The organism is Fodinibius saliphilus, from assembly GCF_005869845.1.
Taxonomy (GTDB): Bacteria; Bacteroidota; Rhodothermia; order Balneolales; family Balneolaceae; genus Fodinibius; species Fodinibius saliphilus.
The window spans coordinates 230,687-346,029 of record NZ_VAWF01000004.1 but is presented as its reverse complement, the minus strand read 5'-3'; the positions used below and the strand labels follow the sequence as shown (position 1 = coordinate 346,029).

Below are 115,343 nucleotides of genomic sequence, written 5' to 3'. Positions count from 1 at the left end.
ATTTATAGTCTTGGTTGCTGAGGTTATACCAAGTGGGGTGAATTTTTTTGCGTTCAACACCGCTCATCAGAATACTGATATGCTTTTCACGCTCGTCGGAATTGTCATAAACAATTTTGGGGACAGCGGTCCAGCATTCTTGGGTGGGAAAAGATAGAACACGAAGGCGCTGTATATCGTATTCTTCTTTGAGTTGGGTAACGGTTTCTTTAATGCCCCGAAAATGCTGCTCGGTATTACCGAGCAGCGTCTCGGTTACATCAATATTAAAATCATAAGATCCTATGTGGGCAAGTTTTTGTGGTTTGGCAGGGTCGTTAACGGCATAGTATAACCGTTTGCCAAAAAAACAGAGCCCTAGACTAGGATATTGATCCTTCATGCAAAGTTATTCCCAGTTACCGGAATTAAGTCTGGTAGTTTTTTCAAGGGACCCAATTTGGTCGTCAGTTGCCGGATCTTTCAATAAGTAAATCTGAGGACGAAGCGTGTCGTTCAGAGTATATTCAAACTTAGGATGCGGTGGACGCGGAGAATAAATAAGGGAATCGGGGTTATATGAAACGTTGGGTAGTAAAGGCTTAAACAGAGAATCGCCATTAGCAATCATTGCCGAATCCGTTTTAAGAAATGTCACTAATGAGTCGAGCCCTCCTTCTGTTGGCGGGAACTCATCGTTAGTACGTTCGTACTGGATGAGTGCTTCACGAACATTACTCATTTGGTGGCGAACACGCTCTGTCATTTGTTCGCGTTCAATAACTTCTTGGTAAGGGCCTACGATAGATTGGTACAGCCAATATGCCAGGCCGATGATGATGATGATACCTAGTACAATACTAAACAGTTGGTTACGCTTTTGTACATCCATGTGCCGGTAAATGTGTAATTATAGTGTTTTGCGAAAATATGACTTTGAAAATACATTCCGACTTGTTGATATGCAACTAGAACTGAAAAATGCTGTTATTTGGGACGAAATCTAATTTTTTACTAAAAGTGTAAAAAAGAGGGCTTCTATGAGGGTGTTAGCAAAAATACCTTTTCCATTAGGCCTGAAGACAGGCCACGCTGCTGAAATTTCTTTAACTGATCAAACTTAGACTGTTCGTGTAACAGATGAAGTGAAAAATGACTGCCAAACCTTTTATGAATTTCTGATTCTGGGACTGAGAAGGGCGGTCCGGTCATTTCATCTTGCTCGTATTCAAAGGTTTGGAGCAGAATTTGGGTTTGGGGATCACATAGTGCCATAATTTTTTGTGCGTATTTTTCACGCATGGCAGGTGGTAATGCTACAATAGCGGCTTTGTCATAAATAGCAGCAGGAGCGGGAACTTGATCGGGAGGAAGCGTTAAGAAATCTCCCTCCCATAATGTTAGTTGATCTGAGCTATGAACGATGAAACCGTGACTACGTTCTTTTGAGAATGTGTGCGGATAATTTTCTTTAATTTTCTGTATCGCTTTTGACGAGATCTCTACTCCTGTAACAGTGTGCCCTTCTTCGAGAAGCCACCTTATGTCCCGGCTTTTTCCGCAAAGGGGAACAAGAACCTCCGAATTTTTGTCAATAGATAAATAAGGCCAGAGTTTTGGTAATTGGGGATATACTGTTTCCATATGCCAACCGGTATTGTTTTTTTGCCAGCGACTCTGCCAATAACTTAATTCCATAATGATATGAGATTCGTCAAAGAGTATAATGTTATGGTATCAAGATAATAATACAGGATAAGCATGGATTTAAATTTTATTTGGATGCCGATAGTAAAAGTAGTATTTGCTATGTTTTTAGGTGGGCTCATAGGGTTAGAGCGAGAACTAGCCAGAAAACCGGCTGGATTACGAACACATATGCTTGTTGCCGGGGCCTCTTCGCTGCTGGTAGTGTTGGGAGATATTATGATTGTTAATTATAGCAGTAGCTCTATGGTTAAGGCAATACAGGCCGATCCCATTCGTATTATGGAAGCAATAATTACCGGAATTAGCTTTCTGGGGGCCGGAACCATAATTTTTAGAAATCAGCAGGAAACGGTTGAGGGACTTACAACAGCGGCATCAATATTATTTGCAGCTGCTATTGGTATCGCAGTAGCTTTGCAACAGTATTTGCTGGCAGGTATTCTTACAGTTATTGCAATCGTAATTTTGTTCGGATTGGGTTATATTGAGCGCTTCATTAAAAGGCTGAGAAACCGCCTGTACGACGAAAATTCTAAAAAATAAAGATTATACCCCGATTCGTTGAACCGGAAAATCCTGAACCTGGCGATTCCCAACATCATTAGTAATCTTTCTGTACCCCTTCTGGGTGCCGTAGACACTGCATTGGTGGGCCACTTGGATGAAGCCTATTATTTAGGAGCCATTGCCGTGGGAAGTATGATTTTTAACTTCATTTTTTGGGGATTCGGTTTCTTACGAATGGGTACCACGGGACTTACTGCACAGGCTTTTGGTGAGGACGAGAAAACCGACAGTATTATGACTTTGGCGCGCGCATTAGCGGTAGCTGTTTTTTTCGGAATAGTAATTGTGATACTGCAGGCCTGGATTGCTGACTTCAGCTTTTGGCTTGTGGAAGCTTCTCCTGAGGTAGAACGGTATACTCGTATCTATTTTGAGATTAGAATATTTACTGCTCCTGCCACGCTTTGCTTATATGCTATCAACGGCTGGTTTTTGGGAATGCAGAATGCCCGTTATCCAATGATCGTGACTATATTTCTGAATGCCCTGAATATTGCCCTAGATGTGTTTTTTGTCTATGGGATGGGTTTGAATGTTGATGGAGTAGCTATGGGAACGCTTATTGCCCGGTATGCGGGGCTCATTCTTGCCGTAATACTCCTGGTTTACCAATATCGGAATTGGTTATCCGGCTATGTGCACGAGCTTTTACTTGAAGTTAAAGCAATTAAAAAATTCTTTTCGGTAAACCGTGATATTTTTATTCGTACCCTCTGCCTGATCTTTACCTTTTCTTTTTTTACAGCTAAATCTGCTGAGTTTGGTAATGTAGTGTTGGCAGCAAATTCAATTTTGTTACAGTTGTGGATGATGGTATCGTACGGCATAGATGGATTTGCATATGCAGCCGAGAGTCTTATCGGTCGATACACTGGTTCTGGTCAGCAGAAGCGCATAAATCTGACAGTTAAGTATTGTTTTGTATGGGGTACGGGTATTGGAGTACTGGCTTCTGCAATATATGCCATTTTTGATGTACATATTATATGGCTTTTCACTGATCAGAAAGATGTGATTGATACTGCAATGGTTTATTTTTTATGGACTATTGCAGGGCCCATAGTAAGTAGTTTTTCGTATATATGGGATGGGATTTTTATTGGGGCAACAGCCACAGGCCCTATGCGGGATTCTATGATTATTGCTACGTTGACGATCTTTATACCTGTTTATGCTATAGGAGTTCACTTTTTGGGTAACCATGCTCTTTGGCTTGCTATGACATTGTTTATGTTAGCAAGGGGAGCTACGCTCACATATTTTGCCCCGAAGCATATTTTAAAAGTGCACACAGCTTAAAAATAATAGCTAAGGTATTTAGCTAGATCTAAAAACTGTTAAATTATGAAAACAATTATGTTGTTGCGGCACGCCCAGTCGCCACATGCAACCCACGGACAAAAAGATTTTGATCGTCCTTTAGCTCAAAGAGGCCGAGAGGATGCATTGCGACTGGGTGCCTTTATACAGCAAACGGATAACGTACCTGCCCATTTGGTAAGTTCTCCGGCCCAACGTGCGAATGAAACAACAACAATTTTAGTGGAATCAGCAGGAATTGATGAATCGGTCATTACCTGGGATAAGGAACTTTATCATGGTGGGGTGCAAAACTATTTAAAGGCTATCCAAGAATCCCCAAATAGTGTAGATACCGTATTGCTAGTTGGGCATAACCCCCTATTGGAGCAAGTGGTTGCTACTCTTTGTAATAGGGAAGGCGAATATACTGCCCGGATGTCTACGGCTTCATTGGTGTGCATGGAACATCCGGCAGTGAAATGGGGACAGGTACGGCCTGGGACAGCTCGCTTCCGATGGATGATGGAGCCAGAAATTTTACGGAAGCTTGATATCGATTGACGCCTTCACAAGTTATTAGCCGGTTATATCTTTATAATCGGCCAGTCGTGATTTTTCATCCTCTTTGTCCATTAGTTTTAGAATATGCGAGACTGCTTCATGAGGATCTCTAAAGTAATGGTCTTCTCCCAAGTATTCTTTTAATCCCGCTTTGTTAATGATGTCTCGTACCGGTCCTTTGAGCCCGGCAATATAGAGTTCAATATCCCAATTTTGAAGGGTGCCGGCCATTGTTTTAATCTGTTCAATAGCTGTGGTGTCAAGGGAGTTTATTGTACTACCATCGATAACAACATAGTGAGTGGACTTATTCCGCTCCCTGCTTTTTTCAATTATATAGTCTCTGAAAAAATCAGCATTAACAAAAGAGAACGAAGCGTCTACCCGTAAGATCATCAGTCCGTCAATTGGTTTTGCCTCGGGATTTCGATCCAGGTTTTTAAACAAACGGGTGTTGGGTATTATACCCAGTTCGGCTACATTGGGCCGGCTGTATTTGTAAAGCATATGGATCATAGAGGCAACGACCCCAAGTAATATTCCTTCTTGAATACCAATAAGTAATGTGCAGGCAGCTGTGAAAATAGCGATAAGCCCTTCACTGCGTCTTGTTGTATAGAGGAATATAAATTCCGATATATCAATAAGATTTAGGGCCGATACAATGATTATAGCTGCCAGTATCGGCATGGGTAAAAAGTAGAAGACAGGTGTGAGTAATAGTAGAGTAGCTATAATTACTGCGGATGTAATTATATTTGCCAATGGTGTTTTTACATTTGCCTGATCTGATGCCGCTGAACGTGAGAAACTGCCAGATACAGGAATAGACTTAAATAAACTGCCGAAGAAGTTTGAAGCTCCAAGTGCTACAAGCTCATGATTGGCATCGATGATATAATTATTTTTCTTCGCGAAAGTTTGTCCCAGTGATGCTACACTCATAAACTGAACCAGTGCGAGCGTAAGTGCAGTGGGCAGTAGTTCCCGCATGTTGTTAAAGTTTATTTCCGGCAGGCCAAATGTGGGTAGTCCCATGGGGATGTCTCCTACCAGTTGAATGCCTACTGCTTGTGCTCCGGCACTCCACGAAATGAGAATACTACCGCCGAGTATAAGCACAGAGGCTGGGAATATAGGTTTTACGTGCTTTATAAAGGCAAGTAAGGCGATAGCAATGCCTCCCCAAAGGAACGTTTGTAAATGGACATGATCAATATTTCTTAAAACTTCTTCAATGATAACGATCACATATTGAGTTTGGGGTAGTTCAATGCCTAAAAGATTATTAAGCTGGCTTGCTGCAATAATAAGGGGAGCAGCAAGAGTAAAGCCGGCAATTACCGGTCTTGAGAAAATATTTAATACTGAACCCAACCGCATGGACCCCATGAGCAGTTGCAGTCCTCCGGCCATCATCGTAAGTAGAATAGTGAGCGTTATATAGCGCTCCGTGTTGGGTTCGGCAAGCAAAGAAACCCCCGCGGCAACGATAAGCATATCGATGGCAACTGGACCAATGGAAAGGTTTTTAGAAGTACCCAAAAGAGGATAGATAAGCAAGGGGATTACACCGGCATAAAGACCATATATAGGAGGCACTCCTGCGATAACGGCATAAGCCATCCCCTGAGGTATAAACATTACGCCGGTCGTAATTCCTGCAGTCAGATCACCGCGAAACTTCTGACTATTGTAATCAGGTAGCCATCCTGAGATTTTAAACGTTTTTTTGAGCCACTCTTCCATGTACTAAAAAGGCCAAAATATTTAAGGGTAATCCAACTTTTGTGAAGTCACTAAATTTATATTGCCCTGCCCCGTAAATCAAGGTGTTTGTTTGATAACCAAAGGGAGTGATAAAACTGAGGGATGCTGCAAACGTAACAGCAAATAAAAAGGATAAGGGGTAATGTTCATCGCTGTGGCTGATATTATGGCAATAGGGGCAAGGGGTGCGGCAGAAGCATTGTTTGACATGAATGCTGTGATGCCCATTGGTAATAGAAAAAATCTGGATAGTACGGCGCGCGACCCTAAATCTGAAAAGTAGTGCAATAATATGGTTGGCAAGCATGGCAACAAGGTTCACAAGTAAAATTAATGCTGCTACATCAAATGAAACATAGCCGATTTAAAAAGAAAGAATGCTACTATAACAAGAGCAAATACGAAAATAATTTCGAATGATATTTTTCACTCTCACTTAATTTTTGGCTAAATACTCTCGGTATAGTAACGAGTTACTACTTTTAGGAAAATTGTAAATAACTTTTACTGCAAAATCAGGTTATTTTGTAATAATATCATAGGGAGCACAAAAATATTGTTTGTAAGACATTGGTTATAAGTAATGTTATTCTAACTGTTTACTAATTATTAGTTTGTAAGGTTTTACAACAGCTGGAAATAAATTTTTATTTATTTTTTGCTCTTTATAAAGGCCAGATGATAGGTATGAATATAGTGGCTAGTATCCAGAATATAATATTAAGAGGCAGTCCAATTTTAGTAAAGTCAGTAAACTCATATTGTCCCGATCCGTAAACTAAGGTGTTTGCATGGTGACCGAAAGGGGTAATAAAGGTTAAGCAGGCTGCATAGCTGACCGCAAGGACCATTGGTTCGGTATTCACTCCTATTTGATTGGCAACCTCAAAAGCAATGGGGGCGAGTAATGCTACGGATGCATTGGTGGAAATAATAGCTGTTATCATCATGGTGAAAAGGTAAAAGCCGGAGAGTACCGCTACAGGGCCAAAGTCATAAAGCATCCCAATCATCGAATCTGCAATAAGTCCGGCGGCTCCGGTTTTATCCATGGCCGTACCGAGTGGAAGTACCCCTACAAGTAACATGATCACCTTCCAGTTTACAGCAGTATAAGCTTCTTCAGTGGTGAGGCAGCCCGTTAGTATCATCATAATTACGCCGGCGGGTGCACTTACCATGATAGGCAGAATATTAAGTGCTGCTAGTCCTACAACCGCGGCAAGTATTCCTACAGCAATGTGGGTTTTGTCGGTACGCGGACGCATAACATCTACTTCGGAAGATATGACGAAAGAGGGATCGTTATTTATTTCGTGGATTCTTTCCTTGCTCATACTTAGCAAGAGTGTGTCTCCGCCAGCCAGGTGAATGTTTCCTAGCTCTTCTTGTTTCAACTCTCCGTGGTGGCGGATGGCCAGAGGTACAGCACCAAATCGTTCGTAAAAGTCAATATCACTTAATTCCCTGCCCTCTAATGTAGATTCCGGTGCTACTGCTGCTTCTACCAGTGCATCCCGGCCATGCTTTAAGTCTACATCTATCCACTTTTTACTGGGGATTAAAGCAAGGTCTTCGCGGCGTAACAGTTTATCAATTTCAGATGCACTCCCGCGAATGCGCAGAATATCTCCGGATTCAACTTTGGTTTCGGTCCTTTGTGCAGAAGAATCACTGTCGGGTTTGAAGATTCTTAATACGTCGAGATCGAGTTCTTCAGTTAATCCTCCTTCATCTAAATATTTACCTACTAAATTTGATTCGTCTTTAACTTTTAGATCTGTTAGGTATCCTTGCATCTTAAAATCAGCAGTGAGCTCATCGTCTTTGCGTCGGGGGGGGATTAAATCTACTCCCACAAAATACATATAGAGAAAACCTGCACAGAGAAATATGAGGGCCATGGGCATAAAATCGAACATGGCAAAGCCCTGGCCGCCCCTATCCTGAACTATGGAGCTAACTAATAGGTTAGTTGAGGTCCCTATCAGGGTATGGATACCCCCCATGATTCCTGCAAAGGCTAATGGCATGAGCAGCTTAGAGGCGCTAACTCCAATTCTGGCAGAGATATCAATAATGACGGGTATAAAAATCATTATAACCGCCGTGTTGTTCATGAAAGATGAGGTAAAACTAACAAACAGCAGCATTACGAAAAGCCAAAGCCAGAAATTGTCTTTCATCTTTTCACAAAAGAAATTGCCGGCTTTGTTTAAAAGTCCGGTTCTCCGAAGCCCTTCACTGATAACAAACATTGCTGCAATCGTAATAGTAGCTGGGTTACTTACTCCCGCAAATCCCTCTTTAGGAGTAAGTATGCCTGAAGCTAAAAGAGAGACCAATAAGATAAGTGCTGCTACGTCAAAGGATACATAGTCTGTTGCAAAAAGAAATAATGCTAATCCAAGCAGAGCAAATACAAAAATAATTTCGAATGACATGCGAAGCCATCATTTTTTTTGCAAAATAGTGATTAATGGACAGGATAAACCTATCTTGAAATTTATAAATCGTTATTCAGTTCTCTTCTGCATTTCTTTTAACAACTGATCGCCTCCTGTAATTTCTTCTAATAGAAAAAGAATATATCTGATATCAACGTTAATGGCTCGTTTGAAGCGTTTGTCGTAATAATAGTCTCCAATTATTCCTTTTCTATTGCTATCAAGGGTTAAGCCAATAATTTCTCCCTCTTTGTTCATGACAGGGCTTCCGGAATTGCCGCCGGTTATATCATTACTGGACAGAAAGTTTACGGGTTGGTAATCTGTAGAGTCTGCATAAGCTGCAAGCTTATCAGATATATCAAATGAATCATCTGTGCCAATTTTATCAAATAATCCACTGAGGGTAGTAAAAGGGGGGTGGTAGTTGTTATTTGTGTCTGTATAGCCGGCAATATGTCCACCACTAAGTCTAAGCGTTGCATTAGCATCAGGGTAGGCTGTGGAATCTTGCTGAAATGATAGCATCCCCTCCGTATATCGGCGTTGCGCGGGACGCAAATACGGTAAATGTTGCAGGTAATTCTTACGGCTAAACTGGTAGGTTTCTATCATCTCTTTATAGAGTTTTACCATAGGATCAATGGAGTTAGATCGAGCGCTATCAATGGGAAGGGCTGTAAATCTTTTAGCTTTGTGCAGGTCAAATATAATAGAGCTTTGTTCCAGAGAATCTACATAACTTTTGATCTCATTTTTAAGATTATGGCCTTCTTTTTCATCAAAAAGTCGAACCAGATAGAACATTACTTTACCATCGGGGAGTGTTGCCAGTGAATACAGCATTTCTGAAAGCATCATTTTTTGTGCTTCGATATCTATATTTTCTAATACTTTTTTATGCTGAGTTATTAGATTTCTTTTTTGTTCTTTCGTTAAATCTATATTAGAATTATCAGCTCGATGGTTACGATATGCATTATAAAATCCGGCAATTTTCAACAATTTGTTATTGTTTATTGCCTGCACCAACCCATATAACAGGTCGCCTGATTGAGAGGCAATATCGTAGGATTGTTTCAATTGCCGAAATACCCTCCGGTACTGTTGGTAGCGCAAAGAATCTTTTCGTATCCACTGTTCAAAATACTGCTCTGTTGCCCTTTTCTTTTCAAGAATATTTTGGTTGCTAAATCCGCGTTGTATTTCCCGGTAGTATTTAAGAGCATTAGCTATTGATGCTCGCTTAGAGGCACTTTTAAGAGCTTTAACAGAATCTTGTTGGGCCGCATGTCGCAGGCTTTTAAGTATGGCTTGGTAAGATTCAATCAGGATTGGGTTGCGGTAATTGTTATAAAATTCAAAGGCGAAGCTACTTTCGTTTCTGTACGTTTGTCCGGGGAAGCCCAACGTCATGGTAAAGCTGTGGGGTTCAGCTCCCGAATTGTCTATAGTTAGGTGAAAAGAAGGTTGGAATGGGATGTTAGAGGAGTTATATGATTGGCTCTGCCCGCTGGGATCTACATAAGCACGCAGGAAAGCAAAATCTCCGGCATGGGTCGGCCAGTGCCAGTTTTCAAAGTCATTGTTATATAAACCAATTGATGTAGGAGGCACATGAGCCAGCCGTACATCACGGATAATTTTATATATCGACATTAATTGTCGGTTTCCCGACCAGATATCATCTATTTCTACAACCAGATTACTATTATCCCCTTTTCGTTCAGCTATAAGTTCTTTCTTAATAGTCTTTGCTTTTTGCTCTTGCTGGTAAAAAGTGAGCGTATCGGCTAGCTGGGATTGTATTTTGGAGGTTACATCTTTTTGCTCAACGGTAATGTAAAGCGTAAAGTTTTGAAGGGGGATTTCTGCGTTCATACTGTCCGCGTTAAACCCCTTTGTAAGATATTTTTCCTTCATTATACTTGCAGCCGTAATCCCGGGATAGGCGGTTTGGTAAGAAGTAAGGATAAGACCGTTGGGAGATACAAAGGAGCCCGTGCCACTGCTGTTGCCATCAATATTTATGCGCACAATACTTTGGTTTAATGATGGTTCGCGGGGATGGTATAAATCCGATTTTTGGACTTGTAAGCCTTTGCTTTTTAACTCGTTAAATATGGCTTCTTCAATGTTGGGAAGTAGCCACATTCCTTGGTCGTCTGGGGCTGTGCTATCCCCAAAAGGGGTGTGCGATTGTGCTTGAGCCTCTTGCTGTTGTACCGAAGAGGAGGATGCGCATCCCGATGGTACAATTCCTGCAAGAAAAAAAAAGGGAATAATTAGCCGGCACAATTTTCCTGATTGATACATGCTGATTTATCTGATTAGATGCTTATATTTGGTGGCGAAGCTTTAAGAAGGTGCGAAGATTTTTTCTTACATTAAAGCGATATAACTTTTGAAAGGATTATAAAAGATTAAGGTTGTTCGAATATGAAATATGAGCATAAGTTTTTCTATCTCTGTAAAATACCTCTAAGCGCAGAAGGCCCCAAAGATGTTGAGGTAATTGATCGCGCTGAGGAAACTTCAGAATTCCCTAAGCTCTTTGAAGAATATGAAGAGTTGCGTTCGCATGCATTTAATGAGGATAAGCTGTATAGCGTTATTCGTGCAGATGACGTCTTCGAACTGTTGCGAACGGGAACTGAAAAGCAGGCAAAAGAGATGGCTTTTGAAAACGCCCAACAAGAGATTGTTACAAATTTGCAGCATAAAGTAATGCAAGGTGGCGATAAAGAGGCAAAAGCAATTCTAAAAGAGGTACATGATATCGATGCTTAAGTAGTATACGATATCTTAGTTTTATACCGTTCGTGTTATGGCTGCAAAAAAACGCCCATTCTATATTGTTGAACAGGATAAGGATATTTTTGTAGTTGATAAGCCTGCCGGGTTATTAGCTGTTCCTATTCCTGACAGTAATGTGAAAAATCTATATGACCTTGTTGCTGACCATCTTGGCAAGCATGGAGTGCGGGTAGGGTGTGTGCATCGCATAGATCGATATACCAGCGGCTTGATGGTCTTTGCCAAAAATAAGCGGGCGTATGACGACCTTTATAAAAAATTTCGAAATCATGAGCCCAAGCGTACGTACCTTGCTATCGTGCGAGGCATCATAGAAAAAGATGAAGGTACGCTTGAACATCATCTTAAGCTTATTAAAGAAGGTTTTCGTAATATCGTAGTAGATCCAAGTGAAGAGGGGGCTACGCCTGCCCGGTTATCCTACAAGGTGAAAGAACGGTTTTTTGAGAATACATTGGTTGAAGTCCAGCTGGATACCGGACTTAAAAATCAGATCCGTGTTCAGTTTGAACATGTTGGGCACCAATTAGTGGGAGATCAACATTATGCTCCCGAAGAGGAGAAGGAACCGCTGATTGATCGCCAGGCCCTTCACGCATATCAACTTTCTTTTAAACATCCCCGGAAGAGCAAAACGGTAAAGTGTGAGGCAAAGATTCCTGCCGATATGCTTCGCCTTATCGATCAGTTCCGCTGGAATAAAGAAAAACACACAAGCTAAAAAGCTGTCACCCTATTCTTGGTATAAGATACTTCCTATCTGTTTGATAAATACCTTCTATTGGTCTATTGGAATGATTAGCGGGATATTCATGTAGTGATAGTCCAACAATTTAAGAGTAACAAAGAATTATGGTTATACAAGTATTAAAAGAGTTTTTTTGCGAGTTGATTGCAGAAATCGTTGAATTGAGTACAGATGGGACTAGAGATTGTAGCTGGAACTGCAAATGCAATAATTAAAAACAAATACGAGGTGTTCAGAAATGAGTACCACTACGATAGAAAAGAAAGAGATGGATATCAATATTGGTATTAATGAGGAGAGTCGAAGGGCTATAGCCAACGAACTCTCAAAAGTATTGGCAGATTCATATATGTTGTATCTTAAAACGCACAACTACCACTGGAATGTAACCGGTGAGCTTTTCCATTCATTGCACGAGCAGTTTGAGCAACAGTACACCGAACTTGCTGATGCCATTGATGAGATCGCAGAACGTATTCGTGCTTTGGGATATCGGGCGCCGGGAACATTTAAAGAGTTTAATGAGTTAACTTCTATTAAGGAGGAACAAGAAGAGCCCGAAGCATTAGAGATGGTTCGACGGTTGGCACTTGGCAACGAACAGGTTCTTCGCACGGCGCGGCAGGCCCTTGAACCGGCAAAAGAAGCCGAAGATGAGGCTACTGTTGACTTGTTAACTCAGCGGTTGCACGTGCATTCTAAGACAGCTTGGATGTTGCGAAGCCATCTTGAATAGTTGTTGGGCTTTATAGAAATATTAATATAACTACAATAATTATGGCTACACGAGAAGAGTACATAAATAAGTTGGAAACGAAGCTCAGAGAGTGGAACACACAGATCGATGAGCTACAAGAGAAGGCAAATGAAGAGTCGCAAGGTCTGAAAGTTAAGCTCGAAGAGCGAATCGAAATATTAACAAAAAAACGCGAAGCCCTTAAGTTAAAACTGAACCAGATAAAAGAATCTGGAGATAAAACTCTTGAAGATATTAAGTCTGATACCGAACAGCTTTGGGGTGATGTAAAAAAAGGTTTAGCTGAAATCCGAGAGATTATTCAAAAATAAATCGATATTTCCCTTTAGTTTATAAGGCAGTACATTGATGTACTGCCTTATTTATTTATAAATTGAATTTTAAAAAGACTGCTGTAAATATGGAAGAATTTCAATCGCTCTTTGAAAGTGTTATGCCTCAATTGGTTGAGTACGGTTTAAAAGTAGTAGGGGCAATATTTGTTTTAGTGGTGGGATGGATTGTTGCTGGATGGCTTAGCAAAAAAGTACAACGACAGTGTGAAAGTTCAGAAACAATTGATGATACGTTAACTCCCCTGTTGGCCAAAGTTACGAAGATTCTGGGGCTAACAGTGGTTGTTATTTTTGTATTAAACATGGTGGGTATCCAAACGGCAAGTCTTGTAGCCGTCTTAGGAGCAGCCGGGCTTGCAGCCGGTTTAGCCTGGCAGGGTACGCTCTCAGATATAGCTGCAGGAGTTATGCTTTTAGTGATGCGGCCATTTAATGTTGGTGACTCAATAGAGGTAGACGGAACGTCTGGCACTGTTGAAGAGATTGGGGTAGTGATGACTAAGGTAAATACCTTTGATAATGTGGCTATTGTGATGCCTAACTCCAATGTATGGGGGAGTAACATTAAAAATATGTCGGCCAATGATAAAAGACGTATCGATTTGGTGATTGGCTTTGGATATGATGATGATATCGATCATGCGATAGAAACAATTAAGAATATTCTTGATAACGAAGATCGAATTTTGGAGGAGCCTGAACCCAAAGTGGCTGTTTCTGAACTAGGTGGTAGCTCGGTAAATCTTATGGTGCGTCCCTGGGCAAAACAAGAAGATTTTTGGTCTTTAAAATATGATCTGATAAAGCGCATTAAGGAACGGTTTGATGAAGAAGGAATTAGCTTTCCATATCCCTCTAAAGATGTTTACCTTCATAAAGAAGAAAGTTAATTTTAGTAGAGATTTTTGGGGGAAGACATAACAAAAGTTAAGCTTTGTAAGGAGCACCTCAGGGCAAGCTTTAAGGATTTAAAGTCACTTTTAGTACGGTGATTGTACCTAACTATCGGTAGGCTATGTCATTTTTATCGGGTTGATGGTGTAATTCTCATCTCAATTGTAATAAGTTCTTTAGAAATATTATCTTAGTTACACGTTATTAGCATATAACGTAAATCAGAATTGCCAAGAGCTACAACAGAGGTTTCTGTGAATACAACTATGGAAGAAAAAGAAAAGACATCCGAATTTTTATATGAGGATGAATACGTATTTTTAACTGAAAATAATGAGCTTTTTTTAAAGGATGGGGGGCAGGGAGACCAACGGAAGTTATGTGAGGTCCCGGCTAATCAGGTCGAAGAAAAAATTGCTAACTTCAAGGGTGCCTTTAGTGCATTAGAGGAGAAGGTTGAACAGGCAATTTCTGACCAGGAAGTTACAAGTGAGTTGCTTGCTTCTTTAAAAAAGGATGTTCAGGAAACAGTAGCAATTGGGGATTTTGATAGCCTGCTCAGTCGTATTGATGAGGCAGGGACGGTTGATAAGGAATCAAGTGAAGAAGATACTGAGAAAGCCAAGGAGGATGTTATTGAGGAAGAAAATACGGGAGAAGCAGAAGAGCCTACCGAAGAGTTATCAAACGAAGAAAATGATGAGGATCCCGTAACATTTTATAGGAATATTATTAGCAAGGCTCAAGAGCTTGCCGAGCAAGATGATTGGTCATATGTGTCTGGTGAGTTGAATAACCTTAGCCATAAATGGGCTGACGGTCCCACTACTGATTCTGAGAAGGTCAAGAAACTTTTTCAGAAGTTTAATAAGATTGTTGATGACTATGAGGAGAAAAAGGAAGCTTATTACAAAAAGCAGAAAGAGAAGCGGCAACAGAACTTAGAGACTAAGAAGAAGCTTCTTAAAGAGTTTGAAGGTATTGTTTCTAACGAAACCTGGACAGCTACTAAACGAGTAGGCCAGATGAAGCAGCAGTGGAACAGTACAGGCCCACTACCCTCTGGCAAAGGCGAGGAGCTTGATGAGCGATTTGAAGAGCTGCTTGATACTTTTAACGAACATAAAGTAGATCGGCTTGTTCAAAAGCGCCAAAAAGAAGAAGACAACCTGATGCTAAAGCTGACGGTGCTTGAAAAGATGGAAAATGTGGCCGAGTCTATCAATCATGAAACTACTGAATGGGATGAGCTGGAAGAGCAGTTCGAAGACCTTACAAAACAGTGGAAAAAAATTGGTAGGGTTCCGAAGGATAAAGCAAATAATGTTTGGGAACGGTATAAAGCCGCTCAAGACAAATATTACGATCAAAAATATAAGCATGATCCTGAGCACCAGTCTAAGGTAGACCGTTTTTATCATAAAAAAGAAAAGCTTTGTGAAGAAGCAGAAGCCCTTCTCGAAGAAGATGATTTAGCAATTGCCGCCCGAAAGATTAATAAACTACACCGCCGTTGGAAGAAAGTAGGGAATTTGCCACAACGGACAGAAGATAAGTTATGGAACCGTTTTAAAGCGGCAACGGATGCTTTCAATGAAAAGAAATCTAATAATCGAGATAAAATTGAGGAGCTCGAAGAGGAGCATTACCAACAAAAGTTGGAGCTTATCGATAAAGCTAATGCCATTAAAGAGACCGATGATTTTGAGAAGGGGCATTCAAAGATGCAGAGCTATATGGATCGCTGGAAAAAAATTGGTCCTGTGCCTCGAAAAAAATCCAATAAAATTTGGAAGAAGTTTAAAGGGGCGATGGATGAATTCTATGATCGCCGTCGCGAACATTTTAAGGAGGTAAAGGAAGAGCGTAAAGAAAACCTCAAAAAGAAAAAAGAGATTCTGGAAGAGCTTAGAGAACTCGGTAGTCACGAAGATCCTATCAAGGCTGTTGATCTTGCAAAGGACTTACAAGAAAAGTTTAAGAATGTAGGGTATGTGCCCATAAAGCATAAGAATAAAATGTGGAAGCAGTACCGTGAGGTCTGTGACGTTATTTATGATCGTATGCGGGCAGCCAAGTCAGGAGATAAGTTTGACCAGGAGTTAGCTAAGGCAGACTTGAACCCTGAGGATCGTAACCAAATTCAAGAGTTGCGGAAAGAATATAAAGCGATCAAAAAAGAGGTCCGCAGCTTAGAAAAAGAAGCACTCCAATATGAAGAGAAGAAGACCTATTTTAAGCCTACCAATGGAGGTAACAGCTTGTTAGATGAGGTCGAAAAGAAAATTGAAAATATTGAAGAGGAGATAGAACAGAAGCGCCAAAAAATGGAGGATTTAACGGATCAAATGGATGATATCCGTGAAGGTTCAGTAGAGTAAGTAAAGTTTGCTTTTCTGACAGGTTCTGCTATTTTTTTACAACATTTAAAGAGTTTGCCTGTCTTTTTAATAAAAGTATTAGGGCTAATAAAAAAGATGATAGATAGGCTGTATTGGTAGTAACTGTTTAATTTCCAAAGTATTTGCATGGGCAAAAAGAATAATCAGATAAGTATTATTTTTTGGGGAGTCCGAGGGTCGACTCCATGTGCGAATAAAGAAAATATGGTTTACGGAGGAAATACGACCTGTGTGCAGGTGACTATTCCTCAATCTGATGAATTGCTAATTCTTGATAGCGGTACGGGTATTCGCAATCTGGGAAATAGACAGAATGGTAACACCAAAGTTAGGGGACGTATATTTATTACTCACCCGCATTGGGATCATATCCAGGGATTCCCATTCTTTAAACCTATATATGGTTCCAAGAATCAATTTGAGATCCATATGCCTGAACAAGAAGATGGGGGGTGTAAAGAGATTTTATCGGGACATTTAACGAAAACATTTTTCCCGGTAACCTTAGAGATGATTGACGCCAACCTTAAATATGTAACTCAGTCTCCTGAAAAGGTTGAGTATGACGGTTATAGTGTAGAATATATGCTGGCGAACCACACCACCAATACCGCTATTTACAAGATCGAAATTGATGGTACCACTATAATTTTTTGTCCTGATAATGAGCTTGAACCTGAGGCTATTAAGGCAGGAAGGGATTATTATGCTAAGTTAGAATCCTTTTTTGAGGGTGCGGATATTTTAATTCATGATGGGCAGTATAGTTTGGAATCTTATGAAGGAAAGCATGGATGGGGACATTCGGCCTGGGAAATTGTCGTTGATTTTGCCCGGCAAGCAAAGGTGAAAAACCTATTTATAACACATCATGATCCTGATTCTACAGATCAAGACTTGGCAGAGCTGGATCAAAAATTGCAGCGAAAATATGCCCCCTTTTTTAATACCATTGAGCTTGCTAAAGAAGGGACACAGCTCTTAATTTAAAAAAGGGATGCTTATTTAGCACCCCTTTTTCGCAGGTTCAAAACCTATTTTATAGATAAAATCGGACTCCTAATCCACCGTCAACATCAAAACTGGTTGCAGGGGCAATATTAATGATGGGAGCAACTTCAAAGAAAAAGCCGACTGGAGAATCTTCGAGCAGGTAGTTCAAACCGATTGGAAGCCGGGCACCAATAAAGCTGGAGTCTCCCAATACCAAGCGTCCGCCTATACCATAGTAAAGGGGTAATGAGCCTGAGTCTACTTTATTAAAAGTTTCGTAATTATGCCAGAGATAGTCGGCATGTATGTTGATAGCATCATAGCGGCCAAAAGACCATGCCAAACCGGCATCTATGGCATTGCCTCCACCGGTCCAGCTCTTGAGGCTGAGACCTGTTGGTTCGCCGATTATAAATCCGACCCCAAGATCTTTATTGGCATCTTGAGCATTTGAAATGGTATTTAACGAAAGGACTAGAAAAGCTGACAGTATTGTTACCGTTAGTAGCTTTTTCATAATTTGAGAAATTATTTCAGAATTAATTAGTAAGATATTTTCTAGATCATTAGTCCAATTAAATTGATTGGCAGGCGAGATGTTCCAAGCTAAATTATTGAAATGAGTAGGATTATTAACCACCTGATGCTATTAGAAAATACTTAAACAAAGCTTGAAAGATGAATAGTTCCGAACAAGATGTGCTTCTTATTTTTATAAAAAATCCCGAGTTCGGTAAAGTAAAAACACGGCTGGCAAAATCAGTTGGTCCCGAAACAGCATGTTTGGTATATGAGCAGTTATTAGAGATAACACGAAATGTTACAAGCAAGGTAAACTGCGACAGACAACTGTGGTATTCTGAATATATTGATAATGATGATCGCTGGAGCGAAGAGCACTATAGAAAGAAACTACAGCATGGCCAAAATTTAGGTGAACGGATGAGTAATGCTTTTGAGCAGGCCTTTATGGAGGGCTATGAACACGCCGTTATTATTGGAAGTGATTGTGCAGCACTCAAGAAAAGCCACCTGGTAAATGCATATAGCATCTTGCAGAACCATGATGTTGTTATTGGGCCATCCCAAGATGGCGGTTATTACTTGTTAGGGATGAATCAGTATCTGCCCGATCTTTTTGAAAATATGGAATGGAGCACTCCATCGGTCTATGATGAAACCATCCGGCGTATTAAAAGGATGAACTTGATGTACGAAGCAGTAGAAGAGCTTAATGACATTGATACCGAGAAAGATCTGATGGAATCACGGTTAAGAGTTAAGGGCAATGAAAATTAGTGTAATTATCCCAACTTATAATGAGCAGCATTGTATTGTAAATACAATATCTGCAGTCATAGAAAACTCGGGAGAGACGGTTGACGAAATTATTGTAGTTGATGGCGGAAGCTCGGACGAGACCGTATATAAGGCAAAGGAGACATCAGCAAAGGTAATTAGTTCTCCCAGAAAGGGACGGGCGGCACAAATGAACTATGGGGCAGAACAGGCAGCATCGGAAGTGCTGTATTTTTTGCATGCTGATAGCGTGCCTCCCCAAGACTTTGATCAAGAGATTGTTGACGCCGTCCATAGAGAGATTCCAGCCGGTTGCTTTCAGCTGGCTTTTGATGATAACCACTGGTTACTCCAAAGTTATGCCTGGTTTACGAAGTTCGATATAGATGCTTTTCGTTTTGGGGATCAAAGTTTATTCATTGAAAAGGGATTATTTCAAGATATAGGTGGGTTCCGGGAGGATCATTTGCTTATGGAAGACAATGAAATTATCCGGCGCATTAAAAGGGATACCACGTTTGTTATATTGGATAATGTAGTTACAACTTCGGCACGTTCATATCGCAAAGTGGGGGTAGTCAAGTTGCAACTGGTATTTTTTCTTATCTATTCACTCTACTTTTTAGGGGTAGAACAAGAATATTTGTTGTCGCTCAAAGAAAAAACACTCCAATAGGGATAACACCGTTAACTGCCTCTAAACCGAATTTCGTTAATTCAGAGTTAACAGTATGCTAATCTTAGATTTTTTATTTTAACATCGCTCTGGGAAAGGGGATGGTAGGAATTTAAGATTATCTTCCACTCTCAAATTATATGCTTATAAGGTTAAAGCAGGTAAAAATCCCATGAGTGATCACGAATAGATTCACTTATCAAATCACTAATTTAAACGAACATATCTATCGATTATGAAACGTTACATAAGCATTCTTTTTGCTTTGGTACTGTTTCCTCTTCTGGCGTCAGCTCAAATTAGCGGACGTGTACTAGAGGCAGATTCAAACGACCCATTACCAGGTGCAAATGTAGTTATTAAAGGAACCCAAACGGGAACCTCTGCAGGAGTAGATGGTACATTTACAATTAATGCGGAAGAAGGAGATGTTCTGGTTATCTCATTTGTAGGGTATACTTCAAAAGAAGTTTCCGCAGAAGATGGGATGGTTGTAACTCTTGAACCGAATGAAAAGGTATTAGGTGAAATTGTAGTGTCAACAAAAACAGTTGATATTGCACGGGCTCGCCAAACTCCTATTGCTGTTTCTACAATTTCTCCATCAGAAATATCTGAAGAAGTGGGTAATTTGGAGTTCCCGGAAATCATGAATGACACTCCCGGTGCTTATGCAACGAAGCAGGGTGGTGGGTATGGAGATTCCCGTATTTCTTTGCGTGGGTTTGACCAAAGTAATACAGCTTTCTTAATTAATGGTCAGCCTGTAAATGATATGGAAAATGGTTGGGTCTATTGGTCTAACTGGCAAGGTTTGACAGATGTTGCTTCCGGAATTCAAATTCAGCGTGGTCTCGGAGCCTCAATGCTTGCTGTACCCTCTGTAGGTGGAACTGTTTCTATTTTCACAAAAACTGCTGAGAAAGAACAAGGCGGTTCTGTTTCACAGATGGTAGGGAATGATGGATACATTAAATCTACTGCTTCTTATAATACTGGCCTTAGTGAAAATGGATGGTCAGCATCATTACTCTTGAGCCGCTGGCAAGGGAATGGATATGTTAATAACACGAGTGGAGAAGGGTGGACCTATTTCGCTGCAATCGGCTATGAACCAAACGATAGTCACGCTTTTAACTTTTCTGTTTTAGGAGCTGGACAGTGGCACCACCAGCGAAGTACAAATGTTTCAATTCGAGACTTTGAAAACTTTGGTGATGACGGTATTGATCCCCGATGGAATACCAATGGCGGTACTTTAAACGGTGAAGAGTATAACATGGAACGTAACTTCTATAACAAACCTCTGGCTACCTTTAACTGGGATTGGGAGATTAGTGAAAATGTAACACTTGCTACATCATTGTACGGTTCCGCCGGTCGAGGTGGAGGAACTGGACCACGTGGTGAATACTATTTTAATTCAAGTATTGATGCTTATCCTTTCAGCCCTGATTGGGATCCCGATGAAGACCTTACGGAACATTTTATAGAAGAAGGTGATGGTACAGGTGTACGGAATAACGATGGTACAATTAATTTTGATAACATTGTGGACAGTAACCAATCCACAACATCTGGCTACACAGGATCTTTACCTTATCAAGGTCAGAAGATTGGGGGTGATGGCTACAGCCAGAACGGGGTTAATAACGCCGTTATGATGCGACGGGCATCAATGAACTCTCACAACTGGATTGGAGGAATATCAAAGCTTAAAGCTGAAGTAGATAACTTTACCTTTTCATTAGGGGTTGATCTTCGTAAGTACACCGGTTATCACTACCGCGCGATGAATGATCTGTTAGGTCTGGATGGTTATTTTGTTAGTGGTAATGATAACTCTAGGGGTCAAATTATTGAGCCTGACCTTACTATCGATGCCTCTCCTTTTAAGGATACTGGTCTGACGGGTCCTAAGATAGACTATTACAATATAGGTTTTGTTAATTGGCAGGGCGCTAACGGGATGGTTGAGTATGACAATGGTAATATATCTGCAGTGCTGCAGGGTGGATTGTCTAATAAGTCCTACCAGCGTGAAGACTTTTTCGCTGAGTCCGGTAATGCACTTTCTAAAAAGAAAAATGTACCTGGCGGTTATGTTAAAGGTGGTGTAAACTACAATATAAATGATCGGCATAATGTATTTGCTAATGCCGGATTCATTTCACGACAGCCAACTTTTGATGGTGTGTTTCCCAGTTTTCAGAATGATGTCAACCCGGATCTTCAAAATGAGAAGATTACTTCTATTGAGTTAGGATATGGTTATACCTCTTATAACCTTGATGTCAGTCTGAATCTTTATTCTACTGTTTGGGGTAACCGATTTATTGAAACAGGTTTTCCTATCGGACAGGGATCTTCTGGTACTGCCCAGTTCGACGATGTGGATCAGCGTCATAACGGGATTGAGCTTGAAACCACTTACCGACCAATATCTAACTTGAAAATTGAAGGTATGTTGTCTATAGGTGATTGGAAATATACCAATAACTTCGACGCTACCCTTTTTGATGATAATCAAAATCAAGTTGGTACAGCTACACTCTATACCAAAGATGTTAAGATTGGAGATGCCGCACAGTTTGTCGGCTCAATTCAGGCAGATTACCGTTTCGGCGATCTTAGTGTTGATGCGGGCTATCGCCATGTAGATAATTTATATGCTGACTATAGTATTACTGAAGATGCTTTTAAACAACCCGATAATAAAGGTGCGTTGAAGCTTCCTTCCTACGGTTTGGTTGACCTCGGTTCTACATACCGGTTTGACCTATTTGGTCAATCAGCTTCGTTACGGGTTAATGTTAATAATCTCTTTAATACTACCTATATCGCTGAGTCTAATACTAATATTCATGCTGAGTCTGGCGACCCAACCTGGAATGGTATTGATAAGCGAAACTTTGTATGGTTTGGCTTTGGTAGAACTTGGAATGCATCGCTGAAGTACGAATTCTAAATTGCCGTTATAAGGTTTAAAATTAGGTTAAGCAAAAAGGGCAGTCCATCCGGGCTGCCCTTTTTTTTTATATGAATATACTTTGCCCAGTATTCTCTGTAAGAAATTTGATTATGTAAAAACAATTTAATAGTGTTAAATTCTTTTAATGTTAAAGGAGGGTCACAATATATAGCAGTCGTAAATTCTAACGAACATATCTTATTTAGTTATGAAACGTTATTCGATTGTACTACTGATGTTTTTACTTATACCGTTAATTGGATTGGGTCAAGGGGTTACAACTTCTTCAATAAAAGGAACGGTAGTTAGTGAGTCAGGCGAATCGCTACCGGGGGCCAATATATTAGCACGACATTTGCCTACGGGAACGGAATATGGAGCAGCTACTAATTCTAACGGCGCTTTTAATATTCGTAACATGAGGGCAGGTGGTCCCTATAGAATCAGGGTTACATTTGTAGGGTATGATGCCTATGTAAGAGAAGGTTTTCAACTAGAGTTGGGAGAAACATTAAGTCTCGAAGTTAGCCTTTCTGAAGGTTCTACTGAGCTTGGAGAAGTAACGGTAACTGCAGCGGGAGATGTATTTAACAAAACAAAAACCGGTATAGGTAAAAACGTTTCTACTGAAGATATCGAGGATGCACCTACAGTGGGTAGGTCATTGGCAGATTATACCCGGTTAAATCCACAGGCATTTGTAGTAAATAGTGATGATGACGGGGCCGCCATATCCATTGCAGGTCAAAATAACAGGTTCAACTCCATTTTTATTGATGGGGCTGTTAATAATGATGTGTTTGGTCTTTCTGCCCAAGGGACAAATGGTGGTCAGACAGGTGCATCGCCTATTAGTATGGATGCCATTGAACAGTTTCAAATTAATAGTTCCCCGTTTGATGTAACACAGGGTGGTTTTACCGGGGGAGCAATAAATGCAATAACCCGTAGCGGAACTAATAAGTTTGAAGGTTCAGCATACTGGTTTAATAGGAATGAGGGATTGGCAGGAAAAACTCCTATTGGTCTTGCCAATTTTAATAACAGTGACCGTGAAGCATTACCTGCTTTTAAGAATAACCGGTTTGGTTTTCGTCTGGGGGGACCTATCATAGAAGACAAGCTATTTTTCTTTGCCAATCTTGAAATGCTCAGATCGCAATCTCCGCGACCATTTTTGGGAATCAACAGTTACCAGGGAGATGCTACTATTTCAAAGCTTGAAGAAATAAGTACTACCTTGCAAAATGAAGTGGGATATGATCCAGGTACGTTTCGTGATAAGAACAGTTCATTGGATAGCGATAAAGCACTGTTTAAGTTGAACTGGAACATCAATAAAGATCATAAGTTGATGTTGCGACACAGTTACACTGCTTCTGATAATACAGACCGGTTCCAAAGCGGAGTAGGGACAATTAATTACAAAAAGAACAGCGAAGTTTTTCCCAATACTACCCATTCTACTGCTTTGGAATTAACAAGTTCTCTTGGAGACAGGATGGCGAACAAGTTGACCATCGGTTATACAGATGTGCTGGATGATCGTGATTTTGCTGGAGAAGCATTTCCAACGGTAACTATTTTTGATGGTGATGGCGATATTTCGTTGGGTAATGAGCCATTCTCAACATCGAACTTGTTAGATCAGCAGATACTGACTGTCACCAATGATTTTAACATTTTTGCTGGAGATCATACCATAACTATTGGTACCCATAACGAGTTTTACGACATGGCAAACCAATTTATCCCATTCAATAATGGGTGGTATTTTTATTTTGGGGCTGATGACTTTTTGCAGTCTGTGCGTGCAGTGAACGATCCAAATATAAGTCCTGCTACTCCTGCTCTTTACCTTCGCGGTGTTTCTCTCGTTGGAGGTCAAAATACTATTGGTGATGCAGCGCAAAATACGGGGGCTTTTAAAGCATATCAGCTTGGGCTATATGTACAGGATGAATGGCAAGTAACAGACGACTTACGTCTGACAGGGGGGCTTCGGTTTGATATGCCGAAGGTTAGTACAGACCCCGGTTATGCAGATGATGTATTTAATACTACGATACCAGACTTGCAGGCAGCGGGTAAAAATCTAAAAGGAGCTCGTCCGGGAGAAACTCCGAAGGCACAGCTCTATATTTCACCACGTTTTGGGGTTAATTGGGATGTAGATGGAGAAGGAACTACCCAACTACGTGCAGGGGCCGGTGTCTTTTTGGGGCGTGTGCCTTTTGTGTGGCCGGGAGGTATGTTTTTAAACAACGGGGCGAATACAGGTATTATCGAGGCAGGTATTTTCGAGGGTGAATTTACTTTGGATAATGGAGATCCTATTCCATTCCGACCTGATCCCACAAATGGGTTAACCCTTGAAGACTTTGGTCAGCCCGGTATTCCAAGTGGTCGTTTAGAAATGTTTGCTGATGATTTCAGATATCCAACGGTTTTTCGAACCAGCATAGGGGTTGATCAACGCTTGCCATATGACATTATCGGTACTTTCGAAGTGCAGTATACTAAGACGGTAAATAATATTGTTATCGAGAACGTGAACTTAAAGTCTCAAAATGGAACGTTGGATGGCCCCGATACCCGACCATTTTACAATTATAGTGGCTCTGATCGATACATCGATTCCCGATATTCAAATATTCATGTAGTTAGTAATACCAATGATGGACATGCTTATGATTTTACAGTTCAGCTTCGAAAGAGCTTCAGTGATAATTTCAGAACAAATGTTGCATGGACATATGGAGATTCTTATGTCTTGAATGAGGGTACTTCTTCACAAATTAATTCGCTCTGGGATGGTCAAGAGCATGTCAATGGTGCTAATAATCTGTCATTGAGTCGGTCAGATTTCTCAATGGGGCATCGTCTCACTGCATCGTTGGTTTATCGTAAACAGTTCTTGGGTAATCTGGCTACAACTATATCACTCTTCTATGAAGGCACTTCAGGAAGACCATTCTCTTATGTTATTGACCAAAGTGAAAACTTGGTAAATGAAGGCGGTGATGATGCTTCATTGATTTATGTTCCCGAAGATGCATCAAATTTAACATGGGCTCCAATAACGGATGGCAACAACAATGTTATATACACTGTATCGGAACAGATAGCAGCATTTAATGAGTTCATTGAAAGCAGTGATTATTTGAGTAGTCGGCGTGGGCAATATGCCGAGCGCAACGCATCCAGGGCACCTTTCGAACACATTATTGACCTTAAGGTTGAGCAAGAGCTGTTTGCTGATTTTATGAATCGCAGACATAAGCTCGAGTTTACCCTGGATATATTTAACTTCACAGCGTTGTTGGGAGATCTGTTTGATAAAAGTTGGGGAAGCCGATATAATGTTGGGGGAACCTATGAACCCATAGAGTTTATAGAGTTCCAAGATCCCGGTAATGGAGATTATACTCCTGTATATAATCTGAATTATGATCCGAATAGCATTAAAAATACAGATGATATGTTCCAGCAAAGCATACAGGATTTCGGAACCTATAGTTCACGTTGGTTAATGCAGTTTGGAATACGCTATACGTTTTAAAAAGCAATCTTAACTATTGTATTAAAAGGCAGTCCATCCGGGCTGCCTTTTGTATTTTTGCGTAAAAAGTTATTCTCTAAGCGCTGCTTCTGCACATTATTTTGTACCTTTCTAACCTTGTAATATAATTCATTTAATCCTCTATTTTTTTGATGACGAAAAGAGCACTAGCCATCGTTTTAGTTATTGCAACGTCTTTTGTCAGCTTTGGGTGTAATAAGTCAACGACTGATACCCTTTTGCCAGATCAAAAGACACTGTTAATTTCTTTTGACGGTTTTCGATATGATTATCTCAATAAGGTTGATACCCCACACTTCGATTCACTGGTTGCCGGGGGCGTGCAATCTGAGGGGTTAATTCCCGTATTCCCAAGCAAAACCTTTCCCAACCACTATTCTATAGCTACGGGATTATATCCAGAGAATACTGGTTTTATTGGTAATACCATGTACGATCCTAAATGGGATGAGTGGTACCGCATACGAGATCGTGAGGCTGTTGAAAATGGCAAGTGGTATGGTGGGGAACCAATATGGAATACGCTCGAAAAACAGGGTGTGCGTACCGGTACCATGTTTTGGGTAGGTTCTGAAGCTGATATACAGGACATGTATCCAACGTATTGGAAACCATATGATGCAGATATGAGGCTGCGAGCCCGTATTGATACCGTTATAAAATGGATGACGATGCCTGCTGGTAAGGATGTAGATTTTGCTACTCTCTATTATAGTTACGTAGATACCAAAGGACACCGATATGGCATCCAGTCTGATTCGCTGAAAAACGCAATCCGACTTTCAGATGAACTGGTTGGTTATCTCAAGATGAGAATGAAAGAGAAAGGAATCTGGGGAAAAACCAATATCCTGATCGTATCTGACCATGGTATGGTCAATCAAGCCGCTGATAAGATTATCAGCTTGGATAAGATCATTAAAATGAATGATGTTGAACGGGTACTTTGGGGACCTATGACGATGATTCAGCCTGCGGAAGAGAAAAGTGAGAAGGTGTATCAAGCATTAAAGGCCGCTGAAAATAATTATAAAGTTTATAAAAAAGAGGAGTTGCCCGAACGGTATCATTTGAAGAACCATCGACGTGTGGAAGATATCGTAATGGTAGCTGATTTAGGTTATACCATTCTTGATGAGGATTATAAACAACAGTTTCTAAATTCGCTGCCTCGTGCCACTCATGGTTATGATAATAAGAATAAAGAAATGCAGGCACTGTTTTTAGCACGAGGTCCGGCTTTTAAAACAGGTTCAACGGTAGCAGCTTTCCAGAATATTCATATATACGAATTAATAAACCATTTAATGGGGACCACACCGGCACAGAACGATGGCGCGATCGATAGCGTTAGAGTTCTTCTAAATTAAGGTTTCTTGCCGATCAACATTGCATCTATCCGCTGAAGCCGAGATATTTAGTCCAAATTTAAAACAGCAATAGAATAGAAGAACCTAATGGCCTACGTAGTAACAGAACCATGCATTAACTGTAAGTATACAAATTGCGCAGCAGTGTGCCCGGTTGATGCCTTTCGGGAAGGCCCCAACTTCCTGACGATTGATCCGCTTGAATGTATTGATTGTGATGCTTGTGTGGCAGAATGCCCGGTAGAAGCGATTTATCCCGATGATGAAGTACCTATGGAATGGGAGCACTATATCGATCTTAATGAACAGCTGGCCGAAGAGTGGGCTGATCATATAATTAATCAAACCACAGAAGAGATGGAAGATGCCGATGAATGGGCAGAAGTCGAAGAAAAGCTCGAACATCTTCAAGAAACCTGGTAGTATATATGCAGTGTTTAGGTGATTATGTTTTTAAGTGTAGTTGCCTAATCACTTTGTAACGTAATCTCATATCCGGCAATTAATGAAGCAAAGCTCTCCCGCGAAACAAACTTTTCTAATAAGAGACCAAAGGCTCGACCTTTCTTCTCCACAAATTATGGGGATTTTGAATGCGACCCCTGATTCCTTTTCAGACGGGGGAGAATTTAATGAACTGGATGATGCCCTGGAGCGCATTGCATCGATGGTTGCCAATGGTGCTTCTATTATTGATGTGGGGGGAGAATCCACACGACCAGGTTCTGATCCTGTTGCTGAAAAAGAGGAATTGAATAGGGTAATACCCATTCTGGAGAAAGCCATTCCTCAGTTCCCGGATACCTTCTTCTCGGTGGACACCACGAAATATAAGGTTGCTAAAGAAGCCCTGAATTTGGGCACACATTTTATCAATGATATAAGTGGTTTGCAAAAAGAACCACGTTTTGCAGATCTATGCCTGGAGTTTGATGCTGCTTACATTATGATGCATTCGCAGGGTAATCCCAAAAACATGCAAGACGATCCCAGTTACAAAAATGTGGTTAATGATATTTACCACTTTTTTGAAGATCAGCTGGATCAGCTTAGAAAAAAGGGGCTCGAGAATGTTATAGTAGATCCCGGTATTGGATTTGGCAAAACGTTGGATCACAACCTGGAGTTGTTGGCACACCTGGATAAGTTCAAGGCTTTGGGACATCCCGTAATGGTTGGCGCATCACGTAAGTCAATGTTGGGTGCTATTCTGAACGACCGCCCAACAGAAGGACGTGTTACCGGAACCGTAGCATTGCACTACGATGCAATGAGAAAAGGGGCTAAAATAATACGTGTTCACGATGTGAAAGAAGCCCATGATTCATTATTGGTTTATAAGGCTATCTCTGAAAAAGAGAAATAGTACCACTATTCCTTTCTTAGGTGCTTTCAATTTTATTTATTTCAGTACCACAAAAAACTTCTCTAATTTATCGTTATATTCTTGTAAAAGGAATATTTAGTTAATTGAGGTAACCCCATTGATTCCCATAGGTTTCTTGGAATTTGGTATTAAGGACTTTATCGAAGTCCTGATTATTACCATGGTATTGTTTTATCTATACCGATGGATACGGGGAACCTTTGCCATTCAAGCAGCTGTTGGCCTTGTATTTATTATTGTTATTAATGCCGTAGTAAGTGCGGCCGGACTTACTACCATTAATTTTATTCTGCGCGGTATATTAGATGTTGGAGTCTTGGCCGTATTTATCATATTCCAACCTGAAATTCGCAAGCTGCTCTATAGGCTAGGCCAAAACACCAACCTTGATCGTCTTTTTGTCCGTTCAAACCCAGATACCATTATCGATGAGGTGATTGATGCGGTGCGAACCATGGCCCAGTCACAAACAGGTGCTCTTATCGTTTTTGCCCGTACTTCTTCGCTGCAAGATTTGGTTGATGTAGGGGTTAAGCTGGATGCCAAAGTAAACAGTCAGCTGTTGCAAACAATATTTAATAAGCATACGCCCCTGCATGACGGAGCTGTGGTGATCAGAAATAATAGGATGGTAGCAGCTAGTTGTTATCTGCCTATTTCACAAAACCAGAACATATCATCAGTGTTTGGAACACGCCACCGAGCGGCGGTGGGGATTACAGAAACTAACAATGTGTTTGTAGTTGTGGTATCCGAAGAAACAGGGCGCATATCTATTGCCCGTAATGGATCCCTTACCAGTGGGCTTACTATACAAAAGTTGCGAAGTGAAATGAAGGAAGCGCTTGGTGAACAAGAGATCGAAGATGAAGAGGTCGCATTTTCTCCCAGCCAGTCTGAGCTTAACTTGAGCTAATTCTTTTCGAAGAATTTAAAACAATTCACTCTTTTTCTCGTATCGGTATGCTGACTAATAATTAAAACCGATCAGTATTACCATGAAATTATTGAAGTTTTTATTTCTTTTAGTAGCTACGCTAATATTGTCAATCTCTGTTTATGCACAGGATGGCGTTTTTAACCTTGACAGGGAATATGAAATTGACAGCGGTGGCACAGTGCACCTCAACAGTGATGATGCAGATGTGACTATTGAAGGATCCGATCGTTCTAATGTCCATTTGGTGGTCTATCGAAATATCGATGTGGATGGTTGGAAGCTGGGATCCAGTGGAGAATTTGATATTGAAGTGGAGGAACGCGGAGGTGATCTTTATATCAGGGAAGTAGATTCAGAGAAATTTAGAATGTTGTTTGGTAGCGTGGAATCAGAATACCGTATTACTTTGGAAGTTCCGTCCAATGTTTCTCTGGACTTGCAGGGCGATGATGATGACTATGAGATATCAGATATTGAGGGCGCTCTTTCTGTGAATGCGGATGATTCTGACTTGGATCTGAGCGGCATGACCGGAAATGACTTTAGCTTTGATCTTGATGATGGCAGTATCCGAATGGATGAAGGCCGTGGTGATCTTAAGGTAAGAATGGATGACGGTGATGTTTATGTGCGGCAGGCTGCGTTTAATGAAATTGACGCGGATTTTGATGATGGGGAGATGGATATCACAACTTCGCTCGCCAATGACGGGCTCTATATCTTTGATTTCGATGATGGCGAGCTGGAATTGAATATTACCGGTGGCGGCGGCGACTTTGATATCAGCCATGATAATGCCAGTATAAGAACAGATAATATGTTCGAAGAGCTAGACAAAGATGAGCGACGATCACTTTATCGACTTTCGGGTGGAGAGGCACGTGTTGAGATCGATATTGACGACGGTGACGTTGAACTGCGTACTATGTAAAGGAAGTAGAACAATTAGGTTAGTATATAAAGGTGACTGCTGGGATGGGTAGTCACCTTTATTGTTTATAGTGTATTTTTGGTAAAACTGTCAGGCAGCAGCTCCAAAGATAAGCATTAAGGGAATTGGCCTTCCGCAGCGTTCCCCACCCAACTTTCATTTATGTGCTGATACTTTCAAAGTATAATTCTAAAAGCATTTGAGCTGCTTTAAACGAGCTGAGTTTTCCCTGCAATACCCTTTTTTCAATGGATTCTTGTTGCTTCTTTACATCCGGGTTATCATAGAAGTGCTCCGTTAATTGGTTGCTGATGGTATCATACATCCAATGTTTGGCCTGTTTATTTCGTTGTTCTTCGAAATAGCCATTCGATTTAGTAAGCTCTATATACTCGCCGATAATATCCCAGATGTCGCTTATACCTTCCTCTGCAAGGGCCGAACAGGTGGTGACTTCCGGGGACCAGCCGGACGCTGTTTCAGGATATAGATGTAACGCATTTTTATACTCCTGTACCGCTTGATTAACCGTCTTTTTCGCGGTCTCATCAATTTTATTAATAGCGATAGTATCTGCCATCTCCATGATACCTCTTTTAATACCCTGCAATTCATCACCGGCACCAGCCAGCATAAGAAGCAGAAAGAAATCCACCATAGAATGTACAGAAGTTTCTGATTGGCCTACTCCCACGGTTTCAATAAATATAGTGTCATATCCGGCAGCCTCACACAAGTAGATCGTTTCGCGTGTCTTACGTGCTACCCCACCCAGAGAGCCCGAAGTCGGGGAGGGGCGTATAAAAGCATTGTCATTGGTTGCCAAGGTCTCCATACGTGTTTTATCGCCCAGTATGCTTCCTTTGGTTCGGGTACTGCTGGGGTCAATTGCCAATACCGCTAGTTTATTTCCCTCTTCAATAATGTAATTACCCAGTGCTTCAATAAAAGTACTCTTTCCTACACCAGGAACACCGGTAATACCAATGCGAATAGAGTTGCCGGTCTCAGGCAGGCATTCTTCAATAATATCTTGTGCCAGTTCGCGATCAGATGATTTAGTGCTTTCAATAAGTGTTATGGCCTGGCTGAGAATCGTGCGGTCTCCATTCTTAATCCCTGACACATAATCATCAATGTTTAAGGATTTACGCTTGTTTTTGAAACGATCCAATCCTTTGGTGTTAATGGAGGTATTTTGATCTACTCCTTTATTTACAGAGAGGTTTGTGTCGTTATTTGAATTAGGGTTTTTAGCCATTGTAACGTATAAGCGTGCTCACTTCGTTATGTGCCGTAAAAAATTGTGATGATGAACATAGAATCCCTCACTGAAGAGGGGCGGAGGTGTCTCAACGATTTATTTTGAGTAGTCTTCTCAAACTTTCCAGGTTTTAATTTAATGATTATGGCTGTCGATTAGTATCTCCAATATTTGTTGTGCAGCCAGTGAAATAACTGTGCCCGGGCCAAAAATACCCACAACACCCTTATCATAGAGAAATTCATAATCCTGTTCAGGAACAACGCCACCTACAATAACCATAATATCATCGCGACCCAGTTTTTTTAGTTCATCAATAACTTGTGGAATCAGGGTTTTATGGCCCGCTGCTAAACTCGAAACTCCCAAGATATGTACGTCATTTTCTGCTGCTTGTCGTGCTGCCTCTTCCGGAGTTTGGAACAGCGGGCCGATATCTACATCAAAGCCAAGGTCAGCAAAGCTGGTAGAGATCACTTTTGCTCCCCGATCGTGTCCGTCTTGTCCCATTTTGGCAACCATAATACGGGGGCGTCGTCCGGCCAGTTCGGCAAAGTCGTCAGCAAGTTGTTGGGCTTTTTTAAAGTTTTCGTCTTTGTCTATTTCTGAAGAATACACGCCTGATACTGATCTAACGGTTGCTTTGTAACGCCCGAACTCTATCTCCATCGCATCGGAAATTTCGCCAAGTGTTGCTCGCTTTCGGGCTGCTTTAACGGCTAATTCCAAGAGATTGCCTTCGCCACTTGCTGCCGCCTTTGTTATGGCACTTAGGGCCGAGTTAACTTCATCTTCGTTGCGTTTGTCACGCAATTTTTCAAGTCGTTCAATTTGTTTGTTACGAACCTTTTCATTGTCCACTTCAAGAATATCAATCGGTTCTTCTTTGTCAAGCTGATATTTGTTGACGCCCACAATGGTTTCTTGCCCTGAGTCGATACGAGCTTGTTTACGGGCGGCAGCTTCTTCGATACGCATTTTGGGGACCCCGGTTTCAATAGCTTTGGCCATGCCGCCCAGTTCTTCCACTTCTTCGATAAGTTCCCAGGCACGTCGTGCAATGCGGTCTGTCAGATATTCTACATAGTAAGAGCCACCCCACGGATCTACTGCCTTGGTAATACCCGTTTCTTCTTGCAGGTAGATCTGCGTATTCCGGGCAATACGGGCTGAGAAATCAGTAGGAAGGGCAATGGCTTCATCAAGGGCATTCGTATGTAACGATTGGGTGTGGCCGAGTGCCGCGGCCATTGCTTCTGTAGTGGTACGAGCTACATTGTTATAGGGATCCTGTTTGGTAAGACTCCAGCCCGATGTTTGGCTGTGCGTACGCAGTGACATCGACTTAGGGTTATCCGGATTGAACTGTTTGACAAGCTTTGCCCAGAGAAGTCGGGCAGCACGCATCTTTGCAATTTCCATAAAATGATTCATCCCAATAGCCCAAAAGAATGAAATACGCGGAGCAAAGTCATCGATGTTGAGTCCGGCATCAATACCCTTGCGCAGGTATTCCAAGCCGTCAGCCAAGGTATAGGCCAGTTCAATATCGCATGTGGCACCGGCCTCCTGCATATGATAACCGCTTACACTGATAGAGTTAAACTTAGGCATATACTGCGAGGTATATTCAAAAATATCACCGATGATTCGCATAGACGGCCGCGGTGGGTAGATATACGTATTCCGAACCATAAACTCCTTGAGGATGTCATTCTGGATGGTCCCGGCCAGCTTTTCTTTGGATACGCCTTGCTCTTCGGCCGTGACAATATAAAATGCCATAATCGGGATAACGGCTCCGTTCATCGTCATGGATACTGACATCTCATCCAAGGGAATCTGGTCGAACAGAACCTTCATATCCAATATTGAATCGATAGCCACGCCGGCTTTTCCTACATCGCCGGAAACACGGGGGTGATCAGAGTCGTAGCCGCGGTGGGTGGCAAGGTCAAAGGCTACGGATAGCCCTTTTTGTCCCTGGGCCAATGCTTTTCGATAAAATTTGTTGGATTCTTCGGCAGTAGAAAAGCCCGCATATTGACGAATCGTCCACGGACGAAAGGTATACATTGTAGCGTAAGGGCCGCGAAGGTAGGGCGGAATTCCTGCTGCGTAATCAAGGTGTTCTAAATTCTCGATATCAGAGACATCAAACTGTGGTTTTACAGGGATCTTCTCAGGGGTCTCCCAACTATCGTTATTGGCAGATTGCTTGGAATCAAAACTGCTGGTAAAAGGTATATCGGAAAAATCTGGTCTCATAAGAATAAAAATTTAGGAATGAGGAGGGTATGAGCCCCGATTCCTAATTAACAGTTATATTCAACTTTTCTTGAAAGCGTTTGAGCGTTTCGAGAACATTGCATTTTGCATGAATAAACTCATCTATTCCCGCTTCTTTAAAATCGTTTACCTGTTCTTTAGGATACCCTGCCAGAACAAGAATAGGGCGGTTATGGAGTTTGTCAATGGCCTCACAAATGTTTGGAACCAGCTCATTGTATTCCTTGTCGGAACTGCAGAGCACAACAATATCAGGCTGCTGTTCTTTGATTTCACTAAGAGCTGCATCCACATTTTCAAAACCAATAGGTTCTTCAATATTGTAACCGGCACAGCCAAAGAAGTTTGCTGAAAAGGTAGAACGTGCTTTCCGCCATTTGTTATCTCCCATTGGTAAAGTTAACACTTGTGGGGTAAATGAATGCTCCTCGGTGGCGACTCGCAGTACCTCAAAAGCTAGTGAGCCGCGATAGGGGGCAATAGTAGTAATTTGATGGCGGCCGAAGTTGAATAGTGCAGGAACTACATCCCCTAGCTGAGCCCCATCAGCAAAAGCGGTGGTGAGATCGTCTAACAATTTTTCTGTATTAGGGTCAAAGTCTGTATCGGAAGTATCGAGTGAAACCGAATGTTGCGTGTTCTCTACTTTATCCTTCATTTCTTCGTCAGCGTTTGAGTACTGGTTGGTTCCTACAAAAGTTCGTCCGCGAGAAGCAACTTGTTGATCTCTCATATTCTGGGCGTCATGAATTGCTGATTGAACAGTGCCATTTTCGATAGCCTTAAATAGCCCCCCTTCCGCTTCTACATCCTGAAATAGTTTCCATGCCTCTTTACCGATAGCATCAGTAAGTTTTTCAATATAGTAGGAGCCTGCTGACGGGTCCGCTACTTTGTCGAGGTGTGCCTCTTCACTGAGAATAAGCTGTTGGTTACGGGCAATACGTTGAGAAAACTCATCTGGTTGACGAAAATGTTGGTCAAATGGGAGGACCGTCATAGCATCGCAACCTGCTATAGCAGCGGCCATACCTTCGGTTGAGGTACGCAACATATTGGTATAGGGATCATAGAGTGTTTTATTCCACTGGGAAGTTTCACTATGAAGGTACACCTGCTGATTGGTATCACCGCCATAGGCATCCAATAGGTTTTTCCAAAGCAGACGTGCAGCTCGTAATTTGGCAATTTCCAAAAAATAGTTAGATCCCACAGAAAAGTTAAAATGCAGCATGTCAGCTACATCATCAATGTTGTCCCCCTTCTCGCTAAGTATTGATAAATATTCTGAAGCAGCTGAAAGAGCATATCCCAACTCTTGTGCAATAGTGCCTCCCGTGTTATGATAAAAACGTGCATCAATACAGAGGGGCTGAACGCCCGGGAAGTGATTAGTGGTAAAGTCAGTTAACTGATGGAGATGTCGATAAATCTGTTCTTTATCCTTTGGATATTGCCCTTTTTTGAGGATGTAAGAAAAAGGGTCGTAGGTAAATGTGGCCTGGACATTGTTCGCATTGATCGTTCGGTTATTAACTTCATTCCGAAGCATCGCCAATACCGCAGGAGACGCAAGTCCTGCATCAAAATGGATTGCCGTATTTTCAAGTGAAAGATCAGTACAAAGATCAGTAAAATCTTTTTGATTCTGTAGTGGTATTCCACGTAGGTCACCGCCTAAGGCTCCTTCCGGTCGCTGGACATGAATAAAGAATTGAACGCCATCAGCTCCACGATTTAAAGCTTGTAGGGCCTTTTTGTTTGCCTCTTCTATAGAGTGGGCAAAAATAGGTGCCCGGATTTCCCATGAGTTGTGGGTTTTATCCGAATACTGTTTGTGTATGACCGATTCTCGATTAATAGAGGAGAGATTTTCTCGGCGATAAAAAGGAAGTGGAGAAATGCCTTCGCCGGTATCCCATCGGAGTTTCTCTTTATAATCGGCCCCGTTAAGATCTTTGGAAATAACCTCTTCCCACTCTTTTGTAGAGGTCGGAGGAAATTCGTCAAAAAGAGACTCGGTAGTCGTTTTGGAATCGCTCATAATATTTTTTTGATCACAATTTTCGCTCATCAAAATAATGAGCTTACACTTACTTTACTAACATATTGGTTAAGAACTGCGTTTTTTCACAGTTATGGAGAATATTATTTCTCATTGAAGGTATAATAGATAGCATTTTTTGCAATTATTTTTCATTGAATGAAAAAATTGCCCCGATTTTTTAATCACTTATTACTATATTGCTCCACTTAAATTTGAATATTTATGAACATGAAGGAAGTTATTCTATGGAACAGGTAGAACAACAGGTACCCGCATTAACTACACTAACCGAAGATGAGAAAATGCTTAGGGATGCGGCACGTGATTTTGCAGAAAGCTCCATCAAGCCTAAAGTGCATGAGATGGACGAAAAAGCGAAGCTTGATCCCGAATTGGTACAAGAGTTTTTTGATATGGGATTGATGGGCATCGAAATTCCCGAGAATTACAGTGGTGGTGGCGGTTCGTTCTTTATGTCCATTGTTGCTATTGAGCAGATTTCTCGCGTAGATGCTTCTGCCGGTGTGTTTATGGATGTACAAAATACCCTTGTTAACAACGCTTTTCTGAATTTTGGAAGTGATGATATCAAAGAACGTTACCTGCCGCAGCTGGCAACCGAAAAGGTTGGGGCTTATTGCCTATCTGAGGCGGGATCAGGGAGTGATGCTTTTGCTCTAAAAGCTTCGGCTAAAGATGAGGGAGATCATTATGTCCTAAATGGATCAAAAATGTGGATTACAAATGCTAATGAGGCTGACATATTCTTGGTTTTTGCTACTGTAGATGCGGATGCAGGCTATAAGGGTATTACTGCTTTCATCGTGGAAAAAGATTTTGAAGGTTTTTCTGTTTCTAAAAAAGAAAATAAACTGGGTATACGTGCAAGCTCAACCTGTGAAATTCTTCTTGAAGATTGCAAAGTACCGAAAGAAAATGTGCTGGGTGAAGTAGGGAAAGGATATAAGGTAGCTATTGAAACCCTAAATGAAGGTCGAATCGGTATTGGGGCCCAGATGATCGGCATCGCCCAAGGAGCATTGGATGCTGCCGTTGAGTATACCCAAGAGCGTGAGCAGTTTGGGAAATCTATTTCAGACTTCCAAGGTGTTCAATTCCAGTTGGCTAAGATGGCAACTGATATTGAGACCGCTCGGTTACTGGTTTATAATGCAGCGCGGATGAAAGAAAATGGGCAGAAGTTCTTAAAGGAAGCGGCAATGGCAAAGTATCACTCATCAGAAGTTGCTGAGAGCGTGAGTTCTCAGGCAGTTGATCTGTTTGGCGGATATGGCTATGTGAAGGAGTACCCGGTAGAAAAATTCTATCGTGACGCCAAGATTGGTAAAATTTATGAGGGGACTTCCAATATGCAGTTGAATACAATTTCAAAGTTGCTTTTGAAATAACTGACTCGAAGCTATTAGGCAAGGCTATACATCTTGCCAAAAAATATGAAAGAGGGGACACAGATTGTTGTGGCCCTTCTTTTTTACGTCATCATTAGTTATTTAGCGGTTCTACGCATCGAAAACCGATATCATATTCTTCTGCTTCAGGGAGGGTGCCTACTCGGCGATAAGTTGCAGATATATACTTTGGCTCTCTAAAGCTACCTCCCCTCATTATTTTTACAGATTGTACTCCCAGGCTATCCCATTTTGGTTTCTGTCCTTTTTGGGGATAAAATTGGTAGTAATCCCCAATCCACTCGAATACATTACCGCTCATATCATATAGGCCTGCTTTATTCGGCTTTTTTGAGCCCACTTTATAAGAGTAGGGGGCACTGTTATCATCATACCGGGCATAAGCCGATAGGCTGTCAATATTATTAGTGCCCGCATATTTCATTTTTTGGCCACCACTGCGGGCAGCATATTCCCATTCCTGTTCGGTGGGTAGTCGCCAGCCGTGGTATTGACAAAAAGCCTTCGCATCTTGCCAACTTACATATACTACTGCTCTATTTCCTCGTCCCAGTGAGTCGGAAGGTGGTAGCGGGCGACCCGTTTTACGAGCGAAAGCATCGTACTGTTTATAAGTAATTTCGTATTTACCAATTCTAAAATCTGAGAGGTTGATTTTGTGAATGGGAGTAGCATCGGGATCATCTTTCCCCCAGACATCCCCCATTGTAAAGGTACCACCTTTAAGAAATACCATTTCAGGTTTGGGAATAGAATTGATGGATGATTTAAAGATACTACAGGCGTTGAATACAATGAAGAGTGCGGGAATTAGCAGGTACTTCTTTTCCATCATCTGATGATTTTTCTATAAATACTACTATGGTAGTATAATGTATTGTGGAATTTGATTCTAAACAAAAAAAATATGAGATTATTTGGAATGATAGTTGATTATAATGTTGTTAGCTTTGAGTGGTTTCAGGTGAAGTTTTCCTAAACGAAAATTAAAATTTCTGTTAATTAGGTTTAAGGTCCTGTATTAGTATGTGGTCAGACAAGGTAATTACGCTCAAGAAATATTGTGAGGATGAAGAGTCTTTTGGAAAAGTGAAGGAGATCGTTGAAGATCTCATTGAAGAAAGAGACGAAAAGGAAAAAAGGCTACGTCTTCTTGAGTCTGCAATTCGCAGTGATTATGATTCTATAATAATAACAGAATTAAGCTTGGAGAAGCCTGGCCCCAAGATCGTGTACGTAAATGATGGATTTTGCAAGATGACCGGCTATTCTAAAGAGGAGGTTATTGGAAAAACGCCACGTATATTACAAGGGCCTAAAACAGATCCCAAAGTTTTAGAAAAGTTAAAGAAGCGTCTTGAAGAGGGGCGTTCCTTTTTTGGTCAGACCGTAAATTATAAAAAAGATGGATCAGAGTTTGTAAATCAGTGGGATATCCATCCGCTAAAAAATAAAGATGGTGAGATCACCCATTGGGTATCTTATCAGCATGATATTACAGAACGTAAGCGTGCCGAAGAAAAGCTGGTAGACCAGAAGATTGAATTTGACAACCTTCGTAAGGAGTCAAAACGTACTGTAGTAGATGTTGATATACAGGGTAACATCGTAATGGCAAATAAGTCGTTTCGTGAGTTGGTAGGGTATAATAAAGATGAGCTTAAGCGTGTAAAAGCGTGGGATCTGTTCCCTGATAAATATATGCGTATGCTTTCGGGTTGGTTCGAAAGTGGTATTGAAGAGATCGGTTCAGAAGGAGAGGAGTTCAAAAGTATTTTAAAACATAAAAGTGGTGTTCCTATACAGGTTAAAGCTAATGCCCAAATTATGGATCTTCAAGATCAGCGCTTAATTCGGGTGGAATTTGAGAATATATCACTAAAAAAGCGGGTAATGGATGCTTTAAAAAAAAGGAACTCAAATTATGTACGTGTGGTAGAGAAAGCCTCTGAGTTTACTTATACGGTGGACTTTGAAGGTAATAAGCCTGTATTTCAAAGCTTTTCATCTGAGTTTTTTGAAGTAACAGGTATACCCAATGATTCTGTGGAAGGTGAATGGGCGGCAGAGAAATTTATCCACGAAGATGATATCAATACTTATTGGTCGCATCTAAAAAAGGTTCAGAATGGGGAGAGTTCTACCTGCAAGTATCGTCTTCTTTCAAAAGATGGAAATTATATTGAGGTGCTTGATTATTGTAAGCCACAGTGGGATTCTCAACAGGAAACAGTCAGTAATATTCGTTGTGCTGTATCTTTGGATGAAGCGTATAAAAAGACAGAAGCTTAATCTTAATTTATAGATATTTATTCGTATTATTATAGCGATAAATAAATTATCTACTACTACTATCCATGGCCGATATTCAAGAGCTACAACTACAAATTATAAATGAGTTTAAAGCGTTAAGTGACTGGACTGATCGGTATAAGCATATTATTGAACTCGGTCGGCAGCTCGATCCTCTTGATGAGGAATATAAGGTGGAAGAAAATTTAGTGCGCGGCTGTCAGTCACAGGTATGGTTACATACCTATTTAGAAAATGGGAAGGTGATTTTTGAAGCCGACAGTGATGCTGCCATTACAAAGGGATTGGTGGCGCTTATGGTTCGTTTTTACTCTGGTCAAGAGCCAGATACAATAATTTCTACAAGTCCCGATTTTATTAAAAAAATAGGGATGGAAGAACATCTTTCTCCTACCCGATCTAATGGACTTGCTGCAATGGTAAAACAGATGAAGATTTATGCCATGGCATATAAAACGAAGCTAAAACAACAAAAAGAAGAAGCATAGTCAGGGGAACCGACAGAAGTTTTTCTTATATCCATTTATATTTCTCATATTATTGTCTTTTTTAGGTGTTTTATTTCTTCCATAATTTGAAAAATGCGGTGGCACAAGAATATGCATTTATTGTCTAGCTTAAAACAGTTTGCCTTGGCTAAAGACTTGGTTCAGGACCGTGTAAGCCGGATCAGGAAAACTGGTATAATTGTGCTACACAATGTTTCTTTTTCTCTGGCAGCAACATCGCTACTTTTTCTTATTGCCTTTTGGCTAAATAATTCCATATCGCTTTCTTGGTTTTTCCTCAGCATGTCAGTGGCTTTTACCCTTATTCCTTTTTTAGCCCGTAAAGGATATGAGAAGATGTCTAAATTGCTGTTACTGGCCTATGTTGATATTGGCATTCTTATTCTAAGTTCTGTTTTTGGCAAAGAGATGTTTATCCAGGCATTTTATATCCCCGCCAGTGGTTTGGCAATTCTTATTTTTGATCATAAGAATACCAATTTACGTAATATCGGTATCGGATTTTCTGTAGGATGCTATCTTGTTTTAGATTATGTAATATTTGATCAAATAGTATTATCGGCCGGTGAAGGTGCTTTCTTGAAGTGGTCTATTTTAGGGGCTGCATTTGTAACAACCTGGATGACGTTTAATAAGTTTTCAGATACAAAAGAGTTAGCTGAACGGCAGACAGAAGAGCTTTTAAAAGAGACTCGCGAGCTCAACAAAAAATTAATTCAGAAAAAAGAACAGCTTGAAGAAAAGGTTGATGAGCTGAAAGAAGCAAAAGCTAAGGTAGAAGAAGGCTCTAAGGCAAAATCTGAATTTTTAACAACGATGAGTCATGAAATTCGGACGCCCATGAATGCTATTATTGGGATGACGAATTTATTGGTTAAAGATAATCCCCGCGAAGATCAGCTCGAGCAGTTGGAAATCCTTGATTTCTCCGCAAAAACATTGCTCTCGTTGATTAATGATGTGTTGGATTTTTCAAAAATTGAGTCGGGTAAAATTGAATTTGAAGAAGTCCCATTTAAGCTTGAGGATGTATTAAATAGTGTAATTGAAAGTTTCCGTTTTACTGCCAGTAAAAAAGATGTACGTCTGTATATAGATATGAAGGATGATTTGCCCGATGTTTTGATCGGTGACCCCAACAGGTTGACCCAAATTATTAATAATCTGGTTAGTAATGCTGTTAAGTTTACAGAAGAGGGGAGTGTAGGTGTTATCGTACAGTTGATGGAAGATAAAGAGCCTTACCAAATAAAATTCAGTGTATGTGATACCGGTATCGGGATATCAGAAGAAAAAAAGAGTGAAATTTTTAAAAGCTTTACCCAAGAGCGAAGTGATACATCACGTGTTTTTGGAGGTACAGGCTTGGGACTCACCATCAGTAAAAAGCTTGTTGAACTCCAGGGCGGTGAAATTTACCTTGAAAGTAAAAAGGGTAAAGGTAGCACCTTTTTTGTAGAAATACCCTTTGATGCTAATCCGGATGAAAATGCACAGACAACCTCTTTTAATCAGTTTAGTTTGCCCGACTCATTAAATGGAGCCACGGTTATGGTAGTTGAAGATAACGCCATAAATCAGAAAGTGATGATGCGTTTTCTTGACAAATGGAATATTGAAGCTGTTGTTGTTGGTGACGGGGAAGAGGCGGTAGAAACTCTCAAAGAGCAATATGTAAATCTAATACTAATGGATTTACAAATGCCCGTTATGGATGGTTATGAAGCAACTCGAAAAATTCGGAAGATGTCGGACAAGAAGAAGTCAAGCGTACCTATTGTAGCTCTTACCGCTGCAGCATTGAAAGAAGTCAAAGAGCAGGTGTTTGCTTCGGGAATGAACGATTACCTAACGAAGCCTTTTAATCCTCCTGAGCTACAAAAGAAGCTTGAATTCTATATACTGGACAAGCAATAAACAGTTACTTTAAAGTAAAGCCTACCTTAAGGCCTACCTGCCATTGTTCTACTTCCCCACCTTTAATGCTACCTCTGGTCTCGGTAACCTCGAACCAACTCATGTCATCCACGGTTTGTGAAGCTTTGTTAATAGCATTTTCAATAGCTTCTTCCAGGGATTTATCAGAGGTTCCTGTAATTTCAATCTTTTTATAGGTATGATTATCCATAGCAATAAGATTAAAGGGTTATTTTTTATTAAGAAGTTTTTGCGAAATTTTCTAAGCCATAGCTTTAAGGGTGCTATACTCCCTCTATCAAAGGTTAAGTCGCCGGATGTAAAATATCTCGGCGCGAGTTAGGGAGATATGTAAGCCCCACTATTTATATTGCAAAGTATCAAAAAAAAAGCGTCACCGAAATGATGACGCTTTGGAATGATACTTATGCAAATAGATTAGACGGGAATAACTTCTTGCGCTTGCAAGCCTTTCTCCCCTTCTGCTACAGTGAATTCGACTTCCTGGCCTTCTTCTAATTTTTTATAGCCTTCCATCTCAATTTCACTGAAGTGTACGAAAATGTCTTCGCCTTCTTCTCTAGTGATAAATCCATAACCTTTGCCATTATGGAACCATTTTACTGTACCTACTTCGCGATCTGCCATGTTAAATCTCCAAGAAATTTTACTTCGTGTGCTACTTAAATGTTCAAAAACGCCTTGCTAACGCAATAAATAGCGGTTGAACGACTAAGTATAGTATATTTTTGGGGGATTCCCTACTTAAAACACTATTTCTCAAGTTTTTAATAAAATTTCTAATATAAAAACCTGATTCCGACTGTGTTTATTGCAGTATTGATGCAATACATCTTCGTTAATTTAGTTTTTGGTTAAACTTTTCAGAAACCCTAACATATATACTTAGGTTTTCTGATTATATAAATTCTTAAGATATCTTTCCAATTTATTTGCAGTTTCATATTAAGATTTGGTCTCCAGGTGTCTTTTTGCAAGGGGGTATTTACCGGAAGGGCGAGGTATAGTTGGAGAAATTATTACATTTTAAAGTTGATGTTTATAATTAGAGCAGCAACATTAGTCGAATGTAATTATAAGGATGGGAATGAAATGTAAAACGCATATTAGGTTTATTCGTGGTTGGTAGCAGTGTGAAAGTTTATAGGTCCTTCTCCCTGGCCCAGATCAAGATTATTTTGGATAGCACGGCTGGTATAGTCTTTAGCTATGGAAACTACTTTTGAGAGGTCTATTCCTTTTGCTAAGAGTGCCGCTATAGCAGCAGAGAAGGCGTCGCCGGTACCGTGTGTGTTTGGAGTTAATATACGATCAGAACGAAGCCATATTTCATCAGACCCATCATAAAAAAGATCGTTGGAGTATTTCCAGTTATCAAAATAACCACCTTTGATAATAACTGCATCACATCCAAAGTCGAGAATTTGTTTTGCAGCCATGGGCATAACCTCCGGCCTTTCTATAGTGAGCCCCGAAAGTATTTCAGCTTCTCTAATATTGGGGGTAACCACATTGGCAATGGGAATAAGATGCGAATAGTAGGCCGAAACTTCTTCATTAGAAGCCAATACATCACCTCGTTTGGTAGCCATAACCGGATCAACCACCAGGGGGCAAGGGGTGAGTTTGGGAAGTTCATTGGCAATGTCAACAATGTTTTTCGGACTTCCCAGGAGGCCGGTTTTAACGCAGTGGGGAGCGATATCTTCATATACGGCTTTGATTTGAGAAAATACAGCAGCAGGCGGTATGGTAATGGTATCGTAAACGCCGTTGGTATTGCCAATTGTAAGGGTGGTGATGGCTGTCATGCCATATACCCCAAATGCAGCAAAGGTTTTAAGGTCAGCCTGCAGGCCGGCCCCGCCGATGGGATCACTGCCGGCAATGGTAAGAGCGGTGGGTTGAGGGTTTTTAACTTTTTGCATCAGTCAAAGAATTGGGTTAGAATATTTGCCATTGTTTGATGGTTCTCGCCAAAAAGCTTGCTGTTAAGCATCTCTCTCGGTTCCTGGATGAAAGGTTCTTTCCAGAGTTTTTTGCTGGAGTGGTTAATAAGGTTTTTTAAGCCTTCGTTGGTAATCTCCAAGTGAAATTGTAATCCCAAAGTTTGGGTGGGGATAAAAAAGCCTTGATTAGAGCATGTCCTGCTGGTTCCAAGGGGCAGGGCCTTATCGGGAACTTCAAACATATCACCATGCCAGTGCAGTACTTTTTGTTGGGTAGGCAGAAAATTTAAGGTCGGGTGGCTTCGGGCTTCATCAGACCAATTTACAGGGAACCAGCCGATCTCTTTTTGATTCATCATATATACTTCAGCTCCCAATAAATGGGCAATAAGCTGTGCCCCCAAGCAAATACCCAGCACCTTTTTCTGTTGGTTAATACAAGAGGCAATAAACTTTTTCTCATCGTTAAGCCATGAGTACCGCTTCTCATCATCTACCCCCATAGGGCCACCCAAAATAATTAGAGCATCGATTTCTTCAGGTTGAGGTAGTGATTCATTCTTATAAAGATGGGTGCTTGTTAGGGGGTGTCCATTTTGTTCAACCCAAGTTCGGATATAACCAAGCCCTTCAAAATTTACATGTTGCAGGTAATGAATGTGCATTGGCAATTAGTATATTTTAGATGGGCTTATAAGGAGATATCTCAACGCCCTTTTTGTTTGATTCTGTATTAAAAGCGGGCATGCCTATGCCGGGCCAATAGTAGGAGTCGGGGGTATCGCGATCACCAAAAACCGCACGTCCCAGCCGGACCATTGTTGCTCCTTCCTCAATAGCCAGCTCAAAGTCATTGGTCATACCCATTGAAAGATGTTTCATTGAAACGTTGTCAATCTGTTCTGCAGCTATAGTATCCCGTAATTTACGCAGCTGGCGAAAGCCGGCCCGCACCTTTGGCCAATTATCGGAGAATAGTCCAATAGTCATTAGACCCTTAATACTCAGACGATCATATTCAGAGGCCGTTTTGATAAATTCGATCGTTTCATCGGGGGCAATGCCGTATTTACTGTCTTCACCGGAGGTATTAACTTGCACCAAGGCATCCATCGTTTTGTCAACTTTTGTAAGTCGCTGGTTTAGCTTATGAACAATTTTTATACGGTCAATCGATTGAATCATTGAGGCGAAGCGAACCACTTTGTTGACCTTATTGCTTTGCAGGTGCCCAATGAAGTGCCAAGATAGTTCGCTGGCACGATCAGCCATCTTTTTGATTTTTTCTTCTGCTTCTTGCACCTTGTTTTCAGCTGCAATACCATATCCGTATTGTTTTGCTTCAAGAATTCGTTTGGGTTCTACTTCCTTTGTAGCCAGTATTATTTGAACAGATTCGGGATTACGCCCGACACGATCACAGGCTTTTACTATGCGTTTTTTAACAATTCTGATATTACGGGGAATGGAGTTAGTCATAAAGTAAAAAATTGAGGCGATGGGAGGATTCGAACCTCCGTACGAAGCTTTGCAAGCTTCAACCTACCACTCGGTCACATCGCCAGTTATAAGCCTATCAGGGCTCCTACACCGGTAGGGTTAGAGTTCTATTTATTTAAATTGTACATTATAAGGCAAGCGTAAATCACCGGAAAGCACCTCATAGATGGCATATACCCCTAGCATGGGTTGTTCCAAATCAGTGGATACTTCCATGTATGCAGTTACGCCGTCGTAACTAAATGACCTTTTATTGTTTACTCGTTGCGCCGGCACAGCAACCTTTAGGGTGTGCTCCCGGAATACCACGGAAAATCCGGGCGAATCGAGGTACATCGGCATACCGGGATTAGTAGGCGGGAGTACTACGCTTTGTTTTTCTTTCTTTAATTCCTTGACGGCTAGTCCTTCGGGAGTATCCTCATTTTTTTCCAGTACAACCCAGTGCGTGTGGAAAGAATTGCCGTCGTTTTCATAATTTTTGTCATTATTCTCATCCCATAATGGGGTGTCGTCAAAGTCGGGATGAGAGGTCACGGCAAAAGCCACGATGCCTTCAACGTTGCCGAAACCTACGTCTGAAGGATTGAGTGTTGTAGGGAAAATGTAACCCAGTACGGGTGCGCCGTTCATTTGGCCGGCGGGCTCGGGTGTTGTGTTGCCGGCGGTTCCTTTCACACTCATTTCGAAGATGAGTAGGTCAAGTTCGTTTTGATAGCTAACCACTGCTTGGTTAAGGTCCATATCTGCGGTGTTGAGGAGGGCTATCTCCTCTTCAGGTGCTATTTGAGCAGTACTGGTTGAGACAATCCCGCTAAGTGTGATAAGAAAAGTCAAAGTTGAAAGTAGTATCCGCAATTCCATATTTGTTTTTTAAAGTTTGTTTATAACTGTGAAGAGGAAATTAGCTGGATTTTAGTTATAAGTCTATCGATATTTACTTCTTACTATCATAAGTATAACTTATAGTTGATATGGAGCTACGACAATTAAAATATTTGGTGTCAATAGCAGAAGAAGGAACGTTTACCGCAGCCGCAGAAAAACTATTTATCTCACAGTCAGCGTTATCGCAGCAGGTAAAACGCATGGAAGAGGAGCTGGGGGTGCCTCTGTTTGATCGTTCTCGCAATCGGTTGCGATTTACTGAAGCAGGGGAGATTCTTCATCAACGGGCCAAGAAGATTATTAATGAGGTAAAAGAAGCTAAAAATGCGATTGAAGATCTTGAAGGACTTTGTCGAGGCACTTTGAGTATAGGTGTTGTGCAAACGGTCAACGCATATCTCATACCCCGGGTAGTTTCTCACTTCTCCCGCGAATATCCTAAGGTTAAGCTGGCAATTGAAGAACTTTCTGCTCCTTTACTTGAAGAAAAGTTATATAATCATGAGCTGGATATTGGTATTAGTTTTAACCCCTCGGTGTATTCAGAGCTCGACTTTGATCGTATTTTCAGCGAGCAGTTGTTGATGATTGTAAATGCTGGGCACAAATTGGCTGACCGCACGGCTATTGATGTTAAAGAGATGGATGGGCAGCAGCTGTTATTGCTTTCCCATGGTTATTGTACCCGAAGGATTTGGGATGCGGTTGCTCAAGAAGAAGAAGTTGAACCTAATGTACAGATTGAAATGAATACCATTGACGGTCTACTTTCTGCTATTCAATACAACACAAAGGTTGGTACGATATTGCCGGCACTGACAATGGAGATGAAGGCTGCCGAAGGGCTTATGGCGATACACCTTGAGAAACCATCTCCCCAGCGCGAAGTAGGTATCTTGTGGCGAAAAGGGGGCTATCGAAATAAAGCATCCAAGACCTTTGCGGATGTTGCCCGCCAACAGTACCGGCAGTTAAATGAATGATAGTAGAGATAATTATGGGGAGCGGTCTGTTTGTATTGAAAATAATTGTATCCTTTTAAAAAGATAGTTTCCTCAAGAGCGGTATATTTTGTTAACACAGAATCGTATACTAAGTTTTGGTTTGATGGGACAAACTTTAATAGTTCCGTTGTTGATCTTTTTCTTATAAATGTCTCAACTTAAGATCACCTACGGTTAAAAGCCTATAGATAAGGAGCTTGTATTGGCATAAAAGCTTATACCGAGGTAGGCATATACACTCAAATTTCGTTTATAGTTTGGTTATTAAACGGGAACTGATGATATTTACAAACGCTCAACTTATGAGCGTCTCTCTTGATGAATAGTTAGGGCCCCACAACTGATACTTGTGGGGCTTTTTTTATGTAATGTCTGTCTGAACATAAACGTATTGGATAATACTTTCCGAATTTTTTGTGACTTATAATTAAGAGAAAAACACTTAAATCTTACGCTGATTTTTGTTGAGGAACATATTTGGTCAGCTTGAGATGATAGTGGCAATAATTTATTACCTTCCATCAAACTGGTTCAGTACTTCTCCTACTGAGTATGAAATAAGCTATATCTAGACCTACAATTCGAATAAAATTCCATGGATTCTTGGTTTGTATATATGATTCGTTGTTTTAATGGGAACCTATATACCGGCAGTACCAACCACTTGGTTCGACGCTGGCACAAACACAAAGAGGGGAAGGGGGCCAAGTATCTGCGCAGTAACGAGCCCAAGGCTGTGGTTTATGTGGAAGAGCATTCTAACAGGTCTGAAGCCTGCAAAAGAGAGTATGAGATTAAACAGTTTAGCAAAGAGGAAAAAGAACTTCTGGTGAGCAATGTAGCTGCTCCTGATTAGTACTGGTCAATAAAAAGCCCCGGCACCCACCAGGACTTTAGAATTATATCTGAATAAGCAGAATATTATACTTCTGCTTTCCTACATTCATTGCACTTAGCCCCTTATCTGTTTTGTTTCTTCTACTTCAAATTCAATAGCTTGGTCATCGGCAAATCTTGTATCATACCCAAGATATTTGATGTTGTTTCTGTGTACAAAAATATATTCACTTTCTTTATTAGGTTGATAGAACCAATGTATTTTGAGAATTGACAGATTAATTTTGCCTTGGGGTGCTATTATAGGAAATGTGTTTTGTACAACCGTAGAGGTCTCTTGTGAAAGGAGTTGAAATAACACCTCTTTTCAATACAGCAGTTTGCATTACAGAAGAATAATTAAATTAAGACTGATAAGTAAGAGTAATAGTTTCAAAAATGTATTTCTACTTTGGTTCTTTGTATATGACAATGTGCAATGGGGAATAACTCAGCTAGTTGGCGGGGTATTGTTAAAAATATGCCACCACTCTTGGTTCATAAGAAAAATGGGGGCAGCTTTAACTCTTCGGGATGTAATATTTGCTGTGTCTTTATCCCTTAATCCTCTACCAAGTCAATATTTTCTTTCACATATTGGCGGACGATCTTCTTATTCCTAAACTGCTTATAGAAACTGCTTGCCAGTAATTCGCCCGGCTCGAAACGACTGAGATACCGGATATGGGGCTCTGTTCGTTGAAGCATCTCCTCTTCCAGTCCGTATTGGCAAAACAGTGCGTATTGTTCCTCATATTGATCAATACTTAAAAGGGGAAGTGTGTCAGCCTCAATTCGGGCTCGTTGTTCCAGGAAGTCCAGCTCCTCTTCAGAGGGACTGGTTTCCGCTTTCTCTGCCTCAAAAATGAACTGTAAATCGTCTTCGTTTATAGACATTGGTGTAGTGTCTTTTTGGATGTTGGTGCAGGTGGTATAAACTCCTTTTCCGGGCACTTTATCAAGATGAAAGTTAGTGATTGGATACAGGAAAATTTAGGAACTCGGATACAGACCACATATGCCAGTATAGAGCTAAATTAGTATAGGCAGAGTATTAGAAAAATTGGGAACAGCCGGCCGAGGATCACTTGTTTCTGCCGTTCAAAACATAGGTATAAGTAAATCAAAAAGAGATTAGGGTGGTATCAAAGCGGTTTCTAGATATAAGATATAGTGCTAATGGGAAGGAAAGGTGCGTAAAGTAGGGTGACAATACGGTGTCTTCCCCTGATGATACGTTTCCATCAACGTTCATTAGACAAATAAAAAAGCTTCAGCAGATGAAAAAGTCAGATTTGATACTACAAGTTCAGGGACCCGAGAGCGTTACATTGAAAATATATATAGAGCCAGATAACTCTGTCAGGCTTCATAAGTCCCAAGTGGTTTCTCCCTGGCCGGATCATTATTCTATGAAAGATATTTTGGCGAAAGAATACCAGGAGCAGAGAGATGGCTTAGACGCCTTCTTTTTGGATAAGTTATTTTACTATTCAGCATAATATATATCCACTGCAATAGGAAGTTGAATGAATAGATCTTAAAAATATTGTAACAAATTGCTTTCTCAATACTCCTGTTAGTAAGACTATTAATTTCGGAGTATGTTCAAAAAAGAATGCAAGATAAAATGAAATTTATTCATCAAGTTTTTTATGGGATCGTACTATCATTGTTCTTATCTATTCCATTTAATATTTCAGCGCAGGTTGTTATTAAAGACCGGATGGAGCTTCAAAACAAAAAAACCTCTTTAGCTTCAACCAATGGTGCATATGAGAACTTTCGGTTTTTCATAGGTTATAGTGGTGATATAACGTTAGATATTAAAACTAGCAGCCGTTATTACTTAGAAGACTGGGTGTTATATGAAGAGGATATCGGTAGAATAGCAGCAGGTAGGGCCATTGATGATTATAACTTAGGTCATTTTCCTCAATGGACTGGTTTTACATTTTATTTTAAGAATAGAAAAACTGGTGAAAAAAGGTATGTCGGATCGTCATCTCACAGGTGTAACCTTGAGCAAGATTACCAAGGTTATTCCTTTTTGGATGTTATGTCTTTAAGTTGGGAACCAGATTCAACAAAATTATCTTTTCCACCTCAAAGAGTAATGAATTGTCTCAAAAAAGATTTTACTGATCCGGGCAATGTACATTTCTCATTTGATGAAAAAAGGTGGGGGTATGTGAAGATAGAAAGAGCAACCAAAAGCTATAATTATGACCTGTACTTAGAGTCCCCAGAACAAAAATTACTTGCTAAAAATGTAGGTGATAAAATTCATCAAACTTTTCGCCTTGGTCCCTATTCGTTAGGTGAGAAAATGGTTTTTTATATTAAGTCCTCACATGATCCTGTCAAAGATATAAAGATGTATGGTAATAAGTCTTTTTGGAAGATACGATTTGAAGGGGGAAGTGATCTTCTTTTTAATGATCTTTCGATAAGTTTAGGTGAAGGTTTAATGCCAAGTGATCCAAATGGGGTAGAACCATATCCGCTTCCATATGCAACTATATATGGAGACACTACTTATGTCTATTTTACAGGACGAACAAACATTGGATGGGATAAGAAATTTCCTAAAGATCAGAAGTTCGATGTTTGGATTAATGAAGAGGGTAAACAATATGGCACTTTAGTATCTAAAGATGGTAAACAACGGGGAGATTATTTAACTAATGTTACACAACCTGTTTTGTATTTAACAAAAACAGTAGATGAGTTAGGTTTTGAACCTGGATTTTCTTCCCCTGATATATTCGCAAAAACAAAACTGAAAGATCCATATCCTCCTTATGAAATTGAGGGGTATGAGCGTATGTCTTTAAGACGAGAAGCTTTAAAAGTAGGTTTTGAAAAGGATCCTATTTCACCCGGTAATAAAACTCTGATCAAACCCTATTTTGAGTATAGGGATGGTGAACAGCAGTATTTTGAGGAAGGTCACCAATTCTATTCAGTAGCTATTATTAAAGGGAAGAAGTATGGGCATTTGGAGACAGCAGATGGCAAAAATATAGGTAATGGGGGAAACTATCTTTCCCCGGGTATCAAATTTGTCGCCAACCCTGATATAGATCAAGAGTCTGCTGTAGTATGGATATATGTTGGTACTGATATTACGTTTGATCGTTCCTTTGAATTGTTATCAATGAATAGTGGGTTTACCAGTAATATGGAAGCTCCTTCTACGAGCCAGGATTCTTTGTTTGATTATACTAAGCAACAAAAGAAACTAGTAGAATATCTTAAGACCCAAGGAGATGAAGAACTAATACAGTATATACGGCTACCCAAAAATAAAGCAGATTCGAGTGCTGGTTTACCACAATCCGCTAGCAGTATATCAACGAGTTCTGAAGAAGGAGAGACATGGTATATGATTGGCTATGGTAGGCTTGAGTTTGGAGAGCCAGAGGGAAATGAAATATTGCTTGGCGAATCAAAATATTACGCGGCTCGATGGAAGAATCCATCTCAGAAAAATGAGATAGTTATTGAAGAGGTAGCAGCTGGTACTGACGGTAAGCCTTCGGAGCCCAGTGGGCTGGTTCCCAATGCGTTCTCAGATTATCCTATCGAGGTAATATCCGGCGGAAAGTCGGGTGTGTATTGGGAGAAAAAGTGGGCTTCAATTGATAGTAATACGGGTTCAATTAGTTCAGGCGATTTGCCTTCAGGTATGGTTCGGGTGATAGGACGCTATTGGGAGAAAGGAAAAGACTATAAGGTAAAGCTGAAAGCTGAAGCAGCTGGCAGCAGTGGAGAACTGAAAATAGAAGTAGTAAAGCCCAACCAGCTTGGCAATAAGTACGGAAAAGCCCGAACTGTGTTAGATGAAGTGATAGATATGGATTCGGTAATTATCGCGAATGCGGGGAAGTATGGGGTTCCGCCCCAGTTGATAAAAGGACATATTGATAAAGAATCATATGCCAAGAATTTTGGTGGCTCAGTTGGTTGGGGATTTACACCTGGTTATTTATATGAGGCATACAATACAGAGTTCAAGATTAGAAGTGCTAAGCGAGACTATGCTATTAACAATGATGCTCCTTACCATTGGTTTGAAAGTCCTTACAAGGTTATAGAAAGTTCGATGGGAACTGGCGAGTCAGTTCCCAGTCATTTGTACTTGGAAAAATTGATCTACCCAAAATCTCCTCAGACAATTTGGGATATGGTAAAAAAATACTCCCATCTTAAGGGAAAGCCGTCTGAAGGTGGTTGGCCTCAATATGGTCAATTAGAAAATTCTGGAAAAATGAAGTTTATCTATGGTGCGCCAAAGAAAATTTATAGTGAAATATTGGGTGGCTTAAAAAGGGATTATTCAGGAGACTCGCTGTATACGATAGCAAGAGATACAATGGCTAAATACCTTAAAAATGAATGGCGTGGAGGATTGAAAAATATGTATGCCCAAACTCGAATAGCTAGTTCGTATGGACCATTACAATTGCTATATACTACTAGTAGGGACTATAATTATCCGATAAAAAGAAAAAGTGGAAAACTAGCAGCTCGACCAGAAGATTTGAGTGAGTTAGCTGTACATTTCAAGGTAGTAATGCTCTTGTATCAAACCCATTTACAAAACCAAGTAACCAAAAAAGTAAACTGGGAAAAAGGATATGAAAAGAGTTGGTATCAGGCTGTGGATAAATGGAATCCATACGCACCTCGATATGAAGAAAAGGTTTTTCAATTCATGAATTTGTATTTACCCCAAACAAATTAATCTACTAACTGTTGTTATGAATAAGAAAAATTTTACGATTCTGACTGTAATGTTATTGGAGTTACTCTTCCCGGCTTACTCCATTGCTCAACAACATGATATAAATGATGAAATCATTCAGAACATTCGGCAACAAATCACAAATAGATTTGGAGTAGATTATGACTTGGCCATTGTAGAATTTGATCAAGCCGAAGGATCATCGCTGTATGAAAATCGGGTCCAAGATCCACATGATTTAATGAATGAAACTTATATTGTGATGGCACTCGGTCCTAGAAATACAGAGAATCAGAATAAAGGGTTCATAGGTATATATGGAAATGGTGAGTTCCTATGGGTTTCCCCAAGAATCATAAATCGTCCTGACACCGGTCTGGCAAACTTTTATGCGAGCCGAGACCTGACAGGAGACGGTAACCTGGAATTAATATTCACATGGAAACAAGGTGCAAAAGGAAGAGCAGGAGAAGTATGGATTGTCAGCTGGGATGGTACCCAAGGTAAAATTGTTAATGGATTAAATGATACCGGCCACGAATCTCAGGTTTATGTCCCTCATGGACACATGTGGTTTGCCGATGTAAATGGAGATGGGGTAGAAGAAATTCAATCCTATAAATTTGGCGATCAGGAAGGTTACAAAACTTTTAGCTGGAATGGACAAGCGTTTGGTTCCTGGTCGGATACTCCACAGCCAGGTCCTAGTACATTCTATCCTCGAGATAAACTGAGTATTTCTGTAAAAAGCTTTGTAACAAAAAAAGATGGGGCATTGCATTATCAATATATATTAAAGAATAAGGAAAATAGTAAGCAGGGAATTAATGAGTTTTATTTATTGCCTCAAATAAAAAAATTGGTAATTGAGCATACTTCTAAACATGGTTGGCGTTTTTCAGATAGGAATCGAACCCCGTTTTTCTTTTGGTCTGACTGGGGAATGGAGCAGGATGAAATACTAGCGGGTGAGACAGATTCTTCGTTTTCATATTCTACAAAAGCCCTTCCGTTTATATCGCGTTATTATATTCAGGGAGCCAACGAGACGCCGACGGATGTTTCTTTTGAAGACATAGTGGAGGATATTAAAACAAACTCTGTTTCTGGTTATACACTTGGGCCGGCTAATCCTCCTGATCCTTTCGATGCGAGCGTATTCACCGACTCCTTGCAGTCTTACACCACCCGGGCCTGCCAGCTGGAGTGGATTACTAACCGGGGCGTTTGCAATAGCCTAGAGAAGAAACTGCAAAATGTAAAACTCCAACTCGAGCGTGGTAACATAAGAACGGTCACCAATAATGTGCAGGCATTTCTAAACGAAGTTGAGGCTGTTCATCGTAACCATTTGACAAGCGAGGGATACAGCCTATTGTATTTTAATACAGAGTATTTATTGAAACAGTTACAGGAAGATATTAACAGAGGACAATGAACTCATTCAAACTTGCCATATCATGTTTGACTATAGTTGTGTTTGGACTGGTTTCAGTTGGTCGTGCTCAGATGAAAGAACCTGGTGTAACAAATGCGGATTATAAAACTATTCAGCAATTAGTAGATCAATATCTGAATAAAAATTTAAAGGTTATTGGTATTGTTAATTTTGACAGTGCGAAAACTTCAGAATATTGGGTCTTTGAAAAACCAATCAGAGATCCTTACGGGACTCTTAGAGATTGTTATATGTTCTTTGTCAGCAATAGATTCAATTCAAGTAATAAAGAGGTTGAAGACCGAATTGGAATTTTCAAAAATGAAGAAATTTTATGGCTATCTAATTCCTTAATTAATTCAACAAATTTTGCCGGTGGAAATTTGAAGGGAGCCATGGACTTGAATAAAGATGGGATAGTTGAGATTTGGGTAGCACTTTATCATGGAATGCAAGGACAAAGTGAGAGCTCGCTAATTTATGAGTGGAATGGCAATCGAGCTGAGTTAATATCTAATACGAACGACGATGGTCAGTCGATTATCAAGATGCGACGGGAATCGTCTGAACTTATAGATATTGAGCCGGATGGGGTATTGGAAATAAAGGGGAAGGGGTTTGATGGAAAGCCTGTACTATACAGTTGGAATGGTCAAAAATATGGTGATTGGGGGATTTCACTTCCAGATCAATTACCTCGTGATGGTATTGACGTAGAAGTTGATGCCATAATTAAGAAAAAAGCAGATAGTGATGAGCTAATTTTTAATTATACTGTTAAAAATAAGAGTGAAAGTGTACAACATGTTGAGGAGTTTGCTTTGAAGAATTTGTATTCAAATACAAATAATAAATCAAGCCCTAAGAATTGGGAATTTAAATCGCTCAATACTATGCATATTGTTGGATGGCAAGCTTCAAAACTTCCAACTGCTCTTTTAGAAGTCGGGAATTCATATTCTTCATTTAGTTTTGAGGCTACTGGACTGCCACGTCCGTCCACCTATTTTGTTAAAGGGAATAATGGTGATTTATCTTATGATGCTAATGATCTTATAAATAATTCAGTTTCTGGAACTACATTGGGATCTTACAGCTTTTTAGGCTCTGTTAAAGAAAATGCAGTAATAGATTCACTCATAACTTATCAGGATCAAGCGTGTAATCTAAAGTGGATCACTCAAAAAGGGATCTGTAATAGTCTGAAAAAGAAATTGGATAATGTTAAAAGGCATTTGAAGAAGGGGAAAGAAAAAACTGCAAGAAATGTACTTACGGCTTATATAAATCAGGTCAAAGCCCAAAAAGATAAGCATTTGACAAGTGAAGGGTATGGGTTGCTTTTCTTTAATGCAGAGTATTTAAAGAATCAATTATCAAAAGAGTCTCCGGGTAAAAACAAGTAAGAGATGTCGTTATGATTGTACAAGTTTATAAAAAAATCGCTGTATTATTTATTATTTGCTGTGTTCCCTTATCACTAATTGGTCAAAAAAGTAAGGTCGAAAACAAAAAGGTATATGAGGTGCCTATAGGCAGTGAGGGTAACCTAATACAACTGGTCCTTGCTAATAGTACTGAAAGAGACTTAAGTAATCTTTCAGTGACGGTGGAGGAAGGTCCGGTCTGGTTTAAGGCTCAAGAGGAAGAGTACCAAATAAAGAGTATTGAAAAAGAGAAAGAAGTGCCTGTAACATTTACATTTGGAATAATAGGGGAGGTTTCGGCCGGTGATTCAGCAATTGTACATATTAAAGCTGAAAACGGATCAGGGTTTTCTTGGTCAAAGAAGATAAGGCTTACAGCAATAGCCCCCTCAGAGTTTAAGTTGATGCCTAATTATCCCAACCCCTTTAATCCAACTACTACTATTAGATATCAATTACCTGATCAAATGAGAGTTAAGGTTACTATTTTTAATGTGTTAGGCAGAAAGGTGGCCACCTTGGCTAATGAAGTTCAAAAGGCTGGTCAACATGATTTGCAATGGAATGCCAGCAATATGGCCAGTGGATTATATTTTTATCGCGTGGTAGCAGAAGGAAAAGATCAGCAGAGGATAGTTGAGCAAAAAAAGATGATGCTTGTAAAGTGAGTACAGCTTCTTATGTCAATTAATTAAAACCTATTCCAGTTTACCCAGGTATCGGTTGCCTCTAGCGAGACTTGGGCGGCTTCGTCAAGATCCGAAAGAAATCTAGCCCGGTCATCGCTTTAATGATATCTACGCTCACCCAATAGTCTTGGATCTCACCGAGGCCCAGAACTGGACCGGCCATGACCCAAACCTCTTTTTCCCTCTCTTCTAGGATAGTCTCTTGGATATATCGCTCTGGTTACGTTATATCCTCGCACCGCCATTAAACCCATCATAGTCTTGAGGGACCACATTAGAAAGGTGGTTAATTCGATAGGTGTCGCTGATGTATTCGGAGCGATCCCGGCCGACCATATCGTCCCTGATATATAGTGCCCCCGGGCGTAGCTGCTCCCCCGTTGTAGAGTCCTTCAGGACTTGTTGCAGTGTATAGTTTTATTCAGATTTATTTCTATCCTAAAGACGAATGAGGAACCGAAAAGACGAGATTTTTTAAGCTAATCTGATATTGCTTTTTATTTTACGGCTTATCCTGAGAGATATGGGGATATATGGACTTCCGAAAGGCATTAGGAAGCCATAAACACAGTTCAAGAGAGTGTTTTGCATACTTTGCGAAAACATGCGCATGTTTCCACAAAAACATAGTATTCAACCAAATGATTGATGCGCATAATCCAATCAAAACATAGGCATAGAAAAAAATCGAATAGGCATGCGATTGAAACGGAACAATTATCGGCCTTTGGAGGCTATGAGGAGGGGTGGTTTTACTTAAAGTGGGGTGACAACACGGTGTCTCCCTAGGACGATACATTTGTGTATAACCATCAGTTAACCACAAATTTATTAACAGATGAAAAGATCAGATTTGATTTTGCAAGTCCGCGGCCCCGGGGATGTTACATTGAAGATATACATAGAGCCTGATAACTCCGTCAGGCTTCACAAATCACAAGTAGTTTCGCCCTGGCCGGATCATTACTCTATGAAAGATATCTTGGCGAAAGAATACCAGGAGCGGAGAAATGGGAAGATCGTCCACCGGGATGCGCGCGAACACGCTGAATTTCATTACCAAAATCTTAAAGAAGCAGTCAGTACGTTAGTTGAAGAGGGAGGAGGCCTGTCCAATCTTTCCATCTCAACGATACGAGATCACTACCGGAAAGAGCTCAGGGAAATTGTTGATATTTCTACAGAGAGTGGTCCTTTTAAAGAAGAATGGGAAGAAGTGCTATCCATTTCATAGGCAAGTACAGTTGTAGTGGAAGTAAATATTTAAAATCTATTATATTCACTGAGCTCGCGTTTTTCCATGTTTTTTTTAAAGTTTGATATAATTTTTTTGATAGTTTTGTTTTCAGCATTGTTTTCATCCCTATATACCAAAGATCGCTCATATCGGTAGTATTTGTCGGTTTTTTTCGCTGGGCTGAAAGCCAGTTAAATGATCCCTAACAGATCAAAAGTGGTCAGCACACAATATTTTATTGTGAATTTTTTCAGCCACATTTACCGAAGCGTCGGTCTCTTTTAGCATGTCGATTTCCTCTCCTCGAATAAGCTCCCTGGTGCGGGGGGGAGCCCTTTAGCTACTACGCGAGTTGTTACCAAGAGATCCTTCAGCAGGCTCAGGATGACGGTGCTTTTATGTTTAGTATTGATGTCATGGTGAGCCAGCCGAACCATCTCCATAAAGATAGGCTATTGTTGTGCAAGGGTTGCTTTAAAAGAGATCAAATAAACTCCCCATATAAATCTTTCCACTCCGGATTTAACCGCTTAATAAGCGCCTCCTTCTTTTTACGAGTCCAGCCCTTAATTTGATTTTCCCGGTCAATAGCTTCTTGGGGATGATCGTACTCCTCAACATAAATCATCTTCGTACAATTGTAGCGTTTTGTAAATCCCTCCACTTCTCTCTTCCGGTGTTGCCAGCCTCGTTTGATAATATCGCTGGTAATACCGGTATAAAGTACCGTGTGATGGGGGTTAGTCATTATATATACGTGATATTTCTTTTCCATAAGATAGTAAGATTGTTTACAGAGGGTGGTCCTTACAGTTTTATTACATTAATGCCTGTTTAGGGGGAGTAAAGCCGAACATCTTTACCAAGGTCCGTTATTCTGAGGGGAATGAGCGCAGCGAATGGACTCGAAGAATCTCCTCATCAACGACCGTCATGGTGAGCGAAACGAAGTGAAGTCGAATCCATCTCCTGGAAGCGATTTGCTCATGGATCAGGGCTAATCCTTTAGATACTACGCGAGTTGTTACCAAGAGATCCTTCGACAGGCTCAGGATGACAGTGCTTTTTACGTACAAGGTATTTTGTAGGCAAATACCATTCTAATTTAATGTTTTGCTCTTTATTTAATTAAGCCCCCCCAGTGTAATTAAGATTTTTAGTATTTCCTTAAATTAGGTTATGCCTTATTTAATATCGTGAGTTTATCTTTAACAGCTTTCTTAAAACATGTCCCTATTTAAGGAAGGTAGGTTTGTTTTAAATAAGCATCTTCCTTATTTAAGAAATAGATCATTTTGTTAAATAGCGAAATCCTTATTTAAGGTCCAATGAAAAATTTCAAAGCAGGTACATATATAAACCAAGATCATTACCAGAGTTTTCAGCCCAATGCTGTTAATCGGCAGTGGCAGCTTGAAAGTATGGAAATTGTGGATTTATTAAGTCAGGCCGATCGCCAGCTGGGCCGCTTAGATATGTATTCTGAATATATCCCCAATATTGATCTGTTTATTAGCATGCACGTGGCTAAGGAGGCGACACAGAGCAGCAAGATTGAGGGCACCCAAACGAAAGTAGAAGAAGCGCTTTTGGACAAAGAACGTGTTGCCCCTGAAAAGAGGGACGACTGGGAGGAGGTACAAAATTATATTGCGGCGATGGATGCAGCTATAAATGAATTGGAGGAGCTTCCGTTTTCGTCTCGCCTGATCAAAAACACGCATAAAGTACTTATGCAAGGGGTACGGGGAGAGCAAAAACAACCGGGCCAATTCAGAACGAGCCAGAACTGGATCGGCGGAGCAACAATTAAAGATGCCCTTTTTATTCCACCTATTCATGAAAGTATCCCGGAGCTGATGAGTGATTTGGAGCACTTCGTGCATAACGAGGAAATCTATCTGCCGGATCTGATTAAAATTGCCATTGTTCATTACCAGTTTGAGACCATCCATCCGTTTCTTGATGGAAACGGTCGGGTAGGGAGGCTCATGATTACGCTTTATCTGGTTAGTCAAGGTATTTTAAAACAGCCGATTCTTTACTTGTCTGATTTTTTCGAGCGCCACCGGCAGGCATACTATGATAACCTGATGCGGGTTCGGGAAAAGGATGATATTATACAGTGGATAAAATTCTTTTTAGCAGGAGTCATTGATACGGCCAAAAGTGGAATCAAAACGTTTGACGCTATAATGCAGCTCCAACAACAAGTAGATCACGACTTGCAGGAGATGGGCAAAAGAGTTGGAAAAGCACAACAGGTGATTCGCCAATTGTATGAACGACCGATTATTACTGCCGAAGGGGTGAGTAAGGCCGCTGATGTTTCTATGCCTACCGCCTATAAGCTTATTAGATCTTTGGAAGATGTTGATATTTTAACAGAGGTAACGGGAGCCGAACGAAATAGACTTTACGTATTTAAACAATACATAAACCTTTTTGAATAATGAGTGAAGTTGGACAAGTTGAGAATAATATCTAAAACCAGGTACTATAGTTATTTTAGGAGCGGCGCGAGCAGTTAAATGAGCTGGTGTTTTGATGTTATACTTTCTCGAAGGGATAATTCATTGATTCTAACATTATGGTCTCATTGATTTTTAGGAGTCAATCCTCAGGTTTAATCCCGAAGTTGATACCAGCAGGTTGGAGGCCAAGACAGACGAGCTGTTCGCCCAAGCTGTAATGAGGGGTTTGGACAGCTGTGGTGGCAATATTGAGTTGGGTGAGCGTACCACACAATTTGCCCTTTTCTTAATTATCCTTTAATTATAAGTAACTGAGTCGCATATAATTAATCAAATCATCAAGCAAGAGAGGAAAGTTATGTTACTACGACTAAGCAAACAAATAAAAGGATACATTTATGTGGGATTGGTAGCCATTATGTTATCCGGTTGCAGTTCCTGTAAAACACAACCTGATTATAATGACAAGTCAAGTCCTAATATAGAGTGGACTATTGCCTTTCATTCAAATTCAAATCCAATTCACAAAACAGGGGATGCCAGTGCAACCGTAGATTATGGCAAGCCTTTTTCAGTACTTGCATTTATTAAGGATTCGGGCGGAGTAAAAAAGATAAAAACTGTCAGCCCTATCACTAGTTTTAGTTGTGAGTCAGATACTGTAGTAACCCGACATGGGCCAACTATGGGTATTGAAAGAGAAAGTGATTTAGGATTAGATGATGATGGTGAGGCATGGTCTAAATATGTTGAGACCTACAATTTTGAGAACAAAAATTATTGTGATAATGGTATGACCTTTTCGGGAGGTTTTATAAAACTTACCTATGGAGGTACCAATTATAATAACAAATCAGCTGAGGCTACGCTCGAGATTAGCATTCAAAATTAGTGAATATATTGAGAAAGTGTACATAGCGCCCGATTCTCTACTTTTGATTGGGGGGGAGCTCAATACTATTGACAGCTTTGAAACATGAAGTATAAAAGAAGGAAATAAGCATGCTGAGTGAGCACTGTTTGCCTGAGGTTTTCCTTTTTGAAGGATTTACTGTTTCTAATAGTTACCAAATAGTCTAAAAGCACAACCAAAAGACAGTGATCATTATAAGTATAATGGTAATGTTATTTATAACTTCATGTTAACTTGTAATTTCTCGATCGCCTATATCTCTAAAATGGTATACTGCAAATGGAACCATGATTATGGTAACTCCGCAAATCGGTTCAATTCCGATCCAGCCAAAAAATAAAAAAAGGTGTTAGCTATATTTTCTTTCCAAGTTTCTATTACTATCGACTTGCCGGCTCTATTAGCTCTTCAGAATTATTCTTTACGCTATTTACAGCTTTACTTACTTGGTAATAATCGATTCCATCATCGGGAAAAGGAGTAAGCAAGTCTTTCAGGGCCTTGGTGTTATGGTTATTAGGATTCAGCCATTCCGTCCACTCCTCCTTTAGGAGCATAGCCGGCATACGTTCGTGCAGAGCCTTCATTTTTTTATTTGCGTCGGTTGTGATAATACTATAGGTCGGTATGTTCTCTCCTTCGGGAGATTCCCACACGTTGTAGATGCCCGCAAATGCAAACATCGGTTCATGGGTCGGGTGAATATAGTAGGGCGTTTTGTTGCCTTTTTCGCCCTTCCATTCGTAGAATCCGCTGGCTGGAATCAGGCACCGGTATTTTTCGAATGAACGCTTGTAAGATTTCTTGGTGTCGACTGATTCCGCCCGGGCGTTGATCATGCTGTAGCTCATTTTCTTTTCCTTTGCCCAGAACGGCAACAGTCCCCAGCGGAAATGCTGGATGGTACGTTGGCCCTCTCGGTTCTGCCCCACCACCGGCATGCTATGAGTCGGGGCTACGTTATAGTTTGGCCCGTACTGCTCTCCCTCTTCCATGGTCGCATCAAACCACGTTTCAATTTCTGCATCGCTTTCAATAAGCGTATATCGTCCGCACATACATCCCTCCCTGTTATTGTTGGTCGTATTTCGATTGGATGGTAGAACCCTATGATACAAAATTTCAGTGAGGGTTGGTGTCGATGGCGATACTTACAATGACAAGTAGAATATATTTCAAGTTTTATGAGTGTCTATGTGTATTTATGGGAAGGTGCAAAAATCGGTTTTGAAATTCAATTTCAAGATTTTTTAAAATGCAATGTAATGGTAAAATATGTTACTTAAGTCCACAGTCAGTTTTTTGTTATAAAGCGTCAGCTATGGCTGATTGCATCATCAAAAATACACATCGTAAACGGGCTCCTCATAAGCCGTATAAAATCTGAATTGGGCAATCGCTAGCAGCAACTTGATATGAATCATGCGATAAAACCTCTATTTATTAGTTGGTTGGAGCACAACCAATAATACGATCGTTATTATCATACCTTAATTTACAGCAACGCTTGTTGAATTCATCAATGATTTCTTTTCTGGCTTTTTGAACTCGTGATTTAAATGTGCTGTATGGTATTTCTAGGTATTGAGCCATTTCTTTTTGAGTTATTGATTTTTTAAATACATGAGATAAGATCTTTTGGTCACTACCTTCATACTCGTTAATAAGTTGATGCAAGCATTCTGCAATATCATTGACATTAGAATCCGTATTTTCCACATCCATAGTTAAGGCAGCTAAATTGTCATCAGATATTGAAGTTTCTTTCATCTTTCGCCTGTAATCAATAAGCAGGTTTCGCGCTATGCGATAGATCCACCCTTTGGGGTTATCAATATCATCCAGCTGCTTCCTGTGATCCACAATCTTAGTAAAGGTGTCTTGCATTAGGTCACAGGAAAGTGCTCGATCACCCGTTCTTTTTTTAAAGTAGTTGCATATCGGATCGGAATATTGCATCCATAGTTGCTCAGTCATCTTCTTAGGGTTGTATTAAAATGAATATTTATATTATCGTAATTTTGCGATTAAATCAAATTGGTGCTATACATTCATTATTATGAGTGTTAAAATATCATGTTAAAGAAGTATCCGGATATAACCATGCCTATGCCGATTGTTGTAAAGAATGCAATGAGTAGTTTCTTTTTCATCACTTTCTTTAACAGTAGTGCTTCTGGCAGGGATAACCCAATAGCTCCCATCATAAAGGCAATTGCTGTTCCCATAGGTACTCCTTTACCAATTAAGGATTCAATAACGGGCAGAACACTCACTGCATCAAGATAGAGTGGGATAGCCATAATGACTGACAAGGGGACAGCAAATAGGCTGTTTTCGGGCATGTAGTGCTGGAAAAATGACCGGGGAACATATCCATGAATTAAAGAACCGGCAACCATGCCAACGAAAATATATGGTACTAATTTAATAATGGTAGTTGAGGCCTCCTGGTGAATATCTGTAAGGCGCTCTCGAAAGGTCCTGGATTCTTGTTGAACTGTTGTTTCCTTATAGTTTAGGTCCTTAATCCAATCGGCTACATGTTTTTCATATCCCAGTTTTTCTAGGGTTATTCCTCCAATTACGCCGAGAATAATTCCCGAAGCCACATATATAAATGTAACTTTCCAACCATAAGTTGCCCAAAATACTGCAATGGCCACTTCGTTTACTAAGGGAGAAGTAATCAAAAATGATAACGAGATGCCCAAGGGGACTCTGCCCTGCATCATGCTCACAAATAAGGGGACCGAAGAACAGGAGCAGAAGGGGCTTACAACACCCAGGGAGGATGCGAGAATATTTCCTGTGCCTAATTGTTTATTCTTTTCTAAATAGGCACCAATTCGTTCATATGATAAGTAATCAGTGATGAGATTCATTATGTAGATGGCAATGACCAGGAGTACAAAAATTTTAGAAAAATTGGCAATGAAGAAGTGTAGCGCTTCAGCATACCATAGCTCCCGGGATATATTTATCGCATCATAAACTAAATAGTCCGCCAGTGAGATAAACTGATCAAAAAACGTTTCCATAACCTGTAAGCTTATATGTTAGAATGTTTTTTAAGGATGAGTTCTAAATCCTGTACGGTGTTGAAATCTGCATAGTCATACACCTCTCCATTTACCACAAGAGAGGGAAAATTTATTGCTCCATATTTCATGGTTTCCTGTAAGTCAGAAAGGATTTCGAGATCAAAATTGGTACCTGTGTTAGTCGAGGCAGCCTCTAGTTGATCTGTGATAATAGAGTCAGTTGTTTTACAGCAAGATGATTTTAGAATTTTTATATCAATGCACATAACAGTAGAAGTGTTTTGTTGTTTATTATTTATTAAAGTATTTGACCATTGAAGCAGCTGATTCTGGGCAAAGAGAAGAAAACTCTTTGCTCTTTTTTACATTTTGAGGGATGCGATTCCGGTTTATATTCCTATAATCATTCTTTTTGAAAAAGTTTTGGGCAGTAGTGGTAAGCAAGTAAATTCGTTTTATATCTTGTTCGTGGCCATAGTTTTCTATTTGGTTTACCAATAGTTTTCCATAACCCTGCTCTCGCATTTCTTTCTTTATAGCCAATGATCGAAGTAGCCCGTAAGGTTCGAAAATCTCTAGGCCTACACTTCCATGAATCTTATTTCCAGACTTAAGCAAAAAGAAATGATCCATATGATGTTTAGTAAGATCACTACTCGGTAGCTGGCATTTTCTAAGTAGTTGCTTAACATTTTCCAAGTCTTTTTTCTGGGCTTTAGTAATATCTAGTTTATTGGGTAACATAATTGACTAGGTTTTATAGTTTAGATTACATTTTGTAGTAGGGGACATTTTCTATATCTGTCTGGGCATATTCCAAAAAGGTTTCTCCTGAATCATTTTGTACTAAAAGCAGGAGCCCGGCTATATGGGCGAGACTTTCAAAGAAATCTAGAAAGGTATGTGAGAATAACGGCATAGTGCCTATTGTTATACCAATTAGTAGAATTGCTGCTGTATTCACCTTATAGCCAAGAAAAAGGAATAGTCCCGCTAAGAAGGCTAGTCCCCCGATTCCTAATAGGAGATTCGTTTCCAAAGGTGCAGAGAGAACATCAGTTCGATAAAAATATTTCAGTAGCCATATTCCATAACCGGTTTGAAACCCTCCTATCAAAAATCGTGCAGCAGTATTTATTGTCGCTTTCATATCGGTATAGTCTGTTTCGGTTGACACTTTAAAAACGAACGAGAAAATGAAAAGACGAGATTTTAAAAAATCTTTATCTGCAACTACTATCTGAAAATCTATTTGTCTTTTTATTTCGTCTATAGTAATTACGTCGAATTAAAAACCGATACTATGAAACAGAGGAAAACAACCGAGTAGGAGATTTCTAATTCTGAAAGGCAAAGAATTACACCCATTGAAAATCCATGTAGAATAAAGTTCAAATAGGTCTGTTGGTTTACTAAGAAAGATAAGAAGTAACCCCATTCATCTGAGGTTTTCATAAAAAATTATACCGATGATGAAGTAGGAGCTAATTTTACTGCAGTGGCTGATGAATTTGTTAATAAGCTAATAAAGAGGGGGCAACAATTATCGAATAATATTCTCAGGATCTATGCCAAACATTGAATCCTTGTTGCTTGCCAGTTTACTACTTGTAATTTCAGCCATATTTTTTGGGTACCTTGATTAAAAATTAGCAACATTCATTTCTTGGCCTTCTGTTTCCTTAGAATTAGGACTCACCCGGGGGCTGGCCACCAATTCGGAAGATTTTTCATTGGCTTTGCGTGTCCCTTCACCGGAGGCTTCAAAGTTAAACGTATTTTCAGCTTTGGTCTCAATATCATCGGCTTGGGCAAAGGCGTCTTGGTTTGTTCCCCCATAAATAGACTCCCGGGAATGCTTTGCTAGGTCCTGTAACACTTGGCCACTCGCTTTAGGTCTTTTTCTGTCACCTTATCTGTAGCCTCCAGATCTAAGTTGAATATCTATTTTAATCCCATAGCATTGAAGAATTCTGTTTGTCCCTATGTTGTCCCTGTGGTAATTACCTTTGATTATCTAATTTGTAATAATGCTAAAGCTAACTAAGAACTACTGGATTGTTCTTCTGAACTGAATAGGAAATAGCCTATTAAATAGCTGATTGATTAAGTATTTAAGTCGTTTCGTCTTTTTTTAATCTCATTCGTCTTTTAAATAAAGACGAATATAGATGAAGATCATGAATGAGAAGAAAACTACAGTAGGTAGGTTTTGTATTGCATTTACATGCATTTGTTTAGGAATTATGGAATGTATTTCCCCAGCCAGCATTAATATATCTTTAAACCAAACTTTAGGACCCATTATTCCAGATTCATTTGCTGTTGTTGCATTAACTGAAATAGCAGCAGGATTCTTATTGTTGGTCAAGCATAAATATAATTATGCATTATCAATTCTTATTGGGGATAGAGTTCTTGTCTTACTTTTTTTAGCTAGTCCTCCATCGGCAATACTTTTAAATATATCCCTTATTGGTGGGTTGCTTCTTTTGGTAAATAGAGCAGGAAAGTCATTGTTAGAGATAATGCGACCTGATATTCAAAACCTTCCAAACTATAAGACTACATTTTAAATAGATTATTAAGCGTTTTATTTGACTTCAAATCGTTATCAATTAAAAAAGCAAAAGTTGATTATTATAATCCTGAACTTATATTGAAAATATGAACTGCCCAATCAAGATACTTTTGTTTAGAATATTAAGCATTATTTAATAATAGAGAATAACGAGTAAATAGTAGGACCTATTGGGATAGAGTCACTCTTTACCCATAGCCTTTTGAATTTGTTAGTTGTATCAATAGAATATCATCAGAGAGTGTTCGTGAAAAGACTATTTTAAAAGCTTAAAATTTATGCAGCAGAGGCAAATATCAAAGAATTGTATTTGCTGATAACAAACCGGCAAAACTTTTTTATAAGGGAATAGATCGTCATCAAGTACATGTTTTATTACAAAGTAGTAATGAGTTTTCAATTATTTGTCTTTTAAATGTTACGGTAATGCATAAAAAGCCAATTGATAAGTAAAATGTGCTAAAACAATATTTTGCTTCATCGTAAATTTACGATATAATAAATATTTCATTCTAATAAACCACACGGTAATGACTGAGGAACTATACAAAAAGTACTCTGAAGAAGTTCGTTACTACCTGTTGGATCAGGTGGGAAAAAGGGAAGTGGCCAAAGACCTGACACAGGACACATTCAATAAAGTTTTAAGTAATAAAGAAAAGTTAAAAAATGTAGACAATCATGAGGCTTGGGTCTTCAGAATAGCTCAAAATACGCTTATTGATTATACTCGAAAGAAAAAAGAAGATTCGCTTATTGATTCAGAAATTATCGATTCTACTGATTTCCACGAGCAGGTTTCTGATATAGAATTAATTTCGGACTGTTTGTATGAGCTAATTGAAGAATACAGTCAAGAGCAACAAGATATTTTGCTTGATGTTTTTACAAAATCCCTTACTCAAAAAGAGGCAGCTAATTACCTCGACTTGCCTTACAGTACCTTCAAATCGAGGGTGCAGAAGGCACGTAGTGTTATTTTAGCTGAGTTTCGAAAGCGTTGCTGCCAGCTAAAATACAATCAGCATGGAGAGATCATTGGTTGTGAATCAGCTAAGTAGTATGTTCATTATTAGTTATTATCTTTTTTTACAAGCCAAATTCCCAGCGGTGCAATAATTCCAAGTAATCCAATTACACCAAGTGTTAAAATTGGGTCACCGGTCAATGCCCATAATCCAGCCATTGCTGTAGGAGTTACGGCCTTTGCTATTTTAGAAAATAGAGCAAGCCATCCATTTGTGCGAGCATAGACTGAAAAGTCCATTTGTTCCGCCACGATTGTTCCTTTAATAATTGTCATAATACCCTTAGAGGTTCCGAAAAATATTGCGAATAAAAGTAAAGCAATGAGACTTTTGGGGAAAATGGCAGCAAACGCAATACCTAAAGGTGCAAGCAAAGTAACGATCGTTCCCACTTTAAGAGCATGTAGATTTTTATCAAACCACATCATTATGAATCTGCCTACAACTTGCATTGGTCCAATCATTGAAAAGCTGAAAATGATGATACTTTGGTCAGTTCCAACTTCAGACAGCAAGGGTATAAGTAAAAAGGTGATTCCTGTAGTTATGCTATTCAGAATAACAAACCAAAGATTGAGGCCCCAAAATGTTTGGACTTTGAAATCGTCCTCTTTGAACAACTGAAAATCAAGCAATTTTTTGTTTGGTGTCCTTTGCTTTTTATAAGAGTCTTTACTAGGCAATTTTAAAAAATGAATGGGTACTGCTATAAATAAGTTACAGGCTGCCATGCTTATCAGAGAATAGTGCCAACCAATAGTATTGATAGCAAATTCTATTGCTGGTATAAAAATGGTGCTGGCAAAACCACCAGCAAGTGTCAACCAAGTGATTACTTTTTTGTACGACTCTGGAAACCTCATTGTCAAAACATAAAAAGCAGGCTTATAGAGAGCTGACGCCATAGCCACCCCCATCAGTATCCAAGCTCCATAAAGCATAAAAAGGGAGGAGCTTTGAGCCCATACTAGTAATGAAATTGCACCAAGTAAAGACCCAAAGCTCATTACTTTCCTGCCTCCAAAACTGTCAAGAGCAGTACCTATAAATGGAGCTGAAGCAGCCCAAGTAATAAATCCTAACGTCAATGCAGTATTGATCTCAGATTTAGTCCATCCGTAGGTAGTATGTAATGGATCCACAAAAAGAGAGAAAGCATAATATAAGGTTCCCCAGCCAATTAGCTGGGTAATTGACAGGTATATTACGAGCCGAATTTGTTTTTTATTTGTTGTCTTAAGTAGTGATTTAATTTTACTTATCATCTTCTTAACAAGAGCAGTCGTTTTCTTGTTGAGTTTCTTGTTTATTGGTTCCACAACATCCAGTATTTGTGCTATTCTCAGAGTTGCCGTTTTTTTCGGTATCCAGGATAAAATCAGTTGAACAGACACCGGTATCCGGCAGATTTAACTCAATGGAATTGGCTGCTTCGTAGTCACCTGTCAAATAAGCTGCAATAGACCGTACTTGTTCGTAACCAGTTGCCAGCAAAAAGTTAGGCGCCCGTCCATAACTTTTGATACCAGTTATAAAAAAGTTTTCATCTGGATGTTTGAGCTCATTTATCCCGTGAGGATGAACAGTACCACAACTATGGATATTAGGATCAATTAGAGGAGCAAGATCTCCCACTGATTCAATGCCGGGATCGATATTGGTTCGTACCTCACGGATCATATTAAGATCTGGCCGAAAGCCAGTGGTCCCGACAATGCGATCAGTGGTAAAGTATTTTTGACTGCCATTTTGATCTCCTGTTATCCTAAGATTATGTGGATGATCTTCTATCTCCTCAATCCGTTGAAGGAGAAAAGGAGTATGCAATTTGATCTGATCGTTCTCTATCGCTTTTCGAGCTCGGATACCTAGCTCTCCACGAGCTTCAAGTTGGTCGTCTTCACCGCCCCCAAAAACCTTATCTAAGTTTGTTGATCGCATAATCCAATGTATTTTTGTCTCAGGATGAGATTCTTGCAATTTCAGAAGATCCAGTACGACCTGCATGGCAGAGTGCCCACTTCCTACTACAGTGACCGACTTATTTTGATACTCCTTCTTTAGTCGCTCCTTAACATCTGGGATACCATATGCAATATATCCTTGGTTATGTTTTTCACCAGGTGCTGGAATACCACTGGACCCTATAGGGTTAGGATTAAACCAAGTTCCGGATGCATCAATTACAGACTTCGCTTCAATTATATATTCTTGATCCTTAGCTAGTTTCACCTTGAGTACATATGGATATTTTTCTCGGTCGTAATCTTTTACTTTATCCCAGTTTTTTTTGCTTACGGCTGTTACTTCTGCATTTAGTTTAATTTGGGATTGCATGGTGGGTAATGAAGCCAAGGGTAGCAAATACTCTTCGCGAAGTTCTTTCCCCGTTGGCAGTTGATCTTCGGGGGGCATCTCCCATCCTTCTTTTTGGAGTAGTCTTTTTGATGCTTTATCGACATTAAATTCCCATGGAGAAAAAAGTTGAACATGTTGCCATTGTTTAATGGAGTATCCAATTTCATTGCCTGCCTCAAATATAATAGGTTGCTTTCCTCGTTCGATCAGGTGAGCTGCTGCCGCCAGCCCAACTGGGCCAGCACCAATAATTGCTACAGGAGCTTGTGTATTCATTGTAACTAGTCTGTTTTTAGGATTGATTTCTACTTTAAAGACGAATCACTAATTGGAAAAGACGAAATGACTCGTGAGAAATAATAGAAAGGCTATGTCGTCTTCTTAATATTTCATTCGTCTTTAATATGAACGGTAATAAAAAATAATTCGCATGGATATTTCACCTGTAGCAGATTTAGTGAATAAGTCAAAGGAGTTGTCTGATGAAAGTGATAGTCTCCGAAGGGCTCTTGATGAGCTTACCATGTTAAACGATCTGTCACTTTCAATCAGCGGTACTATTGATACCAATAAAATTATGGATTCCATTATAGATAGAGCTATCTGTTTTATTGGTGCCGAGCAAGGGAATATTGTGCTTATTCGAGAAAAGGATGAAGGAAATACTGAAATGTTGGTAAAGAGTACCTGCAGTTCAAAAGAGCTTTCGACTATCGGTCCACAAGAGAATATTTTGGGATGGATCGAGTCAAACCAAAAACCCTTACGGGTAAATGATCCACAGGTAAATACAAAGTATATTGACAAAAAAAATAAAAGAGGTCTCAAATCTATTTTATCAGTTCCATTAATGGTGCGTTCTCAACTGATTGGTGTCTTAAGTATTTATAACAAGAAAAATTCTGGAAGCTTTACAAAACAAGATGAACAGCTGCTTTCGATCATTGGATCCCAATCGGCTCAGGTGTTAGAAAATGCTCGTCTCAATGAAAAGGAGCAGAGGCTAAATGAAATTGAAAAAGAAGTTGAGGTAGCAAATAAAATTCAGGGGCAACTACTACCCGACGAAGCTCCCTTACTAAAACAATACAACTTATTAGGTAAAAACATAACGGCTAAGACTGTTGGTGGAGATTATTATGATTTTATCAAACTGGATGACCATAGATGGGTGATTTGTTTGGGAGATGTAAGTGGAAAAGGACTGCCCGCATCTTTGTTGATGTCTAACTTACAGGCTCTTATTCGTGGTGAACTGCCTTGTCACTCCGAAATAGAAGTACTGCTAGAAAATGTTAACAATAAACTCTTTCAAAATACTAGTAACGATAAGTTTGCTACCCTATTTGTAGGGATCCTTAACCTTCGATCCCATTCCTTCACATACTCAAATGCAGGTCATGAATATCCATTTTTAATCCACACAGATAAAAGTTTTGATCGACTTATGAAAGGAGGGGTTCCGTTGGGGGTTATGGAGAATCAAAAATTTGAAAGTGAAACAATTAAATTTATACCAGGAGATAAGCTAGTCATTTATTCTGATGGATTAATCGACAGTCGTGATAAAAGAAATGAGGAGTATGGTGAAAAACGGTTACAACGATTGCTATTAAAAGCTGTTAGGAATTCATCTTCAGAATTAATTGACAATATTTTCAATGACAGCACCAAACATAGTCAGCAGTCAAACCTGTTTGATGACATGACTGCTGTAGTCCTATCCAGAACCGAGTAATTAATAACTAGTATCTATATTGATACTGGATTAATATTGTTTGTACTATACAGATAACCTAGAAATATAAAAACGGAGCATCTTAGATTGTTTCTGAGAAATAACACACAAAAATTCGTCTTACAACTATATGTGTCAGTAAGTAACAAGAGTATAGTAAGTTTTTTATTAAATAACTTTATTTGGCTTCAAATCAAGTTATTTCGTGTTATTTGAAGTGTTTTAGATTATCTCGACCAAAAGAATTTTAAAATGATCTTTGCTACTTAAAATGGAGAATAATCAAACCTTTTTAACAAAAATTTTGGCTAAAGATTCAGATCGACAAATCCTTGTGGGAGTATCAAAAATATTTTGGATAGAATCTTCTGGCAATTACGCTATTCTTCATTTGGAAAATACCGAATACATAATCAGATCTTCTTTAAAGAAACTACTGAAAAAGCTTGATCCACAGAATTTTATCAGAGTTCATCGCTCTTCGATTGTTAATATTAACAAAGTTAAAGCAATTGAACCTTGGTTCACAGGAGATGCCCATATTTTTTTATTAAATGGGAAAAAAATTAAAATGAGTCGCAACTACAAACAGGCATTAAATAAGTTTAAGGTCTAAAAAAAGCCAATGTTGAATGAAGAATATTCCGAATAGAAAGATTCTAGATGTAATACCGGGTTTTTTTTATATACTTAATAAAGAAAGAAATTTTATTAGGGTAAATGATAATTTTGTTGAGGAACTTGGTTACACCAGGGAAGAAATTGAGATTATGCATCCTCTTGATTTTCATTTTGAAGAGGACCATGAACGAATTAAGAAGAGAATTCAGTCTGTATTTAAGTCCGGTGGTGTTAAATTCGTAGATAAACTTAAAAGAAAAAACGGATCACATGGATGGTATCAAATAACTAGTACCCGTTTCAAGCAAAATGGGGAATACTATATTATGGGTACAGGGATTGATATTTCTGAACGTATTGAATTTGAGCAAAGGCTAAAATACAAGAATAAGCTCCAATCTAAACTTTTTGAAAATGCACCCGTTGGAATTGTTACAGTTGATTCTAATGGAAACTTGCTAGATTCAAATAATAAATTTGAGAAGATCTTTAAATACAAAAAAGAAGAGGTTATTGGTAAAAATATTGATGATTTAATTTCTACCTGTCATCGAGAAGAGGGGAATAAAGATCTAATCAAACTAAAAGAGGTAGATAAAGAAGGGACATTTGAAGAAGAATCTATTCGGATTTGTAAAGACGGAACTGAAGTTGAAGTGTTAGTAGCAGGTATACCTGTTGTCGTTACAAACCATGAAACTATTTATTACATACTATACTGTGATATTTCTGAAAGAGTTGAATACATGAATAAATTGGAGACTTCCTTAGTAGAAAAAAAAGTACTACTTAAGGAAGTGCATCACAGAGTAAAAAATAATTTAGCGGTAGTTATGAGCCTACTACAGCTAAAAAAATTTAATATCGATGATGATCATATATTAAAGACATTAATTGAGTGTGAAAACCAAATACTGACAATAGCTCAAATACATGAAAAACTATACGCGTCAAACTCTTTAATAAGTGTTCAAATGGAACACTACGTAAATGACTTTACTAAAGTAATTAAGAAGTCTTATGATTTTACACATAAAATTGAAATGAATGTTGATTGTGATAGTTTTGAGCTGGATATCAACCAAGCTATTCCATGTGCACTTATAATTAATGAAGTTTTAAGTAATTCATTTGTCCATGCTTTTAAAAGTAAGTTTAAAGGTAATGTTGATATATCTGTAAAGGAAATTGAAGGAAAGGTATCTATATCTATTAAGGATAATGGGGCTGGAATATCAGCAAAGCAGCTTGAAAAAAAATCCTTAGGATTTGACATAATTCGTCAGCTTATTAAGCAATTAGAAGGTGAGCTAAGTATTAAAAATCAGAATGGGGTACTAGTTGAATTTCTATTTGAGAAACAAAAAATAAAAGGTTCAAGAAGCGCAATTGGGGGTTATAGTACTGTAAGCTAAAAGGTACTGTAACATCAAATCTCTACTGTGGCAATTGCTAATGCCCAATCATTTTTTCTATTTCAAGAGAGGTTTCTCAGATATTAAGTTTTTGGTCAAGCTACCTATAACAAATATTCACTTCTCGTCACATTCTAGTTACTTGCCGACTTAATATTCAATATCATAGAATTACACAATTACTGTGTTAGCCCAGCTTAAGGTATCCAACTTTCTAAGCATAGTGAATAATTCACACCCTAAAATAGGATACTAGCTGGGCTATTTTATTATCAAGTACTTTCAGATAAGCATTTCCCAAAATATCACGACTCATATATTTATGCAACACCTTATCACATTCTGCTTCTCAAGAGAGCTTTGTCTATATAGGTTAGAGCCTATTTCACAATACTTCTAATCAAATGAAGGTGTATTATGACTAAAAAGTTACTTGCTATGGTAGTGTTTACTTTCTGTTTTGTGGCTGCGTCTGTGGCCCAAAATGGTACAGTAACCGGTACGGTTACTGATGCTAATTCTGGAGAAACACTTCCGGGAGTAAATATATTCTTAGTAGAAAATCAAATTGGTGCTTCAACAGATGCCAACGGTGAATATGTTATATCTGATATCCCAAGTGGTACATATACGCTTAGGGCTACTTTTGTAGGATATAAGCGATATGAAGTTGAAATCACTGTAGGAAGTGGGGAAACAGTTACGCGAAATATCCAACTTACTTCTGATGTATTAGGGATGGAAGAAGTTGTGGTGAGCGCCCTTGGATTCGAGGAAGACCGAGATAAGATGGGCGTATCCTCAGCGAATATCTCAGGAGAAGAAGTTGCTGAATCCGGTGAAAATTCGGTTTTGCAAGGACTTTCCGCCAAAGCAGCCGGCGTAGATATTACGCAGAGTTCTGGAGATCCTGGTGCTGGAGCTCGCATCCTTATTCGCGGTGCCAAATCACTTAATACAGACAATCAGCCCCTGTTTGTAATTGATGGTGTGCCGGTTTACAATTCCAACGTGGGATCCGGAGTAGCTGGTGTAACCCAGCAGTCGCGCATGAACGATTTGAATCCTGATGATATCGCGTCAGTAGAAGTCCTAAAAGGACCTTCTGCCGCTGCTATCTGGGGTTCTCGAGCAGCTAATGGTGTTGTTGTTATAGAAACAAAGACCGGTAGCAGTGATCAAAATAAGGTGAACATCTCCTTTGATTCGGAAATGAAAATCAACGAGTTGAATAAAACTGTTGATCTCCAAAACGAATTTGGTCAAGGTATTTACGGTTCCTGGGGCGGTGGTTCAGGATTATTCTCCTACGTTGGTACCAGTTGGGGGGATAAGATCTCATTGCGGCCAGGTGGAAAAGATGTTAGAAGCCGGAGTAATTACGATTATGCTCCCATAACCGAAAAACGATCCAAGCAAACGTGGGATCATTCTGATGAGGTCTTTCGAAATGCGACCAGTTGGGACAACTCAGTTAGCATTAGTGGTGGTAACGAGTCTAGCACGTTTTATTTGAATGCTTCTAACTTGCGGGAGCTGGGTATTGTCAAAAGCAACCACGATTATGATAGAACGTCATTCCGTGCAAACATTGATCATTCTTTCGCTCAAGAATTGACGGCCTCGGTCCATACTAACTACGTAAGTTCAAAATCCAATCGTATTCAAATGGGTTCTAATATATCTGGATTGTTGTTGGGTATGTATCGTACACCGCCAGATTTTAACAATAGACCGTATTTAGTAGATTATGTATCACCGCAAGGTAATGTTTTTGAAGGGCGGCACCGATCCTATCGAAACAGTACAGGAAATCGGCCAGGAGGTGCTCGATATGATAATCCGTACTGGATTATTAATGAGAACCTGAATGAGTCGGAAGTTAATCGATTTATTGGTAGTACTGAGCTTCAATATAATCCGACCTCATGGCTGAGCATCACGGAACGATTTGGTTATGATCGATATACTGATCGACGGTATGAACTATTTCCAACTCAAAACGCCACGGTACCTACAGGTCAGCTTACCGAGCAAAATATAACTGAGGAACAGATCAACAATGACTTGATTGTTCGCGCTTCTCACACCCTAAATAAGGATCTATCGGGCTCGCTTTTGATCGGGTACAACCTTAACCAGCGTAAATTTGATAATGTGGGAGCGACCTCAACTAACTTTGTTCTAGAGGATGCCCCAAAAGACGTGGCAAATGCGCAGGATCGGTTTCCTTTTCAGAACACTTCAACTATTCGAACGTCAGCACTATATTCGGAGTTTAATGTTACAGCTTATAATCAGCTGGATATTAAAATTTCCGGACGCTCCGAAAGTGCATCGACCTATGGTAGTCAAACGGATGAAAATTATTTTTATCCGTCTGCTAACGTGGCTTGGAGATTTACAAACCTTGAGGCCTTTGACAATCAAAACTTGTTAAGCTTCGGTAAAATCCGAGCCTCTTATGGTAAAGCCGGGGTACAGCCTGGTCCATACAATACTAAGACTAATTATTTCGCGCCTAGTTTCGGAAGTGGCTGGGGACCGGCCATGGATGCTCTCTACTATGGTGGAGGTGCTTCTCGAGCTGCCCAAGAGGGTAATCCGATATTGGAACCCGAAATAACTACGGAAGCGGAGCTAGGACTTGACCTGCGATTTTTTGATGGTCGCATTTCGCTTTCCGGTACCTACTACCAGACCAATACCGACCAAGCTATTCTAGGGTTAGATGTGGCTCCATCTTCAGGCTTCTCTGAACGACTGGCCAATGGCGCCAAGATTGAGAATAAAGGTGTTGAATTGACCCTTGACGCTGAATGGCTGCAGTTGAAAGACTTAATTATCACCACATCGGTTAACTTCAATAAAAATGAAAACGAAGTAACCGCTTTGTCAGGTGTCGACAATGTATTTCTAAATGGTTTTTCCTCGACCTCCTCACGAGCTGTTGAGGGCAAACCTGTGGGCGTTCTCTACGGCAGTGCCTGGGAGCGCGATGAGAATGGCAACCGCGTGCTTGATGCGAATGGTTTTCCTGTCGAGGGAGATTCAAAAGTTATTGGTGATCCCAATCCTGACTGGACGGCTGGCATCAGCAATACCATCCAGTGGAAAGGTCTGAAAGTGAGCGCATTGCTGGATATCAAGCAGGGTGGTGATGTGTGGAATGGTACACGAGGGGCCCTCTCCTACTTTGGTCGGCATGGCAGCCAAGATTGGTGGACCACCATTTCAGCTCAGAAAGCCCAGAGCTTACTGAATTTTGAGGGAAGGACTGTAGCCAAAATGAATCAATATTATAATAATTGGACCGGAGCTTCTCCGCAGTCTGGTGCTTATCAACAGAATAGTGATGGCACGTATACATTTCGTGGATATATTAAAGATTTCGGAGATGGGCCTGTTATTGTAGATGAAACCTGGTTTTGGCAAGGTCGAGGATCAGGATTTACGGGGCCGGGCGAACAATTTATCGAAGATGGCAGTTTTATTCGTCTCCGCGAGGTTTCTGTTTCGTACTCCCTTAGCTCGGAAGGATTTCGGGAATTGACTGGTCTGTCTTCGCTTGACTTTGGCGTCAAAGCAAGAAACCTAAAACTATGGACCGATTATTCGGGCATTGATCCCGAAACGAATCTGACCGGTCCAAGTAATGGCCGGGGCTTGGATTATTTTAATAATCCGAATACCCGTTCGTGGATTTTTAGTCTGCGCGTGAATTACTAACAATTTAAAGTGATATTATTATGAGACTATATAAAAGTATAATAATACTTGTATTACTCACAGGATTTATTGGCTGTGAGGCGGTAAACACCTCGTTTACCGATGGATATAACGAAGATCCAAATAATCCAACGGATGCCAAGCCTGAAAAAACATTTATAGCTGGCCAGACAGCAGCTATAGAATTTTTGGAAGGTGAGGCAGCCCAGGTGGCTGCGATGTGGACGCGACAGGCCACAGGATCTGATCGTCAATTTTCCGGATTCCATTCGTATGGGTATACATCCGGAGATAGTGGTGGTGCTTGGTTTTTAGCTTATACGCGTGCATTAACAAACCAGCGAATTACGCAGAGTAAGTTAGAAGGTGAAAGTACTGCTAAAGCTAATTCTCTAACTGCGATTTCAAAAATAAATGAAGCATTGGTTATGGGAACCGTCGCAGCTTTGTGGGGCGATGTACCTTATAGTGAGGCTGCCCAAATTGGTGAGCCCGAGTACAGTCCCAAATATGAAGCTCAGGGCGATGTCTATGGTAGTCTTCAGTCACTGCTTGATAATGCCATCTCTAATCTCAACGCTCCATTACCTTCTGAAGTTGCGGATGCTTATTCTTATAACGGAGATGACGCGCTGTGGACAAAAGCAGCGTATACCCTGAAAGCGCGCTACTACATGCACACCGGTAATTACTCCCAGGCATTGGCGGCCGCATCAAATGGGGTAACCGCCATGGATGGGTCCGAAGACCTAATGATTCCCCACGGGGAAACCTACCAGGGGAATATGAACTACTGGTATTCATTTAAGGTTTTTGACCGGTCTGGGTACTTCACAGCCGGGGATAACTTGGCTTTCCCCCTTATGGAACAGCGTACGGCCAATGACCCCAAAACAGACGAGTCGGGTCGGATGGCGTTTTATTATAACAGCGCTGGCGATGACCTGAATATCAGCGAGGGCGGGGCGTATTATAAATCTGCGTCCTATCCGTTGATCCGGGCGTCGGAAACCCACCTTATAATGGCCGAAGCGTCGGCACGGTCGGCAACTAGCTTGGCTGATCAAGCTGCCGTAGATGCAATTGACCACCTCAACGATGCTCGTGGCTATAATGAGAATGTGTTTGGTGGAACTTACGATGACTACACGGCAGCAGATTTTGCTGACCTCGGTGAACTGATGCAGGAAATTCGAGATGAAACGTATTTGTCTCTGATGCATCAAATTGAGGCCTTTAATTTCACGCGGCGGGTGGATTATGGTGTCACTAATCTGCAGCCGGTATCGGGACAACCGGAATTCCCGGAACGATTCCTCTATCCAGACTCAGAGCTGAATGCTAATGAAAATGTGCCGGAACAAGATGCAAGTGTGTTGTTTAAGGCAACGCCGGTAAATCAATAGGAAAATTAGAACCTATTTATAAAACCGCCTCAGGATTGGGGCGGTTTTATATATTAAGAAAGCTATTTGTTTATGAGATACGGTAACATAAATGTTAAAGTTCTGCTACTTCTTTGGTCAGATTTGAAAAAAAATGGGTGATTAGCTTGCTCATGACTAAGTCGTTTTTAAAGATACCGGAGAGGGAAAAGTAATTGGATACCATAACGATGGTAATAAAAATAAAGATTATATCAGTACCGCTTCTCATGTTCATGTTGGGCATGGAAAAATAGATTCTCCTATCAACCGGTAATTGATTTATATGTCCTAAAAAGATATGAGCATTAATTATTACAGGTTTTAAGCTAGTTACTTGATTTGTACTAATCCTTACCAAGAGAGCCCTAACCCTAGTAAAGGTTTGGATTGATTTCCAGGCCTTTATCTATTTATTCAAAATTCTAAAGTAAAGAGTTGAAGAAAAGAATAACAGTAATAGTAAAAGTGGAAATTAATAACTGAAACGGAGGAGCTTAAAATGGCGCATATTAAAGTTCCTGATAATTTATCGGACGGCCTTCCACAAATAATTGATTCTAAAGGACTAAGGATAATCTCATATACTCAAGAGGAAGAGGTTGAGCAAGTTAATGTTCAGCTAACACAGAACTTGGTTGTTTTTGTTACTAGTGGGTATAAAAAGCTCCTAGGGGAGAGTAAAAATAAAATCATCCGCAAAGGGGAAGGCTTTTTGATTAAAAAGGGTAACTATCTGCTTTCAGAAAAGCTAGAGAACGATGAATTTTACAAGAGTATGCTGTTCTTTTTCTCGGATAAATTTGCTCATCAGTTTACAAGTAGTCTTATCGATTTAAAATCTGGCTCAGAAAATATAAAATCACCTATGAGGACATTTGAAACTAACAATTTGCTTAAGAGCTATTTAGCTGGATTATCAACTTATTTACAAGATTCGGATTTATCTGACATGGAAGGCCTTGCAAAACTTAAACTTCAAGAACTTTTTTTGTTGCTAATAAAAGGGATCGGAGATGAATTTAAATCCTTCTTAAGTAATTTGGGCAAATCACCTGCCAAGGATTTAAGGGAATTCATGAATATGCATTATAAAGAAAACCTCACCCTCAAAGAATATGCTTTTCTATCGGGTCATAGCCTTTCTACTTTTAAACGCTTGTTTAAAAAAGAGTTTAATACAACACCAGGTCGATGGGTTAAGCAAAAACAGTTACAGGAGTCAAAATTTTTACTCCGCAGTAAGAGACTCAATGTTACTCAGGTTTGTTTTGAGGTTGGGTTCAAAAATCTATCGCATTTTGTTCAAGCTTTTAAGCGAAGATATGGAATAACTCCCAAGCAGTTTCAACTTGAACAAAGAAGCACAAAATCTGAATCGTAGACAACAGATTTTGGGGATCAAACTGGTTAGCATTACAGGTAATAAATTGAATGCTAATCAATGATTATGACCATGAAAGTATTCTCAATCTTTTTAATTGGTTTATTCATATCTATTAATCTCCAAGCGCAGTCTTTGACTAAGACCATAAATGGGTTTTCCCATCCTGAAAGTATAGTAGTACAAAACGGGTATCTGTATATTAGTAATATTGGGCAAAAATTACAGCCAACTGCTAAGGATGAAGATGGATTTATCAGTAAAGTGGATCTTTCGAGCTTCAGTATTGAACAGCTTCATTACTTGCCCCAGCTCCATGCTCCTAAAGGATTAGCAATAGTCCAAAACACACTTTATGTGGCCGACATAGACCGGTTATTGGGTTTCGATTTAACAAATCGCAAACAGGTTTTTGAACTATCTTTAGAAGATGCCAAGTATCTGAATGATATTGTGGTAAAAAATAAGCAAACCCTGTTTGTGAGTGCTACTAAAACAGGCAAAATAGCTAGAGTGGATTTGAGAGAAAATTCTTATCAGTATTTGAATATACCAAAAATTAAAGGTGCAAATGGACTGGCGTTATCCGACGATAAAGCAAAACTTTTTTGTGTTGGATTTGGTCAAAATAACAAGCCAAACGGAAGCATTGTGAAAATAGATTTAAGTCAACTTGAGATGGAAAAGGTTTCAAGTTATCAAGGTTACTTAGATGGAATACAATATCAAAATAATGAGTTGTTTTTTTCCGACTGGAAAGACTTTAAAAAGAAAGGCGTACTTAATAAGCTGGACCTAAATTCAGAAAAAGTGACTTTGCTTTCTTTGGAAGAGCTCATGGCTGGCCCAGCTGATTTTAGCATATATAATCGAGGCAATCAGTTTATTGTACCTGCCCTCCTTGAAAACAAGGTATATATCATTGAACAGTAACCTATTTAACTGCGTTATTACTATGATTGCCGACTATTTTGAAGCATATTTTAGGATATGACTCATCAGTAACCCAAAAAACTTGTTCAGGAAATTAAGAATACCCTATTTCCTATTAACGCTAAGGACATTTTTGTCCATCTCGTTTCAGCTAAAAAAGGATGGTTAAAAGAATTCAGAATGGCACCTCGGATCCAATATTAGCGTGTATATTGACAGTTCCTGTCAGGTGGACTTCAATACAAGTTATATCTATTGGTGTAGAGTTAGCTTATAGCTTGATGAATATTATGCTTGGCTTTGTGGTACTTCGCTACTCGCTTTAGATCTTTTATTGTCACCTTATTTCATCGTAGGATATTAAGGTTATCCTCGATGTCGGCCTACAAGAAAATTGAACCTTATCGAGTAGAGAAGGCATGGAGTAAAACAAAAAAAATTATAATTGATGAAGAGGGTACTGAACCAGAACTAGCTTATCATTTTGAAAGTGATACCAAGCTGAGGAATGTAGTTAGGTATATTTATAAATGGTCAACCTTTTTATAAAAGCATGGGCAGTGATAAGTTAACCGGCAAACCAACCGGAAGTATATGCATGTGATATTGATGTAACTGCATACTTAGCATAAGGTTATGCAAATAAATAAACCGGAAAAATAACTGGAAGGTCAGATATTAGTAAACTATATCTAGAAGTATTGGCTCAATGATGAATTATCTAAATAGTCAACTGAATTTGACTTGCCGGTTTTAAAAGCGATAGCTTAATTGATTATGTGGATAAAAACGCATACACTTATAGTTAAATGTATGCAAAGATATCCATATGTATGTTTCAAAGGGAAAAATTGATGAGGCAGTACGCCTATTTAAGAAGCAAGGGGGGATACTGAGAACTTCAGAAGCGGAAGATCTTGGTATTCATAACAGGACCTTGTACAAGATGCTTGAAGAAGGTTATGTAAACAAGCTGGAGCGGGGAGTATACAAACTTGCAGATGCAGATATGCTTTCCAATCCCGATCTGGCCATCGTTGCCAAAAAGGTACCCAAGGCAAGGGTATGTCTGATATCAGCGCTGGACTTTCATGATATGACCACAGAAATTCCGCATGCCGTCCATATTGCGATTCCCAGGACCAACAGGGATCCCAAGCTGGACTATCCCCCAGTTAAAACGTATCGCTTTTCAGGAGAGAGCCTGACTAAAGGAATAGAGAGTCATAAAATCGATGGTGTGGAGGTCCAGGTTTATAGTCCAGCCAAGACGATTGCCGACTGTTTCAAATTCCGGAATAAGATAGGACTCGATATAGCAATGGAGGCACTCGAAGAGGGCATTAAGCGAGACAAAGCCAGCTACAGTGATATCCTGAAATATGCCGAAATTTGTCGTGTTAAAACTGTTATAAAACCATATCTGGAGGCAATAGCTCATGGATAAACCCAGTCAGGGGACTATTGATTCCATTCATCAACGACTGCTCAATAAAGCCCGGGAAACAAACCGTCCATTCAATGAACTGTTGCAGTACTATGCAATGGAGAAGTTTCTCCTCCGGATGAGCAAATTGGCCAATGCAGATGACTATGTGCTAAAAGGTGCTTTGCTGCTTCGTGCTACTGGTATTTCCGATATTAGGCCTACCCGTGATATTGATGTATTAAAATATGGCAATAGTACGATACCAGATCTTGAAGAGAATATTGTTGAATGCTGTAAAATAAATGTCGAAGAGGATGGATTAGTTTTTGATCCGGAAAGCGTGGAGGGGGAGGAAATCCGAGAGCAGGAGGCCTATGATGGAGTAAGAATAAAAGTCCGGGGTAATTTAGGTAATGCCCGTATTACTATTCAGATAGATATAGGATTTGGTGATGTAATAACGCCAGAACCGTTGTGGGTTGAGTATCCAACAATGCTGGATAACAATAAGCCGAAAATTCAGGCTTATACATTAGAAAGTGCTATTGCCGAGAAGTACCAGGCGATGGTAAGTTTTGATCTGGCCAATAGTAGGATGAAAGACTTCTATGATATTTATTTTCTTTCTGAAAACCATTCTTTTGAAGGAAACGAACTTCAAAAAGCAATTAAGGAAACATTTGAGCGAAGAGAAACGGATATTCCTATCAGAATACCGACTGCTCTATCAGGCGATTTCTTCGAAGATGAAGCTAAAGTAAAACAGTGGAATGCATTTCTGAGTAAGATCTCAGATAATCAGGTTCCCAAAGATCATCTAAAGGTGGCAGATAGGCTAAAAGTATTTTTGTGGCCGGTGAGCGAAGCGTTGGCGAATAGTGAACATTTTGACAAATATTGGGAAGCAGGGGCAGACTGGAATTAATGGTTTGAAAAATAAGAAACAACCCTTTATCCAGTTCAATAATATGCTATATGTTTCTTGGTGATCTGAATGAGAGTACATGATAACATATAAGAACTCTTAAACCCCTTTGGTTCTTGCTCTTTCCCTTCCCAGTTCTTAGAATGAGTTTTCTTCCGACGCCGGTTGGTTGATTGTTACATATAGATTAAGAGAATATGCATGAACAGAAGAGCAGGTTCTCTTTTAAAAGAAGTTAGTTTTGTTTAAATGGATCAGTTACAAGAATTAAAAGAGAAGCTGGAAGAATTTAATAAAGAGCGCGATTGGGATCAGTTCCATTCTCCCAAGAATGTAGCAATGGCACTGTCGGTAGAAGCCAGCGAAATTGTCGAGATCTTCCAGTGGATGCAGGGAGAAGAGAGTTTTGAGCTGGATGCAGACGAAAAGGACAAGCTGGAAGAAGAGCTGGGGGATGTATTCCTATATCTGCAATTGTTGGCCTCAAAATATGACATCAATTTACTGGAAGCAGGAAAAAAGAAGTTGGCAAAAAACAGGGAAAAATACCCTGTTGAGAAAGCAAAAGGTTCATCAAAGAAATATACAGATCTTTAATACATGATTGTTTACCAGGCGGATAAAGAGTCTTTTACAGATGATATAGAGTCAGGCGGAGTTCAGGAATCGATATCGTACATGTACGAGTCACGATTGAATAGGCGTGTATCCGATTCCGAAAAGCGCTCGTGGAAAAACTCATTGCAATACATGTATATGGTATTGAATGACGATGATATCCCGGATGACTCGGGGATAAGTATTGAGTTACAGATCCCGCAGACTTCGAAGAGGATTGATTTCATCATCGCGGGACAGGATGAGAATAAAGAAGATCATGCAGTTATTGTGGAGCTTAAGCAATGGGAAACTGCTCAGCGTACGAACATGGACGGGGTGGTAAAAACGTATTTCCAGGGAGGGTTGCATAATACCAGTCATCCTTCTTACCAGGCATGGTCTTATGCCAAGTTGCTTCAGGATTTTAACAAGTCTGTCTATGAGGATGATATACAGTTAAAGCCCTGTGCCTATTTGCATAATTTTACGGGAGAGAATGTCTTAGATCATAATTTCTACAAAGAGTACGTTCATAAAGCTCCTGTTTTTAAACAGCGTGATCACCGAAAGCTTCGTTCTTTCATCAAAAAGCATGTCAAATATGGAGATCATTCTGATATTCTTTACCGCATAGATAACGGGGAGATTCGTCCTTCCAAGATGTTGGCGGATAGCTTGGAGTCGATGCTTGAAGGCAATGAAGAGTTTGTAATGATTGATGAACAGAAGGTTGCCTTTGAATATGTAATGAGTGCCGTTGAAAGTGCAGAGAAAGACCAAAAAAAAGTAATCATCGTAGAAGGAGGGCCAGGGACGGGGAAATCTGTTATTGCAGTTAATCTGCTTGTAAAGTTAATAGGTAAGGGGCATGTCACCAGTTATGTTACGAAGAACTCTGCCCCACGCCAGGTTTACACCTCCTATCTTACCGGCAGTATGAAAAGGTCCAGTGTGGAAAACCTGTTTCGCAGCTCTGGACAATTTATTGATGCTGAACCCAATGATTTCGATGCACTGGTTGTAGATGAAGCCCATCGCCTAAATGAAAAGTCCGGTCTTTACAGCAATCAAGGGGAGAACCAGATAAAAGAAATAATAAATGCCTCTAACGTTTCGGTCTTCTTTATTGATGAAGATCAGCGTATTCATATCAACGATATTGGTAGAAAAGAAGAGATCCGAAAGTGGGCTGATGAATTTGATGCGGAAGTTATTGAGACAAAGCTTTCCTCCCAGTTCCGATGTAATGGTTCGGACGGATACCTCGCTTGGGTCGATCGCACCCTACAAATAAGAGATACGGCTAATACGGATCTGTCTGATATTGATTATGATTTTCAGGTATTCTCTTCTCCTAATAAACTATTCGAGGAAATTAAAGAGAAGAATAAGATCAATGATAAATCCCGGGTTGTAGCAGGTTATTGTTGGCCGTGGAAAAGCAAGAAGGATAACCGAGCAATGGATATCGTGATTCCGGAACATGACTTCAGTAAACAATGGAACCTGAAGGATCATGGCCAGAAGTGGTTGGTACAGGAGGGATCTATGGAACAGATCGGCTGCATACATACCTGCCAGGGACTGGAGTTAGATTACGTTGGAGTAATAATTGGTCCAGACTTCAAGGTTAGAGACGGTAAAGTGATTACTAATTTGGATGAGCGGTATACCTATGATTCCTCAATCCGTGGCCTCAAGAAGATGCGAAAGAAAGATCCGGATAAAGCAGCCGCTGTTGCCGATCGTATTATCAAGAATACGTATCGTACGCTAATGACAAGGGGTATGAAGGGATGCTATATCTTTTGTACGGATAAAGAGACTGAAGAGTATTTCAAGAGTAATTTGATAAAATAATTTTTACAAAATTATTAGTGTCATGAAGCATGATGCATTTAGACAAGTAGCTTATATTCAAGAAGCTTTATCTCAAAACAAAAAAGCGCTTGGAGTATTTATTGGTGCGGGATGTCCACTATCAATCAGAGTAAATATTGAGGAAGATGAGGAGACAGGAGAATTTAAATCAGATCCACTAATTCCAGATGTTGCTGGTCTTACAAAAAAAGTTACTAGTCAACTCTCAAGTGGAGAGAAAGAAAATCCTAATGCATACGATAAGTTAATCTCTCAGATTAAAAAAGATGGAATTGAAAACCCAAACATTGAGGATATATTAAGTCAGATAAGAGCGTTAAAGCAGGTAGTTGGTACTGGTAAAGTACGCAGCTTTGAGCTAGAGGATCTTGAAGCTTTAGATTCAGATATTTGTAGTCTGATTTCCGAATATGTTTTTAAAGAGTTACCTACAAAAGATTCGCCATACCATAACCTTGCTGTATGGATGAGATCAATACCAAGAGACAAAGCTGTACATCTATTTACTACTAATTATGATCTTCTTATCGAACAGGCTTTAGAAGAATCTTCGTGTCCGTATTTTGATGGATTTATAGGGAGTAGAAAAGCTTTTTTTGATATTAGAACTGTCGAAGAAGAGAGTTTGCTAAATGCAAGATGGAGTCGACTTTGGAAAATACACGGATCAATTAATTGGAAACTTAATCAAGATGGAGAGGTTATCCGCAGTACAGACATAGATGAAGATGATAATCATCTTATTTATCCTTCTCACTTAAAATATAACCAAAGTAGGAAAATGCCTTACCTAGCTATGTTAGATAGGTTGAAGGATTTTTTTAATAAACAGGGCGCTATTCTTTGTATATGTGGATATTCCTTTAGTGATGATCACATCAATGATATTATTGTTCAGGGACTGCAAAGTAACCCAACTTCGATGGTATTTGCGTTTTTATATGAGGAATTAAGTAGTGAGAGATATGAAGATGCAAGGAAGTGTGCCCAACGAACACCTAATCTAAGTTTAATGGCTTTTGATGAAGCCATTATTGGTAGACAACAAGGTTGTTGGCATATAAACGATGATGAGAAACTACAGGATATACCTGCTCGAGTCGTTAGAAAAGAAGAAGATGATGAAATTGAATCTTACTATATGAAGCTAGGAGATTTTTCTAAGTTTGGTGAATTTTTGGGGGAGTTAAGTTCAAATCAAAACAGTTCTGATAATGAAGGAGAAAAGAAGGAAGAATAATTCGACTTTACTTGGTACAGTTCAGGATGTAACAGGAACTACTGTTAGTGTTGTATTAAAAGATTCTTTTTTATCTGGGTTGACTTTTGTAGATGGACAAGGTTACAGAATTGGACAAATAGGTAGCTTTGTTAGAATACCAATTGGTTACATTGATCTTTTTGGGATTGTATCACAAGTAGGTGCTAGTGCTGTACCAGAAAATGTTGCTGAGGAAGAACCTTATGGAAAGAGATGGTTAAAGGTCCAGTTAATTGGGGAAGGTTTTCAAAAAGGGCATTTCCAACGAGGAATATCGCAGTACCCTACAATTGAAGACGAAGTACACTTAGTATCCGAAGAAAGTTTAGCAAATATTTATGGAGAGAAACGAAAACAAAGTCATTTAGTTAGAATTGGCAACATTGCTGGTTCTGAATCTATTGATGCTTTGATTAATATAAATAAACTTGTTACAAGGCATTCAGCTATTGTTGGCACAACTGGATCGGGAAAATCAACAACTGTTTCAAGTATTTTAAGATCACTTTCTAATGAGAACAAGTTTCCATCTGCCCGTATCATTGTTCTAGATATTCATGGAGAATATGGAAATGCTTTAAAAGATAAAGCAGATATTTATAAGGTTAATCCAGATGATAGGAAAGATAATGAAAAACCCCTCCATATTCCGTTTTGGGCTATGAGTTTTGAAGAATTAATAAATATAGCATTTGGTAAAGTTAAGGAAGAGGATAAGGGAAAGATATTAGAATATATTACTGCTCTTAAACTAAAATCTCACAAAAAAAACAATTATGCTGGAGTAAGTTCCCAAAACCTAACAGTTGATACTCCAGTACCTTTTAGTATAAGGAGACTTTGGTTATATCTACATAGACTTATTAAATCAACCCATACTGAGCCCGGAACGGGGCAAGAGTTTTGCGATATTACAGAGGATTTTGATCCAGCTAAAACTACTGAAGCTTTAAAAGTAGATGAAGATACTGGAGAACCTAAAGAAGAAGGTGATGCCGAAAGTGTAATTCCGCCAAAGTATAAAAATCAGGTTCGGGGACAAATTTATCTAAGTGCTCAAAATTTAAATATATCTAGACAACTTGATAGCTTGGCAACAAAGTTACGTGATCCTCGATATGACTTTTTATTTGATCCTGGAGATTGGGCCCCAGATATCGAAGGTAATACTAGTAAGGATTTATCTGAGCTTTTTAAAAATTGGATTGGATCAGAAAATCCAGTTACAGTTTTAGATCTGTCAGGTGTTCCAATACCGATTATGAATGACATAATCGGTATCTTACTAAGAATACTTTACGACGGCTTGTTTTGGGCTAGAAATTTATCACAAGGAGGGAAAGAACGGCCTTTGTTAGTAGTAATGGAGGAGGCTCACTCATATCTAAATAATGAATCTATAGGTCCTGCATCTGATATTGTTCAACGAATTGTGAAAGAAGGTAGGAAGTATGGAATAGGAGCAATGATTGTTAGTCAAAGACCTTCTGAGATAGATCCTACAATATTATCCCAATGCGGCACATTTATCGCTCAACGTTTATCAAATAGTACTGACCGCTCACATATTTCAGGTGCGATTACAGATAATCTAGAAGGATTAACAAATATGCTTCCAGTGTTAAGAACAGGAGAAGCAATAGTATTAGGCGAATCGGTTAAGTTACCTATGAGAACACGGATCCAAGCACCACCAGTTGGGCATAGGCCAGATAGTCAAGATCCGGTAGTTTCAGATCCACTTGGACCAGAGGAGTCTATGAATCCAGGTGGTTGGGGTATTCCTATGGAAGATGATCCAAACTATGAAGAATTCATGTTAGTTTGGCGACAAAAAGATCCAAAATTGCCACAGGACTGGAATCAAAATGAAGAGGAATAAATCAATGGAATATTTTCAAAATTTTGAATCATCTAATATTTATAAGATAGGCTATGAATCATCTAGTTCAACCTTAGAAGTAGAATTCCAAAATAGAAGGGTATATCAATACTTTGATGTTCCAGAACATATCTGGGAACAATTTAAGACTGCAGAGTCAAAAGGGCAGTTCTTGCATTACAACATAAAAGGAAATTATCGTTATTCGCGGGTATAGGAATGAAAATATTCCACATAGCAGACCTCCATCTTGGCCGTACTTTCCGAAACTTACCAGAGGCGCAAGACAAACTTTCTGAAGCACGGTATGAAACACTTCAGAAGACAATTGATAAAGCGAATGAATTAGAGACCGATATTTTTGTCATTGCCGGTGATCTGTTTGATCGTACCTCAATGAAGGTCGGAGATATTCAGAAAGCTGTTCGGGCGATCAATCAATTTGCAGGAGAAGTAGTATTGGTCCTGCCCGGCAACCATGACTATATCACGGCCGATAGTCAGCTTTGGGATCGTTTTAAAAAAGAAGCTGAAGAGCATGTTTTAGTGTTGGATAAGAAAGAGCTGCTAACTCTTTCGGTCTTTGAACCGGAAGTTGTGATATATCCCGCTCCCTGCCATGCCAAGCATTCGGCTGATCATGCCATCGGGTGGGTTAATGAGATAGAAAAAGACGAGGACGCCCTTCACATTGGAGTTGCCCATGGCAGTATAGAAGGGGTATCACCCGATTTCGATCAGCGATACTTTCCTATGTCCATTCATGAATTGGAGCAGTCCGGTGTCGATCTCTGGCTGATGGGGCACACGCATATTACCTGGCCGGAGAAGCCTGACAAGCGGGATATGGTCTTTAATCCAGGTACGCCTGAACCCGACGGATTTTCTTGTAATCACGAAGGACGGGCTTTTCTGCATACTGTCAGAGAAGATAAAGAAATCAAAACTGAAATAGTCAGCACGGGTACCTATCGCTTTATTCAGAAAGATGAGCATATTTCATCTACCAAAGACGTTCAAGATCTGGTAGAAGAGTTTAGCGAAAATGCTTGGCAGCAAGCTGTTGTTGAGTTAAAGGTATCTGGAAAGTTGGAAGAGGAAGTATTTGAATCTTGGCAGGAAAGCAGGTCACAAATTCGTGAATCCGTATTAGAGCTTCGATTGGAAGATAACGAAGTCCGCCGAAAAGTTACTTCCGAACAAATAAAGAAAGAATTTTCTAAGGGCTCATTTCCCGAACAGTTATTGTCTTCTTTTTCAGAAGATGAGGAAGAAGAGGAGTTGCAGATGGCATACGAATTGATAAAAGAGGTACAGCAATGAAGTTATCAAAAGTATATCTCCATCCATTTGCCGGCATTGAAGATGATGTGTTTGAATTTGATGATGGTCTAAATGTTCTACTGGGTCCAAACGAAGCAGGGAAGTCTACAGTATTTCAGGCTGTAATGCATGGCCTACTGACTACTACATCACTTACACAGACCAAAGTGGAAGACATCATGGGAAGCTATTTCCCGGCCGTGGGCGGTGATGTTATTCGGGTAGGTCTGGAATTGGAGAATTCCGATAATAATATTATTCGAATTCAGAAGATCTGGAAGAAAGGAAACCGGAATGGTAGTGCTTCTCTGAAATTACCAGATGGTTCCGAAATAACCGATGAGAAGAAGGTACAGGATCAGATTGAATCATTGTTTCCTGTCTCTCCAGCTACTATGCGAACTATCATGCTTGCCAATCAGTCCGAACTACATCAGACGATGCAAGACATGAGGCAAAAAGACAAAGTTCGTAAAGAGCTTGGCAATGTACTTCGTAGAAATTTAATGGAGACGGGCGGAGTATCTGTAGATCGCTTTAAGGAATTACTCGAACAGAAATATAAAAATTACTTTAAGCGTTGGAATCGTCAACAGCAGTATCCTGAAAACAATCGGGGTATCAAGAATCCTTACAAAGTAGGTACTGGCAAAGTTGTTGAGGCCTATTATAAAAAAGAACAGCTCCGGTTAGATTTAGAGGAGGCTAAGCGTTTTGAAGACGATCTGGATTCGTTGAATGAGGCATTGAGTATTCTAATAGCAAAGCAGGAAGAAAAAAAGGAAAAGTTTGAAGAGCGTAGGCCATTGAAAAAGGGCATACAGGAAAGGCAACTAAAAGAGCAAAAATTCGAATCAGCTAAAGAGAAAAAGCAACGGCTCCTACATATAAGCAAAAAATGGCCTGTTTTTGAAGATAAGATGGAGAACCTGGAGCCCAAGCTTGATGCACACCGGAAAAACTTGGAGGAGCTTCAGCAAGAGCAACAAAAGGCACAAAGCAAGCAGAAGGCCGAACAGCTAAAACAACGAATTGCTAAAATTGAAGAGCTTACCTCACAGGTAGAAGAAGCGAAGGATGAACTTGAAGAGGCGCAGAAAGTAACTCAGGAAGACCTCCAAAAACTACGAGAGCTTCAGTCGGATATACGTCAACTACAAACGAAGATAGAGGCAGCTAAACTTACCGTTCGTATTGAAAGCAATTCAGATCAAACGTTGCGTTATAGTGAGGCTGGTCAGGATGAAAAAGAAATTGCTGCAGATAGTGGTGAAACGCTCGATCAAACCGCTTCTGGCGGATTTACTCTGAAAACAGACGGGCTTATGGTAAAAGTATTTTCGGGAGAGGGAGATCTTGAGGATACGATTGAAACCCTTCAGGCGAAGAAAGAAGAGATTTCCGGTTATTTAGATGATCTTGAGGTCGGATCCGTTCAGGAGGCAGAGTCTTATGCCGGACTTTATCAAAAAAAGGAGAATGATCTGGCGCAAGCTAAAAAAGCTTACAAGAAAGAGCTGGGCGATCACGAACTGGAAGACCTTAAAGAAGAGTTGGAGGCCTATGGTGATTTGTCCAAGGTGCGCAGCTCCGAGGAGATTACAGAGGATATCGTTGAAACGAAGACAACATTAAACCAACTAAAAAAGGAAGCAGAAGAAGCGGAGACTAAGATTGAAGAATGGACTGAAAAATATGGCTCTTCCGATGATTTGATTCTTCAATTAGCTGAAACCTCGAAGTTACTCAAGGTTCTGAAAAGTGATCTCGATGATCTTCCCTCTCTGCCCGAGGGTTATGAATCCTCCGAAGAATTTATTGAAGAGGTTAGCCAACTGGACAAAGATATCCAGCAGTTAAAGGATCAGATTTTTGAAAAGAAGCAGGAACGCACGCAGTTGGAAGCAGAAACTCCGGACACCTCATCGGAAGAATTACAGAAACTACGCCAAGAAGCAGAAGCTGAATTTGAACTCATTAATAGTCGAGCTGAAACACTGGCCCGGGTGCGCGAGAAATCGCTGAAACTGATCGAGTCAATGGACAGCGACACTTACAAGGGCCTTGAAACCAGCTTTGTCAAATGGCTGGATCTGATGGTCGGCGACCGTTTTTCTACCGTAGATATGGACAGTGATATGCCTACTGCCTTTAAGACACAGGAAGCTACCTCCCTCACCTACAACCTGCTTTCCCATGGAACCAAAGATACGGTAGCCCTTGCGTGGCGATTTGCCCTATGTGAGAAATTTCTCTCCGATGGTAATGGGTTTGCAATTCTTGATGATCCGATGGTCGATATCGATCCTGAGCGCAGGGAAAAAGTAGTAAAGGCTATCAATGAGTTTTCAGGGCAGTACCAAACAATTGTAATGACTTGCCATCCAGATCACGCAGAGGAGCTTGATACAAATAGAGTAGCATTACAAACAATTTAATCTACTAATCAGCTAATTCTTGAAAAGGGAAATTTGAATTCCCTTGAACAGCAATCAAGTGAATTTTCACTCTAATATTTTCAAAAGATCCTACCTCTTCAACACGATGAAGTACTGTGTTAAATGCTTTTACTGAATGCTCTCCAGTATATTCAGTGAACCGCTCGATCATGCGTTTTTCCAAATCAGGTTTTTCCTCATGGGATAGATGTCTGTTATGTCTGGAAGAGTATTGAAATAATTCTGTAAATTTTTCTGGAATTTCATCTAAAACCTCTACGCCTATAAATACACCTGTCAAATCTTTTATTCCTAGATTTAGGGTATCTGCATATGAAGATCCTTCTCTTTTTCTGTTGGCAATGTCCTTTACGACTCTTCCAATAAATTCATTTGCTTTACTATAATATTCTTCGCCTTGTATCTTTTTACTAAAACTGGAAGCGGATCCTGCCTTAAATTCAATAACATGATCAACCTCTTTATTCGGTTTTGAAGCAAGTCTTCCGTTGTCATGAAATACCACAAGGTCCCGGCGCTTATATTCTTTTATAAAAACTTTGTCATCAATCTTTTTATTTAGTAGTAAAGCATATCGGTCTTGTATAGGTCTTTCCGGTTTAGATGTAAGACTTAGATAGGCTAATTCTTTTTCTCGAAAGCTGTTTATGACTGTTGGAAATAAATCGACGATTTTTTTCGGCCAATACATAACTATAGATTAAGAATGACAATTAACTATTCTTTAACCACACCCAGTGCTGATGAATCATCACCATCGCCAAAGTATCTAGCTCGCAGTATTTCAGCAGTGCTTTAAAAGTAGCTTCCCGTTCTTCGGGAGATACATCATCAAACTGCATACGGCTCCACGCCATCATGGCCGTACCGCCTTCGGCAATGGTTTCTTCAGCAGTTTCATAGTCGGGGATGTCGAAACCAATAGGATCCAGCAGCTTATAAGGACTTAGCACTTTACCGGAATTCTCGTCTGTTTGATAGAGCACTTTGTCTTTGATGCTAAGCCCGTTGTATGGTTGGGAATATATTTCTTTAAGTCTCGGGCTTTCATTAAGTACTGCCGGCAACACATCTTTGATGCTGTTAGAGCTGCCCATATATGGAGAGTAATAATACTTCACCACCATTCGCTGTTGATCGATCATCTCGCGCGGACCACCCTTTGTGATAGTTTTAATCCATTCAATAAGCTCGCTGGCATCATCCGGCTGACGTTCTTCCAGCAGATCGATGACATCATTGAGCACCGTGTTTTCAAAGTGGTGGTACATGAATACGCTGCCATCATCACCTTCCAGGCATTTCTTTAGCTCCCTAACAAAATCAAAGCATGGAAATTTACCGGGCGTATCTTCAATCCACTCTGCGGTGTGTTCTAATGTGCCGTCTTCATAAATAGTGTGACAGGAAAACTGGAAAGGCGTTTTCTTGTAGGGCTTTTGTCCTTTGTGAAAGGGAATAGCAGGGGTTACGGCCTCAAAGTCAATAAAGTGAAGGGGAAAGTTCCAGCTATCCATCTCTTGAAAAAGTCCGGCCAGAACTGCTTCCTCTTGGGAATGATGACCGGTGGCTTTCATAATCTGTACGGTCTGACGCTGCCCGTAATCCCACTCGGTCTGCTTATAGAGTTTGTCGGGATTAGCTCGCAACATTCCGGGGATAAGTTCTTCCATGTGGTAGACACCTTGGTCAAGATATTTTTCCGTCCGTCGGTCGTTCCAAATATCAAAGACATGCGGTTTGGCTAAATCATCATCCCTCCACTGCAGGTCTTGTTTCCAACATTCGGCAAAGCCGCTCTTTTCATTGCCAGATAATTTATCGGGAGTGATACGATATTCACAGCTTTTGCACTTGTTTCCGGTGGTTATCGGATACTTTTGATCAGCCTTTAGATATTCGCTTAGCGTCGATATCCAATGGTCAAATCCGGCGGCCTCCAGTTCGTGCTCCGGTTCTCGTCCGTTGCCTTCTAATATTTGTTCTACGTATTCACCAACATGCACTTTTCGTAAGATTTGAGCGCCAAGATCATCTTTATTTACCCCGTCTTTAACTTTGACTTCACTGCGTCCGTTTTCTTCCATTATTTTAAAGTATTGATGCAGGCCATCCACCGTAGCTTTTTGGGTTTTATCGATAAGCATCAGATAAGGCTCAATTTGAAAATTCGGATAAGCCCGACGTGCTACCCATGTTTGGAATGCTACGTCAAATAGATACTCCTGCCAGTCGCTATAAATATCATCCTTATTTTTGTAAGTAAAACTTTCGTCTGGTTCCCAAGACTTTGATTTTACCTCAATCAGATCCAGCCGATTCCCTTTCTTTTGGAGGACGTCCACCAATACAAAACAGTTTTTGTGCTGCATGGCTGCCTCGTAAATGGTGACATCATTTTGTTGCAGTAAAGCCTTGGTTTCGCTGAGTGACTTAGACTTCTCTTGCATCATGGGGATATCATGTCCGCCCGGAAAATAGAGTTTGGCCAGTTCACCGACCTGTAAGCCGCCTTCGGCAAGCGCCTGCATGAAATCGTTATCTTCTAAAGTGCTTTTATATTCATCGTGCTGTGCATAGTATAGTTTTGTGGGACAGTCGAGGGCTCGGACGAATTTAGACTTTGTGAGGTAATGGGACATAACGAAGTAGCATTGGATAAATGATCAATATGTTAAGCACTCTGAAATAATAAACAGAGGCTAATTCATAGAAACAAACTGATATGACAGCATGGTGTCAGTCTAATTCATATTTTAAAACTGAATGCCAACTTAAAGAGCCAGCTTATGTCAAGTAAAAAAAGGAGAGAAGAGACAAAAAAGTTGAAAGAGCAAATTCCTACTGCCACATTGAAGGAATTGATGGACAGGGGGGAGCTGCCCGAGGGTTTTCATCTTTTTTCACTTCAAGAGATGAAAGAGTATAATAGAAAGAAAAACAAAGAACATCGTGAGGCTTTTAAAGAACGGTTAAAGAAATATGATTTTATTGATGAAAACGAATGGTGGTAATAGCTAAAAGGGGATAAAAGTCATATTTCATCTGGATAATATATATCACAGCTCTTTTCCTAATAGGTATAATCTTGTTTCAATATCTCGTGGTGTAACGTCATTATCTAAATTTTTAGTCCACTCATTTAAGTTATTACAATACCTCAAATAATAGTCAATATGTCGACTCATAGTGCTTTTTCTACCATTGAAACTTCCAAAATTAATTGGTAGAGGTGAAATGGCTGGGTCTTTATACCCCTCAGTTTCAGTTTTATAAAATAGTTTTCGCCAACCTTTCACTACATTACTGTCGATGATAGAAATGTCATTTGGATATGCAAAGTGCAATGCTTTGGAAACTCCAACGATAGAATTATTAATCATGGGGACGACTAATTCCATGAATTTCCGGAGTGCTTCCTGTTCTGGTAAATGTTTTAGATATTGTGATGCCTCTTCCCAGTCACCACTGTCATGATATACTGGCACTGTTGGCATCCAGGAATAAGCCAAAGAAACCAAGATGAGAAAGTCTTCATGATTCGCGAGTTTAAATTTGCCCTTTTGAAATAGGGGATAAGTTTTATCGTACCAGGCATCTATATCTGTAACGTCAGTTTTATTACAAAGGGTTTTATATGTTTTGCTATTCAGGGAAGGGACAGTATTCATAATCTTCTTTTTATGATTCTGAATAATGTGGTTTTATTGAATATGGATCATAATCAGGGTCAAGCATTTCAATAGAGGGGAGGTTGGTTTTTCGAAATGATTCTTCGTGTTGTAGTTTGATTTGAAACTCATCAAATGATATCGGGTCTTCAAGCTCCCATTCTTCCGAAGCCTTGTATAATTTATAGCTATTTTTAAGGAGTGTTGCTCCCCATGTTTCTGGATCCTCCATATCGATATCGAGGGCGTCATATTTGAGGAAGAGTTTTACATCGGTCCAGTGACGGAACTCATCCGTCCCGAAATGGATATGTTTACCACTGAAATCTTTAACTCCTCTTTTAGTTCGGTCATCAATGAGATAGTCGCCTGACAAGAGATTTTTATGATGGCTTAGGATCAGCCGTTTATAGGCTGGTTCACCCAGATATTTTTTTACCCAGTTAAGTTTGTCGGACCAAGCAGAATGGTTTTCCCAAGGAGCTGTAGAAAGGATGTAGGTGTCAAAATATTTGGATATCCATTGGAAGGTCTCAATGGCCCCATCGTTGGGTTCCATCAGCTTGAAGATCCCCGGAACCTCATCATATCGGTCCTCATATTCCTGTAGTTCCTCTTGAGATAGCTGGTCAATGCCTGATTTGAAATTGACCAGAACATTGTCCATATCGATATAGACTATTTTTTTAGTGAACATAATTGTTATTTGTATTCCATAAATAGTTCAGATGCTTTTTTGAGTGTCTCGGGACTTAATCTTGAATTCTCTTTTTCAGAAATAAGTTTTAAGGCTTTAATTTCGAGATCTTCTTTGAATATAGTTCTAAGGGTACTGAGCCTGGTGTTATAAGAGTTGACAGTATAATCATCAAAGGTGAACTCACTCTTAAGATCTTTTTCATTGGCATAAGGCTCGAAATATTCGATAAAAAACTTGTTTCCCATCCTACCCAAGAGTTCTTTAATTCTCTTTTCCTCTGAGTTTGTAATTACTATATGCTCTTTGCTACTGCCTTTGCTTTCCACAAAGCTGATATCATATTTAGAGTCATTTATTGAGCTTAGATTAAAATCCTTTTTAAATTCGCCATCAATTGGGAAGTTGGTCAGAAAAGATTTATAGGGATCATAAAGCTCAATACATTTTTGTTTGATTGTATTTTTAACTTCTCCGACAACGGGATGCACATCATCTGATTTATCCAATATAAAATTGAAGAAGGTAGGAACTAAGACAATATTCCAAAGGGAGGAGAAGAAAAGGGGATGATGAGCATATCCCCATACGTGCGATATGGTGTAATTTTTAATAGTACTATTCTTCCCCCAGCTTACTTTGTGACCTACTTTATCTTTTATAACATATCTGACTTTATAATTACCATCATTATCTATTCGGATTTTGTAATCAGGTAATCCTTTTAATGAAACAGTCTCTTCTTTCGTATAGTCGATGGCTTCCCGTTTATTTTTAACTGGCCAATGGTCTTTAAAAGACGGGGAGTAGCGTATGTGAAACCGTTGATCATTTTCATGTAGTTTTTTTAGCTCATCATTACGTTCTTTAACTTTATCGGGAGGAAAAAATAAAGTGCTTTCAACAAAGGCTTTAACAAATTCATCTTTACTGTCAAAAAGATCTACTAGCTGATTAATTGCGTCCACTAATCAATATAATTTATGATTATGTATATAATTTTTAATCGGTTTTATATTAGCCAAATAATGTAAAAAATAAATCTTAGCTAATTATTGTAGGATAAAGGTAGGTTTAGCATAATAATACTGACCACTAGGAAATTGTTTCTGTTGGTTGTTGGCTTTTGCTATTATCGTTTCTCTTTGGTTCTTAAAAATAATTGCTTCACCTGACCAACCTTTATCCGGGCCTTCCAGAATAGAAATAGTTGCTACCTTTTGCCTTTTGAACTCTCCATGGAGCTTAATCATCTAATTCTGTTTTATTGGCTTTTTTGTTACTACTATTAAATAACAAATACTTCTGACACCATGTTGTCACCCAATTTCTATATTACATCGATCGCTCCTTAAAGTGCGTATTCCCTTTCACATCAAATTGGCTAATGCCGTGATCAATAGTATCTAACCCAAACCGGTTATTGATATAATCCATAGCCTGGTACATCCGCTGGACCTTTGGATTCTCCTGGAAAAACAGTTCCGCTTGTGTGGTCATATTTAACTCAGTCGTTCCAAGCATGATTGCCCGAAATCGCTTTCCCTGGTCTTTGCAGTAGAATAGCATCGGCAGGACTTTCTGCAGGCAATTGCGGAGTACATACCCATCTAAATTAGTTAAACCCGGAGCCCGAAAGGTAAACGAGAATCCTTCTTTCTCTTGCCCTTGAAATCGTACGTTTCCAAAATACTTGTCCGACTTCTTGCCGTATCCTCGCAGGCGGTAACAAACCTGCTTGGTTGCCTTGGCAAATTCTCCAGCTACCTTCCACGGGGCATCGGTCCACGTCGAAAAGGTATGGCCGTAGGAAACCCGTTCGGGGATATATTCCGTATCATCACTAACTATGGCCCGGTCTTTCCCAGCTACGGTCTCCCAGAGCATTTTGCCAAAGTACTTGCCAAACAGCTTTTGGAATAGGGGATATCCACGGTCAATAGCCTCACCAATGGTTGTAATGCCTCGACCTTTGATCTTAGCATACCGACGGCTGCCGATGCCCCATACTTCATCAACAGGTAGGGGCCAGATCTTGTCTTTAATTTCTTCCTCCTCTGTCAGTACCGTAAGTCCGTCCGGTTTCTCCAAGTCTGAGGCCAGCTTTGAGTAGGTCTTGGAGGTCGATATCCCTACACTGCATCGGAGATTCGTTTCTTCATAGATGGCTTCCTTCATCGCCCAGGCGAATTCTACCAGTTGCTCATAGGATTCTTCAAGCTTCCACGTAATATCCAGGAAATACTCGTCCATACTGTAAGCCTCTACGTCCGGAGAAAAGCTATCCAGCACGCCCTTAATACGTTTGCTGAAGGCGTGGTACTTCTCGTAGTCCACTTGCTTGAATATCACATGTGGACAAAGCTTGTAGGCCTCCAAAGCACTCATGCCGGTTTTTACGCCCCATGCCCTGGCTTCGTAAGAACTCGTAGCCACAATCCCTTTGACCGTTCCGTCCGGCTTGCGCCATCCGCCTACCACCACCGGCATTCCGTACAAGTTATAACACAGTTGCTCGACCTGTGCGTAAAAGGCGTTCATATCTACATGCACATATAGGCGAGGAGAGTTCCCCGGATGCTGCATGTCGGCAGCAATGGTTTGGTATCGCGTAATATTGTGGACGTTCTTATTTAGTTGGTAGCGACCGGGATCGGTGAGTTCAGGGAAGCGATTAAAATCAGGGATATTCATATTGACAGCACCACAAAAAAGAAGCTATATTATATATGTGTGTTTACACATATATTACGAAGTCGCCAACAATAATCAAACAGGAGTGTTATGTGCGGACGATATTGGAGAGATATTAAATTTCAGGAGGCCTGCAAGGATATGTTCGAAGTTCCGTTCGATATTGATGAGATACTGCCGAACTTTAACGTGGCACCGACCACGCAAAACCCAATTGTGCTGCAACGAAATGGGACCCGTTCTATCGAAGGGTTTCGTTGGGGCCTTATTCCCTTCTATGAAAAGGAAGGAAAGCCTAAGTATCCCTATTTTAACGCACGGGCCGAGAAGCTAACGGAGACAGCGGCCTACAAAGAACCGTTTAAAAAATATCGGTGCATTGTTCCGGTTTCTGGGTTCTATGAGTGGAAGAAGTCTGGGGGTGAAAAATATCCCTATGGTTTTCAGATGAAAGACAAACCTATTATGCCACTGGCCGGACTATATTACGAGTGGGAATCTCCCAATGGGACTAGGAAAATCCCTTCCTATACCATTATCACGACCGATAGTAATGATACGGTTGGTCAGATCCATGACAAACACCGCATGCCGGTAATCTTGACCAAAGAAGACTTTGACTTTTGGTTGGATCCGAACAATCACAACACCAAGGCCTATTATGACGGAGGGATCTTTGAGCCCTATCCGGATGAAGCAATTCACCGCTTTCCAGTTTCACAGAAAGTGAACTCCACCAGAAATAATGGTCCTGAGCTAATTGAAGAGGTTGATGAGTGGCAGTAACCAACATAGCGAAAAAGAGCCCGAGCCACTGATCGTCATTACAACAGTGGCCTCCTTTGCTGATAAACAAAACGGCATTACAAAACGCTTGCAACCAATACGCATCAAGCGCCAAAATGGACAGGTCCATCGCGTGCAAAAGATTCGCAAATGCCATGAAGAGCCGGTCGGCCACGGCCATAAACAGATTCATATTACCTTACAAACCAAAGATGATCGCTACTTAGATATTGTCTTTGACACGAAAAAAGTAGGTTGGTATTTGGTCTATGAAGAAGCAGGAATGCTCTTGGATTAACGAAAGGGAGATTTGACTAATCCTTCATCAGTAATGTGTCCCAAATATTTGCCTAAAACCGTAACTTCTTCAAATTCACCAGGTTTTATGATGATGTCATCATAAGCGGGATTAGCAGGCTCAAGTCGAATCCCGGTGGTTCGTATGTGGGCTCGCTTAAGTGTGGTGTTACCGTCATACAACACAGCTCCGACATCACCATCTCGCAGATCTGTCTTAGATAGGATGACCTTATCCCCCGTAGATATACCCAAGTCTTTCATGCTATCACCTTTCACGCGGAGTGCAAATACGTTCGAAGCATTGGGAAAGAAATCGCCAATGGTAACCTCTCCTAAATCCGCCTCAATAGCTTCCTGCATGCTTCCGGCCGTAATCTCTCCTACAATTGGAATCGATGTTGGTTGCCTGTGACCATTTTCATGGATCCAAACATCAGCAGGATTGGTAAAGGTATAATTACCCTGACTATCCTTTTTAAGAAATTGCTTGCTTACCAGTGCATCATAATACTGTGTAACGCTGTTTTCTGAGCTAAATCCAAGCCGATCGGCAAGTTCCTTATACGTTGGCCAGCGAAAGTACTTACGGATATAGGAGATCAGCGTATCGTAAAACTGCTGTTGTTTGTTGGTTAGTTTTGACATAGTTATTTATGTGTTTTCACACATAAGGTAAGGTGGTACCAAAACAAATAAAAATTATCTGTATTGAAAGTGATAGGATTTTAGAAGTTCATCAATATTTACTATTTAACTCCAAACTTATAAATACTACAGACAAGAGATATGAAAGCATTAGGTAATGTACTTTGGTTTATATTTGGCGGTTTTATAGCCGGTCTTTTATGGTGGTTGGCAGGGGTCATAATGTTTATTTCCATTGTGGGGATTCCGTGGGGTAAGGCTTGTTTTGCCATAGGAACTCTTTCATTTTTCCCATTTGGTAAAGAGGCTGTAAACCGAGAAATATTAACAGGGAAGAAAGATGTTGGTACTGGTGGTTGGGGCACATTTGGAAATGTGCTCTGGTTCATATTCGGTGGTTTTTGGCTTGCTCTCAGTCATGTCTTTGCAGCTATTATAAGCTTTATTACAATTATTGGTATTCCTTTTGGCATACAGCATGGCAAACTTGCTCGTATTTCATTATCTCCCATTGGTAAAGAGGTAGTTGATAAAGAGGTTGCAGAGCAGGCCCGAAAAAAGAATGCTGAACGAGTTGTAGAAGAGTATAGTAATTAGATTATTTAATGCGAGGGTTAGGCATAACTAAATTTTTTGATATTTGTTTAATAGGGTTAAAATATGATTTCTAACAACTTCAAAACCACGTTCAGCAAATTTTAGGCTTAGAACTAGTTTCCCATTTTCTTTTATACTTCTAATTCCTTCAATTTTATTGTTTTGGATTTGAGTCTTGAGCTTAGGTCTAAGCGCAGAAACTTTGCCGTAATGATGGACAATTGAATTTCGAATGTCATTAAGAAGTCGTAACTCGGAATTACGCTCCTTAGTTAGATGCAGTGGATGCTTTAGTGTTTTATTAAAATAGTTTTCGGCTTTTTTTAAAAAGTATCTTCCATCAGCATTTTCTATGCTTTTTTCGATGTTCTTAGACTTTTGCAGTATAGATGCAAAATCTTTAATAACACTTTCATAAAGAGACCAAGCTGAAACAATAAAAGGATTTATGACAATTTGAGGAACCCCATTTTTAAGCCATGTCTCATGTTCTTTTATAAGGTTTTCATCTAAAGCACGGCTAATTTTTTCTAATTTTTTAACTTCTCTCTTTTTAGGTAATTCCTTTTTTATTTTTTTTATCTTATTAAGCTCGTTTTCTAACTGATCTTGAACAAGCTCAAGATGTCGATGTAGTATATAAATATCTTTCTTTACATCAATTAGCTCTTTTTCGTTGTGAAATATTACAAACCGTGGTTTCGTTTTATTGCTCATTATTCAGGAAAGTGTAAATTTGATATGCCTGCTGGGGTTACGCATAAGCTACACGCGAATGAATGTTGAGTTGATAAATAATGAACGAGAAGCTAAAAAGCCAAAAATGAGCAAGGCTAGGCGAGGTGCGTCCCCTTAATGCGCGGGTTAGGTTTCTTCTTTTTTAGTGAATTTGGCTACTTCTTCAAGTTTTCCAGCTTCTTTTAACTCTTTTACGAACTCTGTTAAAAAAGGAAGTTGCTGAAATTCCATCTGGTTAATTATTATTTGCCCATCAGGTTTTATGAACGTTTGTTCTATTGATTCATCAATTTTCGATTCCGGATCAAAAAATATCCAAACCATATTGCTGAATACAAATCGATAAGCCAGCTTGTCATCTTTTTCAAAGATATCAGGAGAGGTAAAGAAATTAGCGTCTAAGCCTTTTGGGAGTTTGATCATGTTGATGTTACATCCAAAGAAACTAGGATCACCGGGTTCTTCCTCTAATATCATTTCCCGCAATTGCTTTTCGACTTCTTCTCCTAAGTCTACATCTCTAAAAAATGAGTGACTTGTTATGCTTGCCCGCCAAAGAATTGAAAGCTGCAAAAGCTTAAATTTTTTGTAATCAGCATTTTCAACCACAGCATATTCATCATAGATCGTCATATCAATTTCTGTACGACCAAAGAAAAATTGATTGACGTATGTTTCGTTTGTATTCAAGTGTTGTTCACAATCTTCACAGAATAAATATTCTCTAGCACCTTTTTGCTCAAAATTTACTCTAGAATCTTCATCTGTGGATATTTCATAAAACCGACCGTAATGATCGTAGATATTTTTATAAAAAAACTCAGGTATGATGTGTGAATGACAAAGCTTTTTTTCTTCTTTACAAAGTCCACAGATTCCTGTCATAGCTGAAATCTTATTTTAAGTTAAAGGAAGAAACCTAACGACATTGCGCATAACCTGCGCACGGATTGATGCTGAATTAGCAACTAACGAAAGACGAGTCTTAAAACCAAGAGCAGCAGAGAATAGGCGAGGTGCGTCCGCGTTAATGCGCGGGTTAGGTAAACATACTTGGGACAAGTTATTTGAGGCTTTTTAAGGCTTTTTCAAAGTCATTTCGACTAATATTGAAATTAGAAAGATGCTCCTCATTAATTTCGTTAATTGATCTAGGCTCTAAACCATTGATTGAACGTCTTAAACAATTATAAGCACTCTCACGGGTAATGTAGGCAATTTCAGCACCGGTTAAACCCAACAATTTTGCACTGAACAGTTCAAGATTAAAATTTGAATCAATCGGCATATCTTTGGTGTGTATCTTTAAAATTTCAAGACAACCTTTTAAGTCAGGTTTTGTTACCTCGATTTTATAATCAAATCTACCAGGCCTAAGTAATGCCTTATCTAATAATTCAATTCTATTTGTTGTTGCAATAATTCTTACATCTTCAAACTCTTCAAGACCGTCCATTAAAGTCAAAAGCTGATTTACAAACCTTGAGTCAAACCTTAATGATTCTTCATTTGATCTTTCCTGTGCTATTGAGTCTATTTCGTCAAAAAAGATAATTGAAGGGGAATTTATTCTAGCTTCTTCAAATACCTTTCTTAAATTTTCCTCAGACTGGCCATGCCATTTACTAAGCAGTTCTGGTCCTTTTATTGAAATGAAATGTGCATTTACTTGATTAGCAATTGCTTTTGCGATTAGTGTTTTTCCAGTACCGGGTGGGCCTGCAAGTAGAATTCCTTTATGGGGTTGTATTCCTAAATGCTTTATCAATTCAGGTTTTAAAAAAGGTATTTCAATCGCCTCCCTGATTTTTTGTAGAATACCATCAATTCCACCAATATCGTCATATTCGACATCTGGAATATGCCTATTGTTTACAGTGGATTCATCTTTTTCCTCTTCTTCTTTTTGGGCACCGAAAGAAATGCTTAATGACGAACTACTGCTACCATTGTTTGGGTGGGGTTTAATACCATTAGGTTTTTTCTCCAATGTATTCCCATCAATACTTTCCTCATATTTAATTTCCCAGCTTTCTGATTCTTCAACATTGATTTCGTCGGGTAAAGTATCGACATGTTCAAACACTGTTTCTAAATTGAATACAGAACATAAATTTAAATTTTTGAGACGTGCTTCTCGTTTTAATACTTCTTTAATCTTCTGTTTATCAACCTTCCATTTATATTCTTCCTCGAAATGGCCAAAGTCATACCAATTGTGATTACTATTTCTCCAATAATATCTATTCGGTGAGTGTCGTGCTATACTATTTAAAAATTTACATCCCCATCCTTCTATATCATCTCGAATTTTACAATGATCTTCTTGAATTACGGCTTTATGGTATTCAGAATTACAATTTATGACATCGGTTATGGAATTTAATTCTTTTTGGTCGATGGGATCATCGTTCAATAAGATTTCAGTCCCTTTCCAAGATTTCACAATTTCCCAAACCTTTAGAAAGGAAGAGCTTTTCCGCCGTAATGCTTCTTGTGAAACAGTTAGTGAGTTTATTTTTTTGTTTGAATCAGCCTCTTTAAAATCATCGAATTTCTTAGCATGCTTTTTAGCATCAGATAAATAAACTGAACTACTGTTTCTAAACTTTAATTGAATTTTGAAATCCATATTGTCTCCTGAAGATGTTTACCTAACGATATGGCGCATAACCGGCAGGCGCCAGGATGTTGAATTAGTTTTAAAATGAAAGATTAACTAATAAATAGAAGGGAGGCAAGGGGATGGCGAGGCCTGTCCGAGTTAATGAGGGTTAGGTGCAGCATTTATTCTAAAAATCTACTGCACATTGACTTAACCTTATTGGCACTTCTCATTATTTCATTTGGAAAATGGTTAATGTCTTCGAATCTGTGAATGTATTCTTTATCTGGTACTCTTAAAATCGTTGCTTCCACCGATAAGTAATTATCCCGGCGATCAAAATTTATGGAGATAGTTGTTTTTACCTCTCGTGTAGTTAAGGAGAACAAACATATTCTCATTTTTGTCAGTTGTAATTTTGAATCCAAAATCAGATTTGAGAAATGAAAACTGTTTTTTACTCTCCTGATAAATTTTGTCAGAACTAACCATTTGGAATTTATTTTGGTACACCTAACGACATTGCGCATAAGCTTCGTGCAGGCAAACGTTGATTTAAAAACAAAATGTACTACAGAAATTGAGTAAACCAAAACCGGCAGGGTAGGGCGAGGCACGTCCGCTTAATGCGCGCGTTAGCGGTACAACTTAATTATTGTTATAAATTTCGACGGACTGAAAAATAAGAGGTTCCAATAAATCTAAATTTTTGTCAACCTGTCCAGGTGTTAATGTAACTTTTAACCATTTGTCGTGTTTTTCTGCAGACATATCAGAGTCTTCAAGCTTTTGAGCCCAATCCTCTTTTTGATCTATCTCAAATAAAATATGTGTAAATTGTTTTTTGGGCTTAAAATGGATAAAATTCCTTGATTTTACTCCGTCTGATAGGCCAATGTAATATTTGTTATAATTTAGATATTGAGTTGGTTTAGCTTTTTCATTGATTATATCGAGAATTTTATCAGCTATTTTAACTGTTTTAGGATTTGCTCTATCATTCCAATATTCACGGTTTGTCTCCGTAAGATTGACTTCACTTTCATCATCTTTTCTTAATTCAAAACGGTCCATTACTTTGACAAAATTGAGTGCAATACGGTCATCAATTTTTAAGGCATTGAGCTGAAGAATCATCATCGGAATATGACCATTGAATAAGCTAAGAACATTTAGAAATCTGCTAGTAATATCTTCTGCTATTAAAACCGCACAATGATCGTAGTGGGGATATCTTCTCTTCTCAATATCCCAATATTCAATACAGCGAATAATATGAGATTCATCTGTTGTACCGAGTTGTATTTCTACTTCATAACGTGAATTTGTATCAACGTTCGTAAGAAGTAAATCAAGTCTGCCACTTTTTTGTTGCCGCTCTCGATCTAAGAGTACTAAATCTCCCAATCCTAAAATTTGAGGATCATCGGCAATTTTTTCTTGGAGCCACGTCTCATTTAGATTTGGATGATTTTTAAGACTTATTTTCTCTAAGTTTGCTAACTCCATTGATAAGTTTGATTAATTAATGATTTGTACCGCTAACGACATTTCGCATAAGCTACACGCGAATGAATGTTGAATTAGTAACTAACGGAAGAAGAGACTTAAAACCAAGGAGGGCCCCAAGGACTCGGGGGCGAGGCATGTCCGCTTAATGCGCTGGTTAGGCAAACTTAGACTTACTGAAAAAATTGGATGAAATGTTTTAGGATGTAATCAGTAAGTTTTTTTGAGTTCCTTGATTTATCGTTCTTTGATTTCCAGATGAAATTGTCATTTCTGTCTTTTGAGAATTTAAATTCATTAGTTTCTATCAATACAGGGCGTGGATGTTCTTCAGAGTAATAATCATCATGTCTATTTCTGAAAATTTTGAAAGTGATAGAAGACTTTGGAGTAACTCTAAGATCAGCTGCTTTATATATAAAAGCTAATTCATTGCCTTTATAAATTACTCTGAATCCATCATTAATTATCGATTCATGCCTTAAACTAATGTTCTGAGACGATTTATTAATCTTTTCAATTGTTTCTTTAAATAAGCCTTTCAATTTTTCTACTTCGGCTAAAAAGTCATTTATAGCTTCAGAGGACCATAGATATTTCTCAAGCTTTTTTTCGTAATTAGAGTCTTTATCAATTTGGTCAACTATATCAGCGAGTGATAAAAGTTCTTCACTATCAAAATTTTCGTCTAAGTCTTCTTCTAAATGATTAGCTTCGTGCTTTGCTTTTATTTTTTTAAGCCTATGCACTGGAAATTCTTCTACATTATTAGTTTTGGTGTGATGTATTGGACACATAAGCATTAGGTTGTCAAAACTCCTTCTTTCATCATTTGTCTGATTAGGATCAAATCTTTCACCACCGGGCATAGCAGCTTTAATGTGACATACTTCTCCTAGAAAATCCCCATCTTCATCTATTATTACATTTGTACAGTTTGGATAGGCACATTGATTTCCTGATTTAAGATATAATTCTCTTAGCGTGTCTTTTTTGGGGGTGAGCCTTTTTGGTTCTTTCAATTTTGGAAAGGTGCTTTAGATTGCTATTCGGGTTTGCCTAACGACATTGCGCATAAGGGGCGTGCAAAGTAGCGTTGAATTTGTTTAAAAAGTACTATTGAAACGGATAAAATTGAAACCGGTAACCAACGGCGAGGCACGTCCCACTTAATGCACGGTTAGTGGGCTGGCTATTTATCGAAATGACTATTTAGCTCTTTAAATACTTCCTCAAATTTATCTAAAGTGCCATCGTTAAAATATGAATTATCTGCACCCTGTTTAGCTAAGTAATTTGCTGGTCGATAATGGTTAAATCTATCTACGTTCAAAAATTGATTTATCTGTATGATAATAGGTTTAATATCACTGTTTAAATCATCGAGACTGATGTCATCTTTTTCAGAAAATGCCCCGTTAAATATTTTGAGATAATCTTGTTTATCAAATAAATCTTCGATATCTGCTTGCTTATGGTCATCTAAAAATTTATCAGCAAATAATATTTTCTTTGAATCAATTAATTTGTTTTTGATTAAAGTATTCATTTTAGCTTTGCCGCTTGAATTTTTAAAAGTATCAAGGAAGCATACGGTATTAAGGTTATTACCTCGTAATAAAGAAATAAAAGTAGCAACTTTTTGAAGTCCGCCAGTTGGCACTACGGTAACTTCTTTCAGTAAATGTTCCCTGCCTGATTCTTCTAAGATTGAAGATATTGTTTGTAGGTAAATTAGATCAGAAACCCCTTCGACAAGAAGGTTATTTTTGGAAATGAAGAGGTTTTGAGCAATATCATATCCTAAAGCTGCTTGTAAGGGAAAAAGGGTGTCAGGATCTTTTTCTTTTACACTATCAGATATGACTGATCCTTCTTGAGTTTCTAAAACAGTTCTAACCCTATCCAACCCACCATCAGGAATCATAAAAGGAGAGTGGGTCGTATAAACAATTTGATAATTTGAAGTTAAATCTTCTATAAAATCTAATAAGTCTTTCTGAGCTGCAGCATGTAGATTTAAGCCAGGCTCATCTAAAAGTAAAATGTATTCGGAATCAGAATCTTCTTGTATTTTTTTAAACCATACTAAAAATGAAAAGAACCAATTAAATCCCTTGCTTCTGTTTTTTAAAGGTAAAGAAACTCTAGACCGATAGTTTTTAACTCTGACGTCTAAAATGTGCTCAACAATTCTTTTATTATTTTGATCATCTGTATCCTCAACTTTATCTAAATCAAATTCAATATCTAAGTTTCGGTTTGTAGACCAATAATTAAAAAGCTCGTCAGAAATTATAGCTTGTGTGGCTTCTAACTCTGCTTTGTAGTCTTCAAAGTCATCAGAATTAATTAAATCATCGATATTAATATCGGCAAGCTCAAATAATGCTTTTGCAGTTTTAAGCTCTTCTTCCTCAATATTATTTTGTTGTAATTCTTCGATACTTATTCGGGATGGGAGCGAATAGTACTCATCATAATATAGAAACTTTGGGAGATTGGGTTTAATATATGTCCTAGAAATATATTCCCAAATAGGGCCTGAGTCCCAATTCCATTCATTTTTAAAATATTTTTTTAACTCATTGAGACCATCAACAATATTCTCATCCTTATATTGAGATATAACAGAATCGATTTCCTCTACACTTTGAATCTCTTTTAACTTGTCGGCTAATGCTTTGCTATAAATGCCGAGTTTCTCAGTTTGATATTTAATAAAGTTCCCATGGTTTATATGGCCAATTCTCCAAGTATTGTTCCCACTATACTTTGTTGTAATTTTGAAAGTAAAGTCATCAATAACTTGTTTACCTAAATCTTCCTCGATTTCATTAATTAAGTCATCTTCACATTTATAAGTACAAGTTATTGCGGCTGGATCTATACCACTTTTGTCTATTTTCTTTTTCTCTCTTCGTGGATAATCATGTGTTTTGCTGAATTCAAACTTTTCATCAGGCTCAAAATAATTTGTTTTGGCAATTGTTTCTAGGATGGCTGTTTTGCCTGATTCGTTCATTCCAACCAAAATTGTAACATCAGGATCTAGTTCAAAATTTTGTGTATTCTCAATTGATTTATATTTGTGAATTTCAATATTCTGTAACTTCATATTCTCTATTGATTTGATTACCCGAAAAATATTTTGATGTAATTATACACTATTGATAGAATAAATGAAAAGCGTAAGCCCACTAACCTAGGCTTATATATGTGGTTTCGTTGAAAATCATTGTATGCATAATATTGCAAAAGGTTTAAAGGTCGGTTCTGAGACAGAAAAAAGTCCTTTTATGTATATCATGAGTGGGTTATCGGGTATATATAAAACATACACATAAAAAAAATATCAGTATGATTTGGTCGATAGTATCTTTTATTCTGTGACCCAAATGTGACCCAAATCGAAAAGAGAGGAGGGGAAGTTGTAAAATAAAAAACCTTTGAATAGCTGTAAGTTATTGCTATTCAAAGGTTTAGGTAAGAGTACGCCTGAGAGGATTCGAACCCCTAGCCTCCTGATCCGTAATCTATGTGAGATATTCCTGTGCGCGAAATGGGCAGCGATTTTGGGATTTCATGTAGTACTATATGTAGTACCGAAAGGGAATTGTGGGAAACGCTTTCCCGAAAATTCCTGGATAAGAACCTTTACATTTGTTACCCAACAAAACGGCAGTATCGTAGTAGAGAGGAACTAAAAATATGTACTGACCGATAGTGGTATCTATCATGAATTTAAACGAATTGCTTGATGAGAGATTTCACTAAAGTGGGTGAAGATGCAGAAATTTAATTAAGGATCTATTAAATCGTCTCGTAATTGGCTAATTTTTTAGAATTACCAAAGGAATGGAAGGTAGAAAAAGCCCCGGTAAAAACCGGGGCTTTAAATTAATTTGTAGAAGTTGAACTGTTTTAAGCTAGGCTTCGGACGTTAATTGCACTTAAGCCTTTAGGTGTTTCTTCGACATCAAATTCCACAGCTTCACCGTCTTCAAAACCATCATCAAAGCCAAGGTTTTCGACATTGTTTTTGTGAACAAAGATATCTTTGTTGCCTTCATCAGGGTTAATGAATCCAAATCCTTTTTGGGAATCGAAAAATTTTATTTTGCCTTGTTGTAACATAGTTATTTTGTTTTATGCACCCGGAGGGTCTCTTGTGAAAGGAGTTGGATTAACGCATCGTTTCAGTACAGGTTGCTCAGCAGGTGAGTAATTAAGTTTAATGCTACAAGGTAACAGTAATAACCCTGTATACCTATTATACTTTAAAAATGGAGTCAAAAATGTTTGAGACAACTATGTTTAGATATAAATTTCCATTGGGGAGATTTTTAAGTCAATTATTTTCTTAGATTTTAATTTCGTTATTGTTTCGAACATCCCATCTTATTTCTCTAAATTGTGTAATAAGTTGGTAGATAGCATACAATTTGGGTTCTAAACGGGACGTAAACTATGAAAAAATTAAAGTTGTCAATTGCCCTGATCTTGATTCTGATCCTGATCCTGCTTGTGGTACAAAATACCGCTTCCGTTCAGGCACACTTCCTTGGCTTTACCACCGAAATGTCACTGGTCGTGCTACTTTTCCTGACCGGAGCATTAGGTTTTGTATCTGGACTGGTTTTGGGATTTTTGTTAAAAAACAAGGTTATACGATCTACTGAAGAGCAACGAAAGAATTAATCGAGATTATTTGAATTAAGTGGGTTTAACACGGTTATATAAGGGCGGGTAATTTTATTACAAAAGTACAGAACTATGAGAGACAAGAAATACGCTTTAATTACGGGAACGGGGTCCTATATTCCTAGTCGCAGGGTACCCAACACCGATTTTTTAGAGAATACTTTTTTAAATAATGATGGCACTCCCTTAGATAAGCCTATTGAGGAGACCATTCAGAAATTTTCGGAAATCACCGGTATAGAGGAGCGACGGTATGCCAAAGATGATGTACTGGCCTCGGATATGGGAGCAGAAGCTGGTAAGCAGGCGCTTTCGTCGGCAGAATTGGATCCTGAGAAGCTGGATTATATTGTAGTAGCTCATAATTTTGGTGATGTCCGGGCCGATAATCCACGGGTAGATATGGTGCCGACTCTGGCGTCGAGGGTCAAACACAAACTGGGAATAAAAAATCCATATTGTGTAGCCTATGACCTTCCTTTTGGTTGTCCGGGCTGGGTTCAGGGGCTCATCCAGTGTAACTACTATCTTCGCAGCGAGGATGCTTCGGCCGGTCTAGTTATTGGAACCGAAACACTTTCGCGTATCTGCGACCCGCATGACCGGGATAGTATGATCTATTCGGACGGGGCCGGAGCCGCAGTATTGGAGGGCCGAGAAAGCAATACTCCAGTGGGGATTCTGAGCCATTCTGCACGCACTGATACTGAGGAACAGGCCTATTATTTGAAGATGGATTCTTCATATAACTCCGACGATAACGATTCTCTTTACATGAAGATGAACGGGCGTAAACTTTACCAGTATGCACTCACTCACGTACCAGAGTTAGTAAAAACAAGTCTTGATAAAGCGAATATCGGTTTTGATGAGGTTGCAAAAGTGTTCATCCATCAAGCCAACGCTAAAATGGATGCTGCCATTTTGGAGCGTCTGGCAAAACTATATGGTCATAATGAAGTTTCGGACGATATTATGCCCATGACCATATCGCGACTTGGCAACTCCTCTGTGGCTACCGTTCCTACCCTGCTGGATCTGGTGTTGCGAGGTGAGATGGAGAACCATCAGATTGAGAAAGGAGATATTATTGTGTTGGCATCGGTAGGAGCAGGAATGAACATTAACGCTATCGTTTATCAGATGGATTAATTGCTGGGTTAACTCCTGGGCCTTTTAAGGAAGGCCAGCGTTTCTTTTACAAGTCCATTTATACCAATCCACAAACATAACCTTTTATACCACATGGGATTCGAACAGCTGTTGATTTTTGTCGTGTTATTATGCGCTTTTATCGGCTTGGCGATTGACCTGTGGAGCCCGGATGCTATCCTGTTGACAGCTCTGGCCATCCTTACAATAACCGGAGTCTTGAGCCTTGAGCAGGCTTTCCAGGGATTTGCAAATACGACCTTAATAGCGCTGGCCAGTTTATACGTGGTGTCGACTGCCATGCGGGAAAGCGGGGCGCTGGATCGCGCGAGTGCCTTTATTTTGGGACAGGAAACACGGAGTATTCAGCGAATTTTGCTCAGGTTGTGTCCCAGTGTATCACTATATTCAGCTTTTTTAAATAATACCCCGGTTGTGGCTATGGGGATTCCCGCTATTCGACAATGGGCGCTTAAAAAGAATATTGTCGTATCAAAGTTACTTATGCCCCTTTCATTTGCCGCGATTTTGGGTGGGCTCTGTACATTAATTGGAACCAGCACCAACCTAATTACCCACGGACTGTTACAAAGTCACGGATTTGAGGGTCTATCCTTTTTTGAGTTGGCCTGGGTTGGCGTTCCCTGTGCCTTTGTCGGACTGTTATACCTTGTTTTTATTTCTCCCATGCTGACCCCGTCCCGCCAAGATATCCGGTATGAAGAAGAACAACGGCGGAATCTGTTGGTAGAGATTGAAGTAACAGAAGGGGCAGATGCAATTGGGAAAACCATAAAAGAAGCAGGACTAGATGAGTTTCAGGCCTTTTATCTTTCCCGTATTAATCGCAAAGATCTTGAAATAGCGCCTGTTCCCAAAGAAGAGAAGCTCCGCCGGGGCGACCATCTTTTGTATGCTGCTAAGGGAGGTGTTGCGGCTACAGTACCAAAATTGGTTGACTATCCCGGGCTTCAGCTTGTTCAGCAGCCACCAAGAAGTATTGAAGATGATGGAAAGCCAGAACGAGAGCTTCACCATGTGGTTGTAAAAGAAGGTTCGCCTTTGGTGGGGGCTACCGTACAGGAAGCCAAGCTTCTGGAACGGTTCGGAGCTGCGGTAACCGGCGTGCGAAGAAGAGGGGAGCGCGTTGAACAGCCCCTTGGACCGTTTGTGCTGCATGCCGGAGATGTTTTGCTGCTTGACACCAATCGAGGTTTCCGCGAGGCGTATGAGAACACGAAAGATTTTTTCCTGACCAGTGCGGCCGGGGGGGAAGCTACCGGGGAAGAAACAAGCATTGAAGAGCGCCGGCCAGGCGGAAAAGACTTGTACGTCTCGGTAGCAGTGTTAGTGGGCATCGTTACACTGGTTGCCACAGGGATGGTACATATTGCGCTGGCTGGTATTTTAGGGGTCGCGATATTATTGAGTTTTAATGTTATTAAAGCCGGTGAGGCTCGAAAATCCGTAGACTGGACCGTCTTAATTGTGATTGGTGCCGCTATTGGTTTGGGCAAAGCGATGGAGGTGAGCGGAACGGCTGAACTTATTGGACAGTGGATGGTGGATCTTACCAGCGTATATGGGGATCGAGCAGTGTTGGCGGGAATTGTTATCGTAACAGGGCTACTTACTGAAGTCATTACCAATAACGGCGCGGTAGCACTGATGTTTCCGATCGCCTTATCCGTTGCCGAAACCCAGGGGATTGAAGCTCGCGGCCTGTTCATTGCCATTACTCTGGTAGCATCGATGTCGATGATCACCCCAATAGGCTATCAGACCAATCTTATGGTCTATGGTCCCGGTAATTATAAGTTCACTGATTTTTTTAAAGTAGGTTTTCTCCTTGAAAT

106 protein-coding genes and 1 tRNA gene (2 of these 107 running past the window's edge) are annotated in these 115,343 nt (G+C 39.6%); 60 read left to right on the top strand and 47 right to left on the bottom strand.

All coding sequences use genetic code 11. The features are described 5' to 3' along the window. The 3 genes from FCN14_RS14430 to FCN14_RS14420 form a co-directional block, all read right to left on the bottom strand. Positions 1–382, bottom strand: the start of a protein-coding gene (locus FCN14_RS14430; protein WP_138431994.1) for a hypothetical protein. Its footprint begins 482 nt before the window's first position; the window shows 382 of its 864 coding nt (coding positions 1–382); the start codon lies at positions 380–382; the stop codon falls past the left edge of the window. A 6-nt stretch (positions 383–388) separates the two neighbouring features. Then, entirely contained in the window at positions 389–871 is a 483-nt protein-coding gene (locus FCN14_RS14425) for a hypothetical protein (RefSeq protein ID WP_138431993.1), read from the bottom strand. Positions 872–1,017: 146 nt separating this feature from the next. Next, positions 1,018–1,677 (bottom strand): thiopurine S-methyltransferase, encoded by a 660-nt coding sequence (locus FCN14_RS14420; RefSeq protein ID WP_138431992.1) that lies wholly within the window; start codon positions 1,675–1,677, stop codon positions 1,018–1,020. 63 nt (positions 1,678–1,740) lie between these two features. Between FCN14_RS14420 and FCN14_RS14415 the strand changes: the two genes are divergently transcribed. Genes FCN14_RS14415 through FCN14_RS14405 form a run of 3 tightly spaced genes read left to right on the top strand, consistent with a single transcriptional unit; the run spans position 1,741 to position 4,119 of the window. Further along, positions 1,741–2,232 (top strand): MgtC/SapB family protein, encoded by a 492-nt coding sequence (locus FCN14_RS14415; protein WP_212747659.1) that lies wholly within the window; start codon positions 1,741–1,743, stop codon positions 2,230–2,232. An 18-nt stretch (positions 2,233–2,250) separates the two neighbouring features. Further along, on the top strand, positions 2,251–3,555 hold the full coding sequence (locus FCN14_RS14410; RefSeq protein ID WP_138431991.1) for an MATE family efflux transporter: 1,305 nt from the start codon (positions 2,251–2,253) through the stop codon (positions 3,553–3,555). 45 nt (positions 3,556–3,600) lie between these two features. Further along, on the top strand, positions 3,601–4,119 hold the full coding sequence (locus FCN14_RS14405) for a SixA phosphatase family protein (protein ID WP_138431990.1): 519 nt from the start codon (positions 3,601–3,603) through the stop codon (positions 4,117–4,119). 15 nt (positions 4,120–4,134) lie between these two features. On the opposite strand, the gene FCN14_RS14400 is transcribed toward FCN14_RS14405, so the two are convergent. Together FCN14_RS14400 and FCN14_RS16140 are read right to left on the bottom strand one after the other, a co-directional pair. Further along, positions 4,135–5,868, bottom strand: a complete 1,734-nt coding sequence (locus FCN14_RS14400; protein ID WP_138431989.1) for a SulP family inorganic anion transporter — start codon at positions 5,866–5,868, stop codon at positions 4,135–4,137. Beyond that, the gene (locus tag FCN14_RS16140; protein WP_350354177.1) at positions 5,840–5,980 is read right to left on the bottom strand and encodes a hypothetical protein; all 141 of its coding nucleotides are present in this window, start codon (positions 5,978–5,980) and stop codon (positions 5,840–5,842) included. The genes FCN14_RS14400 and FCN14_RS16140 overlap by 29 nt, the downstream gene beginning before the upstream one ends. A 51-nt stretch (positions 5,981–6,031) precedes the next feature. On the opposite strand from FCN14_RS16140, the gene FCN14_RS15970 reads away from it, so the two are divergent. Further along, positions 6,032–6,172, top strand: a complete 141-nt coding sequence (locus tag FCN14_RS15970) for a hypothetical protein (protein ID WP_246043180.1) — start codon at positions 6,032–6,034, stop codon at positions 6,170–6,172. Positions 6,173–6,554: 382 nt separating this feature from the next. Here FCN14_RS15970 and FCN14_RS14390 read toward each other — a convergent pair whose 3' ends face one another. After that, positions 6,555–8,333 carry an SLC13 family permease gene (locus tag FCN14_RS14390; protein ID WP_138431987.1) on the bottom strand — a complete coding sequence of 593 codons (1,779 nt, stop codon included), beginning with the start codon at positions 8,331–8,333 and terminating at the stop codon, positions 6,555–6,557. A 72-nt stretch (positions 8,334–8,405) separates the two neighbouring features. Beyond that, positions 8,406–10,652 (bottom strand): S46 family peptidase, encoded by a 2,247-nt coding sequence (locus tag FCN14_RS14385; protein WP_138431986.1) that lies wholly within the window; start codon positions 10,650–10,652, stop codon positions 8,406–8,408. Positions 10,653–10,775: 123 nt separating this feature from the next. On the opposite strand from FCN14_RS14385, the gene FCN14_RS14380 reads away from it, so the two are divergent. The 7 genes from FCN14_RS14380 (at position 10,776) to FCN14_RS14350 (ending at position 17,279) form a co-directional block, all read left to right on the top strand. Then, on the top strand, positions 10,776–11,126 hold the full coding sequence (locus tag FCN14_RS14380; RefSeq protein WP_138431985.1) for a hypothetical protein: 351 nt from the start codon (positions 10,776–10,778) through the stop codon (positions 11,124–11,126). 37 nt (positions 11,127–11,163) lie between these two features. Beyond that, positions 11,164–11,874 (top strand): RluA family pseudouridine synthase, encoded by a 711-nt coding sequence (locus tag FCN14_RS14375; protein ID WP_138431984.1) that lies wholly within the window; start codon positions 11,164–11,166, stop codon positions 11,872–11,874. A gap of 265 nt (positions 11,875–12,139) precedes the next feature. Next, positions 12,140–12,637, top strand: a complete 498-nt coding sequence (locus FCN14_RS14370) for a Dps family protein (RefSeq protein WP_212747658.1) — start codon at positions 12,140–12,142, stop codon at positions 12,635–12,637. Between the two features lie 41 nt (positions 12,638–12,678). Further along, positions 12,679–12,969, top strand: a complete 291-nt coding sequence (locus FCN14_RS14365) for a sll1863 family stress response protein (protein ID WP_138431983.1) — start codon at positions 12,679–12,681, stop codon at positions 12,967–12,969. An 89-nt stretch (positions 12,970–13,058) separates the two neighbouring features. Then, positions 13,059–13,883 carry a mechanosensitive ion channel family protein gene (locus FCN14_RS14360; protein ID WP_212747657.1) on the top strand — a complete coding sequence of 275 codons (825 nt, stop codon included), beginning with the start codon at positions 13,059–13,061 and terminating at the stop codon, positions 13,881–13,883. A gap of 258 nt (positions 13,884–14,141) precedes the next feature. Next, positions 14,142–16,268, top strand: coding sequence for a DUF349 domain-containing protein (locus FCN14_RS14355; protein WP_138431982.1), 2,127 nt, complete (start codon positions 14,142–14,144; stop codon positions 16,266–16,268). Positions 16,269–16,415: 147 nt separating this feature from the next. Next, on the top strand, positions 16,416–17,279 hold the full coding sequence (locus FCN14_RS14350; protein ID WP_246043179.1) for an MBL fold metallo-hydrolase: 864 nt from the start codon (positions 16,416–16,418) through the stop codon (positions 17,277–17,279). A 49-nt stretch (positions 17,280–17,328) separates the two neighbouring features. Here FCN14_RS14350 and FCN14_RS14345 read toward each other — a convergent pair whose 3' ends face one another. Next, the gene (locus tag FCN14_RS14345) at positions 17,329–17,799 is read right to left on the bottom strand and encodes a hypothetical protein (protein WP_246043178.1); all 471 of its coding nucleotides are present in this window, start codon (positions 17,797–17,799) and stop codon (positions 17,329–17,331) included. 161 nt (positions 17,800–17,960) lie between these two features. Here FCN14_RS14345 and FCN14_RS14340 point away from each other — a divergent pair, with 161 nt between their 5' ends. The 9 genes from FCN14_RS14340 to FCN14_RS14300 all read left to right on the top strand — a co-directional run bounded on the left by FCN14_RS14340 (position 17,961) and on the right by FCN14_RS14300 (position 30,439). After that, positions 17,961–18,581, top strand: a complete 621-nt coding sequence (locus FCN14_RS14340; RefSeq protein ID WP_138431980.1) for a TIGR04282 family arsenosugar biosynthesis glycosyltransferase — start codon at positions 17,961–17,963, stop codon at positions 18,579–18,581. Continuing rightward, entirely contained in the window at positions 18,571–19,257 is a 687-nt protein-coding gene (locus FCN14_RS14335; RefSeq protein ID WP_138431979.1) for a TIGR04283 family arsenosugar biosynthesis glycosyltransferase, read from the top strand. The genes FCN14_RS14340 and FCN14_RS14335 overlap by 11 nt, the downstream gene beginning before the upstream one ends. A gap of 235 nt (positions 19,258–19,492) precedes the next feature. Continuing rightward, on the top strand, positions 19,493–22,225 hold the full coding sequence (locus FCN14_RS14330; RefSeq protein ID WP_138431978.1) for a TonB-dependent receptor: 2,733 nt from the start codon (positions 19,493–19,495) through the stop codon (positions 22,223–22,225). 211 nt (positions 22,226–22,436) lie between these two features. Continuing rightward, positions 22,437–25,790, top strand: a complete 3,354-nt coding sequence (locus FCN14_RS14325; RefSeq protein ID WP_138431977.1) for a TonB-dependent receptor — start codon at positions 22,437–22,439, stop codon at positions 25,788–25,790. 152 nt (positions 25,791–25,942) lie between these two features. Then, on the top strand, positions 25,943–27,181 hold the full coding sequence (locus FCN14_RS14320) for an alkaline phosphatase family protein (RefSeq protein WP_138431976.1): 1,239 nt from the start codon (positions 25,943–25,945) through the stop codon (positions 27,179–27,181). Positions 27,182–27,268: 87 nt separating this feature from the next. Beyond that, the gene (locus FCN14_RS14315; protein WP_138431975.1) at positions 27,269–27,604 is read left to right on the top strand and encodes a DUF3470 domain-containing protein; all 336 of its coding nucleotides are present in this window, start codon (positions 27,269–27,271) and stop codon (positions 27,602–27,604) included. 82 nt (positions 27,605–27,686) lie between these two features. Beyond that, a complete protein-coding gene (folP, locus tag FCN14_RS14310) occupies positions 27,687–28,547 on the top strand; it encodes a dihydropteroate synthase (RefSeq protein WP_246043177.1) in 861 nt (286 codons plus the stop codon). Positions 28,548–28,665: 118 nt separating this feature from the next. Further along, positions 28,666–29,484, top strand: coding sequence for a diadenylate cyclase CdaA (gene cdaA / locus FCN14_RS14305; protein WP_138431974.1), 819 nt, complete (start codon positions 28,666–28,668; stop codon positions 29,482–29,484). 82 nt (positions 29,485–29,566) lie between these two features. Beyond that, positions 29,567–30,439 carry a DUF4097 family beta strand repeat-containing protein gene (locus FCN14_RS14300; protein ID WP_138431973.1) on the top strand — a complete coding sequence of 291 codons (873 nt, stop codon included), beginning with the start codon at positions 29,567–29,569 and terminating at the stop codon, positions 30,437–30,439. A gap of 160 nt (positions 30,440–30,599) precedes the next feature. Here FCN14_RS14300 and meaB read toward each other — a convergent pair whose 3' ends face one another. The 3 genes from meaB to FCN14_RS14285 form a co-directional block, all read right to left on the bottom strand. Next, a complete protein-coding gene (gene meaB / locus FCN14_RS14295) occupies positions 30,600–31,700 on the bottom strand; it encodes a methylmalonyl Co-A mutase-associated GTPase MeaB (RefSeq protein WP_138431972.1) in 1,101 nt (366 codons plus the stop codon). Positions 31,701–31,838: 138 nt separating this feature from the next. After that, on the bottom strand, positions 31,839–33,971 hold the full coding sequence (gene scpA, locus FCN14_RS14290) for a methylmalonyl-CoA mutase (protein WP_138431971.1): 2,133 nt from the start codon (positions 33,969–33,971) through the stop codon (positions 31,839–31,841). A gap of 43 nt (positions 33,972–34,014) precedes the next feature. After that, positions 34,015–36,036, bottom strand: coding sequence for a methylmalonyl-CoA mutase family protein (locus FCN14_RS14285; protein ID WP_171032948.1), 2,022 nt, complete (start codon positions 36,034–36,036; stop codon positions 34,015–34,017). Between the two features lie 248 nt (positions 36,037–36,284). On the opposite strand from FCN14_RS14285, the gene FCN14_RS14280 reads away from it, so the two are divergent. Further along, positions 36,285–37,448 (top strand): acyl-CoA dehydrogenase, encoded by a 1,164-nt coding sequence (locus FCN14_RS14280; protein ID WP_138431969.1) that lies wholly within the window; start codon positions 36,285–36,287, stop codon positions 37,446–37,448. 94 nt (positions 37,449–37,542) lie between these two features. Here FCN14_RS14280 and FCN14_RS14275 read toward each other — a convergent pair whose 3' ends face one another. After that, positions 37,543–38,304 carry a formylglycine-generating enzyme family protein gene (locus tag FCN14_RS14275; protein ID WP_246043176.1) on the bottom strand — a complete coding sequence of 254 codons (762 nt, stop codon included), beginning with the start codon at positions 38,302–38,304 and terminating at the stop codon, positions 37,543–37,545. A 191-nt stretch (positions 38,305–38,495) separates the two neighbouring features. Between FCN14_RS14275 and FCN14_RS14270 the strand changes: the two genes are divergently transcribed. From FCN14_RS14270 to FCN14_RS14260, 3 genes are all read left to right on the top strand, one after another. Continuing rightward, positions 38,496–39,761 (top strand): PAS domain-containing protein, encoded by a 1,266-nt coding sequence (locus FCN14_RS14270; protein WP_138431968.1) that lies wholly within the window; start codon positions 38,496–38,498, stop codon positions 39,759–39,761. Positions 39,762–39,826: 65 nt separating this feature from the next. Beyond that, the gene (locus FCN14_RS14265) at positions 39,827–40,270 is read left to right on the top strand and encodes a SufE family protein (RefSeq protein ID WP_138431967.1); all 444 of its coding nucleotides are present in this window, start codon (positions 39,827–39,829) and stop codon (positions 40,268–40,270) included. Positions 40,271–40,390: 120 nt separating this feature from the next. Beyond that, positions 40,391–42,208 carry an ATP-binding protein gene (locus FCN14_RS14260; RefSeq protein WP_212747656.1) on the top strand — a complete coding sequence of 606 codons (1,818 nt, stop codon included), beginning with the start codon at positions 40,391–40,393 and terminating at the stop codon, positions 42,206–42,208. A 4-nt stretch (positions 42,209–42,212) separates the two neighbouring features. Here the strand turns inward: FCN14_RS14260 and FCN14_RS14255 are convergent, their stop codons facing one another. The 7 genes from FCN14_RS14255 to FCN14_RS14225 all read right to left on the bottom strand — a co-directional run bounded on the left by FCN14_RS14255 (position 42,213) and on the right by FCN14_RS14225 (position 46,515). After that, positions 42,213–42,419, bottom strand: coding sequence for a dodecin (locus FCN14_RS14255; protein WP_138431965.1), 207 nt, complete (start codon positions 42,417–42,419; stop codon positions 42,213–42,215). 227 nt (positions 42,420–42,646) lie between these two features. Beyond that, positions 42,647–42,856 carry a cold-shock protein gene (locus FCN14_RS14250; RefSeq protein ID WP_138431964.1) on the bottom strand — a complete coding sequence of 70 codons (210 nt, stop codon included), beginning with the start codon at positions 42,854–42,856 and terminating at the stop codon, positions 42,647–42,649. Between the two features lie 485 nt (positions 42,857–43,341). Then, positions 43,342–44,157 (bottom strand): bifunctional hydroxymethylpyrimidine kinase/phosphomethylpyrimidine kinase, encoded by an 816-nt coding sequence (gene thiD, locus FCN14_RS14245; protein WP_138431963.1) that lies wholly within the window; start codon positions 44,155–44,157, stop codon positions 43,342–43,344. After that, on the bottom strand, positions 44,157–44,843 hold the full coding sequence (locus tag FCN14_RS14240; protein ID WP_138431962.1) for a type 1 glutamine amidotransferase: 687 nt from the start codon (positions 44,841–44,843) through the stop codon (positions 44,157–44,159). The genes thiD and FCN14_RS14240 overlap by 1 nt, the downstream gene beginning before the upstream one ends. Before the next feature lie 16 nt (positions 44,844–44,859). Further along, positions 44,860–45,657, bottom strand: coding sequence for a YggS family pyridoxal phosphate-dependent enzyme (locus FCN14_RS14235; RefSeq protein WP_138431961.1), 798 nt, complete (start codon positions 45,655–45,657; stop codon positions 44,860–44,862). Between the two features lie 14 nt (positions 45,658–45,671). Next, positions 45,672–45,741: transfer RNA gene (locus tag FCN14_RS14230), tRNA-Cys, on the bottom strand. A 48-nt stretch (positions 45,742–45,789) separates the two neighbouring features. Continuing rightward, positions 45,790–46,515 carry a hypothetical protein gene (locus FCN14_RS14225; RefSeq protein WP_212747655.1) on the bottom strand — a complete coding sequence of 242 codons (726 nt, stop codon included), beginning with the start codon at positions 46,513–46,515 and terminating at the stop codon, positions 45,790–45,792. A 137-nt stretch (positions 46,516–46,652) separates the two neighbouring features. Here FCN14_RS14225 and cynR point away from each other — a divergent pair, with 137 nt between their 5' ends. After that, positions 46,653–47,549 carry a transcriptional regulator CynR gene (gene cynR, locus FCN14_RS14220; protein ID WP_138431959.1) on the top strand — a complete coding sequence of 299 codons (897 nt, stop codon included), beginning with the start codon at positions 46,653–46,655 and terminating at the stop codon, positions 47,547–47,549. 616 nt (positions 47,550–48,165) lie between these two features. After that, the gene (locus FCN14_RS14215) at positions 48,166–48,426 is read left to right on the top strand and encodes a GIY-YIG nuclease family protein (protein ID WP_138431958.1); all 261 of its coding nucleotides are present in this window, start codon (positions 48,166–48,168) and stop codon (positions 48,424–48,426) included. Between the two features lie 581 nt (positions 48,427–49,007). Here the strand turns inward: FCN14_RS14215 and FCN14_RS14210 are convergent. Beyond that, positions 49,008–49,343 (bottom strand): hypothetical protein, encoded by a 336-nt coding sequence (locus tag FCN14_RS14210; protein ID WP_138431957.1) that lies wholly within the window; start codon positions 49,341–49,343, stop codon positions 49,008–49,010. Positions 49,344–49,726: 383 nt separating this feature from the next. On the opposite strand from FCN14_RS14210, the gene FCN14_RS14205 reads away from it, so the two are divergent. The 5 genes from FCN14_RS14205 (at position 49,727) to FCN14_RS14185 (ending at position 56,729) form a co-directional block, all read left to right on the top strand. Then, on the top strand, positions 49,727–49,948 hold the full coding sequence (locus FCN14_RS14205; protein WP_138431956.1) for a hypothetical protein: 222 nt from the start codon (positions 49,727–49,729) through the stop codon (positions 49,946–49,948). Between the two features lie 116 nt (positions 49,949–50,064). Further along, a complete protein-coding gene (locus tag FCN14_RS14200) occupies positions 50,065–53,196 on the top strand; it encodes a hypothetical protein (protein ID WP_138431955.1) in 3,132 nt (1,043 codons plus the stop codon). Positions 53,197–53,212: 16 nt separating this feature from the next. After that, positions 53,213–54,634 carry an FIMAH domain-containing protein gene (locus FCN14_RS14195; protein WP_138431954.1) on the top strand — a complete coding sequence of 474 codons (1,422 nt, stop codon included), beginning with the start codon at positions 53,213–53,215 and terminating at the stop codon, positions 54,632–54,634. Next, the gene (locus FCN14_RS14190) at positions 54,631–56,040 is read left to right on the top strand and encodes an FIMAH domain-containing protein (RefSeq protein WP_138431953.1); all 1,410 of its coding nucleotides are present in this window, start codon (positions 54,631–54,633) and stop codon (positions 56,038–56,040) included. The genes FCN14_RS14195 and FCN14_RS14190 overlap by 4 nt, the downstream gene beginning before the upstream one ends. A gap of 11 nt (positions 56,041–56,051) precedes the next feature. Next, the gene (locus tag FCN14_RS14185; RefSeq protein WP_138431952.1) at positions 56,052–56,729 is read left to right on the top strand and encodes a T9SS type A sorting domain-containing protein; all 678 of its coding nucleotides are present in this window, start codon (positions 56,052–56,054) and stop codon (positions 56,727–56,729) included. 61 nt (positions 56,730–56,790) lie between these two features. On the opposite strand, the gene FCN14_RS16040 is transcribed toward FCN14_RS14185, so the two are convergent. Further along, positions 56,791–56,913, bottom strand: a complete 123-nt coding sequence (locus FCN14_RS16040; protein ID WP_281280663.1) for a hypothetical protein — start codon at positions 56,911–56,913, stop codon at positions 56,791–56,793. Between the two features lie 675 nt (positions 56,914–57,588). On the opposite strand from FCN14_RS16040, the gene FCN14_RS14180 reads away from it, so the two are divergent. Next, positions 57,589–57,984 carry a hypothetical protein gene (locus tag FCN14_RS14180; RefSeq protein ID WP_138431951.1) on the top strand — a complete coding sequence of 132 codons (396 nt, stop codon included), beginning with the start codon at positions 57,589–57,591 and terminating at the stop codon, positions 57,982–57,984. 487 nt (positions 57,985–58,471) lie between these two features. Here the strand turns inward: FCN14_RS14180 and FCN14_RS14175 are convergent, their stop codons facing one another. Both FCN14_RS14175 and FCN14_RS14170 read right to left on the bottom strand, forming a co-directional pair. Then, positions 58,472–58,762: a GIY-YIG nuclease family protein gene (locus FCN14_RS14175; protein ID WP_138431950.1), complete on the bottom strand. Its 291-nt coding sequence runs from the start codon at positions 58,760–58,762 to the stop codon at positions 58,472–58,474. A 97-nt stretch (positions 58,763–58,859) separates the two neighbouring features. Continuing rightward, positions 58,860–59,063, bottom strand: coding sequence for a hypothetical protein (locus FCN14_RS14170; RefSeq protein ID WP_138431949.1), 204 nt, complete (start codon positions 59,061–59,063; stop codon positions 58,860–58,862). 252 nt (positions 59,064–59,315) lie between these two features. Here FCN14_RS14170 and FCN14_RS14165 point away from each other — a divergent pair, with 252 nt between their 5' ends. Together FCN14_RS14165 and FCN14_RS14160 are read left to right on the top strand one after the other, a co-directional pair. Further along, the gene (locus FCN14_RS14165) at positions 59,316–60,440 is read left to right on the top strand and encodes a Fic family protein (protein WP_138431948.1); all 1,125 of its coding nucleotides are present in this window, start codon (positions 59,316–59,318) and stop codon (positions 60,438–60,440) included. Between the two features lie 379 nt (positions 60,441–60,819). Beyond that, positions 60,820–61,353, top strand: coding sequence for a hypothetical protein (locus FCN14_RS14160; protein ID WP_138431947.1), 534 nt, complete (start codon positions 60,820–60,822; stop codon positions 61,351–61,353). Positions 61,354–61,754: 401 nt separating this feature from the next. On the opposite strand, the gene FCN14_RS14155 is transcribed toward FCN14_RS14160, so the two are convergent. The 7 genes from FCN14_RS14155 to FCN14_RS14125 form a co-directional block, all read right to left on the bottom strand. Further along, entirely contained in the window at positions 61,755–62,432 is a 678-nt protein-coding gene (locus FCN14_RS14155) for an SOS response-associated peptidase (protein ID WP_138431946.1), read from the bottom strand. Between the two features lie 385 nt (positions 62,433–62,817). Beyond that, complete coding sequence (locus FCN14_RS14150) at positions 62,818–63,351, bottom strand: sigma-70 family RNA polymerase sigma factor (RefSeq protein WP_138431945.1); 534 nt, start codon at positions 63,349–63,351, stop codon at positions 62,818–62,820. Between the two features lie 89 nt (positions 63,352–63,440). Further along, the gene (locus FCN14_RS14145; protein ID WP_138431944.1) at positions 63,441–64,415 is read right to left on the bottom strand and encodes a permease; all 975 of its coding nucleotides are present in this window, start codon (positions 64,413–64,415) and stop codon (positions 63,441–63,443) included. A gap of 11 nt (positions 64,416–64,426) precedes the next feature. Continuing rightward, complete coding sequence (locus FCN14_RS14140; protein WP_138431943.1) at positions 64,427–64,684, bottom strand: thioredoxin family protein; 258 nt, start codon at positions 64,682–64,684, stop codon at positions 64,427–64,429. Positions 64,685–64,709: 25 nt separating this feature from the next. Beyond that, positions 64,710–65,162, bottom strand: a complete 453-nt coding sequence (arsN2, locus tag FCN14_RS14135; protein WP_138431942.1) for an arsenic resistance N-acetyltransferase ArsN2 — start codon at positions 65,160–65,162, stop codon at positions 64,710–64,712. 25 nt (positions 65,163–65,187) lie between these two features. Further along, positions 65,188–65,568, bottom strand: a complete 381-nt coding sequence (locus tag FCN14_RS14130) for a hypothetical protein (RefSeq protein WP_138431941.1) — start codon at positions 65,566–65,568, stop codon at positions 65,188–65,190. 492 nt (positions 65,569–66,060) lie between these two features. Continuing rightward, positions 66,061–66,297, bottom strand: a complete 237-nt coding sequence (locus FCN14_RS14125) for a hypothetical protein (protein WP_138431940.1) — start codon at positions 66,295–66,297, stop codon at positions 66,061–66,063. Between the two features lie 301 nt (positions 66,298–66,598). On the opposite strand from FCN14_RS14125, the gene FCN14_RS14120 reads away from it, so the two are divergent. Then, positions 66,599–66,994 (top strand): hypothetical protein, encoded by a 396-nt coding sequence (locus FCN14_RS14120; RefSeq protein WP_138431939.1) that lies wholly within the window; start codon positions 66,599–66,601, stop codon positions 66,992–66,994. A gap of 535 nt (positions 66,995–67,529) precedes the next feature. Continuing rightward, on the top strand, positions 67,530–68,060 hold the full coding sequence (locus tag FCN14_RS14115) for a sigma-70 family RNA polymerase sigma factor (RefSeq protein WP_138431938.1): 531 nt from the start codon (positions 67,530–67,532) through the stop codon (positions 68,058–68,060). A gap of 11 nt (positions 68,061–68,071) precedes the next feature. Here FCN14_RS14115 and FCN14_RS14110 read toward each other — a convergent pair whose 3' ends face one another. Together FCN14_RS14110 and FCN14_RS14105 are read right to left on the bottom strand one after the other, a co-directional pair. Continuing rightward, complete coding sequence (locus FCN14_RS14110) at positions 68,072–69,346, bottom strand: MFS transporter (RefSeq protein WP_138431937.1); 1,275 nt, start codon at positions 69,344–69,346, stop codon at positions 68,072–68,074. Further along, entirely contained in the window at positions 69,297–70,661 is a 1,365-nt protein-coding gene (locus FCN14_RS14105) for an NAD(P)-binding domain-containing protein (protein WP_138431936.1), read from the bottom strand. Before FCN14_RS14105 ends, FCN14_RS14110 begins: the two co-directional genes overlap by 50 nt. A gap of 154 nt (positions 70,662–70,815) precedes the next feature. Here FCN14_RS14105 and FCN14_RS14100 point away from each other — a divergent pair, with 154 nt between their 5' ends. The 17 genes from FCN14_RS14100 to FCN14_RS14025 all read left to right on the top strand — a co-directional run bounded on the left by FCN14_RS14100 (position 70,816) and on the right by FCN14_RS14025 (position 93,368). Next, positions 70,816–72,123: a GAF domain-containing SpoIIE family protein phosphatase gene (locus FCN14_RS14100; RefSeq protein WP_138431935.1), complete on the top strand. Its 1,308-nt coding sequence runs from the start codon at positions 70,816–70,818 to the stop codon at positions 72,121–72,123. A 271-nt stretch (positions 72,124–72,394) separates the two neighbouring features. After that, entirely contained in the window at positions 72,395–72,739 is a 345-nt protein-coding gene (locus FCN14_RS14095) for a LytR/AlgR family response regulator transcription factor (protein ID WP_138431934.1), read from the top strand. A gap of 16 nt (positions 72,740–72,755) precedes the next feature. After that, positions 72,756–74,159 (top strand): sensor histidine kinase, encoded by a 1,404-nt coding sequence (locus FCN14_RS14090; protein ID WP_138431933.1) that lies wholly within the window; start codon positions 72,756–72,758, stop codon positions 74,157–74,159. A 417-nt stretch (positions 74,160–74,576) separates the two neighbouring features. Continuing rightward, positions 74,577–77,888, top strand: coding sequence for a SusC/RagA family TonB-linked outer membrane protein (locus tag FCN14_RS14085; RefSeq protein ID WP_138431932.1), 3,312 nt, complete (start codon positions 74,577–74,579; stop codon positions 77,886–77,888). Positions 77,889–77,908: 20 nt separating this feature from the next. After that, positions 77,909–79,294 (top strand): SusD/RagB family nutrient-binding outer membrane lipoprotein, encoded by a 1,386-nt coding sequence (locus FCN14_RS14080; RefSeq protein WP_138431931.1) that lies wholly within the window; start codon positions 77,909–77,911, stop codon positions 79,292–79,294. Positions 79,295–79,814: 520 nt separating this feature from the next. Further along, positions 79,815–80,696: a helix-turn-helix domain-containing protein gene (locus FCN14_RS14075; RefSeq protein WP_138431930.1), complete on the top strand. Its 882-nt coding sequence runs from the start codon at positions 79,815–79,817 to the stop codon at positions 80,694–80,696. 72 nt (positions 80,697–80,768) lie between these two features. Further along, a complete protein-coding gene (locus tag FCN14_RS14070; RefSeq protein ID WP_138431929.1) occupies positions 80,769–81,629 on the top strand; it encodes a YncE family protein in 861 nt (286 codons plus the stop codon). 375 nt (positions 81,630–82,004) lie between these two features. Further along, the gene (locus tag FCN14_RS15820; protein WP_171032946.1) at positions 82,005–82,178 is read left to right on the top strand and encodes a hypothetical protein; all 174 of its coding nucleotides are present in this window, start codon (positions 82,005–82,007) and stop codon (positions 82,176–82,178) included. A gap of 280 nt (positions 82,179–82,458) precedes the next feature. Beyond that, positions 82,459–83,076, top strand: a complete 618-nt coding sequence (locus FCN14_RS14065; protein WP_138431928.1) for a type IV toxin-antitoxin system AbiEi family antitoxin domain-containing protein — start codon at positions 82,459–82,461, stop codon at positions 83,074–83,076. Then, the gene (locus FCN14_RS14060) at positions 83,069–83,983 is read left to right on the top strand and encodes a nucleotidyl transferase AbiEii/AbiGii toxin family protein (RefSeq protein ID WP_138431927.1); all 915 of its coding nucleotides are present in this window, start codon (positions 83,069–83,071) and stop codon (positions 83,981–83,983) included. Before FCN14_RS14065 ends, FCN14_RS14060 begins: the two co-directional genes overlap by 8 nt. A gap of 249 nt (positions 83,984–84,232) precedes the next feature. After that, the gene (locus FCN14_RS14055) at positions 84,233–84,580 is read left to right on the top strand and encodes a nucleotide pyrophosphohydrolase (protein ID WP_138431926.1); all 348 of its coding nucleotides are present in this window, start codon (positions 84,233–84,235) and stop codon (positions 84,578–84,580) included. Positions 84,581–84,583: 3 nt separating this feature from the next. Continuing rightward, entirely contained in the window at positions 84,584–86,443 is a 1,860-nt protein-coding gene (locus FCN14_RS14050) for a DUF2075 domain-containing protein (protein WP_138431925.1), read from the top strand. Positions 86,444–86,465: 22 nt separating this feature from the next. Further along, entirely contained in the window at positions 86,466–87,704 is a 1,239-nt protein-coding gene (locus tag FCN14_RS14045; RefSeq protein ID WP_138431924.1) for an SIR2 family NAD-dependent protein deacylase, read from the top strand. Continuing rightward, a complete protein-coding gene (locus tag FCN14_RS14040; protein ID WP_138431923.1) occupies positions 87,679–89,607 on the top strand; it encodes an ATP-binding protein in 1,929 nt (642 codons plus the stop codon). Before FCN14_RS14045 ends, FCN14_RS14040 begins: the two co-directional genes overlap by 26 nt. Next, a complete protein-coding gene (locus FCN14_RS16135; protein WP_350354175.1) occupies positions 89,594–89,824 on the top strand; it encodes a KTSC domain-containing protein in 231 nt (76 codons plus the stop codon). The genes FCN14_RS14040 and FCN14_RS16135 overlap by 14 nt, the downstream gene beginning before the upstream one ends. Positions 89,825–89,826: 2 nt before the next feature. Then, positions 89,827–90,930, top strand: a complete 1,104-nt coding sequence (locus tag FCN14_RS14030) for a metallophosphoesterase family protein (protein ID WP_138431921.1) — start codon at positions 89,827–89,829, stop codon at positions 90,928–90,930. Further along, positions 90,927–93,368 carry an AAA family ATPase gene (locus tag FCN14_RS14025; protein WP_138431920.1) on the top strand — a complete coding sequence of 814 codons (2,442 nt, stop codon included), beginning with the start codon at positions 90,927–90,929 and terminating at the stop codon, positions 93,366–93,368. The genes FCN14_RS14030 and FCN14_RS14025 overlap by 4 nt, the downstream gene beginning before the upstream one ends. A 4-nt stretch (positions 93,369–93,372) precedes the next feature. Here the strand turns inward: FCN14_RS14025 and FCN14_RS14020 are convergent, their stop codons facing one another. Further along, positions 93,373–94,080, bottom strand: a complete 708-nt coding sequence (locus tag FCN14_RS14020; protein WP_138431919.1) for a hypothetical protein — start codon at positions 94,078–94,080, stop codon at positions 93,373–93,375. Between the two features lie 22 nt (positions 94,081–94,102). Then, positions 94,103–96,031: a DUF2779 domain-containing protein gene (locus FCN14_RS14015; protein ID WP_138431918.1), complete on the bottom strand. Its 1,929-nt coding sequence runs from the start codon at positions 96,029–96,031 to the stop codon at positions 94,103–94,105. Positions 96,032–96,178: 147 nt separating this feature from the next. Here FCN14_RS14015 and FCN14_RS14010 point away from each other — a divergent pair, with 147 nt between their 5' ends. After that, positions 96,179–96,403 carry a hypothetical protein gene (locus tag FCN14_RS14010; RefSeq protein ID WP_138431917.1) on the top strand — a complete coding sequence of 75 codons (225 nt, stop codon included), beginning with the start codon at positions 96,179–96,181 and terminating at the stop codon, positions 96,401–96,403. Between the two features lie 45 nt (positions 96,404–96,448). On the opposite strand, the gene FCN14_RS14005 is transcribed toward FCN14_RS14010, so the two are convergent. The 5 genes from FCN14_RS14005 to FCN14_RS13985 all read right to left on the bottom strand — a co-directional run bounded on the left by FCN14_RS14005 (position 96,449) and on the right by FCN14_RS13985 (position 100,451). Further along, positions 96,449–97,060 carry a hypothetical protein gene (locus FCN14_RS14005; RefSeq protein ID WP_138431916.1) on the bottom strand — a complete coding sequence of 204 codons (612 nt, stop codon included), beginning with the start codon at positions 97,058–97,060 and terminating at the stop codon, positions 96,449–96,451. Between the two features lie 10 nt (positions 97,061–97,070). Further along, entirely contained in the window at positions 97,071–97,757 is a 687-nt protein-coding gene (locus FCN14_RS14000) for a 5' nucleotidase, NT5C type (RefSeq protein ID WP_212747653.1), read from the bottom strand. 5 nt (positions 97,758–97,762) lie between these two features. Further along, a complete protein-coding gene (locus tag FCN14_RS13995; RefSeq protein WP_138431915.1) occupies positions 97,763–98,725 on the bottom strand; it encodes a hypothetical protein in 963 nt (320 codons plus the stop codon). Positions 98,726–98,809: 84 nt separating this feature from the next. Continuing rightward, entirely contained in the window at positions 98,810–99,010 is a 201-nt protein-coding gene (locus FCN14_RS13990) for a hypothetical protein (RefSeq protein WP_138431914.1), read from the bottom strand. A gap of 82 nt (positions 99,011–99,092) precedes the next feature. Next, on the bottom strand, positions 99,093–100,451 hold the full coding sequence (locus FCN14_RS13985; RefSeq protein ID WP_138431913.1) for a Y-family DNA polymerase: 1,359 nt from the start codon (positions 100,449–100,451) through the stop codon (positions 99,093–99,095). Between the two features lie 90 nt (positions 100,452–100,541). Here FCN14_RS13985 and FCN14_RS13980 point away from each other — a divergent pair, with 90 nt between their 5' ends. After that, positions 100,542–101,237, top strand: coding sequence for an SOS response-associated peptidase (locus tag FCN14_RS13980; RefSeq protein WP_138431912.1), 696 nt, complete (start codon positions 100,542–100,544; stop codon positions 101,235–101,237). Next, on the top strand, positions 101,224–101,535 hold the full coding sequence (locus FCN14_RS13975; RefSeq protein ID WP_138431911.1) for a hypothetical protein: 312 nt from the start codon (positions 101,224–101,226) through the stop codon (positions 101,533–101,535). Before FCN14_RS13980 ends, FCN14_RS13975 begins: the two co-directional genes overlap by 14 nt. Here FCN14_RS13975 and FCN14_RS13970 read toward each other — a convergent pair. Next, the gene (locus FCN14_RS13970) at positions 101,532–102,182 is read right to left on the bottom strand and encodes a LexA family protein (RefSeq protein ID WP_138431910.1); all 651 of its coding nucleotides are present in this window, start codon (positions 102,180–102,182) and stop codon (positions 101,532–101,534) included. The genes FCN14_RS13975 and FCN14_RS13970 overlap by 4 nt on opposite strands. A gap of 141 nt (positions 102,183–102,323) precedes the next feature. Between FCN14_RS13970 and FCN14_RS13965 the strand changes: the two genes are divergently transcribed. After that, positions 102,324–102,779: a YccF domain-containing protein gene (locus FCN14_RS13965; RefSeq protein WP_138431909.1), complete on the top strand. Its 456-nt coding sequence runs from the start codon at positions 102,324–102,326 to the stop codon at positions 102,777–102,779. Between the two features lie 27 nt (positions 102,780–102,806). Here the strand turns inward: FCN14_RS13965 and FCN14_RS13960 are convergent, their stop codons facing one another. The 7 genes from FCN14_RS13960 to FCN14_RS13930 all read right to left on the bottom strand — a co-directional run bounded on the left by FCN14_RS13960 (position 102,807) and on the right by FCN14_RS13930 (position 111,768). Further along, positions 102,807–103,496 (bottom strand): hypothetical protein, encoded by a 690-nt coding sequence (locus tag FCN14_RS13960; protein ID WP_138431908.1) that lies wholly within the window; start codon positions 103,494–103,496, stop codon positions 102,807–102,809. A 147-nt stretch (positions 103,497–103,643) separates the two neighbouring features. Continuing rightward, a complete protein-coding gene (locus FCN14_RS13955) occupies positions 103,644–104,402 on the bottom strand; it encodes a hypothetical protein (protein WP_138431907.1) in 759 nt (252 codons plus the stop codon). 178 nt (positions 104,403–104,580) lie between these two features. After that, entirely contained in the window at positions 104,581–106,149 is a 1,569-nt protein-coding gene (locus FCN14_RS13950) for an ATP-binding protein (RefSeq protein WP_138431906.1), read from the bottom strand. Between the two features lie 621 nt (positions 106,150–106,770). Next, on the bottom strand, positions 106,771–107,631 hold the full coding sequence (locus FCN14_RS13945) for a hypothetical protein (protein WP_138431905.1): 861 nt from the start codon (positions 107,629–107,631) through the stop codon (positions 106,771–106,773). Positions 107,632–107,804: 173 nt separating this feature from the next. Further along, on the bottom strand, positions 107,805–108,653 hold the full coding sequence (locus FCN14_RS13940) for a hypothetical protein (protein ID WP_138431904.1): 849 nt from the start codon (positions 108,651–108,653) through the stop codon (positions 107,805–107,807). 170 nt (positions 108,654–108,823) lie between these two features. Further along, positions 108,824–110,749 carry an AAA family ATPase gene (locus FCN14_RS13935; RefSeq protein ID WP_138431903.1) on the bottom strand — a complete coding sequence of 642 codons (1,926 nt, stop codon included), beginning with the start codon at positions 110,747–110,749 and terminating at the stop codon, positions 108,824–108,826. A gap of 806 nt (positions 110,750–111,555) precedes the next feature. Then, a complete protein-coding gene (locus tag FCN14_RS13930; RefSeq protein WP_138431902.1) occupies positions 111,556–111,768 on the bottom strand; it encodes a cold-shock protein in 213 nt (70 codons plus the stop codon). A gap of 333 nt (positions 111,769–112,101) precedes the next feature. Between FCN14_RS13930 and FCN14_RS13925 the strand changes: the two genes are divergently transcribed. The 3 genes from FCN14_RS13925 to FCN14_RS13915 form a co-directional block, all read left to right on the top strand. Then, on the top strand, positions 112,102–112,332 hold the full coding sequence (locus FCN14_RS13925) for a lipopolysaccharide assembly protein LapA domain-containing protein (protein WP_138431901.1): 231 nt from the start codon (positions 112,102–112,104) through the stop codon (positions 112,330–112,332). Between the two features lie 75 nt (positions 112,333–112,407). Continuing rightward, positions 112,408–113,487, top strand: coding sequence for a 3-oxoacyl-ACP synthase III family protein (locus FCN14_RS13920; protein ID WP_138431900.1), 1,080 nt, complete (start codon positions 112,408–112,410; stop codon positions 113,485–113,487). Positions 113,488–113,580: 93 nt separating this feature from the next. After that, positions 113,581–115,343, top strand: the 5' portion of a protein-coding gene (locus tag FCN14_RS13915) for an SLC13 family permease (protein ID WP_138431899.1). The gene runs 52 nt beyond the window's last position; the window shows 1,763 of its 1,815 coding nt (coding positions 1–1,763); its start codon is at positions 113,581–113,583; the stop codon falls past the right edge of the window.

Excerpts from the sequence above, each read along its gene's own strand:
- FCN14_RS14425 (WP_138431993.1), bottom strand. The coding sequence starts at position 871 with ATGGATGTACAAAAGCGTAACCAACTGTTTAGTATTGTACTAGGTATC.
- FCN14_RS14420 (WP_138431992.1), bottom strand. The coding sequence starts at position 1,677 with ATGGAATTAAGTTATTGGCAGAGTCGCTGGCAAAAAAACAATACCGGT.
- FCN14_RS14415 (WP_212747659.1), top strand. The coding sequence starts at position 1,741 with ATGGATTTAAATTTTATTTGGATGCCGATAGTAAAAGTAGTATTTGCT.
- FCN14_RS14405 (WP_138431990.1), top strand. The coding sequence starts at position 3,601 with ATGAAAACAATTATGTTGTTGCGGCACGCCCAGTCGCCACATGCAACC.
- FCN14_RS14400 (WP_138431989.1), bottom strand. The coding sequence starts at position 5,868 with ATGGAAGAGTGGCTCAAAAAAACGTTTAAAATCTCAGGATGGCTACCT.
- FCN14_RS15970 (WP_246043180.1), top strand. The coding sequence starts at position 6,032 with ATGTTCATCGCTGTGGCTGATATTATGGCAATAGGGGCAAGGGGTGCG.
- FCN14_RS14390 (WP_138431987.1), bottom strand. The coding sequence starts at position 8,333 with ATGTCATTCGAAATTATTTTTGTATTTGCTCTGCTTGGATTAGCATTA.
- FCN14_RS14385 (WP_138431986.1), bottom strand. The coding sequence starts at position 10,652 with ATGTATCAATCAGGAAAATTGTGCCGGCTAATTATTCCCTTTTTTTTT.
- FCN14_RS14380 (WP_138431985.1), top strand. The coding sequence starts at position 10,776 with ATGAAATATGAGCATAAGTTTTTCTATCTCTGTAAAATACCTCTAAGC.
- FCN14_RS14375 (WP_138431984.1), top strand. The coding sequence starts at position 11,164 with ATGGCTGCAAAAAAACGCCCATTCTATATTGTTGAACAGGATAAGGAT.
- FCN14_RS14370 (WP_212747658.1), top strand. The coding sequence starts at position 12,140 with ATGAGTACCACTACGATAGAAAAGAAAGAGATGGATATCAATATTGGT.
- FCN14_RS14365 (WP_138431983.1), top strand. The coding sequence starts at position 12,679 with ATGGCTACACGAGAAGAGTACATAAATAAGTTGGAAACGAAGCTCAGA.
- FCN14_RS14360 (WP_212747657.1), top strand. The coding sequence starts at position 13,059 with ATGGAAGAATTTCAATCGCTCTTTGAAAGTGTTATGCCTCAATTGGTT.
- FCN14_RS14350 (WP_246043179.1), top strand. The coding sequence starts at position 16,416 with ATGGGCAAAAAGAATAATCAGATAAGTATTATTTTTTGGGGAGTCCGA.
- FCN14_RS14345 (WP_246043178.1), bottom strand. The coding sequence starts at position 17,799 with ATGAAAAAGCTACTAACGGTAACAATACTGTCAGCTTTTCTAGTCCTT.
- FCN14_RS14340 (WP_138431980.1), top strand. The coding sequence starts at position 17,961 with ATGAATAGTTCCGAACAAGATGTGCTTCTTATTTTTATAAAAAATCCC.
- FCN14_RS14335 (WP_138431979.1), top strand. The coding sequence starts at position 18,571 with ATGAAAATTAGTGTAATTATCCCAACTTATAATGAGCAGCATTGTATT.
- FCN14_RS14330 (WP_138431978.1), top strand. The coding sequence starts at position 19,493 with ATGAAACGTTACATAAGCATTCTTTTTGCTTTGGTACTGTTTCCTCTT.
- FCN14_RS14325 (WP_138431977.1), top strand. The coding sequence starts at position 22,437 with ATGAAACGTTATTCGATTGTACTACTGATGTTTTTACTTATACCGTTA.
- FCN14_RS14320 (WP_138431976.1), top strand. The coding sequence starts at position 25,943 with ATGACGAAAAGAGCACTAGCCATCGTTTTAGTTATTGCAACGTCTTTT.
- FCN14_RS14315 (WP_138431975.1), top strand. The coding sequence starts at position 27,269 with ATGGCCTACGTAGTAACAGAACCATGCATTAACTGTAAGTATACAAAT.
- folP (WP_246043177.1), top strand. The coding sequence starts at position 27,687 with ATGAAGCAAAGCTCTCCCGCGAAACAAACTTTTCTAATAAGAGACCAA.
- FCN14_RS14300 (WP_138431973.1), top strand. The coding sequence starts at position 29,567 with ATGAAATTATTGAAGTTTTTATTTCTTTTAGTAGCTACGCTAATATTG.
- meaB (WP_138431972.1), bottom strand. The coding sequence starts at position 31,700 with ATGGCTAAAAACCCTAATTCAAATAACGACACAAACCTCTCTGTAAAT.
- scpA (WP_138431971.1), bottom strand. The coding sequence starts at position 33,971 with ATGAGACCAGATTTTTCCGATATACCTTTTACCAGCAGTTTTGATTCC.
- FCN14_RS14285 (WP_171032948.1), bottom strand. The coding sequence starts at position 36,036 with ATGAGCGATTCCAAAACGACTACCGAGTCTCTTTTTGACGAATTTCCT.
- FCN14_RS14280 (WP_138431969.1), top strand. The coding sequence starts at position 36,285 with ATGGAACAGGTAGAACAACAGGTACCCGCATTAACTACACTAACCGAA.
- FCN14_RS14275 (WP_246043176.1), bottom strand. The coding sequence starts at position 38,304 with ATGATGGAAAAGAAGTACCTGCTAATTCCCGCACTCTTCATTGTATTC.
- FCN14_RS14270 (WP_138431968.1), top strand. The coding sequence starts at position 38,496 with ATGTGGTCAGACAAGGTAATTACGCTCAAGAAATATTGTGAGGATGAA.
- FCN14_RS14265 (WP_138431967.1), top strand. The coding sequence starts at position 39,827 with ATGGCCGATATTCAAGAGCTACAACTACAAATTATAAATGAGTTTAAA.
- FCN14_RS14255 (WP_138431965.1), bottom strand. The coding sequence starts at position 42,419 with ATGGATAATCATACCTATAAAAAGATTGAAATTACAGGAACCTCTGAT.
- FCN14_RS14250 (WP_138431964.1), bottom strand. The coding sequence starts at position 42,856 with ATGGCAGATCGCGAAGTAGGTACAGTAAAATGGTTCCATAATGGCAAA.
- thiD (WP_138431963.1), bottom strand. The coding sequence starts at position 44,157 with ATGCAAAAAGTTAAAAACCCTCAACCCACCGCTCTTACCATTGCCGGC.
- FCN14_RS14240 (WP_138431962.1), bottom strand. The coding sequence starts at position 44,843 with ATGCACATTCATTACCTGCAACATGTAAATTTTGAAGGGCTTGGTTAT.
- FCN14_RS14235 (WP_138431961.1), bottom strand. The coding sequence starts at position 45,657 with ATGACTAACTCCATTCCCCGTAATATCAGAATTGTTAAAAAACGCATA.
- cynR (WP_138431959.1), top strand. The coding sequence starts at position 46,653 with ATGGAGCTACGACAATTAAAATATTTGGTGTCAATAGCAGAAGAAGGA.
- FCN14_RS14215 (WP_138431958.1), top strand. The coding sequence starts at position 48,166 with ATGGATTCTTGGTTTGTATATATGATTCGTTGTTTTAATGGGAACCTA.
- FCN14_RS14210 (WP_138431957.1), bottom strand. The coding sequence starts at position 49,343 with ATGTCTATAAACGAAGACGATTTACAGTTCATTTTTGAGGCAGAGAAA.
- FCN14_RS14205 (WP_138431956.1), top strand. The coding sequence starts at position 49,727 with ATGAAAAAGTCAGATTTGATACTACAAGTTCAGGGACCCGAGAGCGTT.
- FCN14_RS14200 (WP_138431955.1), top strand. The coding sequence starts at position 50,065 with ATGCAAGATAAAATGAAATTTATTCATCAAGTTTTTTATGGGATCGTA.
- FCN14_RS14195 (WP_138431954.1), top strand. The coding sequence starts at position 53,213 with ATGAATAAGAAAAATTTTACGATTCTGACTGTAATGTTATTGGAGTTA.
- FCN14_RS14190 (WP_138431953.1), top strand. The coding sequence starts at position 54,631 with ATGAACTCATTCAAACTTGCCATATCATGTTTGACTATAGTTGTGTTT.
- FCN14_RS14185 (WP_138431952.1), top strand. The coding sequence starts at position 56,052 with ATGATTGTACAAGTTTATAAAAAAATCGCTGTATTATTTATTATTTGC.
- FCN14_RS16040 (WP_281280663.1), bottom strand. The coding sequence starts at position 56,913 with ATGGCCGGTCCAGTTCTGGGCCTCGGTGAGATCCAAGACTATTGGGTG.
- FCN14_RS14180 (WP_138431951.1), top strand. The coding sequence starts at position 57,589 with ATGAAAAGATCAGATTTGATTTTGCAAGTCCGCGGCCCCGGGGATGTT.
- FCN14_RS14175 (WP_138431950.1), bottom strand. The coding sequence starts at position 58,762 with ATGGAAAAGAAATATCACGTATATATAATGACTAACCCCCATCACACG.
- FCN14_RS14165 (WP_138431948.1), top strand. The coding sequence starts at position 59,316 with ATGAAAAATTTCAAAGCAGGTACATATATAAACCAAGATCATTACCAG.
- FCN14_RS14160 (WP_138431947.1), top strand. The coding sequence starts at position 60,820 with ATGTTACTACGACTAAGCAAACAAATAAAAGGATACATTTATGTGGGA.
- FCN14_RS14155 (WP_138431946.1), bottom strand. The coding sequence starts at position 62,432 with ATGTGCGGACGATATACGCTTATTGAAAGCGATGCAGAAATTGAAACG.
- FCN14_RS14150 (WP_138431945.1), bottom strand. The coding sequence starts at position 63,351 with ATGACTGAGCAACTATGGATGCAATATTCCGATCCGATATGCAACTAC.
- FCN14_RS14145 (WP_138431944.1), bottom strand. The coding sequence starts at position 64,415 with ATGGAAACGTTTTTTGATCAGTTTATCTCACTGGCGGACTATTTAGTT.
- FCN14_RS14140 (WP_138431943.1), bottom strand. The coding sequence starts at position 64,684 with ATGTGCATTGATATAAAAATTCTAAAATCATCTTGCTGTAAAACAACT.
- arsN2 (WP_138431942.1), bottom strand. The coding sequence starts at position 65,162 with ATGTTACCCAATAAACTAGATATTACTAAAGCCCAGAAAAAAGACTTG.
- FCN14_RS14130 (WP_138431941.1), bottom strand. The coding sequence starts at position 65,568 with ATGAAAGCGACAATAAATACTGCTGCACGATTTTTGATAGGAGGGTTT.
- FCN14_RS14120 (WP_138431939.1), top strand. The coding sequence starts at position 66,599 with ATGAATGAGAAGAAAACTACAGTAGGTAGGTTTTGTATTGCATTTACA.
- FCN14_RS14115 (WP_138431938.1), top strand. The coding sequence starts at position 67,530 with ATGACTGAGGAACTATACAAAAAGTACTCTGAAGAAGTTCGTTACTAC.
- FCN14_RS14105 (WP_138431936.1), bottom strand. The coding sequence starts at position 70,661 with ATGAATACACAAGCTCCTGTAGCAATTATTGGTGCTGGCCCAGTTGGG.
- FCN14_RS14100 (WP_138431935.1), top strand. The coding sequence starts at position 70,816 with ATGGATATTTCACCTGTAGCAGATTTAGTGAATAAGTCAAAGGAGTTG.
- FCN14_RS14095 (WP_138431934.1), top strand. The coding sequence starts at position 72,395 with ATGGAGAATAATCAAACCTTTTTAACAAAAATTTTGGCTAAAGATTCA.
- FCN14_RS14090 (WP_138431933.1), top strand. The coding sequence starts at position 72,756 with ATGAAGAATATTCCGAATAGAAAGATTCTAGATGTAATACCGGGTTTT.
- FCN14_RS14085 (WP_138431932.1), top strand. The coding sequence starts at position 74,577 with ATGACTAAAAAGTTACTTGCTATGGTAGTGTTTACTTTCTGTTTTGTG.
- FCN14_RS14080 (WP_138431931.1), top strand. The coding sequence starts at position 77,909 with ATGAGACTATATAAAAGTATAATAATACTTGTATTACTCACAGGATTT.
- FCN14_RS14075 (WP_138431930.1), top strand. The coding sequence starts at position 79,815 with ATGGCGCATATTAAAGTTCCTGATAATTTATCGGACGGCCTTCCACAA.
- FCN14_RS14070 (WP_138431929.1), top strand. The coding sequence starts at position 80,769 with ATGAAAGTATTCTCAATCTTTTTAATTGGTTTATTCATATCTATTAAT.
- FCN14_RS15820 (WP_171032946.1), top strand. The coding sequence starts at position 82,005 with ATGTCGGCCTACAAGAAAATTGAACCTTATCGAGTAGAGAAGGCATGG.
- FCN14_RS14065 (WP_138431928.1), top strand. The coding sequence starts at position 82,459 with ATGTATGTTTCAAAGGGAAAAATTGATGAGGCAGTACGCCTATTTAAG.
- FCN14_RS14060 (WP_138431927.1), top strand. The coding sequence starts at position 83,069 with ATGGATAAACCCAGTCAGGGGACTATTGATTCCATTCATCAACGACTG.
- FCN14_RS14055 (WP_138431926.1), top strand. The coding sequence starts at position 84,233 with ATGGATCAGTTACAAGAATTAAAAGAGAAGCTGGAAGAATTTAATAAA.
- FCN14_RS14050 (WP_138431925.1), top strand. The coding sequence starts at position 84,584 with ATGATTGTTTACCAGGCGGATAAAGAGTCTTTTACAGATGATATAGAG.
- FCN14_RS14045 (WP_138431924.1), top strand. The coding sequence starts at position 86,466 with ATGAAGCATGATGCATTTAGACAAGTAGCTTATATTCAAGAAGCTTTA.
- FCN14_RS14040 (WP_138431923.1), top strand. The coding sequence starts at position 87,679 with ATGAAGGAGAAAAGAAGGAAGAATAATTCGACTTTACTTGGTACAGTT.
- FCN14_RS16135 (WP_350354175.1), top strand. The coding sequence starts at position 89,594 with ATGAAGAGGAATAAATCAATGGAATATTTTCAAAATTTTGAATCATCT.
- FCN14_RS14030 (WP_138431921.1), top strand. The coding sequence starts at position 89,827 with ATGAAAATATTCCACATAGCAGACCTCCATCTTGGCCGTACTTTCCGA.
- FCN14_RS14025 (WP_138431920.1), top strand. The coding sequence starts at position 90,927 with ATGAAGTTATCAAAAGTATATCTCCATCCATTTGCCGGCATTGAAGAT.
- FCN14_RS14020 (WP_138431919.1), bottom strand. The coding sequence starts at position 94,080 with ATGTATTGGCCGAAAAAAATCGTCGATTTATTTCCAACAGTCATAAAC.
- FCN14_RS14015 (WP_138431918.1), bottom strand. The coding sequence starts at position 96,031 with ATGTCCCATTACCTCACAAAGTCTAAATTCGTCCGAGCCCTCGACTGT.
- FCN14_RS14010 (WP_138431917.1), top strand. The coding sequence starts at position 96,179 with ATGTCAAGTAAAAAAAGGAGAGAAGAGACAAAAAAGTTGAAAGAGCAA.
- FCN14_RS14005 (WP_138431916.1), bottom strand. The coding sequence starts at position 97,060 with ATGAATACTGTCCCTTCCCTGAATAGCAAAACATATAAAACCCTTTGT.
- FCN14_RS14000 (WP_212747653.1), bottom strand. The coding sequence starts at position 97,757 with ATGTTCACTAAAAAAATAGTCTATATCGATATGGACAATGTTCTGGTC.
- FCN14_RS13990 (WP_138431914.1), bottom strand. The coding sequence starts at position 99,010 with ATGATTAAGCTCCATGGAGAGTTCAAAAGGCAAAAGGTAGCAACTATT.
- FCN14_RS13985 (WP_138431913.1), bottom strand. The coding sequence starts at position 100,451 with ATGAATATCCCTGATTTTAATCGCTTCCCTGAACTCACCGATCCCGGT.
- FCN14_RS13980 (WP_138431912.1), top strand. The coding sequence starts at position 100,542 with ATGTGCGGACGATATTGGAGAGATATTAAATTTCAGGAGGCCTGCAAG.
- FCN14_RS13975 (WP_138431911.1), top strand. The coding sequence starts at position 101,224 with ATGAGTGGCAGTAACCAACATAGCGAAAAAGAGCCCGAGCCACTGATC.
- FCN14_RS13970 (WP_138431910.1), bottom strand. The coding sequence starts at position 102,182 with ATGTCAAAACTAACCAACAAACAACAGCAGTTTTACGATACGCTGATC.
- FCN14_RS13965 (WP_138431909.1), top strand. The coding sequence starts at position 102,324 with ATGAAAGCATTAGGTAATGTACTTTGGTTTATATTTGGCGGTTTTATA.
- FCN14_RS13960 (WP_138431908.1), bottom strand. The coding sequence starts at position 103,496 with ATGAGCAATAAAACGAAACCACGGTTTGTAATATTTCACAACGAAAAA.
- FCN14_RS13955 (WP_138431907.1), bottom strand. The coding sequence starts at position 104,402 with ATGACAGGAATCTGTGGACTTTGTAAAGAAGAAAAAAAGCTTTGTCAT.
- FCN14_RS13950 (WP_138431906.1), bottom strand. The coding sequence starts at position 106,149 with ATGGATTTCAAAATTCAATTAAAGTTTAGAAACAGTAGTTCAGTTTAT.
- FCN14_RS13945 (WP_138431905.1), bottom strand. The coding sequence starts at position 107,631 with ATGGAGTTAGCAAACTTAGAGAAAATAAGTCTTAAAAATCATCCAAAT.
- FCN14_RS13935 (WP_138431903.1), bottom strand. The coding sequence starts at position 110,749 with ATGAAGTTACAGAATATTGAAATTCACAAATATAAATCAATTGAGAAT.
- FCN14_RS13930 (WP_138431902.1), bottom strand. The coding sequence starts at position 111,768 with ATGTTACAACAAGGCAAAATAAAATTTTTCGATTCCCAAAAAGGATTT.
- FCN14_RS13925 (WP_138431901.1), top strand. The coding sequence starts at position 112,102 with ATGAAAAAATTAAAGTTGTCAATTGCCCTGATCTTGATTCTGATCCTG.
- FCN14_RS13920 (WP_138431900.1), top strand. The coding sequence starts at position 112,408 with ATGAGAGACAAGAAATACGCTTTAATTACGGGAACGGGGTCCTATATT.